The 90,043-nt window shown below is 58.1% G+C and carries 78 protein-coding genes and 1 tRNA gene; 43 read left to right on the top strand and 36 right to left on the bottom strand.

The features are described 5' to 3' along the window. The first annotated feature begins 222 nt into the window (after window positions 1-222). The gene (tcdA, locus tag ACE1BR_RS20585; protein ID WP_374873571.1) at window positions 223-1,059 is read left to right on the top strand and encodes a tRNA cyclic N6-threonylcarbamoyladenosine(37) synthase TcdA; all 837 of its coding nucleotides are present in this window, start codon (window positions 223-225) and stop codon (window positions 1,057-1,059) included. A 21-nt stretch (window positions 1,060-1,080) separates the two neighbouring features. Here the strand turns inward: tcdA and ACE1BR_RS20580 are convergent, their stop codons facing one another. Together ACE1BR_RS20580 and ACE1BR_RS20575 are read right to left on the bottom strand one after the other, a co-directional pair. Next, entirely contained in the window at window positions 1,081-1,515 is a 435-nt protein-coding gene (locus ACE1BR_RS20580) for a SufE family protein (RefSeq protein ID WP_374873569.1), read from the bottom strand. A 13-nt stretch (window positions 1,516-1,528) separates the two neighbouring features. Next, a complete protein-coding gene (locus ACE1BR_RS20575) occupies window positions 1,529-2,749 on the bottom strand; it encodes a SufS family cysteine desulfurase (RefSeq protein WP_374873567.1) in 1,221 nt (406 codons plus the stop codon). A gap of 181 nt (window positions 2,750-2,930) precedes the next feature. On the opposite strand from ACE1BR_RS20575, the gene rep reads away from it, so the two are divergent. Next, window positions 2,931-4,943: a DNA helicase Rep gene (gene rep, locus ACE1BR_RS20570; RefSeq protein WP_374873565.1), complete on the top strand. Its 2,013-nt coding sequence runs from the start codon at window positions 2,931-2,933 to the stop codon at window positions 4,941-4,943. 2 nt (window positions 4,944-4,945) lie between these two features. Here the strand turns inward: rep and ACE1BR_RS20565 are convergent, their stop codons facing one another. The 5 genes from ACE1BR_RS20565 to ACE1BR_RS20545 form a co-directional block, all read right to left on the bottom strand. Continuing rightward, complete coding sequence (locus ACE1BR_RS20565; protein ID WP_374873563.1) at window positions 4,946-7,222, bottom strand: putative bifunctional diguanylate cyclase/phosphodiesterase; 2,277 nt, start codon at window positions 7,220-7,222, stop codon at window positions 4,946-4,948. An 84-nt stretch (window positions 7,223-7,306) separates the two neighbouring features. Then, a complete protein-coding gene (locus ACE1BR_RS20560) occupies window positions 7,307-7,762 on the bottom strand; it encodes a c-type cytochrome (RefSeq protein WP_374873561.1) in 456 nt (151 codons plus the stop codon). A gap of 197 nt (window positions 7,763-7,959) precedes the next feature. Next, window positions 7,960-8,988 (bottom strand): L-threonine 3-dehydrogenase, encoded by a 1,029-nt coding sequence (gene tdh, locus ACE1BR_RS20555; protein WP_374873559.1) that lies wholly within the window; start codon window positions 8,986-8,988, stop codon window positions 7,960-7,962. A gap of 68 nt (window positions 8,989-9,056) precedes the next feature. After that, window positions 9,057-10,247: a glycine C-acetyltransferase gene (locus ACE1BR_RS20550; protein ID WP_374873557.1), complete on the bottom strand. Its 1,191-nt coding sequence runs from the start codon at window positions 10,245-10,247 to the stop codon at window positions 9,057-9,059. Window positions 10,248-10,362: 115 nt separating this feature from the next. After that, window positions 10,363-11,007, bottom strand: a complete 645-nt coding sequence (locus tag ACE1BR_RS20545; protein WP_374873555.1) for a TetR/AcrR family transcriptional regulator — start codon at window positions 11,005-11,007, stop codon at window positions 10,363-10,365. A 158-nt stretch (window positions 11,008-11,165) separates the two neighbouring features. Between ACE1BR_RS20545 and rfaD the strand changes: the two genes are divergently transcribed. The 8 genes from rfaD (at window position 11,166) to ACE1BR_RS20505 (ending at window position 20,123) form a co-directional block, all read left to right on the top strand. Next, the gene (gene rfaD, locus ACE1BR_RS20540) at window positions 11,166-12,122 is read left to right on the top strand and encodes an ADP-glyceromanno-heptose 6-epimerase (RefSeq protein WP_103250868.1); all 957 of its coding nucleotides are present in this window, start codon (window positions 11,166-11,168) and stop codon (window positions 12,120-12,122) included. A 118-nt stretch (window positions 12,123-12,240) separates the two neighbouring features. Continuing rightward, window positions 12,241-14,001 (top strand): polysaccharide deacetylase family protein, encoded by a 1,761-nt coding sequence (locus ACE1BR_RS20535; RefSeq protein ID WP_374873552.1) that lies wholly within the window; start codon window positions 12,241-12,243, stop codon window positions 13,999-14,001. A 16-nt stretch (window positions 14,002-14,017) separates the two neighbouring features. Beyond that, the gene (locus ACE1BR_RS20530) at window positions 14,018-15,259 is read left to right on the top strand and encodes an O-antigen ligase family protein (protein ID WP_374873550.1); all 1,242 of its coding nucleotides are present in this window, start codon (window positions 14,018-14,020) and stop codon (window positions 15,257-15,259) included. Further along, the gene (locus ACE1BR_RS20525; RefSeq protein WP_374873548.1) at window positions 15,256-16,002 is read left to right on the top strand and encodes a glycosyltransferase family 25 protein; all 747 of its coding nucleotides are present in this window, start codon (window positions 15,256-15,258) and stop codon (window positions 16,000-16,002) included. Before ACE1BR_RS20530 ends, ACE1BR_RS20525 begins: the two co-directional genes overlap by 4 nt. An 18-nt stretch (window positions 16,003-16,020) precedes the next feature. After that, a complete protein-coding gene (locus tag ACE1BR_RS20520; protein WP_374873546.1) occupies window positions 16,021-17,106 on the top strand; it encodes a glycosyltransferase family 4 protein in 1,086 nt (361 codons plus the stop codon). Window positions 17,107-17,191: 85 nt separating this feature from the next. Next, window positions 17,192-18,424 (top strand): 3-deoxy-D-manno-octulosonic acid transferase, encoded by a 1,233-nt coding sequence (locus tag ACE1BR_RS20515; protein WP_374873544.1) that lies wholly within the window; start codon window positions 17,192-17,194, stop codon window positions 18,422-18,424. A gap of 198 nt (window positions 18,425-18,622) precedes the next feature. Beyond that, a complete protein-coding gene (locus ACE1BR_RS20510) occupies window positions 18,623-19,444 on the top strand; it encodes a helix-turn-helix domain-containing protein (RefSeq protein ID WP_374873542.1) in 822 nt (273 codons plus the stop codon). A gap of 40 nt (window positions 19,445-19,484) precedes the next feature. Beyond that, a complete protein-coding gene (locus tag ACE1BR_RS20505) occupies window positions 19,485-20,123 on the top strand; it encodes a LysE family translocator (RefSeq protein ID WP_374873540.1) in 639 nt (212 codons plus the stop codon). Window positions 20,124-20,198: 75 nt separating this feature from the next. On the opposite strand, the gene ACE1BR_RS20500 is transcribed toward ACE1BR_RS20505, so the two are convergent. Next, complete coding sequence (locus tag ACE1BR_RS20500) at window positions 20,199-21,824, bottom strand: alpha/beta fold hydrolase (protein WP_374873538.1); 1,626 nt, start codon at window positions 21,822-21,824, stop codon at window positions 20,199-20,201. 429 nt (window positions 21,825-22,253) lie between these two features. On the opposite strand from ACE1BR_RS20500, the gene ACE1BR_RS20495 reads away from it, so the two are divergent. From ACE1BR_RS20495 to ACE1BR_RS20480, 4 genes are all read left to right on the top strand, one after another. Next, entirely contained in the window at window positions 22,254-23,384 is a 1,131-nt protein-coding gene (locus ACE1BR_RS20495) for a spermidine/putrescine ABC transporter substrate-binding protein (RefSeq protein ID WP_374873536.1), read from the top strand. Window positions 23,385-23,757: 373 nt separating this feature from the next. Then, window positions 23,758-24,423: a DUF3313 domain-containing protein gene (locus ACE1BR_RS20490; RefSeq protein ID WP_374873535.1), complete on the top strand. Its 666-nt coding sequence runs from the start codon at window positions 23,758-23,760 to the stop codon at window positions 24,421-24,423. Between the two features lie 230 nt (window positions 24,424-24,653). Further along, the gene (locus ACE1BR_RS20485; RefSeq protein WP_374873533.1) at window positions 24,654-25,166 is read left to right on the top strand and encodes a cupin domain-containing protein; all 513 of its coding nucleotides are present in this window, start codon (window positions 24,654-24,656) and stop codon (window positions 25,164-25,166) included. 27 nt (window positions 25,167-25,193) lie between these two features. Next, window positions 25,194-25,706, top strand: coding sequence for a cupin domain-containing protein (locus ACE1BR_RS20480; RefSeq protein ID WP_100644778.1), 513 nt, complete (start codon window positions 25,194-25,196; stop codon window positions 25,704-25,706). A 104-nt stretch (window positions 25,707-25,810) separates the two neighbouring features. Here ACE1BR_RS20480 and ACE1BR_RS20475 read toward each other — a convergent pair whose 3' ends face one another. Further along, window positions 25,811-26,311, bottom strand: a complete 501-nt coding sequence (locus ACE1BR_RS20475) for a DUF1993 domain-containing protein (protein WP_374873530.1) — start codon at window positions 26,309-26,311, stop codon at window positions 25,811-25,813. 290 nt (window positions 26,312-26,601) lie between these two features. Between ACE1BR_RS20475 and ydfZ the strand changes: the two genes are divergently transcribed. From ydfZ to ACE1BR_RS20455, 4 genes are all read left to right on the top strand, one after another. After that, window positions 26,602-26,799 carry a putative selenium delivery protein YdfZ gene (ydfZ, locus tag ACE1BR_RS20470; RefSeq protein WP_005357022.1) on the top strand — a complete coding sequence of 66 codons (198 nt, stop codon included), beginning with the start codon at window positions 26,602-26,604 and terminating at the stop codon, window positions 26,797-26,799. Window positions 26,800-27,408: 609 nt separating this feature from the next. After that, the gene (locus ACE1BR_RS20465) at window positions 27,409-27,846 is read left to right on the top strand and encodes a DUF2846 domain-containing protein (RefSeq protein WP_374873529.1); all 438 of its coding nucleotides are present in this window, start codon (window positions 27,409-27,411) and stop codon (window positions 27,844-27,846) included. Between the two features lie 87 nt (window positions 27,847-27,933). Continuing rightward, window positions 27,934-28,818, top strand: coding sequence for a DUF6216 family protein (locus ACE1BR_RS20460; protein ID WP_374873528.1), 885 nt, complete (start codon window positions 27,934-27,936; stop codon window positions 28,816-28,818). 252 nt (window positions 28,819-29,070) lie between these two features. Continuing rightward, complete coding sequence (locus ACE1BR_RS20455; RefSeq protein ID WP_374873526.1) at window positions 29,071-29,832, top strand: hypothetical protein; 762 nt, start codon at window positions 29,071-29,073, stop codon at window positions 29,830-29,832. Between the two features lie 120 nt (window positions 29,833-29,952). On the opposite strand, the gene uvrD is transcribed toward ACE1BR_RS20455, so the two are convergent. Then, window positions 29,953-32,124 carry a DNA helicase II gene (uvrD, locus tag ACE1BR_RS20450; RefSeq protein WP_374873524.1) on the bottom strand — a complete coding sequence of 724 codons (2,172 nt, stop codon included), beginning with the start codon at window positions 32,122-32,124 and terminating at the stop codon, window positions 29,953-29,955. 490 nt (window positions 32,125-32,614) lie between these two features. Here uvrD and ACE1BR_RS20445 point away from each other — a divergent pair, with 490 nt between their 5' ends. The 5 genes from ACE1BR_RS20445 to ACE1BR_RS20425 all read left to right on the top strand — a co-directional run bounded on the left by ACE1BR_RS20445 (window position 32,615) and on the right by ACE1BR_RS20425 (window position 38,727). Further along, the gene (locus ACE1BR_RS20445; RefSeq protein WP_374873522.1) at window positions 32,615-33,619 is read left to right on the top strand and encodes a BMP family protein; all 1,005 of its coding nucleotides are present in this window, start codon (window positions 32,615-32,617) and stop codon (window positions 33,617-33,619) included. An 87-nt stretch (window positions 33,620-33,706) separates the two neighbouring features. Further along, entirely contained in the window at window positions 33,707-35,287 is a 1,581-nt protein-coding gene (locus ACE1BR_RS20440; protein WP_374873520.1) for an ABC transporter ATP-binding protein, read from the top strand. Window positions 35,288-35,369: 82 nt separating this feature from the next. Next, entirely contained in the window at window positions 35,370-36,488 is a 1,119-nt protein-coding gene (locus ACE1BR_RS20435; RefSeq protein WP_374873518.1) for an ABC transporter permease, read from the top strand. A gap of 2 nt (window positions 36,489-36,490) precedes the next feature. Further along, window positions 36,491-37,456 (top strand): ABC transporter permease, encoded by a 966-nt coding sequence (locus tag ACE1BR_RS20430; RefSeq protein WP_374873516.1) that lies wholly within the window; start codon window positions 36,491-36,493, stop codon window positions 37,454-37,456. A gap of 284 nt (window positions 37,457-37,740) precedes the next feature. Then, a complete protein-coding gene (locus ACE1BR_RS20425) occupies window positions 37,741-38,727 on the top strand; it encodes a hypothetical protein (protein WP_374873514.1) in 987 nt (328 codons plus the stop codon). Between the two features lie 71 nt (window positions 38,728-38,798). Here the strand turns inward: ACE1BR_RS20425 and mgtE are convergent, their stop codons facing one another. The 11 genes from mgtE to ACE1BR_RS20370 all read right to left on the bottom strand — a co-directional run bounded on the left by mgtE (window position 38,799) and on the right by ACE1BR_RS20370 (window position 51,191). Beyond that, window positions 38,799-40,223, bottom strand: coding sequence for a magnesium transporter (gene mgtE, locus ACE1BR_RS20420; protein ID WP_374873512.1), 1,425 nt, complete (start codon window positions 40,221-40,223; stop codon window positions 38,799-38,801). A 162-nt stretch (window positions 40,224-40,385) separates the two neighbouring features. Continuing rightward, window positions 40,386-41,474 (bottom strand): ABC transporter permease, encoded by a 1,089-nt coding sequence (locus ACE1BR_RS20415; RefSeq protein ID WP_374873510.1) that lies wholly within the window; start codon window positions 41,472-41,474, stop codon window positions 40,386-40,388. 3 nt (window positions 41,475-41,477) lie between these two features. Next, on the bottom strand, window positions 41,478-42,587 hold the full coding sequence (locus tag ACE1BR_RS20410) for an ABC transporter permease (protein WP_374873508.1): 1,110 nt from the start codon (window positions 42,585-42,587) through the stop codon (window positions 41,478-41,480). Next, window positions 42,584-44,353: an ATP-binding cassette domain-containing protein gene (locus tag ACE1BR_RS20405; protein WP_374873506.1), complete on the bottom strand. Its 1,770-nt coding sequence runs from the start codon at window positions 44,351-44,353 to the stop codon at window positions 42,584-42,586. The genes ACE1BR_RS20410 and ACE1BR_RS20405 overlap by 4 nt, the downstream gene beginning before the upstream one ends. Then, window positions 44,350-45,318: a secretion protein HlyD gene (gene hlyD / locus ACE1BR_RS20400; protein ID WP_374873504.1), complete on the bottom strand. Its 969-nt coding sequence runs from the start codon at window positions 45,316-45,318 to the stop codon at window positions 44,350-44,352. The genes ACE1BR_RS20405 and hlyD overlap by 4 nt, the downstream gene beginning before the upstream one ends. 85 nt (window positions 45,319-45,403) lie before the next feature. Next, window positions 45,404-46,045 (bottom strand): TetR/AcrR family transcriptional regulator, encoded by a 642-nt coding sequence (locus ACE1BR_RS20395; RefSeq protein WP_374873503.1) that lies wholly within the window; start codon window positions 46,043-46,045, stop codon window positions 45,404-45,406. 264 nt (window positions 46,046-46,309) lie between these two features. Then, entirely contained in the window at window positions 46,310-47,638 is a 1,329-nt protein-coding gene (gene hslU / locus ACE1BR_RS20390; protein WP_102989843.1) for an HslU--HslV peptidase ATPase subunit, read from the bottom strand. A 64-nt stretch (window positions 47,639-47,702) separates the two neighbouring features. Continuing rightward, complete coding sequence (gene hslV, locus ACE1BR_RS20385; RefSeq protein WP_184236925.1) at window positions 47,703-48,236, bottom strand: ATP-dependent protease subunit HslV; 534 nt, start codon at window positions 48,234-48,236, stop codon at window positions 47,703-47,705. Between the two features lie 187 nt (window positions 48,237-48,423). Beyond that, entirely contained in the window at window positions 48,424-49,269 is an 846-nt protein-coding gene (locus ACE1BR_RS20380; protein WP_374873500.1) for an SPOR domain-containing protein, read from the bottom strand. Window positions 49,270-49,272: 3 nt separating this feature from the next. After that, window positions 49,273-51,018 (bottom strand): arginine--tRNA ligase, encoded by a 1,746-nt coding sequence (gene argS, locus ACE1BR_RS20375; protein WP_042059472.1) that lies wholly within the window; start codon window positions 51,016-51,018, stop codon window positions 49,273-49,275. Then, window positions 51,015-51,191: a hypothetical protein gene (locus tag ACE1BR_RS20370; protein WP_374873498.1), complete on the bottom strand. Its 177-nt coding sequence runs from the start codon at window positions 51,189-51,191 to the stop codon at window positions 51,015-51,017. Before ACE1BR_RS20370 ends, argS begins: the two co-directional genes overlap by 4 nt. Before the next feature lie 137 nt (window positions 51,192-51,328). Between ACE1BR_RS20370 and ACE1BR_RS20365 the strand changes: the two genes are divergently transcribed. From ACE1BR_RS20365 to ACE1BR_RS20355, 3 genes are all read left to right on the top strand, one after another. Further along, window positions 51,329-51,895 carry an LON peptidase substrate-binding domain-containing protein gene (locus ACE1BR_RS20365; protein ID WP_374873496.1) on the top strand — a complete coding sequence of 189 codons (567 nt, stop codon included), beginning with the start codon at window positions 51,329-51,331 and terminating at the stop codon, window positions 51,893-51,895. 140 nt (window positions 51,896-52,035) lie between these two features. Continuing rightward, window positions 52,036-52,605 carry a sigma-70 family RNA polymerase sigma factor gene (locus tag ACE1BR_RS20360; RefSeq protein ID WP_374873575.1) on the top strand — a complete coding sequence of 190 codons (570 nt, stop codon included), beginning with the start codon at window positions 52,036-52,038 and terminating at the stop codon, window positions 52,603-52,605. Beyond that, the gene (locus ACE1BR_RS20355) at window positions 52,598-53,281 is read left to right on the top strand and encodes a ChrR family anti-sigma-E factor (RefSeq protein ID WP_374873494.1); all 684 of its coding nucleotides are present in this window, start codon (window positions 52,598-52,600) and stop codon (window positions 53,279-53,281) included. The genes ACE1BR_RS20360 and ACE1BR_RS20355 overlap by 8 nt, the downstream gene beginning before the upstream one ends. Window positions 53,282-53,338: 57 nt before the next feature. Here the strand turns inward: ACE1BR_RS20355 and bacA are convergent, their stop codons facing one another. From bacA to galE, 5 genes are all read right to left on the bottom strand, one after another. Further along, the gene (gene bacA, locus ACE1BR_RS20350; protein ID WP_374873492.1) at window positions 53,339-54,154 is read right to left on the bottom strand and encodes an undecaprenyl-diphosphate phosphatase; all 816 of its coding nucleotides are present in this window, start codon (window positions 54,152-54,154) and stop codon (window positions 53,339-53,341) included. Between the two features lie 112 nt (window positions 54,155-54,266). Further along, window positions 54,267-55,256: a galactose-1-epimerase gene (gene galM, locus ACE1BR_RS20345; RefSeq protein ID WP_374873490.1), complete on the bottom strand. Its 990-nt coding sequence runs from the start codon at window positions 55,254-55,256 to the stop codon at window positions 54,267-54,269. Then, window positions 55,253-56,401, bottom strand: coding sequence for a galactokinase (galK, locus tag ACE1BR_RS20340; protein WP_374873488.1), 1,149 nt, complete (start codon window positions 56,399-56,401; stop codon window positions 55,253-55,255). The genes galM and galK overlap by 4 nt, the downstream gene beginning before the upstream one ends. Continuing rightward, the gene (locus tag ACE1BR_RS20335) at window positions 56,398-57,447 is read right to left on the bottom strand and encodes a UDP-glucose--hexose-1-phosphate uridylyltransferase (RefSeq protein WP_374873486.1); all 1,050 of its coding nucleotides are present in this window, start codon (window positions 57,445-57,447) and stop codon (window positions 56,398-56,400) included. Before ACE1BR_RS20335 ends, galK begins: the two co-directional genes overlap by 4 nt. A 61-nt stretch (window positions 57,448-57,508) precedes the next feature. After that, window positions 57,509-58,522, bottom strand: coding sequence for a UDP-glucose 4-epimerase GalE (gene galE / locus ACE1BR_RS20330; RefSeq protein WP_374873484.1), 1,014 nt, complete (start codon window positions 58,520-58,522; stop codon window positions 57,509-57,511). A gap of 204 nt (window positions 58,523-58,726) precedes the next feature. Here galE and ACE1BR_RS20325 point away from each other — a divergent pair, with 204 nt between their 5' ends. The 6 genes from ACE1BR_RS20325 to ACE1BR_RS20300 all read left to right on the top strand — a co-directional run bounded on the left by ACE1BR_RS20325 (window position 58,727) and on the right by ACE1BR_RS20300 (window position 68,590). Then, entirely contained in the window at window positions 58,727-59,734 is a 1,008-nt protein-coding gene (locus ACE1BR_RS20325) for a substrate-binding domain-containing protein (RefSeq protein WP_374873482.1), read from the top strand. 178 nt (window positions 59,735-59,912) lie between these two features. Then, window positions 59,913-62,972 (top strand): beta-galactosidase, encoded by a 3,060-nt coding sequence (locus tag ACE1BR_RS20320; protein WP_374873480.1) that lies wholly within the window; start codon window positions 59,913-59,915, stop codon window positions 62,970-62,972. A gap of 242 nt (window positions 62,973-63,214) precedes the next feature. After that, the gene (mglB, locus tag ACE1BR_RS20315; RefSeq protein WP_374873478.1) at window positions 63,215-64,204 is read left to right on the top strand and encodes a galactose/glucose ABC transporter substrate-binding protein MglB; all 990 of its coding nucleotides are present in this window, start codon (window positions 63,215-63,217) and stop codon (window positions 64,202-64,204) included. Between the two features lie 53 nt (window positions 64,205-64,257). Then, on the top strand, window positions 64,258-65,778 hold the full coding sequence (gene mglA, locus ACE1BR_RS20310; RefSeq protein ID WP_374873476.1) for a galactose/methyl galactoside ABC transporter ATP-binding protein MglA: 1,521 nt from the start codon (window positions 64,258-64,260) through the stop codon (window positions 65,776-65,778). Between the two features lie 16 nt (window positions 65,779-65,794). Beyond that, a complete protein-coding gene (gene mglC, locus ACE1BR_RS20305; RefSeq protein WP_374873474.1) occupies window positions 65,795-66,805 on the top strand; it encodes a galactose/methyl galactoside ABC transporter permease MglC in 1,011 nt (336 codons plus the stop codon). Window positions 66,806-66,856: 51 nt separating this feature from the next. Beyond that, window positions 66,857-68,590 (top strand): methyl-accepting chemotaxis protein, encoded by a 1,734-nt coding sequence (locus tag ACE1BR_RS20300; RefSeq protein WP_374873472.1) that lies wholly within the window; start codon window positions 66,857-66,859, stop codon window positions 68,588-68,590. Between the two features lie 59 nt (window positions 68,591-68,649). On the opposite strand, the gene trmA is transcribed toward ACE1BR_RS20300, so the two are convergent. Further along, entirely contained in the window at window positions 68,650-69,783 is a 1,134-nt protein-coding gene (trmA, locus tag ACE1BR_RS20295) for a tRNA (uridine(54)-C5)-methyltransferase TrmA (protein WP_374873470.1), read from the bottom strand. A 170-nt stretch (window positions 69,784-69,953) separates the two neighbouring features. Here trmA and ACE1BR_RS20290 point away from each other — a divergent pair, with 170 nt between their 5' ends. Together ACE1BR_RS20290 and ACE1BR_RS20285 are read left to right on the top strand one after the other, a co-directional pair. Then, a complete protein-coding gene (locus tag ACE1BR_RS20290; RefSeq protein ID WP_374873468.1) occupies window positions 69,954-71,102 on the top strand; it encodes a DUF5610 domain-containing protein in 1,149 nt (382 codons plus the stop codon). Window positions 71,103-71,196: 94 nt separating this feature from the next. Beyond that, on the top strand, window positions 71,197-71,730 hold the full coding sequence (locus tag ACE1BR_RS20285; RefSeq protein WP_374873466.1) for an ATP--cob(I)alamin adenosyltransferase: 534 nt from the start codon (window positions 71,197-71,199) through the stop codon (window positions 71,728-71,730). Window positions 71,731-71,843: 113 nt separating this feature from the next. On the opposite strand, the gene malZ is transcribed toward ACE1BR_RS20285, so the two are convergent. The 9 genes from malZ to ACE1BR_RS20240 all read right to left on the bottom strand — a co-directional run bounded on the left by malZ (window position 71,844) and on the right by ACE1BR_RS20240 (window position 80,221). Next, window positions 71,844-73,673, bottom strand: a complete 1,830-nt coding sequence (gene malZ / locus ACE1BR_RS20280; protein WP_374873464.1) for a maltodextrin glucosidase — start codon at window positions 73,671-73,673, stop codon at window positions 71,844-71,846. A gap of 5 nt (window positions 73,674-73,678) precedes the next feature. After that, entirely contained in the window at window positions 73,679-74,527 is an 849-nt protein-coding gene (locus ACE1BR_RS20275; protein WP_374873462.1) for an HDOD domain-containing protein, read from the bottom strand. Window positions 74,528-74,609: 82 nt separating this feature from the next. Continuing rightward, window positions 74,610-75,026: an META domain-containing protein gene (locus ACE1BR_RS20270; RefSeq protein ID WP_374873460.1), complete on the bottom strand. Its 417-nt coding sequence runs from the start codon at window positions 75,024-75,026 to the stop codon at window positions 74,610-74,612. Window positions 75,027-75,191: 165 nt separating this feature from the next. Continuing rightward, entirely contained in the window at window positions 75,192-76,553 is a 1,362-nt protein-coding gene (gene yegD / locus ACE1BR_RS20265) for a molecular chaperone (protein WP_374873458.1), read from the bottom strand. Between the two features lie 198 nt (window positions 76,554-76,751). Next, entirely contained in the window at window positions 76,752-77,741 is a 990-nt protein-coding gene (locus ACE1BR_RS20260) for a 2-hydroxyacid dehydrogenase (protein ID WP_374873456.1), read from the bottom strand. 74 nt (window positions 77,742-77,815) lie between these two features. Further along, window positions 77,816-78,310, bottom strand: coding sequence for a CreA family protein (locus tag ACE1BR_RS20255; RefSeq protein WP_374873455.1), 495 nt, complete (start codon window positions 78,308-78,310; stop codon window positions 77,816-77,818). Between the two features lie 20 nt (window positions 78,311-78,330). After that, window positions 78,331-78,777: a DUF962 domain-containing protein gene (locus ACE1BR_RS20250; protein ID WP_374873453.1), complete on the bottom strand. Its 447-nt coding sequence runs from the start codon at window positions 78,775-78,777 to the stop codon at window positions 78,331-78,333. Between the two features lie 51 nt (window positions 78,778-78,828). Further along, complete coding sequence (locus ACE1BR_RS20245; protein ID WP_374873452.1) at window positions 78,829-79,686, bottom strand: hypothetical protein; 858 nt, start codon at window positions 79,684-79,686, stop codon at window positions 78,829-78,831. A 148-nt stretch (window positions 79,687-79,834) separates the two neighbouring features. After that, complete coding sequence (locus tag ACE1BR_RS20240; protein WP_374873450.1) at window positions 79,835-80,221, bottom strand: TraR/DksA family transcriptional regulator; 387 nt, start codon at window positions 80,219-80,221, stop codon at window positions 79,835-79,837. 467 nt (window positions 80,222-80,688) lie between these two features. On the opposite strand from ACE1BR_RS20240, the gene ACE1BR_RS20235 reads away from it, so the two are divergent. The 9 genes from ACE1BR_RS20235 to ACE1BR_RS20195 all read left to right on the top strand — a co-directional run bounded on the left by ACE1BR_RS20235 (window position 80,689) and on the right by ACE1BR_RS20195 (window position 89,788). Further along, window positions 80,689-82,020 carry a glutamine synthetase family protein gene (locus ACE1BR_RS20235; protein ID WP_374873448.1) on the top strand — a complete coding sequence of 444 codons (1,332 nt, stop codon included), beginning with the start codon at window positions 80,689-80,691 and terminating at the stop codon, window positions 82,018-82,020. Between the two features lie 90 nt (window positions 82,021-82,110). Continuing rightward, window positions 82,111-83,472: an aspartate aminotransferase family protein gene (locus ACE1BR_RS20230; protein ID WP_374873446.1), complete on the top strand. Its 1,362-nt coding sequence runs from the start codon at window positions 82,111-82,113 to the stop codon at window positions 83,470-83,472. Between the two features lie 53 nt (window positions 83,473-83,525). Beyond that, window positions 83,526-84,623, top strand: a complete 1,098-nt coding sequence (locus ACE1BR_RS20225) for an extracellular solute-binding protein (RefSeq protein WP_374873573.1) — start codon at window positions 83,526-83,528, stop codon at window positions 84,621-84,623. A gap of 120 nt (window positions 84,624-84,743) precedes the next feature. Beyond that, complete coding sequence (locus ACE1BR_RS20220) at window positions 84,744-85,829, top strand: polyamine ABC transporter substrate-binding protein (protein WP_374873444.1); 1,086 nt, start codon at window positions 84,744-84,746, stop codon at window positions 85,827-85,829. A 78-nt stretch (window positions 85,830-85,907) separates the two neighbouring features. Then, entirely contained in the window at window positions 85,908-87,062 is a 1,155-nt protein-coding gene (gene potA, locus ACE1BR_RS20215; RefSeq protein ID WP_033138795.1) for a polyamine ABC transporter ATP-binding protein, read from the top strand. Beyond that, entirely contained in the window at window positions 87,059-87,964 is a 906-nt protein-coding gene (locus tag ACE1BR_RS20210; RefSeq protein ID WP_374873442.1) for an ABC transporter permease subunit, read from the top strand. The genes potA and ACE1BR_RS20210 overlap by 4 nt, the downstream gene beginning before the upstream one ends. Beyond that, complete coding sequence (locus ACE1BR_RS20205; RefSeq protein WP_374759803.1) at window positions 87,961-88,806, top strand: ABC transporter permease subunit; 846 nt, start codon at window positions 87,961-87,963, stop codon at window positions 88,804-88,806. The genes ACE1BR_RS20210 and ACE1BR_RS20205 overlap by 4 nt, the downstream gene beginning before the upstream one ends. A 45-nt stretch (window positions 88,807-88,851) precedes the next feature. Further along, on the top strand, window positions 88,852-89,556 hold the full coding sequence (locus ACE1BR_RS20200; protein WP_374873440.1) for an MOSC domain-containing protein: 705 nt from the start codon (window positions 88,852-88,854) through the stop codon (window positions 89,554-89,556). 155 nt (window positions 89,557-89,711) lie between these two features. After that, window positions 89,712-89,788 (top strand) — tRNA-Pro (locus ACE1BR_RS20195). Window positions 89,789-90,043 lie beyond the last annotated feature (255 nt).

The following is a 90,043-nucleotide window of genomic DNA, read 5'->3' as shown; positions in this document are numbered from 1 at the left end:
CGCCATGCGAGAGTAGGACACTGCCAGGCACCCAATTTAAGAACCCCGCTCGATGAGCGGGGTTTTTTATTGGCTGCAATTCAGCAAGTCGCCTGAATATTGACCATTCACACCCTCTTCTCTGCCATTTTCTCTGTTTTTCCTCCCCGATTTTCTCCGGTTCTGCCATCGCCGCTGGCGGTGGTTGTCGTTATAATGGCCGCCCTCAAGCAAGGTGGTGGTATGAAAGCAGAATATCTACAGCGATTCGGGGGCATTGCCCGTCTTTATGGTCAGGGTGCATTGCAGTCCTTTAGCCAGGCCAAGGTCTGTGTGGTGGGAATCGGTGGCGTGGGCTCTTGGGCAGCAGAGGCGCTGGCCCGTACCGGTATCAACCAGATCACCCTGATCGACATGGACGATATCTGCATCACCAACACCAATCGCCAGATCCACGCCATGCAGGGGACGGTTGGTCGCCTCAAAACCGAGGTGATGGCCGAGCGTATTCGTGCCATCAACCCGGATTGCGAAGTGATCGAGGTAGATGATTTCGTCACTGCCGATAATCTGGCCGAGCATATCAAGCGGGAGTTTGACTATGTGGTGGACGCCATCGACTCGGTCAAGGCCAAGGTGGCGCTGATTGCCTTCTGCAAGCGCAACAAGATTCCGGTGATTGTTGCGGGTGGTGCTGGCGGGCAGATGGATCCGACCCAAATCACCGTGGCCGATCTGGCCAAGACCATTCAGGATCCGTTGGCTGCCAAGGTGCGCTCCGACCTGCGTCGGTTGCATAACTTCAGCAAGAATCCGGCGCGTAAATTCGGGGTGGAGTGTGTCTTCTCAACCGAGCAGCTGAGTTATCCGGATGGTAATGGTGGTACCTGTCAGGCCAAGGCGGCCAGCGATGGCACCATGAAGATGGATTGCGCCTCCGGCTTTGGCGCCGTGACGCCGGTGACGGCAACCTTTGGGCTGGTTGCCGCATCCCGGGTATTGAAGAAGATTGCCGAGCGGGGTGCCCGTGCCGAGAAAGAGGCTGGGAATGAGGACGCTGGGTCGATTAGCGAAGCGTAATCGATCGCTGAACAGGGTGGGTTAGACGGCCTGCTTCCGGATCGCCAGCACGATCGCTCTGAGCCCGTTACCTCGTGACGGGCTCAAGTGTTTCTCAAGCCCCAGTTCGCTGAAATATGCTTCCATATCAAAACTCTGGATCGCCGTAGACGATTGGTGGTTGAGCGCTGCCAGCACGATAACGATCAGCCCGCGCACGATGCGGGCATCGGAATCACAGGCAAAGTGCCAGCAACCCTCCTCACTCTTTTCTCCCTTCAGCCAAGCCTGGCTTTCACACCCCTTGAGGCGGCATTCCTCCTGCTGCCATTCGCCGGGTAGCGCTGGCAGCTGCTTGCCGAGCTGGATGATGAGTCGGTACTGGTTCTCCCAGCCGTGAGCGGCGGCAAACTGCTGGCGGATGCTGTCGGCATTGGGCTCAAGGCCAATCTGGGTATAGCTTGCGAGATCACTCATTTGGTTGTCTGCCTTAGAAGAAGTCACTGAGTTTGTGCAGGGCGGCCAGCAGGGCGTCGACATCGTCCCGATTGTTGTAGCAGGCCAGCGAGGCGCGCATCGTGCCACCGATCCCGAGCGATTCCATCAGCGGCATAGCGCAATGGTGGCCGACTCGCAGGGCGATCCCCTGCATGTCGAGCAGGGTAGCGGCATCTTGCGGGTGGATATCCTCCAGCAGGAACGAGACCGCGCCGGCGCGTTGGCCGGGTTCGCCGATCAGACGCAGCCCCGGCACCTGTTGCAGGCCTGCGACCAGATAGTCGGTCAGCGCTTGCTCATGGCTGGCGAGCGATTGCCGATCTTGCGCCATCACAAAGTCGATGGCGGCGGCGAGGCCGATAGCGCCAGCGATGTGGGGGGTACCCGCCTCAAACTTGAAGGGCAGGGTATTGAAGGTGGTTCCGCTGAAACTGACCCGATCGATCATCTCGCCACCGGCTTGCCAGGGCGGCATCCGTTCCAATAGCTCGGTGCGGCCCCACAACACACCGATGCCGGTCGGGCCATAGAGCTTGTGGCCGGAGAAGGCGTAGAAGTCGCAATCGATGGCCTGCACATCCACCTCGAGATGAGCCACCGCCTGGGCGCCGTCGATCAGCGTCACGGCGCCAACTGCCTTGGCCGCTGCCACCATCTCTTTGACTGGATTGACGGTACCGAGGGCATTGGATACGTGGGCTACGCTCACCAGCCGGGTGTGTGACCCCAGCATGGCGTGATAGGCGGCCAGATCGAGATCGCCCCGCTCATCGAGCGGGATGACCCGGATCACCGCGCCGGTACGCTGGGCAACCAGTTGCCACGGGACGATATTGGCGTGGTGTTCCAGGGTGCTGAGGATGATTTCATCCCCCGCCTTGAGCTCGCTCATCCCCCAGCTCTGGGCCACCAGATTGATCGCCTCCGTGGTGCCGCGGGTCCAGATCACCTCGCGAGAGTGAGGCGCATTGATAAAGCGGGCGACCGTTTCGCGGGCAGCTTCGAAGGCGCGGGTCGCGCGGCCACTCAGGGCGTGGGCGGCACGGTGCACGTTGGCGTTGTCGACCCGATAGTAGTGAGCGATGGCATCCAGTACCGCTTGCGGTTTCTGGGTGGTGGCGGCGTTGTCCAGATAGACCAGAGGGTGGCCGTTTACCCCCTGCGCCAAGGCCGGAAACTGGCTGCGCAGTTGGTCGTGCTGTTGCTGATTCATGCTCCCCTCATCATCCGGAAAAAGTCATCATCTCGAAAGGTCGGCCATGATCCTGAAAATAGCGCCCGAACACAAGGTGCGATAAGCCCGATGAGCGGCTGCCTGCCGTGCAGCAGGTACGGCTCATCGGGTGATTTCTGGTACAATGCCGCCCCTCATCATAAGCCAAGAGATCCGGCCCATGAAGCTCAACCCCAATCAGAACGAAGCGGTCAAGTATGTCTCCGGCCCTTGCCTGGTGCTGGCGGGTGCCGGATCGGGCAAGACCCGCGTCATCACCAACAAGATTGCCTATCTGGTGCAGCAGTGCGGCTACAACGCGCGCAACATCGCTGCGGTCACCTTTACCAACAAGGCGGCGCGGGAGATGAAGGAGCGGGTCGGCCAGACCCTGGGACGTAAGGAGGCGCGGGGGCTGATGGTCTCCACCTTCCATACACTGGGTCTCGATATCATTCGTCGGGAGCACAAGAGCCTGAATCTTAAGGCGAACTTCTCCTTGTTCGACGACACCGACCAGCTGGCGCTGCTGAAAGAGTTGACTGAAGATGAGCTCGACAACGATAAGGACAAGTTGTCGGCCCTTATCAGCCAGATCTCTAACTGGAAGAACGACCTCATCCTGCCAGCTCGTGCCATGCGCATCGCCCGCGGGCCGGAAGAGGTGCTGATGGCCCAGCTCTATGAGCGTTATCACCGTCAGATGGTGGCTTATAACGCACTGGATTTTGACGATCTCATCGTGATGCCGACCCTGCTGCTCAAGAGCAATCAGGAGGTGCGTGAGCGCTGGCAGAACAAGATCCGCTATCTGCTGGTCGATGAGTACCAAGACACCAACACCAGCCAATACGAGCTGGTGAAGCAGATCGTCGGCGAGCGAGCCCGTTTTACCGTGGTAGGGGATGATGACCAGTCCATCTACTCCTGGCGCGGTGCCAAGCCGCAGAATCTGGTGCTGCTGAACGAAGATTTCCCCAGTCTCAAGCTGATCAAGCTGGAGCAGAATTACCGCTCCAAGCGGCGGATCCTCAAGTGCGCCAACATCCTGATCGCCAACAACCCGCATGTCTATGACAAGGCGCTCTTCTCCGAGCTGGATGAGGGGGTGAAGCTCAAGGTACTGTTCGCCAAGAACGAGGAGCACGAGGCGGAGCGGATCGCTGCCGAAATGATGGGTCATAAGTTCATGAACCGCACCCGGTTCAAGGATTACGCCATCCTCTATCGGGGCAACCATCAGTCGCGCATCTTCGAAAAGGCGCTGATGACCAACCGCATCCCCTATCGTATCTCGGGCGGCACCTCGTTTTTCTCCCGCACCGAGATCAAGGACATCATGGCCTACCTCAAGCTGCTGGTGAATCCGGATGAGGACACCGCCTTCCTGCGGGTGGTCAACCTGCCGCGCCGTGAGATCGGCCCCACCACCCTTGAAAAACTTGGCCAATACGCCAATCAGCGCGGCAAGAGTCTGTTTGCCGCCAGCTTCGAGCTGGGGCTGGAACAGCACCTCTCTGGCCGTGGCCTCGTCGCCCTGCAGGCATTTACCAACTGGCTGGTTCGTCTTGGCGATCAGGCGCTGCGTGGCAATCCGGTGGGGGCGGTGCGGGACATGATCAAGGAGATCCACTACGAAGAGTGGCTCTACGAGACTTCTCCCAGCCCGAAAGCGGCCGAGATGCGGATGCAGAACGTCTCCACCCTCTATCGCTGGATCACCGAGATGCTGGAAGGGGATGAGCTGGAGGAGTCGATGACGCTGGCTCAGGTGGTCACTCGTCTCACCCTGCGCGATATGATGGAGCGCAACGAGGGGGAGGACGATGCCGATCAGGTGCAGTTGATGACGCTGCATGCCTCCAAGGGGCTGGAGTTTCCCTATGTCTATATGGTGGGCATGGAGGAGGGCTTGCTGCCCCATCAGACCAGTATTGATGAAGACAATGTGGAGGAGGAGCGGCGCCTCGCTTACGTGGGCATCACCCGGGCTCAGGCAGAGCTGACCTTTACCCTCTGCAAGGAGCGCCGCCAGTTTGGCGAGTCGGTACGGCCAGAGCCGAGCCGCTTCCTGCTGGAGTTGCCGCAGGATGATCTGGAGTGGGAAAACCAGAGGAAGGTGACCGCCGAGGAGCGCCAGCAGAAAGGGCAGGTCGGCGTCGCCAACCTGCGGGCGTTGTTCAAGAAGGATTAACGCTACGGGCTGGTTGGGGTAAGCAGCGGTACTATGTCAGTTCCCGGCATTGGGGGCGAGATATAGCGCCCTTGCCCCATTTGGCAGCCGATATCGATTAGCTTCTGCAATTGCAGCTGGTTCTCGATCCCCTCCACTATCAGGGTGTAATCGAGATCCTGACAGATATCCCGCATGGCGCGGATCAGCGCCAGATCTTTGGGTGATTGCAGCATCCGTTGGGTAAAGCTGTCATCTACCTTGATGTAATCCACCGGGAAGTGGAACAGGGCGTTGAGGGAAGAGAAGCCGGTGCCAAAATCGTCGAGGCTTATCTGGATGCCCTTTGATCTCAGTTCGTGCAGTGATGCCAGCGCATCGGAATCCTGCCGCGACAGTTCCCGTTCGTTGAATTCAAAAATCAGATAGCCGGGGGCCACCCCTTCATCCTCGATGATTGCCATCAGCCGCATGATGTGGTCATGGTTGACTAGGTGTTTGCCCGAGAGGTTGATGGCAACCTTGAACTTGCTCTGCCCCGAGAACGGTAACCAATTTTTCACCTGCTGGCAGGTGTGGCGCAGGATCTGGTAATCCAGATCCAGAATCAGGCCGCACTGTTCCGCCAGTGGAATAAAGTCGAACGCATCCTTGAGAATCCCCTCCTCGGTCAGCCAACGCGCCATTACCTCCAGACCGGTCAGGCGGCTATCCTGCAGCCGGATCACCGGTTGGAAGTAGGGGACGATCCGCCCTTCACGCAAGGCTCTGGCAAGCATCTCTTCGGGGGAGTTCCAGTTCTGGTGGATACAATCTTCCGAGTAGCTGACGATGCGACTGCGGCCGTTGCGTTTGGCCTGATACATGGCCAGGTCGGCCTGATGGAGCAGTTGGCTGATATCAGTGGTCTGCTCCGAGACGCTCGATACTCCAAGGCTGACGGTAATGCTCAGCTCATTGCCGAGTAACCGGAACGGGTAGGAGAGGCGGCTGATGATCCGGTTCAAAACCGGACTGATGTCATCATCTGTTTTGCTGTTGTCCAGATAGATGACGAATTCGTCGCCACCCAGCCTGGCTACCAGATCGTTTTGCCGGATGCAGGTCTGCAGTCGTCGACTCACCTCCTTGAGCAGCTGATCTCCCGCACTGTGGCCCAGAGTGTCATTGATCTGCTTGAAGTGATCCACATCGATAAAAATCACGGTAAAGCCCGGCGATTTGTAGCGGTTGTAGTGGGTCATGGCGTGGTTGAGGTGGTTCATCAGCAAAGCCCGGTTAGGCAGCTGGGTCAACGGGTCATGAAGTGCATCGAATTGCAGCCTGCGTTCAAGCTCCTGATGCTGCTTGAGCTGTTTTTGCAGCCGCAGGTTGGTCTGGCGAAGCTGTTGCAGGCGTTGGTTGATGGAATCCTCGGTATTGATGTCGCTAAGCTGCTGGCGGATCCGTTTCAGCTCCAGCAACAGGGTCAGTTGGCCACGTAAAAAGTCGAGAAACAGCTTGTCATCGGTTTCCAGCGGCTGAGCCGTGCTGATGATGAAATGGGCAAAATATTGCTGCTGTAGCCGCAGTGGCAAGCTGTGCCAGTGCAGATCATCTCTGGTGACCTCGATATTGCTGGTGCTATGGCACAGTCCGCTGATGAACTCATGGCTCTGATGGGGTTGGGCCGGGTAGATGATTTCCAGCTTTTGGCTGTTGAGGCGTACCAGCAGCATATCCTTGATCGCCAGCATCTGGCGTAGCACTGCTTCGAGCTGGGAAAAGAGCGCCTGGCTGGGAAGCGTGTTGGCCAGCCGCATGATACGGCTGATGCTCTCTATCTTTTTCTTCCAGTTCGGATCCTTGCGGATCAGGGGGGAGGGGAGCTCGGTGAGATGAGAACCAGCCTGGGTTTCGGTCAATCGTTTGGCCAGACACTCCAGCAATAACCGCAGGGTCGGCAGATCAGCCGGAGTGCAGCGAGCCATCAACCATTGCACCTGGCCATGTTCGATGGGGAAGACACACCACCCCTCGCTTTCATCAAGTTGAGTGAGCTGGTCTGTGATGCGGGACTGCTCCCGGCCCAGTTGTTGCTTGAAGGAGTCACTGACCTTGTAGGCGTAGAGCCAGTTCAAGCCGGTATCGGAGAGGCCCAGCATGCCAAAGTGTTGTAGCGGGCATAGCTGATCAATCTGCTGGATTAGCAGGTCATAATCCTGAGCCGTGGCGGTTTGTGGCGCAGGAAAATCCATAATGGCAGAGACCAACGCCAGCAAAGGAGTTGAATAATGGGGTTCGATGGATTGGGCCGACATGAGCAACTCCCGATATGTCTACCTTACAAGAGTAGTCGGAAGCCGATAGATTGAAAGGGCCGCAATTGCGGCCCTTTCAAATACTTAGAGCTTGTCGATCATGTAGTGGATGGCGTTTTCAATCTCTTCATCACTACAAGTGGCACAAGTACCGCGGGGAGGCATCATGCCGGACTTGCCCGTGAAGCCACCGATGGCATGTTTTTTGAGGGTTTCAATGCCCTGGGCGATACGAGGTTCCCAAGCGGCCTTGTCACCCCGTTTGGGAGCACCGGCTGCGCCGGTATCATGACAGACAAAGCAGGCGCCCTTGAATACCGTCTCTCCGTCACGGGGGCCGGAAGAGGCCGCAGCAACAGGTGCGGCTCCCGCGCCGGCAATACCTTCCAGATCCTTGGCGGTATAGACCTGCCCAACCGGTTTTATCCGCTCGGCAATAGCTTCCGGTGACATCTCATCGGACGCAAGTACAACTCCAGACAGGCTGGCGGCCGTCATCCCGACAGCCAGCAAATAGCTCAGTTTTTTCAACACGCTCATATACTCCCAGCAGTCTTTTATTATCCCTGTAAACGACCGGATTATAACCGAATAGTTACAGTCATTTAAACGCTTGTGTGTGAAGTGTTAAACACTCTGCGCGCAAAGTTTTAGCCGCGATCACGCCAGTTCGGGGGGCGCAGATAAAAAGAAACCCGGCATTCGCCGGGTTTGGGGTCATCACGAGGTGAAATTGTCTATTTATCCCAGCTCAGGATCACTTTGCCGGAGTGGCCGGAGCGCATCGCATCGAATCCTTGCTGGAAGTCGTCGATGTGGAAGCGATGAGTGATGATGGGAGAGAGATCGAGTCCGGATTGAATGAGACTGGCCATCTTGTACCAGGTTTCGAACATTTCGCGGCCATAGATCCCTTTGATAAACAGTCCCTTGAAGATCACCTTGCCCCAGTCGATGGCCATGGTGGCGGGGGGAATGCCGAGCATGGCGATCTTGCCGCCGTGGTTCATCTTGTCGAGCATCTCTTGGAAGGCGCTCGGTACGCCGGACATTTCGAGTCCCACGTCAAACCCTTCGGTCATGCCCAGTTCGCTCATCACGTCAGCGAGCTTCTCGTTGCTGACGTTAACCGTACGGGTCGCGCCCATCTTGCGAGCCAGTTCCAGCCGGTATTCGTTAACGTCGGTGATCACTACGTGGCGGGCACCGACATGGCGGCAGACGGCGGCAGCCATAATGCCGATGGGGCCAGCGCCGGTGATGAGCACATCCTCACCCACCAGATCAAAGGAGAGGGCGGTGTGCACCGCATTGCCAAACGGATCGAAAATGGCGGCCAGCTCGTCCGGGATATTGTCCGGCAGCTTGAAGGCGTTGAACGCGGGGATCACCAGATACTCGGCAAAGGCCCCCGAGCGGTTGACGCCAACGCCAGTGGTGTTGCGGCAGAGGTGGGTGCGACCAGCGCGGCAGTTGCGGCAGTGACCGCAGGTGATGTGCCCTTCGCCGGAGACCCGATCGCCGATGGCGAAACCGCGCACCTCCTGACCGATGGCGACCACTTCCCCTACATATTCGTGGCCCACCACCATGGGTACCGGGATGGTTTTCTGGGACCACTCATCCCAGTTGTAGATATGGATATCGGTGCCGCAGATGGCGGTTTTGCGGATCTTGATCAGCAGATCGTTGTGGCCGAGTTCGGGGGCCGGCACGTCTGTCATCCAGATGCCGACCTCTTTTTTGAGTTTGGAGAGTGCTTTCATGGTTGTTCCTTCATGCCATTCAATCACGATGAATGCAGAAAAAAGGGGCTGCAGCCCCTTGATTCAAATCAGATAACGCCGAGTTCACGGCCGATGCGGATGAAGGCGTCGATCGCCTTGTCCAACTGCTCGCGCGTATGGGCGGCCGACATCTGGGTGCGAATGCGCGCCTGACCTTTGGGCACCACCGGGAAGGAGAAGCCCACTACATAGATACCGGCAGCCAGCATGCGGCTGGACATCTCGGAGGCCAGCTTGGCATCCCCCAGCATCACCGGAATGATGGCGTGATCGGCACCCGCCAGGGTGAAACCGGCGGCACTCATCCGTTCGCGGAAGTAACGGCTGTTCTCTTTCAGGCGGGCGCGCAGGTCGTGACCTTCGGCCAGCATGTCGATCACCTTGATGGTGGCAGAGACTATGGAGGGGGCCAACGAGTTGGAGAAGAGGTAGGGACGGGAGCGCTGACGCAGCCAGTCGATCACCTCTTTCTTGCCGGAGGTGTAGCCACCGGAGGCGCCGCCGAGCGCCTTGCCCAGAGTGCCGGTAATGATGTCGACCCGATCCATCACACCACAGTATTCGTGGGTGCCACGACCGTTGTCGCCGATAAAGCCGACGGCGTGGGAGTCATCCACCATGACCAGCGCATCGTATTTGTCCGCCAGATCGCAGATGGATTTGAGGTCGGCGATGACCCCATCCATGGAGAAGACGCCATCGGTAGCGATCAGTTTGAAGCGGGCGCCATCGGCATCCGCCTGTTGGAGTTGGGCTTCCAGCTCGGCCATGTTGTTGTTGGCGTAGCGATAGCGCTTGGCCTTGCACAGCCGTACGCCATCGATGATGGAGGCGTGGTTGAGTGCATCGGAGATGATGGCATCTTCGGCGCCGAACAGGGTCTCGAACAGGCCACCGTTGGCATCGAAGCAGGAGGAGTAGAGGATGGTGTCCTCAGTGCCGAGGAAGGCGGACATCTTCTGCTCCAACTCTTTGTGCTGGTCCTGAGTGCCACAGATAAAACGCACCGAGGCCATGCCGAAGCCGTGGCTGTCGAGCCCCTGATGGGCGGCAGCGATCAAGTCCGGGTGGTTGGCCAGCCCCAGATAGTTGTTGGCACAGAAGTTCAGTACCTGCTCACCACCGACGGCGATGCTGGCCTGTTGGGCGGAGGTGATGATGCGCTCCTGCTTGTACAAGCCTTCAGCTTGCACCTGGTTCAGTTGTTCGGTCAGGTGACGATAGAATCCGTTAGACATCCTCGATCCTTATTGGCTATTTCAGCTGCGTATCAACAGAGGGCAACATTTTACTGCAATCTGTTGCGATAAATTCAAATGATTGTGCTGATATTTAGCATTTGTGGAACAGATCTCACACAACTGGTTGGGCCAGTTGACGATAATGTTGCTCCAGCTGGTGGATCTGCTCGGACACCTGCGGCTGCACGTAGGGGCGCAGCAAGAACAGCACTTTAAGAACCCCCTGATAAAGCAGCGGTTTGGTGATACGGGTGTTGGGTGCCTGAGCTATCTGGAACGGGATCCAGCAAGTCACCACCATCTTGATGGTCTGGCCCAGATCCGGCAGGTCTTCATCGCTGACATCGATGATGCCTCCTTCGCGCAGGCTCCTGAGCAGGGCGACCACGGAGGAGCGCATCTGCTCCTGAGCCTTGAGATACTTCTGCTGCAGCGGCTCGTCGCGGCTCAGGATGTCCGGCAGGTTGGCGTAGAAGAAGCGGAACTGCCACATCAGATAGAAGATGGCATCCAGATAGCCCATCAGATCTTGCAGGGTGATTTCACGGTTGCGGGTCGGGACGAAGCTCTCGCTCAGGTGGCGGGCATACTGGTCGAAGATGGAGTGGATGATGTCTTCTTTATTGCGGAAGTGGTAATAGAGGTTGCCCGGGCTGATGCCCATGTGCGCCGCAATATGGTTGGTGGTGATGTTGCGTTCACCCTGATCGTTGAACAGCTCGGTCGCGCTGTGAATGATCCTGTCTCTGGTTTTCATCACTCATTCCTCCAACAGGTTCCGCTCGGGGCAGTTTTGAACAAGGTCGAATCCCCAGGCGGCCCGTGATAAACTTTTCGGCAATTTCAAATTGGCTCACTATACACAGCTTTAACAAGCAGTCACATGTAGCCATCAACGTACGAGAGGCAAACTCCATGATCGTAGTAACTGGCGGTGCTGGCTTTATCGGCAGCAATCTGGTCAAGCAGCTGAACGCTCAAGGACGGACCGATATCGTGGTCATTGATGACCTGACCGACGGCACCAAGTTCGTCAACCTGGTCGATCTGACCATCGCTGACTACATGGACAAAGACGAGTTCCAGGCACGGATCGTCTCCGGTGACGAGTTTGAAGAGTGGGATAACGGCATCGAGGTGATCTTCCACGAAGGTGCCTGCTCTGCTACCACCGAGTGGAACGGCAAGTTCATCATGGAGGTCAACTACGAGTACTCCAAGGATCTGTTCCACTACTGCATCGAGCGTGAAATCCCGTTTATCTACGCCTCTTCTGCCGCGACCTACGGTGGCCGCAACGACAACTTCATCGAGGATCCCAAGTTCGAACAGCCGCTCAACGTCTACGGCTACTCCAAGCAGCTGTTTGACCAGTACGTGCGCCGCTGGATGCCGGAGATCAACTCTCAGGTCGTTGGCCTCAAGTACTTCAACGTCTACGGCCCGCGCGAGCAGCACAAAGGCTCCATGGCTTCCGTCGCCTTCCACCTCAATACCCAGGTGAAGAAGGGCGAGAATCCCAAGCTGTTTGAAGGCTGTGACGGCTTCCCGAACGGTGGCCAGATGCGTGACTTCATCTATATCGACGACGTCTGCAAGGTTAACCTCTGGTTCTGGCAGAACCCGCAGCACTCCGGCATTTTCAACTGCGGTACCGGCCGTGCCGAGCCGTTCCAGAACGTGGCTGAAGCGGTGATCAAGCATCACCAGAAGGGTGCCATCGAGTACATCCCCTTCCCGGATCACCTCAAGGGTCGCTACCAGAGTTTCACCCAGGCTGACATGACCAAGCTGCGCGGCGTGGGTTATGACGCCGAGTTCAAAACCGTTGCCGAAGGGGTAGCGGATTACATGGCCTGGCTCAACCGCTAACGGGTGAGCACAACGCAGCAGTTGGAGCGCAAAACCGGAAGTGGGCACTCGCCTGCTTCCGGTTTCTGGTGTCTGTGGCTGCTTGCCGTTCCTCTTTTCTCTACCGGGTAACCGCGCGATGAATATATTGATGGCACTCTCCCAGCTCGAAGTCACGGGCGCTGAGGTCTATGCCACCACGGTCGGTAACGAACTGACCCGGCGTGGTCACAACGTATTTTATGTGTCGGATACGCTGACCAAACCGACCCTTGGTCCCGTCTTCAAACTGAGATTCAACAAGCGCAGCATTCTGCGCCGTTTCTGGCACGTCTTTTACCTCATCTATCTCATCAAGAAGCACCATATCCAGTTGGTACACGCTCACTCCCGCGCCTCCGGCTGGAGCAGCTATGTCGCCTGCAAGCTGACCGGCACTCCGATGATCACGACAGTGCATGGTCGCCAGCCGGTGCACGCTTCGCGCAAAGCCTTCCATGCCCTTGGCTATCGGGCGGTTGCCGTTTGTGAGGATATTGCCCATCAGATTGTCGACAATCTGGGGGTCGATCCTGCGATTGTACAGGTGCTACGCAACGGTATCGAAACCGACAAATTCCAGCCTGTGCCTGCGCCTGATAATCCCAAGCCGGTGATCGCCATCATCGGTCGCCTGAGCGGTCCCAAAGGGGAGCTTTGCTACCGCCTGCTCGACGAAGTGCTCGATCTGGATGCCTGCAAGGTGCGGATTGTCAGCGGCACCAGCGTGCCCGAGCGCTTTGCCCGTTTCGAAGGGCGTGCCGAGTTTGTTGGCTATGTTGACGATGTACCTGCTCTGCTGGCGGGTAGCGATCTGGTGATCGGTGCCGGTCGGGTAGCCATGGAAGCGCTGCTCTGCGGCCGTCCCGCCTTTGCCATCGGCGAAGCCAAGGCAATTGGTCTGGTGACCGAGCAGAATCTTGATGAAGCGCTGGCCAGCAACTTTGGCGATATTGGTCCCAAGGATCTGGCTATCGATTTCGTGGCTCTGAAGGGAAAGATCGAATCCGCCCTGGCCAGCAAGACTGTGCCGGAAGCCATTCGTCAGCGGATTCAGGATGAGTATGGCTTGCAGGGGGTAGTATCCGGCCTCGAAACCATCTATCAGGATGCCGTGGTTGAAACCCTGCGCCGCGAGATGCCGGTCATCATGTACCACCGCTTTATCGAGCAGAATAGCGAGAAAGGGGTGCACGGCACCTGGATGCCGATCGCCATGTTCGAGAAGCACCTGCGGCTGATGAAGTGGCTTGGCTACGAGACCCTGACTTTCCGCGATCTGGCGGATAAAGGCTTTATCCACCGCCTGCAATACGGCAAGAAGTACCTGATGATCACCGCCGATGACGGCTATCAGGACAATCTGACCCGCATGTTGCCCCTGCTGGAAAAATATGGTTACAAAGCAGTGGTGTACGTGGTCACTGGCGAAGGTTATAACCGTTGGGATGTGGAGCATCCGACCAATCCAGATACCAAGGTCTCGCTAATGAGTGGTGAACAGGTTAAGGCATTGGCTGCCAGTGGCTATGTGGAGATTGGTGGGCATACTTTGACCCATCCACGTCTTAGTCAGCTCTCACCCGAGCAACAAACCCATGAAATTCAGGAGAATAAACGCCAACTGGAGGCCCTGCTTGGCCATTCCCTGCTCTCGTTCGCCTACCCTTACGGAGATATGAACGACAGCGCCAAGGAGCAGGTTATTGCCGCCGGGTATCGTTTCGCCGTTGCCACCAACAGCGGCCCCAAAGCTATGCACCAGGACCCTTTTAAGATCCGCCGGATTGCCATCTTCCCCCGTACTGATGTATTCGGGTTGTGGCGTAAGATCCGCGGGAATTATGTGTTTAGAAAGTGAGACGCAGGAAATAATGATGGTTTTATTTAGTAAAGAGAAGTTCGTACCTTTTGTGGTGCAAGCATCTGCTTTTTTATTTGGTGCTCTGGCTCTTACTGTGCCAAGCGGGTACTCGTATGGACCAGCTTTACTTGCGGTTGTAAGTCTTTTTGTCTTTTGGCGTAAAGAGTACATCTCCGCCATGGAGAAAGAGCATAAAATAATAGCATGTATATTTTTGTCATATTTTTTTCTGTTCTTTATATCTGTGATTGTCGATGGGAGCTCGTTTAGTCAATTAGATAGACCTAGTCGGGCATTAATGGCTGTATTAGTAATTCCTATACTTGCCAAACATAAAGTTAGGTTAGATGTTTTATTAAGTGGATTCGCGATGGGGGCATTTGTAGCTGCTTGTGTTGCAATTTACGATAAGTTTTATCTTGGGTATGAACGAGCTTTCGAGTTTTATTCAATACCAATACAATCTGGAAATATTAGCATGTCACTTGGCCTTTTTTGTTTATGTGGCTATTTTTGGTGTCGTGCTAATAATAGATATTTTTCTTACTTTTATATGCTTGGTACAATATCTGGTCTGACTGGTAGCTTCTTATCTGGTACCAGAGGTGGTTGGGTATTACTTCCTGTCGTAATTTTTTCGATATTAATGCTTTATAGAAGAGTTATCACAAGTAATGAAAGGAAAGGGTTGCTGTTTTTGTTTGCTCTTGTAATAGCAATGGTGTTTACACCTCAAACTGGAATATTAAAGAGATTTGATGCAGCGAAAACAGATATAGAACAATACGTAGATGGTACTAACCTAGATACATCGCTCGGCATACGTTTCCAATTGTGGGGGAGTGCGTGGGATTCATTTAAGGATAAACCATTTTTTGGATGGGGTCAAAATGGTTTGCGTGAGTCACAGAAGCAGCAATTACAAGAAAATAAAATTACAGATTTCATATATAATTTTAATTATCATGCACACAATCAATACCTTGAAGAGATGGCAAAACGCGGAGTCGTAGGGTTGTTGGTGCTTATTGCTATGCTATGTATTCCAATTTTTGTAGTGAAGAAGAAAATACCTATTATGAATCCTGCGTCGGATACATATTGTGGATGTGTGCTTGTTATTGTTACGTGTCTGACAACTGCAGATTATCATCTTAGTCAGGCATATTTTGCACATAACTCAGGCATAACATTTTTTGTATTTTCTATGATTTTGGCATTTTCATCTACATCTAAGGATGCTGAGTTAATATGAAGATATATGTTATTAATCTTGAACGTTCGATAGAGCGTAAAATGAGAATGTCAGAGTTGTTAACTACAGCTGGCGTTGAATACGAGTTTTTCCCTGCTATTGATGGCCGTATTGCAACAATTAGCGGTTATGACTCGTCAAGAAGAATTAAGGAAAAAGGTCATCCTCTCACTCTGGGAGAGCAAGCCTGTTTTTTAAGCCACAGAGCATTGTGGCTTAAATGTATAGAGTTAAATGTACCAATCGTTGTCATGGAAGATGATATTGATTTGACTGAGAATTTTTCTGATGTTTTAAAGCATGCATGCATCCATCTCTCTAGTTATAAATATATTAGATTGGGGAGAGCTCCAATAAAGAGCACTTTAATTTTACCTAAGGTAGTAACTCTGGCTTGTTTAATTAATAATACTAAACTGGTGAAGTACAGCAGAGGTCCAAGCGGTGCATATGGGTATATAATACACCCTGAGGCAGCACGGAAATTTGTTAACTCATCCAGCTATTTTTGGATGCCTGTTGATGACTATATGGATTGTGAATATATTCATGGTGTATCCAATATAGGTATTGAAGAACCTGTTATCAAATATACTGATATTCAATCTGAAATAGGTTATTCCAGCAGGCAACAAAAAGGAAATAGAACACTTGCATCTAGAATTAGAAAAGAATATTTCAGATACAGACTTTATATTCTGCAGTTCATATTTAATATCATTTTTTATCTAAAACGTTTATAATTATAAGGTGATAGTTATATGAAAGTTAGTATAATATATCCATACCTGAAAAAGTCTGGTGGCATGGAAACCTATATTGTAAACGTGTTGAAAGAACTAAAAGAACTAAACTTAAACGTTGAGCTTGTTTCTATAAAGGGACGTGTAGATATAAATTTAGTTCCTGATGGAGTAAGTGTTGTTGAGTTTCCTGTGTTCACGCCATTCAATATTATAAATGAAAAAATATTTAATCACTTCGTTGATAAAATCATTGACCGAAGTGGTGTGATATTCAACTGTAGCAGAAGTGTTATTCGTGATGCGGATATCGCCATTTCAGCAGGAACGCATCAAGGAAATAAGATAGCTCTTGGTAAAAAAATATATAAGCCAGAAGATATACTTACAGTTTACGAAGAATCCAAGGCTTACAATTTGGCTAAGGTTGTTGTTGCGCACTCTGAAATTGTCAAGAAAGAAATAATAAGATTAATAGGTGTTCCTAGTGGGAAAGTAAAGGTTGTTTATCCACCGACGAATAAAAGCCTGTTCTCGCATCATAATAATAATTCTCGTTTTGAAATAAGAATTAAGCAGCGTGAAAAGTATGGTATTTCTGAAAGTGATATTTTATTGTTGTTTCCTTCTAGTAATCACAAAAGAAAAGGTATTGACCTTATTTTACAAACATTACAGGAAAAATCTATTCCAGATTCAGTTAAATTGGTTATTGCTGGAAATAAAAAGGTCGAGCATCCTCGAGTGATTAACATTGGTTTTGTTGATGATATGCCTTCTTTATATTCAATGGTCGACGCCACGATATTAGCATCATCATATGAGCCATTTGGATTAGTAGTTACTGAATCGATTCTGTGTGGTACTCCAGTGATTATGTCTAAGGTCGTTGGCGCAACAGAGGTTGTAAAAAAAGAGTTCGCATATCTCTTTGACCTTAATGCCGAAAGTCTCGCAGACGAAATTAACCGATTTTTATCCGAACGTGACAAGCTGGTACCATCTTGTTCAGAGGCATTTCACTCATATAATGATGTAAAAGAGCATTGTATGGAGTTGCTCCATCTTGCCGGTGTTGAAGTCAGCGGAGTAGGCAATGGGTGAGGAGTTTAAATTTAAATCAAGTACATCATTGATAATGTTGCTTAGTGGACTTCTTATTTCATTGTTGTACTTCACTAATCAAATAATGTCTGGTGATCAGACCCAGATGCTCTACAAGGGCTATCTGGGGGCCTATGAGGGGGTCTGGCTCAGCTATGGCAATGCGGCGAGTGCAGTGGGCAATGTGCCTGGCAGCTTGTCAGCCTGGCTGATCGGCGGGCCGCTGCTGCTGTGGGATTCACCCTATGCGCCCATGGTGCTGCTGCTGGCGATGCGGCTGGTTGGTTTCCTGCTGTTTGATGCAGTGATCCGTCAGGTGTTTGATGACCATGCATTGAATAGCAAGGTGCGTCTGCTGTTTTTGGTGCTCTGCTGGCTCAACCCCTGGTTCCAGTATGAAAGCCTGCTCTACAACCCCTCCTATCTGTTCCTCTTCTCGGCCATGCACTGTTGGTCGGCTTGGCATATGCGCGAGCGGGCCTCCTTCTGGCACATGATCGTTCACCTGCTGGCCATCGGCATGGCGATGCAGCTGCACTACTCCTGGCCGCTGCTGGCGGTGATGTCTACCTATCTGTTCTGGCGCCGTATTCTCAAGGTGAGCTGGAGCGGGGTGGTGGTGGCTGCCCTGCTGATCGGTGCCTCCCTGATCCCCTACGCGATGGAAGTGATGAGCAACAGCCATATCACCCAGAATGGCGATCCCGAAGCGCGCCAGCGCTATATCGGCTGGGGTCTGGTGCACGTCTATCCGGTGCTGAAATCAGTGCTCTACTGGCTGCGCTACGGCTCCTGGCTGTTTGCCAGCAAGCTGGTCAACGACACCCAGTTCATCTGGCTGGCAGGGCACGAATACCTGCAGATGGCGGCGATCTGGCTGTGGCGCATCGTGATTTACGGGGTGGGTTCCGCAACTGTGCTGCTGGCGGCCAAGGCCAACTGGCAGCTGTGGCGCGCACTCAAGCCGCGTCTGCTGCGCAGTGATCGTGCGCCAGTGGATGGCGAGAGCTGGCTCGGTCTCTATGCGCTGGCGGCGGTGCTGGCAGTGCTGGTGAGTGCGGCCCTGTCGCCGATCATCTTCAACTACTGGCACCTGATGCTGATTTTCCCCTACGCCCTGTTCCCGATCCTGTTGCTGCTGGTGCGCTGGAGCCGTCGTTACCCGCAGTGGCTTGGCAAGGGGCTGCTGGCTGCTACCCTGTTCTGCACCGCGGTCAACCTGATTGCGGCGTGCGACAGCACCAAGTTCTCCTATCAGGCGGACTACAAGCTGCAGGTGCTGGAGTATCTGCAGGAGATGAAGCTGCAACCCAAGTAACGGGGTAGTGCGGTCAGACGGAGGGAGGCGTTATGCCTCCCTTCGCTATTTCCGGCGTCAGTCAGGCAGGTTGTTGTTCGCCAGAGTCGCGGGTGGATTGCGGGCTTGCCCCGGCAGATGTCGAGCCTGCTGCAACTGCACTGCCAGAATGCAATAATCTACAAGCTCTTCAGCTTGCTTGCGGTATATCTATAGCCCATGAGTACCACAGATTCCCTTATCCGCTACTGGCAATCCCCGCACTTGCCGGGGGTCGAGCTGTCACACTCCCATCATCGGGCGTTCAGCTACGGTCGCCATGTCCATCTCGACTACCATATCGGGCTGGTGCAGCGGGGTGGCCAGAAGTTTATCCACAAGGGAAACAGCCACACCCTGGTGCGCGGCGAGCTGTCGACCGTCAACCCCGACGAGGTGCACGACGGCCTCAGCCTGCTGCCGGAAGGGTATGAGGTGCGGGTCTTTGCTATCGATCCCAAGCAGCTCTCCCTCTGGCTGCCCGATCAACCGGAGCCCTTCTTCGACAAGGGCTTGCAGAGCCGTCCCGACCTCTATCACGGCTTTGCCCAACTGCACGGCTATCTCGATAACCCCCATGCCGATGCGCTCCTGATCGAGAGCCAGCTGCTCGCCCTGCTGGCAGATCTACTGCATCTGGATCCCGAGGTGCACCAGCTGGCCGATCCCCAGCTGAGGTTCCTGCGCGACTATTTGATGGCGGCACTCGATGAACCTCACTCGCTGGAAGAGCTGGCCGGACTGGTCGGGCTCGATCGCTTCGCCTTCCTGCGCCAGTTCAAGAAGCGCAGCGGCATGACGCCCTACGCCTGGCTCAAGCGGTTGCGGCTGGAGCGGGGCAAGCGGTTGTTGGCGAGCGGCATGGCGGTGAGCGAGGTGGCACTGGCGGTCGGTTTCTTCGACCAGAGCCACTTCCACCACGGTTTTCGCCAGGCTTTTGGCCTGACGCCCGCCGAATTTCGTGCCCAGATGCAATCTTTTACAAGCCGGACGTCCCGCTGATCCGGCATGCTGACTCTCTGTTGTAAATGCGAGAGTTGTTATGTTGACCAGTCTGTTTGTCACTCTTGGCCTGATGCACCTGATTGCATTGGCCAGTCCCGGTCCCGATTTCGCCCTGATCCTGCGCACCAGCCTGCATCGGCCGACCGCCCTTGGCGCGGCGCTCGGCATCTCGCTCGCCATCATGGTGCATGCCACCTTCAGCCTGACCGGTATCAGCATGTTGATTGCCAGCCATCCGGTATTGTTCATGGTGATCAAGAGTTGCGGCGCCCTCTATCTGGGCTGGCTGGGATGGGGCGCGTTGATGGCGGCCCGCAGCAAGCAGGGCAGCAAGGTCATGGCGAGTGCTGCCAAGGAGCTGCGCGGCTGGGGCAGGGGCGTGCGCGCCGGTATCGCCACCAATTTGCTCAATCCCAAGGCGCTGGTTTTCTTTATCGGTCTGCTGGCGGCCATGGTGACGCCGCAGGTAGATGGCGTCACCCGCAGCCTGCTGGTGGGGGAACTCTTCATCATTTCACTCTGCTGGTTTGGCATGCTGGCGTGGAGCCTCTCCACTGCGCGTGCCCAGCGTCTGCTACAGCGGGTGCAGCGGCCCCTCAATCTGGTCACCGGTGTGCTGTTTGCCGTGGTGAGTATCTCCATTCTGGCGAGCATGGGCGCCGAACTCATTGCCTGAGCCACAGGTCATGATGTTGCCGTATAGAAATAGCAGAAGAGCCCATGACGGGCTCTTCTGCAGAGGGTGGGGGATTTAATCCGTGCTGGTGTCATCAGCAGAATAGGGTTCGCAGCTTTGCTGCGGCTGGATCTTGGTTTTGTCGCCAAGCAGCAAACTCTTCAGGCTCTGATCCACACAGGCTGCTATCCCGAGCTGGCCGTGCTGGGAGCTCTGCTCGACTTTGACCAATCGTGCAGCAGGGCCGAAAGCCGCCTGCATCTGCTCTGCGCCGGAGTAGGGGGTTCGGCTATCAAACTCGCTGCCCAGTATCAATGCGATAGCGTCAGGGGCAAGCTGGATCTCGTTGGCCTGCACAGCGGGGATGGGGGAGCGGGGATAGGGCCAGTCTGCGCAGGTACTGAATCCACCGAACAACACGCTGGAGCCTGCCCCGTGGAAGGCGGCGTCTTCAGAATCCAGATCTTGCCAGCGATAAGGTTGAGTATTGTCCGCACAGTGGATCGCGGTATAGAGCGGGGCACTCATGATGCTATTTTCCCCCTGCTCCTCTTCAGCTTTTTCCCTGACTATTCGGGCGAGCGTCTCGGTCGCATCATCATCGATCCAGAAAGTTATCTGATCTTCATGGGCGCTCTCGACACTATCGTTCACGATGTTGGTCCACTGACCGATATCGATCTCGTTGCCCATCTTATCCGTGTATTTATCACTATCTTTTATTTGATTGGCAACTGTTTCACTTTGCAATAATGCTTGCCCGTCGAAGCGCCAGTCGATGATATTTTGCCAGTTGTGACCATCCTCCTTGATCATGGAAAAATAATCAGTATTGATGGGCGACATGGGTGAGTCGAGAATAATGTTGGCTACTCGTTCCGGATAACGATAAGCATAAATAGCAGCAACCCGCGTGCCGTAAGAGGCCATATAGGGGGTGATTTTGTCCAGATTCAGATATTGCCGCAGGGCATCCATATCTGCAGCAATGGTATTGGCACCAAATATCTGGCTGTATTGCTGAAAAACACCGTCACACTGTTTTAACAGGTAGTCGGCGGTTGATTTACCATACGCATCAAGCGGGGCATTTGCCTCACCAGCTTTATCGTCAGGTTCGTTGGCGAGCTCTTTGGCAAAAAGCGCAGCCACTTCGGCAGGCTTCATGGCCGGTTTTACTGCGGACTTGTCGCGTAGCAGACAGGTTCTCAGCTCATGAGCCAGGGCGCTATAACCGGTACCGCGCGGGTCGAAGGTAACGACATCATAATGTTTGAGAATGTCGGGATCGGTGAGATCGAGCTCCAGCAAGGCATTGCCCATCATGGGCGTAGCATCAGCCGGGCCGCCGGGATTGTAAAAAAGCGTGCCCCAGCGCTCTGCCGACGCCCGATAATGCATATAAAAGATGTCGAAAGTATCTGCGTTATCGGCGGTTCTTCCTTTATTGGCAGAGGCCGGCATATTCAGTGGTGCAGGGAAATAGGCACAAGTAACCTGCTCTGACTTGCTCGAGAGCTTCTTATCCCATGTCTTCTTCAGGTCACGACATACTTCTGCCGGATTGTAATTGGCTGCGACGTGACGTAATTGAAGTGGTATCACTGACTTGTTTGTTGTTGACGCGGATTGGTTATCTTCCCCACCACATGCCGTTAATGCCAAAGCTGACAACATGGTTACCAAAACTTTTTTATGCATTTGTTACCTCCCTTTTTTCGGTAGAATAACAAACGACTGGTTTTGAAATAGCACTTAAGTGTTTCAATATATTTCATTTCGCCATCTTGATAGCCATCCAATATTGACATTAATGTTATTTACACTGACTGTAATAATTTTTTTGCCGTGACCAGCCATTATCGCCAGATAATATCTGGTACGAGCCACGATTTGTGCAGCATGACAATAGGGATCATCGGCGGGGCGAAAATTGTGAGGAAGGTGATTCACGGTTTTGGCAAATCGGGATATGTTCACTACCTGTGTTTGAGTTTATGGAAGGCGGCTGTGGTGTTACCGCCCTTGATGGCTTGCCAATATGAACGCCTGCGCCGCATGTGGGTGAGCGGATGAGGCAACCCATGCTCCTATACTCCATCAATATCTCTATCTCGGGAGTGCCTGACGATGCGTCTACTGTCTCTCTGCTGGTTGTTGGCTGCGACTCCGGCGCTGGCGGCCCCGGTGCAGCTCAAGTTGCTGGAGTGGGGCTATCTGCCAGCAGGCTACGAGCAGCAGTTTGCCGACTATGCCAGAGCCAATGGCGTGGAGGCGACAGTCAGCCGGGTCGAGCCGCTGTTGACCGATTTCGATAGCGTCTACCGCGCCCTGCGCACGCGCAGTGCCGACGTGGTGATCCCGACCAGCTACTTCTACAAGGCGCATCATCAGCCGCTGTTCAAGCTGCTGCTGCCCATCGACTTCAGCCGCCTGCACCACTACGGCGAGGTGAAGCCCGCCCTCAAGAACACCGAGTATGACAAGCAGGGGGAGCGTAACTACTCGGTGCCCCTTACCATCGGCATGTTCAGTCTTGCCTATGACAGCAAGCAGGTGAGCGAGCCACCGACCAGTTGGCGGGTGCTGGCCGACAGCGCCGAGTCCGGGCAGTTTGCCGAATTTTGCGATCAATTCGAGCCGCTACTGTTTTCGGTGCTGCTCTCGCTGGGTAAATCGCCCGCCCTGTTTGCCAGTGGCGAGATGCTGGCCGACCAGAGCCTGCAGCAGGAGGTGGAACAGCAACTGACCCGGCGGCTGCAAGCCAGTCGCGGTTTCTGGTTCAATCAGACCAATCGCTGTGAAGATCTGCGTCAGCAGACCTATGCCACCACCTGGGGGCTGGAGCTGGTGGCGTGCAACGAGCAGAACCATCAGCAGTGGCGGATTGCCAGGGTACAGGAGGGGGCTATCTATGCTCTTGATGCGCTCTCCATCGCCCGTCATGTGGCGGATGATCCCGAGCGGCTCAAGGCGGCCTATCTGCTGCTCGACTTTCTGTTGAGCGCCCCGTTGCAGCGCCAGATGCTGGCGGGCATTCCCACCTTATCGGCCAGCAATATCGCCTCCCGTCCCCCGCTCAGCCCGCAGGAACAAGCGGTGCTACCGGATCGCCCGTTACCGGCATTTGATGAACGGCTGCTGGTTCCCGCATTGCCTGCCCATATCAAGAATCGCTACAAGCGGATGGTGCAACAGGCCATCAGCGCCAGCGGTAAGGAGTCGTTGAGCAAGCAGTGTCCCTGGGACCTTGCATTGTGATCCGGAGCAGCCAGCCGTCTATCCGGCGGCCGCTATTTTGCCGCTAAACGGGCGATGATCGGTCATCTTGCCTCCTGAAAAGTGCCCTTTATGCCCCCACCGCGTTTGATAAATAAGAACGCTAACGCGATTGGCGTTTACCCATATTAAACAACGCAGCGCTTGCCAGCGCACCGCTGGCACCCGGTTGCCCCTGTACAAAAGGGCGGCAAGTGTGACAACTTGGATCTGAGCTGAACAATCTTGAACTGTCGCTTGTGAGAAGGTTGTGAATCGGTTATTTCTCAGTGACATTGGAGGCGGCCAGCACGGGATCTCCAGCCATGTGGATGAAATCCACAGCAAAAACAATCAATAACATGCAGGAGCAAATATGAAAAAGGTCTTGATGGTTGCCATGGCGGCGACTCTTCTGGGTGGCTGCGCTGTAAAGAATCAGGTTTCCTATAGCTTGCAGTCACTACAAACCGTCCCCCTCAGCGCCTTCCAGCCGAGCGAGAGCAACCCCAACCAGCGGGTCTACAAGGAGCCCGGTGTTGATCTGCGCCAGTACAACGAGGTGATGCTCGATCCGCTCCAGTTTATCCGGCAGGAAAATGGCCAGTGGTATCTGCTGACAGCCAACGAACAGAACCAGATTGGCCGCTACTACCACGACAAATTCCAGAGCGAGCTGATCAAGCATGGCGTCAAGATCGCCACCGCCCCCGGCCCGAAGGTGATGCGGATCCAGGCCGCTGTCACCAACTTCGATCTGACTCGCCCCGACCCCAAACTGCGGGATCTGCTGCCAGCCAAGATCGCCATCAACGTCACCCGCGAAGTGATCGGCAAGGAGCCCTATCTGCTTAAAGTGGGCAGCATGGCCCAGTTGCTCGACTCCCAGAGCGGCAAGCTGCTGGTACGGGTGATGGATGCCCGCGAGACTCCGGATACCACCCACAAGGATTCGCCCATCACCGCCGAAGAGATGGAGAAGATGATCGACCAGTGGGCGGCCAACCGTGCCAAACAGCTGGCCGACAATCTTGGCAAGTAAGCTCGGCAAGTAAGCGCCGACAGTCGTATCACCAGGGGGGAGCCAGTGGCTCCCCCCTTTTGCTGTGCGACAGATTTGAAGATGGCTCGCAGCCCTCGCCAGCTGGGCGATTAGCCCGTTGCCGAGTCCACCGCCACACCATCTGCTCATCGATTTCTGCTTTTCTCCGCCGCATTCTGGCAGTTAGGATGACCCTTCCGTGACCTTCCCCTCATAGAAAAGGAACCACTATGACCCGTCACCCCAGCATCAAACACTGGCGCGAGTTGCAAGAACCGGAGCCGGGATGTTACCCCGGCAGTCAGGAGCAGATGTCCCTCGGCAGCGCACTGGGCAGGCACTTTGGCTTTAGCCGCATCGGCATTCATCACGAGCTGGTGGCCCCCGGCCACCGCACCAGCTGGCCCCACGCCGAGAAGACCGAAGACGAGTTCGTCCACGTACTGGAAGGGACGCCCGATGTCTGGCTCGATGGCGTGCTCCATCGCCTGCAACCGGGCGACTCGGTCGGCTTCAAGGCCGGTGACGGGCTGGCCCACACCTTTATCAACAACAGCGACCTGCCGGTGCGGCTGCTCTGCGTGGGGGATCGGGATCGCGCCGACAACCGCATCCACTACGCCCTGCACCCCGAGTACAACCGCCAGATCGGCGCGCGCCATTGGGACGACGTGCCCGAGCGCGAACTGGGCGAGCACGACGGCCTGCCCGACCAGCTGCGCGATAGCAACGGCCCGTTCTGAGCCCCCCTCACAGCATAAGGAATCACGATGAATCGCCACCCCTGCATCAAACACTGGAGCGAGCTGCAAGAGCAGACGCCGCGTTACTACTCCGGCAGTCAGGAGCCCCTTTCCCGCGGCTGCGCCCTCGGCAAGCACTTTGGCTTCAGCCGCATCGGTATCCACCACGAGATCGTCGAGCCCGGCCACCGCACCAGCTGGCCCCACGCCGAAAAGACCGAGGACGAGTTCGTCCACGTGCTGGAAGGGACGCCGGATGTCTGGCTCGATGGCGTGCTCTATCGGCTGCAACCGGGCGACTCGGTCGGCTTCAAGGCCGGTGACGGGCTGGCCCACGCCTTTATCAACAACACCGACGAGATCGTCCGCCTGCTCTGCATCGGCGATACCGACCGGGAGGACAACCGCATTCACTACGCCGTCCACCCCGAGCGCAATATCACCCTCGGCAAGCTGAACTGGGACGACGTGCCCGCGCGCGAGCTGGGCGATCACGACGGCCTGCCCGACAAGCTGCGCGAGAGTAACGGCCCCTTCTAGGGCGCAGCGCTTCTGCGCGCCAACCCTGCACAACCCGGCAATAAAAAAGCCTGCCGCTTGGCAGGCTGTTGCTATCTGTTCGCCCCGGGTGGGTAGCGCAGCGCTTATTGCATATTGAGCCCGCCCAGATAGTCGCGCTTGCCGAGATCGACCCCGGCACGGCGCAGCAGGGCGTAGGCCATGGTGAGGTGGAAGTAAAAGTTGGGAATGCCGTACTCATGGACGCAGGTATGGCCATCCATCCCCTTGCCACCCGCCCAGTGGGGCACGTAACGGCCGCTGGCATACTGGCTGTAGTCCGCGTCCAGCTTGCCTTGCAGATAGGTGATGGTCTTGCCGATATGGGCGCGCAGATCGGCGATGGTTTTGGGCTCATCGCCCATGGCCGGCAGTTCGCTGTGGCTGGCGGTGGCCACCACGGTGCGGGCCGAATCGCAGCAGATCAGCACCTGCTTGCTGAAGGGCAGCATATCGACGATCAGCCGATCGCCGAAGAAGTTATCCACGTTGAACTGCTTCGCCACGGCGTGGGCCTCGGCCTTGGCCAGACAGTGATCCAGATTGGTCAGCATCTTGATAAACTGGGCGGTAATGTCGCGATTCATGAGCACTCTCCATCTTGTTGAAACAGCGGCCCGTTTGCGCGGCCACAGTGAATGAGACTGGCTAATCGACCACCAATATACCCCAACCGCTGCCGGGTTCGAGCCCGTGGTGACAAAAAGGGCAGGGCAGCGCCATTGCGCGCGACAGCCGCTGGCCATGCTCACTTTTTCACCTCGCGAGTCCCTCTCTGCCCCTTTTTTGATCTGTGACATAAATCACCTTTTTTCAGAGGCGTAGGCTGATCCCGCTGCCCGGAGCACCCACCCGGGTACAAGAAAAGGAGAGTGTAATGAAGATCTATGACCGGAACCGAAATGTGCTGAACCAGGGTCAGCGCGTCATGATTGCCGCCACTGGCGCCGTCGACTTCCTGAAAGAGGCTCATACCGACAACATGACTCCCTATCAGGCGGAGCACGAGAAGTGCGTGCTGCTGGCAAACTCCGGGGAGCGCTACGCCCCCATCGAGTTGATTAGACTAGGCTGATCCCTTTCCCTGTCACCCTACTCTTTACAATTCACCCGGCCGCCGCGCCTGACGGCCGGGTTTCTGAGTTCCCCCTCCTGTTTTGCCCACTCCTTTATTGGATTAACGATCGTATCGAGCGGTGCGACCGCCTGCTGCCCGCTTGCCATTGCCCGCAGAGTCGCCGGTGTTACCCCCTCGCCCTGTGGGAGAGGGTCGGGGTGAGGGGATTGGCTGCTACCAACTGGCCGCCAATATCATCCACCCGTTAACTCATCCCCTCTAACCACCCTATGGATCGGCCAACCCCTTGTTGGTGCCTGTGATGGCAGCCCCGAGCCCTGAGTTGCAGCCAAAACGGTTGGTATAAATTTAATTTATAGGTTTTGCGAAAATGCCATCGTTTTGTCTTATACAGACAGGCGGTAGGCCACAAGCCTCCCGTTTGGCTGCCAGCAGGGCGCTGGAGGGCAATGGCCGATTTGGGGAGAGGGATGATAGCGGCCGAGTGAGCCATCCAAATGCTGAAAAATTGAGCCGGGTCACACCCCGCTCGATTTGAGCGATTGTCAGCCAGCGCAGGCCCATGCGAACCTTTAAACACATTTAACTCACTAAAAAATAACGACTATGTTCAGGCAAATCATGATGGGTGCCGCCCTGCTGTCGGCGGCGTTGCTCTCCGGTTGTGCTTCCGTGCCCATGGCCGATGCCACCGCAGACGCGCAGGCCAAGCAGTTTGTAGCGCCCAAGGATGCGGCCAACCTCTATATCTATCGCAATGAAACGTTCGGTGCGGCGATCAAGATGCCGTTGCTGGTGGATGGCTCTGCCGTAGGCGATACCGTGGCCCACAGTTATATCCTCAAGCAGGTGACGCCGGGCAGCCACACCATCACCTCCAAGTCGGAGAACGATGCCACCCTGGCCCTCAGCACCGAGGCGGGTAAAAACTACTACGTCTGGCAGGAGGTCAAGATGGGCCTGCTGATGGCCCGCTCCAAGCTGAGTCAGGTCAGTGAAGAGGAGGGTAAGCAAAGGGTGATGGAGAGCAAGTTGGTTAAGTAACTTTGGGCCATTTTTCATATTTCAGATGGAATAAGTTTTTATTATCAATGTATGTTTTTTGTGCGGATTTAGAACAAGGGAATACATATGGATATCAATCCAGAGTTAGTTAATTTAATTGCCAGTAATTTTCTTTCGATTGTAGTGTCTATATTGGTATTAGGTTGGATGGCAATTACCATAATTAAACATAGAAATATTAGGAATTTGTTTTTTTGGGAAAAAGTGATGGGGAGAAGACTGGAGTTTTCTGATGAAACCCTTCAGTCGGCTAGCAATGAACAAATAGAGCTAGAGCAAATAAGAATATTTCTCCCTGGGTTCAGATTTTCTAGTGTATATCATGCAAAGGCCATCATATCTTGGTGTAAGTCCAACAAGGTTGGTCATGATGAGATAAAAAACATAGACTCTTATCTTATACACGAAAATGATGCTGTTTTATTGAAGAAACCTTGTGCGGCAACTTATTTATTAGTTGTTGTTTTGGCATGTGCATTTTTGTTTTTATCACTTTTTTTACTTCACACAGCAATAAAAACAAAATTATCGAGCTCAATCTTATCAACAATTAAGGCTAATGGGGAATGGGTTTGGGTATATAAAGATAAAATTGAAGAGTTCACTTTGTTAAACAACCCTTGGTTTATATATAAAGATAAAGTTACAGATGGTGCAGAAGAAGTAATATCTGCAGATGTAATAAAGATTCTTCAAGCTGAATTAAATACGGATGATCTAAAAAACTATGTTGATGACTCAATAAACCAGAATATGTACATATATTTGGCTCTGTTTTTCTTGGTCAGTATATATACAGTTTCACTGGCAAGGTGGGTATTGTCTCTAGATAGAGCAACAAAATTATATAATCGTTTATCTGTTGATATTAGTAACTTTCAGAGTGGTGACACTATGGATGTTGAACCTGTAACGGAGGAAACATTGAACACTCAATATCGAAGTGACTAGCAATATTTATCTGCCACTTTATGTCGGCCCGTGGATAGGCCGTTGGAGAGGGTGTTAGTAAGAGACCAACTATCCTTAGTAAAAATGTGAATCCGAGATATAAATGTAATATGGGGTTGATTAGCTGAGCGCTAGTCATCGATCTAGTTGAAATCTCGAATACGCTTCGCTATTTAATTTTTTAGTCTTATGTTAGAGTTATTCATAAAGTGTATTCATACATACTGATTTAATTGTGAAGGTTTTTATTTTATGACAACAGTGATTGTATCTGATACTGGTGCGGCATGTGACTCTCTTTGGACTTTTGATGATGGTGTTCATACAGTGTCTGATATAAATAAATATCTTTTTGTATCAGGTTATGTTATTGAAGATTATAAACCTGATCCGTTTATTGTATTTTATAGTGGAACATATAATCAGATAGTCCTTCACCAAGCTTTAATGCTCGAGTTAATAGATCCTGAAGGTTACATGAGTATTGCTAAGTGGCTTTCATCTAAAGGTGAAAGCCGACTGCAATATATTAAAATAGATATAAATGATTGGCGGGTAGATATATATAACACTGATAGCAAAAATGGAGTTCATTATGCTGGCTCAGGTGGTCAGCTTGCTGCTAATCACTATCCTAGTTGTTATGATGTTAAATCATGTGTCGAATTCGCAATAATTAACGACAGCTTTTCAGGGCCAGAAGTAAGTTTGTTTAATAAAGGAGGAGCGCGTCAAGATAATATATTTGAATTATCTAGTCATATGTACGATACTTTATACAATAAGACAAATGGTTTGATGCAAGATTATAGGGGAGATATCGACATGTCAAATCAGATAAAACAAACTGCGCCAGATGGAAAAGAAATAGATCATGATACATTGGAGGCGGCAATATCTCGAGATATAAATAACATGAAAAAAAATCAAAACGTGTCTACATTATGGATAAGCATTAAAAATGCTAAGAAAAAGGAAAACATAATCAAGAGAAAGAAAAAAATAACCGCATAATATAACTTATTGAAATCGCCATTGGTTCGAATGGCGAAGCGTATTTAATGCTGCCTTGATAACAGAGATAAAAACCAACCCAGCCTAAGCCGGGTTGATTGCATCAAAAGGCAGGAAAAATCAAAGCGCTTCCAATCTGGCATACGCCGTCACCAGCCACTTGGCGCCGACGTCGTCGAACTGGATCTGCACCCGGCTCTGCTGGCCGACCCCTTCGAAGTTGAGCACGATCCCTTCCCCGAATTTCGGATGGAGCACCCGCTGGCCGAGCTTGATGCCGCTGGCGTCGAAACGCTGCTGCACCTCGTTCTGGCTAAAGCGGCCGTACTGGGTGGGGCGGCTGACCTGAGTGCGCAGCCGGATCTCCTCCAGACACTCGGCGGGCATTTCGCGGATAAAGCGGCTCGGCTTGTGGAACATCTCGCGGCCGTATATGCGGCGGCTCTCGGCATAACAGATGTAGAGCTTCTCCATGGCGCGGGTCATGCCGACGTAACAGAGGCGGCGTTCCTCTTCCAGCCGGCCCGACTCCTCGGTGGATTGCTGGCTGGGGAACATGCCTTCTTCGACGCCGACCAGCAGCACTAGCGGGAACTCCAAGCCCTTGGCGCTGTGCAGGGTCATCAGCTGCACCGCATCGGCATACTCGTCTGCCTGATTCTCACCGGACTCCAGCGCCGCGTGGGCGAGGAAGGCGGAGAGATCGCTCATATCTTCCAGCTCGTCCGGGCGCTGGTATTGGCGGCAGGCGGTGACCAGTTCGTCCAGGTTCTCTACCCGCGCCTGGGATTTCTCGCCTTTTTCCGCCAGATACATCGCCTTGAGGCCGGAGTTCTGGATGGCGATATCCGCCTGTTGGTGCAGCGGCAGCATGGCGACCTGCTCCTCCAGCGCGTCGATCAGCTCGACAAAGCCGCGCACCGCATTACCGGCGCGACCGGTCAGCACCTTGTCGTTGAGCAGGGCCTTGGCCGATTGCCACAGGTTGAGCCCCTGATCGCGGGCGTTGCCGCGCAGGATCTCGAGGGTGCGATCGCCGATGCCGCGGGTCGGGGTGTTGACCACCCGCTCGAAGCTGGCGTCGTCGCCACGGTTGTTGATAAGACGCAGGTAGGCCATGGCGTCTTTGATCTCTTGCCGCTCGAAGAAGCGCAGGCCGCCGTAGATGCGGTAGGGCATGGCATCCTGCATCAGCGCCTCTTCCAGCACCCGCGACTGGGCGTTGGAGCGATAGAGGATGGCGCAGTCGGCCAAGAGGCCGCCCTTTTCCTTCCAATCCTTGAGACGGCCGACCACGAAGCGCGCTTCGTCCACCTCGTTGAAGGCGGCGTAGAGCGAAATCGGGTCGCCCTCGGCCCCTTCGGTCCACAGCTCCTTGCCAAGGCGTTCGGCGTTGTTGGCGATGACGCTGTTGGCCGCTTTGAGGATATTGGCGGTGGAGCGGTAGTTCTGCTCGAGGCGGATGGTCTCGGCGCCCTGATAGTCGGTCAGGAAGCGCTGGATGTTCTCAATCTTGGCGCCGCGCCAGCCGTAGATGGACTGGTCATCGTCGCCGACGATCATCACCTTGCCGCTGTTGCCCGCCAGCATCCGCAGCCAAGCGTACTGGATGCCGTTGGTATCCTGGAACTCGTCCACCAGGATGTTCTGGAAGCGGTCGCGGTAGTGCTCGAGGATGTGGGGTTTGTTGAGCCACAGCTCGTGGGCGCGCAGCAGCAGTTCGGCAAAGTCCACCAGACCGGAGCGATCGCAGGTCTCCTGATAGGTCTTGTAGATCTGCTGATAGGTGCGGGTGACGGGATCGCCATAGAGGTCGATGTCGCCGGGGCGCAGCCCCTCGTCCTTCTTGCCGTTGATGTAGCTCATCACGGCGCGCGGGGCCCAGTGCTTCTCGTCGAGGTTGAGCGCCTTGATAACGCGGCGAATGAGGCGGTACTGGTCGTCGGAGTCGAGGATCTGGAAATCCTGCGGCAAGCCCGCATCCAGATGGTGGGCCCGCAGCAGGCGGTGGGCGATACCGTGGAAGGTGCCGATCCACATGCCGCGTACGCCGTCGCCGATCACTTTTTCGACCCGGCCACGCATCTCGGCCGCTGCCTTGTTGGTAAAGGTGACCGCGATGATGGAGAAGGGTGAACAGCGTTCCACCTGCATCAGCCAGGCAATGCGGTGCACCAGCACCCGGGTCTTGCCCGAACCGGCACCGGCCAGCACCAGCAGATTGCTACGGGGCGCCGCAACGGCATCTCTTTGCTTGTCGTTGAGCCCGTCGAGCAGGGTTGAAACGTCCATCACCACTCCTGTTTATTTATACAGGCTGGGATTATACGGCCATCCCATCGTCAGACCAAATCCAAACTCGGGAGAGGGGGGCGTGTGCCAGTACAGGCGTTAATTAAGGGCGCCGTTTGGGTGTGATTAAATTGGTAACAAAGCACCGCAAATATTCACATCTTTCGCGAGAGATCATTTTGTGAGCAGGCTCACGACTCGAGGCGGTGAATAATTATTGATCGTTGCAAACGATTTACTCCAACTCATTGAATTTCAAGGTTAAATCCCATCCGGATCTGGTGATGTCTAATGTTTGATTATAAAAAGATGATATGAAACAATTATTTATGAGCATTTTTGCTTAAAATTCAAACCGTTAACGCAAACGTTTTTCTTTCATCGTCTGCTTGACCCACTTTGACGCTGACTTAGAGTAATCCAGCGTGCTAGATCGCCTGCTTCGGCAGGCAAGCAATTCCCTCACTTAATAACAATCAAGGATACGATCGTGACTAAAGTGTTCAAATTGGCCTCCGTGGCCGCTATTACTTTTGCCGCTCTCTCCGCACAAGCTGCCTCCACTCCTGTTCCTGGCGTGGTGTATGACACTGCCGGCAAGTATGACAAGTCCTTCGGCGAAGGCGTGTTCCGCGATGGCGTCGAAAAGTACAACAAAGACAAAGGGATCAAGGTCAAAGAGTTTGAGCCCCAGAACGAAGCCCAGCGTGAGCAGGGTCTGCGCCGTCTGGCCAGCCGTGGCAACCAGCCGATCGTCGGGGTTGGTTTCAACATGGCCTCTGCCATCGATAAAGTGGCGGCCGAATTCCCGAAAGTGCAGTTCGCCATCATCGATGCGGTGGTCGACAAGCCGAACGTGCAATCCCTGATCTTTAAAGATCATGAAGGTTCCTTCCTGGTCGGTGCGCTGGCTGCCATGGCTACCAAGACCGGCAAGGTCGGTTTCGTGGGCGGTATGGATGTGCCGTTGATCCGTAACTTTGCTTGCGGCTACGAGCAGGGCGCCAAGTACGCCAATCCGAAGATCGAAGTGTTCCAGAACATGATCGGCTCCACCCCGGCGGCGTTTGCTGACCCGGCGAAAGGTGGTGAGCTGACCAAGGCCCAGTTCTCCAAGGGCGCAGACGTGGTCTATGCTGCAGCTGGTGGCTCAGGTCTCGGGGTTTATCAGGCAGCGAAAGATGGTGGCAAGCTGGCCATCGGTGTTGACTCCAACCAGAACTACCTCTATCCGGGCACCATGCTGACTTCCATGGTCAAGGCGGTCGGTCGTGCTTCCTATGTTACTTGGGAAGAGAGCGCCAACGGCACCTGGAAAGGTGGCGTGAAGAGCCTGGGTCTGGCGGACGGCGGTGTTGACTGGGCACTGGACCAGTACAACGAGAAGCTGATTACCCCGGAGATGAAAGCCAAGATGGATACCATCAAGGCCGACATCATCGCAGGCAAGATCAAGGTGCATGACTACACCTCTAACGACACCTGCAAATATTAATCAGTCTATTGCTACGACTCTCAACGCTTGACCGGCCCGTGTACGGGCCGGTTTTTAGTCTTATTTCATGACACGCAGGGCTGCATCATGGACCAGACAGATCACTATGCCATCGAATTAAGAGGTATCGATAAGCGGTTTGGCAGTGTACATGCCAACAAGCTGATTGACCTCAAGGTTCGGAAAGGCAGCATTCACGGCATCGTTGGTGAAAACGGCGCCGGTAAATCCACCCTGATGAGCATCATCTATGGTTTCTACCATGCCGACAGTGGCGAGATGTTTATCGACGGGCAACCTTTTAACCCTCATGGCTCACAAGATGCGATTGCCGCAGGCATCGGCATGGTGCACCAGCATTTTATGCTGGTTAATAACTTTACCGTTTTGGAGAACGTCATTCTCGGTGCCGAGAATGGCTGGCATTTGAACCAGAGCGTGGCGGCGGCGGAAAAGCTGCTGGGCGAGCTGGCGCGGGACTATGGTCTCGAAGTGCCGCTGCACGAAAAAATTGAAGATCTACCGGTCGGTCTGCAGCAGCGGGTCGAAATCCTCAAGGCGCTCTATCGTGGCGCCCGCATTCTTATCCTCGACGAGCCGACCGGGGTGTTGACCCCGCAAGAGGCGGATCACCTGTTCAAGGTGCTGGGTATGCTGCGGGATCAGGGGGCGACCATCATCCTCATCACCCACAAGCTGCGCGAGATCCTGGCCATCACGGATCAGGTCTCCATCATGCGCCGTGGCGAGATGGTGGAGCACGTCGCTACCAAGGATACCAACAAGGATCAGCTGGCCGAGTTGATGGTGGGCCGCAAGGTGCGCCTCAAGGTCGACAAGGGGCCGAGTCAGCCAGGCGAGGTGAAGCTGAAGGTCGAGGGGCTCAGCTACTTCGACAGCAACAAGGTCGAGCGGGTCAAGTCGGCCAGCTTCGAGGTGCGTGCCGGTGAAATCGTCGGGATTGCCGGGGTGTCCGGTAACGGCCAGTCCGAGCTGCTCAGTCTGCTTGGCGGCATTATCAAGCCGAGCAAGGGGAGCTTCACCATCAATAGCCGCAGCGGCGTATATCTGGTGAGCCCCGAGCAGGCGGCTGATCCCGAGATGGTGCGCAACTTCGGTCTCGGCCATGTGCCGGAAGATCGCCACAAGATGGGGCTGATCAACCGCTTTGCCGCCAAAGAGGCCTTTATTCTGGGCTATCAGAGCCGCCCGCAATACAACAAGGGGTGGCTGCAGAACAAGCAGGCGATCGAGCAGGATTGTCAGGCCAAGATGGAGAAGTGGGACGTGCGCCCGCCTCATCCCGATCACAAGACGGCCAACTTCTCGGGCGGTAACCAGCAGAAGCTGGTGTTGGCCCGCGAGGTGGAGCAGGACCCGGATGTGCTGTTGGTTGGTCAGCCAACCCGTGGTGTCGATATCGGGGCTATCGAGTATATCCATAAGCAGATCATCGCCATGCGTGACCACGGCAAAGCCGTGTTGCTGGTCTCGGTCGAGCTGGACGAGATCATGACACTCGCGGATCGGATCCTGGTTATGGCCGAGGGACGCATCGTTGGTGAGCTGGATGGTGCCAAGGCTGATGAACGTACCTTGGGCTTGATGATGGCCAATATCGTTCCTGATGAAGTGGCTGCCACTCAGCCACAAGGAGCGACGTCATGAGTGTTACATTAATTCGCTGCCAAACGGGTTTGATGATGGACGCTAACATCGTTCCTGACGAAATTGTTGAGGGGGCCCACTGATGAGCCAAGAACGTATTCCAGCCTGGATCTCCGTGGGCGTGGTCTCTGCGGCGAATATCCTGTTGGCCTTCCTGGTGTCGGCCATTCTCTTCTACTACCTCGACATCAATCCGGTCGATGCCGCCAAGATCATGTGGTCTGGTGCCTTCGAAACCGGTGAGGGGATTGGTTATACCCTCTACTACGCAACCGGCTTTATCTTCACCGGTCTGTCGGTAGCGGTCGCTTTCCATGCCGGGTTGTTCAACATCGGTGGTGAAGGTCAGGCCTATATCGGTGGTCTGGGGGTGGGTCTGGTCTGTCTGCTGCTCGGCGATGTACTGCCGTTTGCCCTGCTGTTGCCGCTCTCCATCATCGCTGGTGGTCTGTTCGGTGCGGCCTGGGCCTTTATTCCGGCCTGGCTGCAAGCCAAGCGCGGCAGTCACATCGTTATCACCACCATCATGTCCAACTTCATCGCCGCCTCCTTGATGGCCTATCTGCTGGTGGAGGTGTTAAAGCCATCCAGCCAGATGTCTGCCGAGACCAAGGTGTTTGCCGAGGCGAGCTGGTTGCCCAAGATGAGTGCGTTTTTCGGTGGCTTCGGGGTCGACATCCCCACCAGTCCGCTCAATATCAGCTTCTTCTGGGCGCTGATCTGTGCGGCGCTGGTATGGATCTTTATCTGGCACACCCGCTGGGGTTACCAGATCCGGGCGGTCGGGGCCAGTCAGAGTGCGTCCGCTTATGCCGGTATCTCCTACCCCAAGGTGGTGATCCTGGCCATGGTCATCTCCGGTATGTTGTCGGGCTTCTTCGCCCTCAACGCGCTGCAGGGTGAACTGCACCAGATCAAGCTCAACTTCGTTGAGGGGTTTGGGGTGACCGGGATTGCGGTGGCGCTGATGGGGCGCAACCACCCGATCGGGGTCATTCTTGCCAGCCTGTTGTTCGGTTTCCTCTATCAGGGCGGGGCTGAGCTCAGCTTCGAATATGGGGTCGACCGCAACATAGTGGTGGTGCTGCAGGGTCTGGTGATCCTGTTCTGCGGGGCGCTTGAGCACATGATGCGTCCGCGCATCGAGCAGCTCTATCTGGCCTTTGCCAACCGCTCAACCGCACAAGCCAAAGGAGCCTGATCATGTATGAACTTCTGATACAGATGCTGGATTCGACCATTCGGACCGCTCCCCCGTTGATCCTGGCTGCCATTGCAGGGATGTTCTGCGAACGCTCCGGCGTTATCAACATCGCTCTGGAGGGGATCCTGCTGGTGGCGGCATTTGCCAGTGCGGCGGTAGCGGCCGTTACCGGTTCTGCCTGGCTGGGGCTGTGTGCCGGGGTGCTGGTCTCGATCCTGTTCGTGTTGACCCATGGCTTTGCCACCATTACCCACCGCGGTGATCAGGTGGTGAGCGGTATGGCCATCAACATTCTGGCGGCCGGTCTGACCGCGACCCTGGGTCGTTACTGGTTCGATATGGGCGGCAAGACCCCGACTCTTTCCGGTGATGCCCGCTTTGCGCCGATCGATTTCCCGTATGCCAAAGAGCTCTACGATGTGCCGGTGATCGGCCAGTTCTACAGCGAACTGCTGAGCGGTCACTCCATACTGGAGTATGCCGCCTTTGCTTGCGTGCCGTTGGCCTGGTGGGTGCTGTTCCGTACCCGTTTCGGTCTGCGGCTGCGGGCGGTGGGTGAGGCGCCGGGTGCGGTCGATACCGCCGGTATTTCGGTTATCCGCATGCGTTATACCGCACTGCTGATTGCCGGTATATTGGGGGGGATTGGCGGTACCTATCTGGCGGTTGCCCAGACCGCCCAGTTCGTTCCCAACATGAGTGCGGGCAAGGGGTATATGGCGCTGGCGGCACTGGTGTTCGGCAAGTGGCGTCCGTGGAATGCGATGGCGGCCTGTCTGCTGTTTGCCTTCCTTGATGCGGTGGCGATCCGTCTGCAAGGCGTCAGCATTGGCAGCTTTGCCATTCCGGTGCAGGCCATCGAGGCGCTGCCTTATGTTCTGACCATCTTCCTGCTGGCGGGCTTTATCGGTCGTGCGGTGGCGCCCAAAGCGCTCGGTACGCCCTATACCAAGGAGAGGGAGTAGCACTCCCGACCACTCTGATAACGACAGGCCCACTTCGGTGGGCTTGTTTTTTATGGGCGGAGAGTGTGTTGCTTCACTCTCAAGAGCTGTCACGCCCGGTGTCTCGGCAGTGTGGTGAGGGATTAGTGCTCGTACGGTTGGTAATGAATTATTTCAAATGCCTCTTTTGTAATGATTAGTTACAGATATTGGCTCGACCACATTTGTGGGTGACCTTTAAGCTATTCGTTTAATTAATCGCCCCTTTTTCCTGAGGGCTCGATGGCGAAGGAATAACAACAACGATGAAAACACGCAATAAAACCCTTCTGGCCCTTGCCAGCACAGTCGTCCTGCTCTCTGGTTGTGGTGGCGGCGGTGGAGATAGTGGCAGCAGCAGCGCCCCGGAAACCAAAACCACGCCAGTAGTACATATCCAGCCGATTGGTGCGCCTGTCATTCGTTTATCCTACTTGCCCGAAGACGGGGGAGTTTATAGCGCCAACTTGCTACAGATAGATCCAGGTCATAAGGCTCAAGTAATGATGGATCGCCCGAATGGGTTGGCGTTGATTTATCCCAAAAATGGGGTAGAGCAGCGTTGGATTTTGTCGATGAAAGGAACGTCTAATACCCAGTGGGCAGGTTGGATGGGCCAAAAAAGAGAGGTCGGTAAAATTCCTCCGGTGGTTGTCATCCGCACAACGGATGGCAAGGATGACAAAAGGGGTTTCGATAGAGGCCGCGGAATTGTACGTCCAGCTTACCCAGTCATTGATTTGCAAGGTAATGAGTCAGCTCGTCTGGCGCTCAATTTGACCACAACGAGTAAATTGCCTAATGGCGCTGATACTCCTTTGTATCCAGGCTGGGCGGGATTTGTTGCGCTGACCCCGATTAAATCAGCTACAGGTGAGCTGGTGGCCGGAGCCTGGCAGCAGAATGATGCTGCCGGTAAGGAGTTTGCCTTCGTGAATACTGCCAATAATGGTGGAGAGTTGACGGTGGATATCGCGCTTCCAGTGGCTAATTGTCATCTGGAAGGGAAAGGGGTGGCCAGTAAGGGTCTGAGCAAGCTGGATGTTACCGGTTTTGGCGACAAGTGCGATTTCAAGCAATCGTCAGATCTGAACCAGATTGAAAACAGTTGGATGGCAGCGCTGGCCAAGGTGGGTAAAGACCAAAGCGTCACTGCATATGTGACAACCTATACCTCGGCGGCAAACCAAGAGCAGCTGGTTATCGGGTTCCCCGAGCTCGATGGGCTGTTGATCACTGCTGATAAACAGTAAAGCTGTGAGTGGTAGTATTGCGATACGGAAGAAGGGAGCCAACGGCTCCCTTCTTGTTTTCAACGGATTGTTTACAGCAAAAACAGGGTCGCCAGCCCGAGGAAGATAAAGAAGCCGCCGGTGTCGGTGATGGCGGTGATCATCACGCTGGCGCCCACTGCCGGGTCGCGGCCGAGGCGGGTCATGGTCATGGGGATGATGACCCCCATCAGGGCCGCTACCAGCAGGTTGAGCATCATGGCCAGGGTCATCACGGCGCCGAGGGCCGCATCCTGATAGAGCAGGTAGGTGGCAATGCCCATGGTGCCGCCCCACACCAGCCCGTTGATAAAGGCCACCCCGAGTTCCCGCAGCAGCAGGAAGGAGAGGTTGCCCGCCTGAATGTGCTGCAGCGCCAGCGCCCGCACTATCATGGTGATGGTCTGGTTGCCGGTGTTGCCGCCGATCCCCGCGACGATGGGCATCAGCGCTGCCAGCGCCACCAGCTGGGAGATGGTGTGCTCGAACATGCCGATCACCCGCGAGGCGACAAAGGCGGTGCATAGGTTCAACGCCAGCCAGGCCCAGCGGGTCTTGACCGCCTTGGAGACAGGGGCGAACACGTCTTCATCCTCACTGATACCCCCCATCCGCCGCAGGTCGGTATCACTCTCCTCGTAGACCACATCCACGATCTCTTCGATGGTGATGCGGCCTATCAGTTTGCCCTTGCCATCCACTACGGCGGCGGAGAGCAGGTCATCCCGCTCGAAGGTACGGGCGGCCGCCTCGTCGTTATCCTCTGGATCGAAGGTGACCGGGTCCCGCTCCATCACATCGCTCACCAGGGTGGCGGGTTTATGCAGCAGCACTGTGGTGAGGGCCAGCTCCCCTTGCAGTTGATTGCGTCGGTCGATGACGAACAGCTTGTCGGTGTTGGCGGGGATCTTGCCGCGCAGGCGCAGATAGCGCTGCACCGTGGCCAGACTCACCTCCGGGCGGATGGTGATGATCTCGAAATCCATCATGGCGCCGACGGTGTGTTTGCCGTAGCGGATCACCTCCCGTACCCGATCCCGCTCAGCGGGGGCCATGGAGGTGAGCAGCCGCCCCATCAGGTTGCGCGGCAGGTATTGGCCCAGATAGATCTGGTCGTCGATATCCAGGGTGCGCAGGGCGTGCAGCAACTCTTTGTCGCTCATGCCGCTGATCAGGCTCTCCCATACGGTTTCCGAGGCTTCGACCAGCACCTGGCCCCGCTTCTCCTCCTGTACCAGCTGCCACAGGGCGTGGCGCTCATCGGGCGGCAGCGACTCCAGCGCATCGGCGATATCGGCGGCGGGCAGGCCGTTGACCAGCGAGATGATTTCGCTGGTCTGGTCCAGCTGTCCGGCGTCCGGGGTCGCCAGCGGGTCGATCAGGCTGTCGGTGAGGGCGTCATCGCGCAGCAGCAGGGTGAGAATGCGGGATCTGTCTTCCGCGCGCTGCCTGGCGCTGTTCTTGATGGGAAGAGACATGGGATGAATTCCTGAGAGGGTAGCCAAGGGCTCAATGCCCATAGGATACCAGACTTAAAACAACTGGTTATGACGCTGAGCAGAGTAAAAACCGGCGCCCCCTTCGTTGGCTGGTGGTTGGGGGCACCGGATACTTGTTAATTAACCCGGAACCGGGGCGGTTCAGGCGATATGGCGGCGGAACATGGCGAGCGCCAGCGACAGGGTGACGGCGGCGATGGCGAGCAGCGGCCAGAGCAGGGGCCAGGCGGCCGACCAGTCGAACCCCTTGAGGAAGACCCCCTTGAGCAGCACGATGAAGTGGGTGAGGGGGTCGATGGCCGCCAGCCACTGGAACACCTGCGGCATGTTCTCCACCGGCGAGATGTAGCCCGAGAGGATCACCGCCGGTACGGTGAAGGAGAAGACCCCGAGAAACGCCTGCTGCTGGGTCGAGCAGAACGACGAGATGAAGAGCCCGATCCCGGCCAGTGCCAGCCCGTAGCAGACCATGCCCGCCATCAGCAGGCTGAGGCTGCCGGCAAAGGGGAGGTGAAAGACAAAACGGGCGGCCAGCGCGACTATGCACCCTTGTCCCACCGCCACCATGATGCCGGGCACCGCCTTGCCCGCCATGATCCAGCCTGCGGTGAGGGGGGAGACCAGCAGCTGATCGAAGGTGCCCTCTTCCCGCTCCCGCGCGACCGAGAGGGCGGTGACGATCAGACAGCCGGTGGTGGTGATGATGGCCACCAGCGCCGGCAGGATATGCCAGTGGAACTCGACGTTGGGGTTGTAGAGGTTGCGTACCGCCAGCTCGGGTTGCCCCTTGCCCTCACTTTGCCAGCGGGCGATCACCTGACTGATGTAACCCGCCGCCACCTGACCGCCGTTGGAGCGGCGTCCATCGATAATCAGCTGCACCTTGGCCGGTTCGCCCCGCGCCAGCCGACGCGAGAAATCGCCCGGAATAATCAGCCCGAGCAGCGCCTGCTGCCCGGTGATGGCCTCGGTCATGCCCGCCTCGCCTTGCACCGGGATGATGGTGGTGAAGGCGGGCATATGGGTGAGGCGCTCCAGCAGCTCGCGGCTCTGGGCACCGCCATCCTGGTTGTAGATGGCCAGCGTGTTGCCGGTCACCTCCAGAGTGGCGGCGAACGGGAAGAGGGCGGTTTGCAGCAGCACCGGCATGATGAGCAGAAAGCGCCCCTGAGTATTGCCCATCAGGGCCTGCAGCTCTTTTCGGATCAGCCACCAGAGTCGGATCAGCATGGGTTACTCCAGAGTGCGCCGCGTCTTGCGGGCGGTCAGGGCCAGCCAGAAACCCGCCAGCAGCAGCAGACAGAAACCGTTGACCAGCAGGATCGAGAAGACGCTGCCCGCCTGATAGAGGGTCTGCAGCGAGCTTGCGAAGTAACGGGCTGGAATGAGGTGGGTGATGGCCCGCAGCAGCGGCGGCATGCTGGCGATCTCGAACACAAAGCCTGACAGCATCACCGCGGGCAGAAAGGCGGCGATCAGCGCTGCCTGCGCGGCGTTGAACTGGCTGCGCATCACGGTGGAGAGAAACAGCCCGAGCCCGAGGGCGCTGCCGAGAAAGACGCTGGTGACCAGAAAGAGCAGCAGCAGGGAGCCGCGCCACGGCACTGCCATCACCGCCACCGAGAAGAGCAGGCAGAGCAGCATGGCAATGATGCCAAGGCCATAGTAGGGCAGCAGTTTGGAGAGCAGCAGCTCCCCCTTGGTGACCGGGGTGGCGAGCAGCGCCTCCATGGTGCCGCGCTCCCACTCCCGCGCCACCACCAGCGAGGTGAGCAGGGCGCCTATGATGGTCATCACCACCGCAATGGAGCCCGGCACCAGAAAGTTGCGGCTCACCAGCGCCGGGTTGAACCAGGCGCGGCTCTCTATCGACACCGGCATGGTGACCCCCTCGCCAGCGAGCCACCCCTGCCAGATCCCCTGCACATAGTTGGTGACGAAGTTGGCGGTGTTGGGCTCGGAGCCATCGGTCAGCAGCAGCGCCTGCGGCGTGCCATTGCCCTGACCGGCCATGGCGCGGGAGAAGCCGTCGTCGATCACCAGCAGGCCGCGGATCTCGCCACGGGCCAGACTGGCGAGCAGGGACTCCTTGCTCGGGCCGCTGTGGATCTCCAGCGCAGTAGAGCCGCGCAGGGCCTGCTCCAGCCGCACCGCCGGGGCGCCGCTGTCGGTGCGCCAGATGCCGAGGCGCAGGTGGTCCACATCCAGATTGATGGCGTAACCCATCACCACCAGCAGCACCACCGGCATGATGAAGGCGATGAGAATGCTGCTCGGGTCACGGACGATTTGCAGCGTCTCCTTGCGGCAGAGGGCCAGCAGTCGCCGACGGTTGATGCTCATGCGTCCTCCTCGCTGGCCCGCTCGACCAGGGTGATAAAGGCCTCTTCCATTGTTGGCAAAGAACAGGTCGGCAAGGAGCCGGTTGGCAAAGAGGTCGCCGCCTCTTGGGCGGCCAGCCCCTTGAGATCGTCCGGGGTGCCGAGCGCCAGCAGCTTGCCGCGATAGATGAGGGCGATGCGGTCGCAATATTCCGCCTCATCCATAAAGTGGGTAGTGACCAGCACGGTGACTCCGTGGTCGGCCAGCGCGTTGATGTGCGACCAGAACTCGCGCCGGGTCACCGGATCGACCCCGGAGGTGGGCTCGTCGAGAAACAGCAGCGGCGGCTCGTGCAGCAGGGCGCTGGCCAGCGATAAGCGTTGGCGCAGGCCGAGCGGCAGGGATTCCGCCTTCTGATCAAGCCAGGGGGCGAGGGCAAAGGCAGTCACCATGGCGTCGATCCGCGTCTGCTGGTGGCGGCCGAACAGGCCGTAGATACCGGCGAAGAAGGAGAGGTTCTGCGCCACGGTGAGCTGCTTGTAGAGGGAGAACTTCTGCGCCATGTAGCCGAGACGCTGGCGCGCCGCCGAGGGGCTGTGGGCCAGATCGATGCCGGTCACCAGCGCCTGTCCCTCGCTCGGGCGCAGCAGGCCGCACTCCATCTTGAAGGTGGTGGACTTGCCCGCCCCGTTGGGGCCGAGCAGGCCGAAGATCTCGCCGCGGCGCACCGCAAAGCTGACATCATCGGTGGCGGCAAAATCGCCGAAGCGCTTGGTGAGGTGGCGCGCCTCGATCACCGCCTCGGGGGAGACCCCCTGTGGCAGTTCGGCTTCCCGCATCCCGGCCGCCAGACTCGACTCCCCACCGGGGCCGCCGCCGAGCAGGTCGATAAAGGCATCCTCCAGCCGGGGTTGGGCCGGTTGAAAGGCGCCGTTAGCCAGCTGCAGCTCCGGGAGCGGCGGGGGTGTCATGCCCGGGTGCAGCAGCAGGCGAACCCGCTCCCCCGCTACCGCGCCATCCATCACCGCTGGGTGAGCCAGCGCCCGGCGCAGCAGAGCGCGCCGCTCGCGGCCATCCAGTTGCCCCGCCTCCAGCAGCCAGCAGCGGCTGGCCATGGCTCCCATCAGATCGGCTGGCGTGCCGCTGGTGCGCACCTCGCCATCCGCCATCAGCAGCACGTGGTCGCACAGCTCCGCCTCATCGAGATAGGCGGTACTCCAGAGCACCGTCATCCCCCCTTTTGCCAGCTCGCGCACCATCTGCCAGAGGGCGCGGCGAGAGATGGGATCGACCCCGACCCCGGGTTCGTCGAGCAGCAGCACATCCGGGGTGCCGAGCAGGGCGCAGGCCAGCCCGAGTTTCTGCTTCATCCCGCCAGAGAGCTTGCCCGCCGGTCGTGCGGTGAAGCGGGCAAGATCGGTGAAGGCGAGCAGCCGCGCGAAGGTGGGCGTGCGTTCGGGCTCCAGTACGCCGCGCAAGTCAGCGTAGAGGGTGAGGTTCTCCAGCACGCTGAGATCCTCGTAGAGGCCGAACTGCTGGGGCATGTAGCCGAGGCGCTGACGCAGCAGATCCCCCTCGCTCACCGGATCCAGCCCCAGCACCCGGATGGTGCCCGCTTCGGGGATCAGCAGACCGGCCAGCAGGCGCAGCAGAGTGCTCTTTCCCGCGCCGTCGGGGCCGACCAGCCCGGTGATGCCACCGGTCGGAATGGCGGTCGAGATGGCGTTGAGGGCGACCCGCTCGCCAAAGCGTTTGGTGAGCCCCTCAAGATAGATTGCGCTGCTCATGGCGCCAGCCTGACGGTGACCGGCATCCCTTGGCGCAGGGCCGGGTCGGGATCCTGCACCACGATGCGCAGCCGGTAGACGAGGTGAGTGCGCAGGTCCGGCGTCTCCACCGATTTCGGGGTGAACTCGGCGGTCGGCGAGACAAAGCCCACCACCCCGTGATAGGGCTGATCCGGCCGCGAGTCGGTGGTGAGGGTCACCTTGGCGCCGCTCGGGAAGTGGCCGAGCCAGGGCTCCTCCACATAGGCGCGCACCCAGACCGGCGCGGTCAGGGAGAGGTTGAAGGCGGTCGCTCCGCTCTGCACCATGCTGCCATTCTCGACGGCGCGGCTGATGATGATGCCGTCGCTGGGGGCGGTCAGGTTGGCATCCGCCAACGCCAGTTCGGCGCTGGCGAGCGCCGCTTTGGCGCCTTCCAGTTGGGCATCGGACTGGGCTATCTCTTCCGGGCGATAGCCGGTTTCGAGCTGGGCGAGCTGTTCGCGGGCGGAGCGTACCTGCGCCTGGGTCTGATCTCGCTGGGAGCGGGCGGTATCGAGCTGACCGCGGGAGATGGCGCCGGTGGCTGCCAATGCGCTCTGGCGGCGCCACTGCTGGTCTGCCTCCAGCGCAGCGGCCTCGGCGGCGGCCAGTGCGGCCCGGGCGCGGTCGGTCTCTTCGCTGCGATAGCCTTTGTGGATCAAGGCGTTGGCGGCAGTGAGCGCAGCCAGATTGGCGCGGGCGCTGTCGCGGCTGTGGGTGAGGGGAACCGGATCGAGGCGGGCCAGCAGTTGACCCGCTTTCACGCTATCGCCCTCATCGACCAGCATCTGATCGACGCGGCCGCCGACCCGAAAGGCCAGATTGACGTCGCGAATATCGACATTACCGTAGAGGATGGAGCCGTCGGCCGGGCGCCCCTGCCACCAGAGGTAGCCACCGATAACGGTCAGCAGCAGGGCCACGATTGCAATGCGTTGCTTCATAGCACTTCTCCTTGAGGATGGCTCTGCAACCAGAGGTAACCACTGAGAACGGCCAGCAGCAGAGCTGCCATCGCGATGCGTTGTTTCATGCCGCTTCTCCTTCCTTCATGTCGATGGGGCGCAGGCCGCGCAAGGCCCATACCAGCCGTTGTCTGGCGGCCTCGGGGCTGTCTATCTGGCTGAGAAAGGGGGCTGCCTGTTCGGGCAGCCAGCCGAGCTGGCGACCGCTGCCAGCGATCACCAACGGCAGGCCGACCGAGCCCATGATGAAGATCATCAGCTGGAGGGGGTGACCCGCGACCAGCGACCCTTCCGCCTGTGCCATCCGTACCTGCTCGATCAGCAGCAGAGGGTGGCGGCGCGGCAGGCTGAGCAGAAAGCGCTGGGCCGCCCCTTCGCCAGCCAGCGCATCGCCAAACAGGTGGTTGATAAAGCCGCGCTGGCGCGCCACCAGCCCGATCAGCGCCTCCATGGTGGCCTCGAACATGGCGATGGCAGAGGGGTAGGAGCCTTTGGCTGCTACCGCCTTGAGCTCGTCATAGAGGGGGGCGTACCAGAGCTCGACCAGCTCGTCGATAAAGGCGTCGCGGTTGCCGAAGTGGTAGACGAAGGAGCCGAGGTTCACCTCGGCCGCCGCCGCCAGCTCGCGCACCGTCAGGCCGCGCAGCCCCTTCTCGGTGGCGATAACGAGGCCGGTATCGAGCAGTTTCTGCCGGGTTGGATTCATCTTTCGAGTTCCTGTTGCACAGATTTCGATCTGATTTATACATATGTATAAATCAACCGCACAGAAGTAGACAGATCTTTTTTTGAGCAAATTTCAGCAGAGATGAAAAACGGCGGGCGTTCGAAAGAGATGGTTTGAAAACGTCTTTGGATTAAATGGGTTGTCGCAGATGAGGAGTCGATTGGGGTGAGATTAATGAGGTAGGGGAGAAATAAAAAACGCCTCCACAGGGGAGGCGCTTTGAATCGTGACGGCTGGACGCGCTTACAGAATAAAGCGGCTCAGATCCTCGTCTTCAATCAGCTTGCCGAGGTGGGCGTTGACGTAGTCAGTGTCGATGACAAAGGTCTCGCCGGACTTCTCGGAGGCATCGTAGGAGATATCTTCCATCAGGCGCTCCATCACGGTGTGCAGACGACGGGCACCGATGTTCTCGGTACGCTCGTTGACCTGCCAGGCCGCTTCGGCCAGACGGCGGATACCATCCTTGGTGAACTCGATGTTGACCCCTTCGGTGGCCATCAGCGCCTTGTACTGATCGGTCAGGGAGGCGTTCGGTTCGGTCAGGATCCGCTCGAAGTCATCTGTGGTCAGCGCGGTCAGCTCGACCCGGATCGGCAGACGGCCCTGCAGCTCGGGGATGAGATCTGACGGCTTGGCGATCTGGAAGGCGCCGGAGGCGACAAACAGGATGTGGTCGGTCTTGACCATGCCGTGCTTGGTGTTGACGGTGCAACCTTCAACCAGTGGCAGCAGGTCGCGCTGTACCCCTTCACGGGAGACATCGGGGCCCGAGCTCTCGCCACGTTTACAGATCTTGTCGATCTCGTCGAGGAAGACGATGCCGTTGTTTTCGACTGCAGCGATCGCTTTCTGCTTCAGCTCTTCCGGATTGACCAGACGGGCCGCTTCCTCTTCGATCAGCGCCTTCATGGCCTCTTTGACCTTGATCTTGCGCTTCTTCTTCTGGTTCTGGCCCAGGTTCTGGAACAGCCCCTGCAGCTGGTTAGCCATCTCTTCCATGCCCGGCGGGGTCATGATTTCGACGCCCATCGGGGAGGCGGAGAGCTCCAGCTCGATCTCTTTCTCATCCAGCTGACCTTCCCGCAGTTTCTTGCGGAAGATCTGGCGGGTGTTGGAGTTGTCGGCCTTCTCTTCCTCACCCCAGGTATTGCGCGGGTTGGGCAGCAGGGCGTCGAGGATGCGCTCTTCAGCGGCTTCCTCGGCGCGGTATTTCATCTTCTCCATCTCGGTTTCGCGCACCAGCTTGATGGCGGCATCGGTCAGATCGCGGATGATGCTGTCCACTTCCTTGCCGACATAGCCCACTTCGGTGAACTTGGTCGCTTCCACCTTGATGAAGGGGGCGTTGGCCAGTTTGGCCAGACGACGGGCGATCTCGGTTTTACCGACACCGGTCGGGCCGATCATCAGGATGTTTTTCGGGGTCACTTCATGGCGCATCTCTTCGTTGAGTTGCATCCGGCGCCAGCGGTTGCGCAGGGCAACGGCAACGGCGCGCTTGGCATCGGCCTGACCAATGATGTGACGATCCAGCTCGTGGACGATTTCTCTCGGGGTCATCTCGGACATGATGGCATTCCTGTATCCGGGGCGGGCCGCACCCACCCCTTGGAAAATGGGTTACTTGGCTGGTTTATTTATCTGAATAATCCAGCACTTCAATGGTGTGGTTGCCGTTGGTGAAGACGCAGATGTCGCCCGCAATCTTGAGGGACTTCTCGACAATGGTCCTGGCATCCAGCTCGGTGTTTTCCAGCAGCGCGATGGCGGCGGACTGGGCGAAGTTGCCGCCCGAGCCGATGGCGATGAGATCGTGCTCCGGCTGCACCACGTCACCGTTACCGGTGATGATGAAGGATTTGTGCTCGTCGGCGACGGCCAGCAGCGCTTCAAGGCGGCGCAGGGCGCGATCGGTGCGCCAATCTTTGGCCAGCGCCACGGCGGCGCGCTCCAGATTACCCTGATGGGCCTGCAGTTTTGCTTCGAAACGCTCGAGCAGAGTGAAGGCGTCGGCAGTACCGCCAGCGAAACCGGCCAGCACCTTGCCGTTATAGAGACGATGAACCTTGCGGGCGTTGCCCTTCATGACGGTGTTGCCAAGAGAAACCTGGCCATCGCCACCGATGACGACCTGACCGTTGCGGCGAACTGAAACTATGGTAGTCACTTTACTTACCTCGCTTGAGCCGAATGACGGCCTGACTGTGCATGGCAAGAAAGATGGGGATGGCACACCGGCTTTTCAACCCTGCCTTTGGTCGGGATAAACGGGGTAGCAAACAGCGTGGGTGCGAGTGGCACCAAAAGAACAGGGCCGGGTGTTGCCACCTGGCCCTGCGTCATCGGTAAGAGATTTACCCTTTCTTGGGAATGCAGCCGCTGATGCCGGAGCTCTGCAGCTTGCTGTTAGCCGCGTCGGCGGCAGCCTTGCCGTTGAAGGGGCCCACCATCACCTTGTAGACAGTGCCGTTGGCGCCATTGATCACCTGCAGGCTGGAAGAGAGACCGGCGGTGAAGGCGATACGTGCCTTGAGCGACTCTGCAGACTCCTGCGAGCGCAGGGCGGCGCACTGCATCATGTAGCGACCGCTATCGGCGGCTGCGGTCTTGGCAGGCGGGGTGGCCGCTTTGGCCTTGGCCGCTTCGGCCCGCTCCCGTTCCAGCTCGGCGCGGATCTCCCGCTCCATCCGTTCCCGCTCGGCCTTGCGGTCGATCACCTGCTCCTGCGCGCTGGCAACCGGCGCGCCGGAAGTGGGAGGCGTGGTCGCCGGATTGGGCAGATAGGGCTTGGGTTGGCCGACCGGTGTTCCCGGCTGGGGAATGTCGGTCGGTACCGGTTGCGGCAACTTTTCCGGCTGCAGCGTCATGGTATCTGCAGGCTGTGGTGGCAACACACCCGGCTGGGTGGGCGGCTCTATGATATCGACCTGCTTGTTCTCAAGCCGTTCGATATAGCTCCACTTCTCCTGAGGCAGCCCGTTATTCTGTGCTTTTGGCTTGTTGGCCTTCACCTGCTCCTCAATGGTGGGGGCGTCGTGGCCCTTGCCATTGATCATGTAGAGAAAGCCGCCAAAGCCCGCCAGCAGCGCTGCGACCAGCAGCACTGGAATAACAGGAAAGCGGCGAGGAGCCGCTTTCTTGGTATTGCGGCCACCCGCCCGACGTCGCGGGCGGCTGCCGACATAATCCCGGGTTGCCATCTATTACATGCGCTCCAGGGTATGGATGCCCAGTACGCCGAGGCCCAGTTTCAGCACCTTGGCGGTGGCGGCGCACAGCAGCAGACGGCTCTGACGGGTCGCTTCGTCCACGCCATCCTTGTTGATCGGGCAGGCTTCATAGAAGGTCATGAAGTTGCCGGACAACTCGTACAGGTAGGTACAGAGCAGGTGCGGCATGCCTTTGTCAGCAACGCCGTTGACCGCGTCGGAGAACTGGATCAGCTTCTGGGCCAGCACCTCTTCGGCCTCTTCGTTCAGGGTTACGTTGCCGGTCAGCGTCTCGGCATCGATGTTGGCCTTGCGGAAGATGGACTGGATACGGGTGTAGGCATACTGCAGGTAAGGAGCAGTGTTGCCTTCAAACGACAGCATCATGTCCCAGTCGAAGATGTAGTCGGTGGTACGGTTCTTGGAGAGATCCGCATACTTCACCGCGCCCATGGCGATGGCGTTGACCACGTTGGCCTTCTCTTCGGCAGAGAGGTCGCTGTTGCGGCTCTCCAGCAGCGCAGCGGCGCGCTCTTCGGCTTCATTCAGCAGATCAACCAGCTTGACGGTACCACCGGAGCGGGTCTTGTAGGGACGACCATCCTTGCCCAGCATCATGCCGAAGGCGTGGTGCTCGAGCGGTACGGATTCCGGTACATAGCCCGCTTTGCGGGTGATGGTCCAGGCCTGCATCAGGTGCTGGTGCTGACGGGAGTCGATGAAGTACATGACACGGTCGGCGCCCAGCGTCTCATAACGGTATTTGGCACAGGCGATGTCGGTGGTGGTGTAGAGGAAACCGCCATCGCTCTTCTGGATGATGACGCCCATGGCCTCGCCATCCTTGTTCTTGAACTCGTCCAGGAAGACCACGGTAGCGCCTTCGCTCTCGACCGCCAGCCCCTTGGCTTTCAGGTCGGCAACGATTTCCGGCAGCATGTCGTTGTACATGGACTCGCCCATGATGTCCTTGTTGGTCAGGGAGACATTCAGGCGGTCGTAGTTGATCTGGTTCTGTTCCATGGTCATGTCGACCAGCTTCTTCCACATGGTACGGCAGTACTCATCGCCACCTTGCAGTTTCACCACGTAGTTACGGGCACGCTCGGCGAAGGCTTCGTCTTCGTCGTAGCAACGCTTGGCCTGGGTGTAGAAGGCTTCCAGGTCCTTGAGCGCCATGTCGCTGGCATGCTCGTTGGACATCTTCTCCAGATAGGCGATCAACATGCCGAACTGGGTGCCCCAGTCGCCGATGTGGTTGGCACGGATAACTTTGTGGCCGAGGAACTCCAGCGCGCGCGCCGCTACATCACCGAGTACGGTGGAGCGGATGTGGTGCACGGCCATCTCTTTGGCCACGTTGGGGGCAGAGTAGTCCACCACCACGGTCTGCGGGGTCGGCAACTTCACGTTGGCGTTGGCAGAGGTCACCATAGCCTCGACCTGACCGGCCAGCCAGCGCTGGTCGAAGAAGAAGTTGATGAAGCCGGGACCGGCGATCTCGACCTTGGCGATCAGGTCGGAGGCGGGCAGGTGCTCGATAATGGCAGCTGCCAGCTCACGGGGATTCTTGCGGGCCGGTTTGGCCAGCAGCATGGCCAGGTTGGTAGCCAGGTCGCCGTGAGCTTTTTCCTTGCATCGGTCTACTTGCACGCGGGCTTCCAGGTCTGCCGGCAGGACGCCTGCTGACTTGAGATTGGCTACCGTTTGTTCAAGTAGATGATGAATATGCTCTTTCATAACTGACCACCAAGGTTGCGCGTCGAAAAATGACTGATATATAAGGGCGTGAATTTTACCCGCATCGGCCCGAGAAAACTATAGGGATGACCCGCCGCTCGCTGTCGGGCGGATATTTCACTGCTTTTGGCACCAATATCCGGAAGATTGACCGCGATATGGTGCTTATCCATTTCTACTGCATATCGAAGCGGCTTGTCCAGGCTATTTTCCCCTGATTGTTAAGGGTTTTTTCCTTTACCGATGACGGGAATGATCTCCTCCCTCTGGCCTGGCGTATCAACAGAGGTTCCCAACCGAGGAGTTTGCGATGCGACTGGCGCTGTTTCCCCTATCTGCTCACCTGCTGCCCGGTGGCGTCATGCCGCTGCGGATCTTTGAACCGAGATACCAGCGGATGATTGCCGAGGCGGGGGAGTCCGGTTTTGCCCTCTGCATGGTGGACCCGCGTCAGCCCGACGCCCTGCGCAATATGCTGCCCATCGCCACCCGGGTTAGCCTCATCGATTTCGACCGCTTGCCGGACGGCATGCTGGGGATCACGGTGCAGGGGATGGCGCGGGTGCAGATCGACGATTTGTGGCAAGAGCAGGACGGCCTGCGCATTGGCGAAGTCACCCCGCTGCCGGCTTGGCCGCCACACCGGCTTCATCCCGATCAGCAACCTTTGGTAGACGCGCTGCGGGAGGTGTTTGCCGACTATCCCGACTATGCAGCCCTCTATCCCGACCCACGCTGGGGCGATGGCAACTGGGTGGCCCAGCGCTGGCTGGAGGTGCTGCCCATTCCGGCTCAGCAGAAACAGCTGCTGCTGGCATCCACTGACAGTCAGCCTGCACTGACCCTGCTCAAGGGGGTGCTGGTGGCCAGCCACTGATTTTTCCTGACCCACTGATCCGCCAGTGGCGCAGGGCCGTACCAGTCATCACCACCGCACGCTTTACGGCACACCAAAGGGATGGCGCAATGGCATATACTGGCCAACTACAACCGACCAGACACAGGATCTCGCCCGTGATGGAGAACCCGGATGGCGACCTCAAATCTCTGCTGATCAGGGTGGCAGAGCAGGCCGACAAGGCCGCGTTTGCCCGCCTGTTCCAGCACTTCGCGCCGCGCATTCGCAGCTACGGCCTGCGCCACCTCGGTAGCGAAGCCAACGCCATGGAGCTGGTACAGGAGACCATGCTGCTGGTGTGGCAGAAGGCTCGCCTCTACCACCCCGAGAAGGGGGCGCCGACTACCTGGATCTATACCGTGATGCGCAATCAGTGTTTCGACATGTTGCGTCGTCGTCGCGCCAGCAAGGAGGATCTCTGTGCCGAGGAGCTGTGGCCGGTGCTGGAGTTTCAGGCCGAAGAGGAGCACCTGAGCGGGGGGGAAGATGCTGTGCTGACCCGTCAGATGGCCCACTATCTGGGCACCCTGCCGGAGCCGCAACAGCAGGTGGTGCGTGGCATCTATCTGCAGGAGTTCTCCCAGCAGGAGCTGGCGGAGCGCCTTGGCGTGCCGCTCGGTACCATCAAGTCCCGCCGCAGACTGGCGCTACAGAAATTGAAAGAGCAAGTGGAGCAAGGCCATGATTAAAGCCCATCCGACCGACCCTATGCTGCGCGCCTTCGCCGCCGACGAGCTTCCTCTGCCGCTGGCGGTGGGGCTCTCCGCCCACTGTGAACTCTGCCCTGATTGCGCTGCCCGGCTGAAAACATTCGAAGAGGAGCTGGCGCAGCAATATCTTGCTTCACCAGCAGAGCCTGAGTTGACCCCCTCCGATGAAGTGGTGCTGGACGCCGGATTTGACGCCATGCTGGCGGAGATTCTGGCTAAGCCGCTGTCCGAGCCAACACATGACCAGCCCCGAGCCCAGCACGGCGAGCTGGAGGTGGCCGGTCATACCTACCGTTTGCCGCGGGCGCTGGCCCGCTACCGCTCGCCCAAGTGGCGCCATATCGGGGCCATTCGTCAGCAGAGTCTGCCGCTGGACGAGATGGGGGCGCGTGCCAGCCTGCTCCATATTGAGGCGGGCGGTCGCATCCCCGAACACACTCATCAGGGCTATGAGCTGACCCTGCTACTGGCGGGCAATATTCAGGATGGCGACACCCTCTATCAGGCCGGGGATTTTATCTGGCGCGATGCCAGCCATGCCCACAGCCCGTGCACGCCGGATGGCTGCCTCTGCTACACGGTGCAGGATGCGCCGGTGCAGTTCACCAAGGGGCTGTCGCGGCTGCTTAACGGCATCAGCCAGCACCTTTACTAAGGGGCGCCGAAAAACCAAAAAGGGACCTTGCGGTCCCTTTTTTCATGCCGGAGTTCGTCAGGCGACGAACAGCAGATAGACGGCAAACGCCACGATAAAGCGGTAGATGGCGAACGGGATGAAGTCGAGGCGACGGATCAGCGCCAGGAAGCTCTTGATGGCGACCATGGCGACCACGAAGGCGGTGATAAAGCCCACCGCAAACATCGGGAAGTCGGCCATGGAGAGGACGTCGCGGCTCTTGTAGAGATCCAGCGTACTGGCCGCCATCATCATGGGCACCGCCATGATGAAGGAGAACTCGGCCGCTGCATGGCGGCTGATCCCCATCAGCATGCCGCCGCTGATGGTGGCGCCTGAGCGTGAGAAGCCGGGCCACAGTGCCAGACACTGGAACAGGCCGATACCGAATGCCTGCTTGTAGCTGATGTCATCCAGGGTTTCGGAGCGAACCGCCGGGCGGAACTTCTCGGCGATGATCAGCAGGATACCGCCCGCAACCAGCGCATACATCACGGTTTGCGGGCCAAACAGGTTGGCCTTGATCCAGCTGTGGATGGCCAGACCGACCACGATGGCGGGCATCATGCCGAGGATGACGTGGATCAGCGACAGAGTGGCGTGGCCCGGTTCCGGCTTCTGGCCGAAGTGGATGCCAATCAAACCAAACAGGCGGCGCCAGAAGACGGCAACCACCGCGAGAATCGAGCCAAGCTGGATCACCACTTCGAAGGTGGCGGCCTTGGGCCCTTCAAAGCCCAGCAGATGGCCGACGATGATCATGTGGCCGGTGGAGGAGACGGGGAGGAACTCGGTCAGCCCCTCGACGACGCCCAGAATAAAGGCGACCAGCAGGCTATAGGTGTCAGTCATCGAACAGAATCCTTGCTACGTTGATGCAAAAACGCCCCGGAAGGGTCTCGGGGCGGCTTATCTTGCTCGAATGTGGCTGGCGCTGCTACGGAAAAATTGTGAAACCTTTAAGTCAGTCGCGGATAAAGCGGTAGCGAGTCTGGTGGTGATAGCGCTCGCCCGGCACCAGCCAGGGGTTGCCCAGTTCGGGTCGGTTCGGGCTATCGGGCAGTTGTTGTGCTTCCAGACAGAAGCCGTCGTGATCCCGATGCGCCAGACCCTGGCGATTCGGGGTGTTGGCCAGCCAGTTGCCGGTGTAGAGCTGCAGCGAGGGCTGGTTGGTGTAGACCTCCATCGCCAACTGTCTGTCACCTGACACCACGCGAGCTGCCCACTTCTGCTCCGGTCCATTGAGTACAAAGGCGTGATCGTATCCCTTGGCCTGTTGCTGCTGGGGATGGCTCAACCAATCCTGGCCAATCAGGCGCTCTTGGCGCAGATCGAACGGCCCCTCCACCGGGGTGATGGCGATCGGCAAACCGCTCGGGTCGGTAGGCAGGAAATGGTTGGCGTTAAGGCTGATGAGATGGTCACGCACATCGCCGCCGTCCGGGTTGTCATCGAGATTGAAGTAGGCGTGACTGGTGAGGCTGACCGGCGTTGCTGCATCTGTGCTGGCGACGAAATCCACCACCAGATCGCTCTGCTCCAGCCGGTACTCCAGGGTTACCCGCAGATTGCCGGGAAAGCCCTGATCACCCGCTCGGGAGAGCAGCGCCAGCTTGACCCGATCCGCCTCCAGCTCCTTGATCTGCCACTGTTGGCGATGAAAGCCCGTCTGCCCGCCATGCAGGCAGTTGGGGGCCTGATTGGCATCCAGCGGCCAGCGCTCGCCATCGCGCACCAACTCGGCACCGCCGATGCGGTTGGCAAAACGCCCGGCCACCGCGCCCAGCCACACCTGTTGGGCGGGATAGGCCTCGTCGGCGCAGCCCAGCAGCACTTCACGCCGTTTGCCCGCCACCGGCAGGGTGAGGGAGGTGAGGGTGGCACCGAAGTCGAGGCCGCGCAGGCGCAGCCCCTCCTCGTTTTCCAGCTCGAATGGCGTCATGGCGCTGCTCATAGCTTGCCTGCACCGGCGCGGGCAGAGCAGACGTAGCAGTCGGCCTTGAGGCCGAAGCGGGTCGGATACTCGGCTTCAACTGCGGCGATCACCTCGGCCACCTTCTCGGGTCGCAGCAGGGCGACCACGCAGCCGCCGAAGCCGCCGCCAGTCATCCGCACGCCGCCTTCGGTGCCGATCCTGGCCTTGATGATCTCCACCAGACCGTCGATGGCGGGCACAGTGATTTCGAAGTCATCGCGCATGGCAGCGTGTGAATCCGCCATCAGCTCGCCGAGACGAACCAGATCCCCTTGCGCCAGCGCGTCGGCTGCCGCCAGGGTGCGGGTGTTGTCACCTACCACGTGGCGGGCACGGCGGTAGCAGACCTCATCCAGCCCGGTCTTGCCTGCTTCCAGTGCCGCCAGATCGAGATCGCGCAGCGCCTTGACCCCGTAGTGACGGGCGGCCGCTTCGCACTGCTGGCGGCGGGTGTTGTATTCGCTGTCCACCAGACCGCGGCGCACGTTGGAGTTGACGATCAGCACCGCCAGATCCGTGGGCATGGGGATGAGGCGGGTCTCCAGCGAGCGGCAGTCGAGCAGCAGGGCGTGATCGGTTTTGCCGCTGGCAGAGATCATCTGGTCCATGATGCCGCAGTTGCAGCCGACGAACTTGTTCTCCGCCTGCTGACCGTTGAGGGCGATCTCAGCCTGGCTGATGTTGAGCCCCAGTGCCTCTTTAAAGGCCTGACCGATGGCCACTTCCAGCGAGGCGGAGGAGGAGAGACCCGCACCCTGTGGCACGTTGCCAGAGACCACCAGATCGAGGCCGCGCAGGGCATGGCCGCGCTCTTGCAGATATTTCACCACGCCGCGGATGTAGTCGCTCCAGCGCTGGCTGGGGTGATGTTCGATGGGCTGGCCAAGGTCGAACTGGTCGCGCTGGTTGTCGTAGTCGGCGGCGATCACCTGCACTTGCTGGTCATCGCGCAGCCCGATAGCAACGCAGGTCTCGTAGTCGATGGCGCAGGGCAGCACGAAGCCATCGTTGTAGTCGGTATGTTCACCGATGAGGTTGACGCGGCCGGGGGCGCGCACCAGCAGGTCGGGCGTCTTGGCAAACTGTTCGGCAAAAACGGCGCTGACGCGTTGGCTCGGGGTCATAGGGTCTCCTCATTGGCTTGGTTGAAGTGAATGGGGCTCAGGGCACGCAGCCGCTCGGCGGCCTGCTCCGGAGTAAGGTCGCGCTGGGTCTCTGCCAGCATCTCGAAGCCGACCATGAATTTGCGCACCGTGGCGGAGCGCAGCAGGGGCGGATAGAAGTGGGCATGCAGCTGCCACGCTTCGGGGCACTCCGATTTGGGCGGCGCAAAGTGCCAGCCCATGGAGTAGGGGAAGCTGCATTCGAACAGGTTGTCGTAGCGGCTGGTGAGCTCCTTCAGCGCCACCGCCAGATCCTGTTGCTGGGCCTTGGTCAGGTTGAGCATGGAGGGCACGTGTGCCTTGGGCAGCAGCAGGGTTTCGAACGGCCAGGCGGCCCAGAAGGGGACCACGGCGAGCCAGTGCTCGGTCTCTACCACGATGCGCGAGCGATCTGCCAGCTCCCGCTCCACATACTCCAGCAGCATGGGGCGGCCATGCTCGGCCAGCCAGTCGTGCTGGTGCTGCTCTTCACGGGCGATCTCGTTGGGCAGGAAGTCGCTGCCCCAGATCTGGCCGTGAGGGTGCGGGTTGGAGCAGCCCATGACAGCCCCTTTGTTTTCAAATACCTGCACCCACTCCCACTGGCTGGACAACTCGGCGACCTGATCCATCCAGGTGGTGATCACCCCCTCGATGGCGGGCAGCGGCAGCTCGGGCAGGGTCTTGCCGTGATCCGGCGAGAAGCAGATCACCCGGCTGGTGCCACGGGCAGCTTCCAGCTTCAGCAGGGGATCGCTGGCCTTATCGGCGGCCGGGGTATCCTGCATCAGAGCAGCGAAGTCGTTGGTAAAGACGAAGGTGCCCTGATAGTCGGGGTTGATGTCACCGGTGACCCGGGTGTTGCCGGCGCAGAGGAAGCAGTCGGGATCGTGGGCCTGTTTGGGGGCCTGGCTTACCTTCTCCACTTGCCCCTGCCAGGGGCGTTTGGCCCGGTGGGGAGAGACCAGCACATACTGGCCGGTCAGCGGGTTAAAGCGGCGATGGGGATGATCAACGGGGTTAAACATCATCTCTCCTGAATTAAGATATGGAACACTAAAGTCGTTTATTAACGGGGAGCAGGAAGACCTACTCCTCGTAACCGTTCGGGTTGGCGGATTGCCAGCGCCAGCTGTCGGCGCACATGGCGTCGATGTCCCGGGTCGCTTGCCAGCCCAGTTCGCGCTCTGCCTTGGCCGGATCGGCCCAGCAGGCGGCGATATCGCCGGGACGGCGCGGTTCGATGCGAAACGGCAGCGGCTTGCCACAGGCGGCGGAGAAGGCGGCGACCAGCTGCAACACGCTCTGGCCCTGGCCAGTGCCCAGGTTGTAGGTGTGCACGCCACCCTTGCTGGCACAGTGTTGCAGCGCCTTGACGTGTCCTTCGGCGAGATCCATCACGTGGATGTAGTCGCGTACGCCGGTGCCATCTACAGTTGGGTAATCGTTTCCAAAGACCGAGAGACAGTCGCGACGGCCGATGGCGACCTGGGTGATATAGGGCATCAGATTGTTGGGAATGCCTTGGGGATCTTCCCCCATGGTGCCCGACTCGTGGGCGCCGACCGGGTTGAAGTAGCGCAGCAGGGTCATGCTCCAGTGCGGCTCGGCGAGCTGCAGATCCTCGAGGATCTCCTCGATGATCAGCTTGGATCGGCCGTAGGGGTTGGTAGCGCTGCGGGGGAAATCCTCGCGGATTGGCAGGCTGGCCGGATCACCGTAGACGGTGGCCGAGGAGCTGAACACCAGATTGTGTACTCCGGCCCGCTTCATTGCCTGCAGCAAGGTGAGGGTGCCGCTCAGGTTATTCTCGTAGTAATCCAGTGGTATGCGGGTCGACTCGCCGACTGCCTTGAGGGCGGCAAAGTGGATCACTGCATCGATCTGCTGCTCGGCGAAGATCCTGTCCAGCAGGGAGGCATCGCGAATATCCCCTTGATAGAACACGGGTTGTTGGCCGCTGATCGCGGCGACTCGTGCCAGCACGCTGCGCTTGCTGTTGCAGAGGTTGTCGACCACGACCGGGGTCATGCCTGCGGCTTGCAGGGCCAGAGAGGTGTGGCTGCCGATATATCCGCAGCCGCCGGTAACCAGAACCTTCATCTTGCTCTCCACTGAAAAAGTGTCTGGGAGGAGTCTAGCCGAGGGGGGGGATCACAAACTGTGAGCTTGCTTGCAAAACCGTGTAAACGATTACACTGTTTTTTGTGGGCACCAATACCGCAGATCCTCGCTTCATCACTGTTTTCAATAGGTTTGCTGGGTATAATGACGACACTATTGCACAGTGAAATAAGTGAAAACAGCATGAGTACCATCAAGGATGTCGCCCGTTTGGCCAATGTATCGGTGGCAACGGTTTCACGGGTGATGAACAACTCACCCAAGGCCAGTGCGGCTTCTCGCGAGGCGGTCAAAAAAGCCATGGCCGAGCTGGGCTACACCCCCAATGCCAACGCGCGAGCACTGGTGAACCAGACCTGCGATACCATGGGTGTCGTGGTGGGTGACGTGGCCGATCCCTTCTTCGGTTCCATGGTGAAGGGGGTCTGTGATGTTGCTGTTGAGCAAAATCTGCATTTGCTGATGGGTAACGGTTTTCACAAGGCGCGCCAGGAGCGTGAAGCGATCGAGCTGTTGATCGGCAAGCGCTGTGAGGCGCTGGTGGTGCACAGCAAGGCACTCAGTGACGAAGAGTTGATCGATTATGCGCAGCGGGTGCCTGGTATGGTACTGATCAACCGCGACATTCCTGCTCTCAAGGGGCGCTGCATCGCCCTCAACAACCGGCTGGGTGCCGCCACGGCGACCCGCCATCTCATAGACCTGGGCCACCGCCACATCGCCTTTATCAGCTCGGATCACGCTATCGAGGATGCGACCTCCCGGCTGCAGGGCTATCAGGACGGATTGAAGGAGGCGGGTTTGGCCGTCGACCAGGAGCTTATCGAGAGCGGTACGCCGAACGAGGAGGGGGGGGAGCGCGCCATGCTCAACCTGTTAGCCAAGGGGCTCAAGGTAACCGCGGTCGTGGCATATAACGACGCCATGGCAGCCGGTGCCATCTCGGTACTGGCGGACAATGGCCTGCGGGTGCCGGAGGAGGTCTCGGTGGTGGGCTTTGACGACATCATCTATGCCAGATATCTGCGACCCAAGCTATCGACCATGCGCTACCCCATCGAATTGATGGCTGGCCAGGCTGCCAAGCTGGCTCTGCTGCTGGCTGCAGGGGAGAGTGAGGCGACTCAGAGCCGGATCTATACCCCAACCCTGATCAATCGCCACTCGGTGGCACCGGTACGCGCTGGATAGGAGCAGTTTGCAGCCTGTTTTCTGGCTCATTATTGTTTTACTTATTTTTAATGGTTTTTACTCCGTTTTACTTAACAAAAATGGTGTAATCGTTTACATCTGTGTGAGCGAGATCGCCGATCCCTCGGCCACACTTCTCTAGACTGGCATACGTTTTCCAGTCATCAGGGAGAAGGGAATGCTCAGGGAGATAGTGGCGCGTCAGGATTGGCAGACCCAGGCGATTACTTCGGTCAATCGGCTGGCGGCTCATACCCCCATGTTCAGCTGGCGTAGCGAAACGGATGCCAGGGATGATCTCATCTCTCCTTCCCGGTGTTCGCTGGATGGCGAGTGGCGGTTCTCCTTCTTTGCCGCTCCCGAACAGGTACCCGAGGGTTGGCTGGCGCAGGATCTGGCGGATGCCTGCCCCATCACGGTGCCGGGCAACTGGCAGCTGGATGCCGCCTATCCGGCGACTCGGCCGCTCACCGATGGCCCCATCTACACCAATATCAAATACCCCTTTCCCTGCGATCCACCGCGGGTACCGGCAGAGAATCCCACCGGTTGCTACTCCCGCGAGTTTGAATTGCCTGCCGAGTGGCTGGCCAGCGGCCAGAGCCGGATCATCTTTGACGGGGTGAGTAGTGCCTTCCACCTCTTCTGCAACGGCCGCTGGGTTGGCTACTCCCAAGACAGCCGATTGCCCGCCGAATTCGATCTGACCCCATATCTGCACGCCGGTCGCAACCGGCTCGCGGTGCTGGTGCTGCGCTGGTCCGATGGCTCCTATCTGGAAGATCAGGATATGTGGTGGCTGTCGGGGATCTTCCGTTCCGTTAGCCTGTTGCACAAACCGGCCCGTCATCTGATGGATATCCGGGTCACCCCCGAGCTGGACGCCTGCTATCGGGATGGCCGCCTCAAGATCGCGCTGCAGGCGGTCAATGCGGCTGGCCTCTCGGTGGAAGCCAATCTCTATGACGGTGGCGAGCGGGTCGAGACCCTGCGCCAGCGGATCGGCACGCAAACTATTGACGAAAAAGGGGCTTATGACGATCGCGCCGACCTGTGGCTCGACGTGGCTGCGCCGCGCAAGTGGAGCGCCGAGACACCTCATCTCTATCGCCTGACCCTGACCTTGCTGGACGAGCAGGGCCAAGCCATCGAGAGCGAGGCGTGTGATGTGGGCTTTCGGGTGGTGGCGATCCGTGGCGGCCTGCTGAGGGTCAACGGTCAGCCGCTGCTTATTCGCGGTGCCAACCGTCACGAGCATCACCCCGCCAAGGGGTATGCCATCGATCGCGCCACTATGGAGCGGGATCTGCTGCTGATGAAGCGGCACAACTTCAACGCGGTGCGCTGCTCCCACTACCCCAACCACCCTGACTTCTATCGCCTGTGCGATCGGCTCGGCCTCTATGTGGTGGACGAGGCGAATCTGGAGACTCACGGCATGACCCCCATGGGGCGGCTGGCGCGTGATCCTGCCTGGAGCAACGCCTTTCTGGAGCGGGCGACCCGCATGCTGGCGCGGGATTTCAACCACCCCTCGATCATCATCTGGTCGCTGGGCAACGAGTCGGGTTACGGCCCGGCCCACGATGCCATGTATGGCTGGATCAAGCGCAGCGACCCCAGTCGTCCGGTGCAGTACGAAGGGGGAGGGGCCGATACCCCGGCCACCGACATCATCTGCCCCATGTATGCCAGAACCCATCAGGATCAACCCTTCCCGGTGGTGCCCAAGTGGGCGCTGGCCAAGTGGATCGGCCTGCCCGGCGAGCACCGGCCGCTGATCCTCTGCGAATATGCCCACGCCATGGGCAACAGTCTGGGGGGCTACGCCCACTACTGGCAGGCGTTTCGCGATCATCCACGTTTGCAAGGCGGGTTTGTCTGGGATTGGGTCGATCAGGGGCTCGACAAATACACTGCCGATGGCCGTCACTACTGGGGCTATGGCGGCGATTTTGGCGATCTGCAAAACGATCGCCAGTTCTGCTGCAATGGCCTGCTGTTCCCGGATCGCACCCCCCATCCCGCCCTGTGCGAGGCGAAGCGTGCCCAGCAGCCGTTCCGCTTCACTCTGCTTGAACACTCTCCGCTGCGGGTGCGGATCGAGAGCGAATACCTGTTTCGGGAAACCGATAACGAGCGGCTTGACTGGCAGCTGTGCGAGAACGGCCATGTGCTGCAGCAGGGGGAAATCTCCCTTGAGCTGGCGCCGCAAGGGGCGGTCGAGTTGACCCTGACCGAGATGCTGCCCGCCTTTGCGGCAGGTTCACTGGCTTGGCTCGATCTGGCCATCGTTCAGCCACAGGCCACTCTTTGGTCGGAGCCGTTGCACAAGGTCGCCCGTCAGCAATTCACCCTGCCTACCCCCCTTGCGCTGCCTGCTCCCGCAGATGCAGCCACCCTGACGGAGCAGCCGGATTGCTGGCGGGTCACTGCCGCAAATAGTCAGTGGTGGCTCGACAAGCAGAGCGGGCGCATCACCAGCTGGCAAAAATCGGGGCAGGAGCAGTTGCTGGCGCCGATCATGGATCACTTCTACCGGGCGCCGCTCGACAACGATATCGGCACCAGCGAGGCGGATCACGCTGACCCCAACTCCTGGATTGCCCGCTGGCAGGCGTGCGGCCTAGGGCAGTGGCAGCACCGCTGTCTGGCTGTGGCGCTGGCCGGCAGCGAGCTGCGGGTGACTCACGGCTATTTCCATCAGGATCAATTGCAACTGCTGAGCCATTGGCATCACAGCTTTGCTGACGATGGCACCATGAGTCTCGAGATTGAGTGCGAACTGGCGGCTACGCTCCCCTCGCTACCACGGATCGGTCTGCTGCTCCATCTGGCCGAGGTACCGGCACGGGCCGAATGGCTGGGTCGTGGACCGCACGAAAACTATCCGGATCGCCTGCTGGGTGCCGATCTGGGTCGCTGGAGCCTGCCGCTGGAGGCCATGCACACTCCTTATGTGTTCCCGACCGACAACGGCTTGCGCTGCGATACCCGCCAGCTGCAGCTGGGTAGCTCAACGATGAGCGGCGCTTTCCATTTCAGCGTTAGCCGCTTCAGCCAGCAGCAGCTCGCTGCCGCGCGTCACCAGAGCGATCTGGTGGCCGAAGAGGGGCTGTGGGTCTGTCTCGATGGTGCCCATATGGGGGTGGGTGGCGATGACTCCTGGAGCCAGAGTGTGCGTCCCGAGTATCAGCTGACCGCCCGTTGCTACCGCTGGCGCTGCACCCTTGGTTGAGCTCTTTGACAACAGCCTGTTAGCGACTAGCCTCAATGCTGCGGAATAGATTGAGTCCAAAAATCAACGCTTGCATTTATGCTTTTGAAAAATAAGAAAAAGATTCAATGTAACAGAGTGTAAACGTTTTCATTTTGTAGTCATGATCACAGAAGAAATGACAACAAACTGATTACATTAATCGGCGCTTGCTCAATAGCTCGCCACCCTACAACACAGATAGATACATCGGAGCACACACAATGAAAAAAATGACGACCGTTGCTGCCCTGCTGCTGGGCCTGATGGCTGGCGCCACTGCTGCCCACGCTGAAACCCGCATCGGGGTGACCGTCTACAAATATGACGACAACTTCATGGCGGTGGTGCGCAAGGCGATCGAGAAGGAGGCGACTGCCAACCCCGGGGTTGAGTTGCTGATGAACGACTCCCAGAACGACCAGTCCAAGCAGAACGACCAGATCGACGTGCTGCTGGCCAAGGGGGTGAAGGCGCTGGCCATCAACCTGGTTGACCCGGCTGCCGCCCCAGTGGTGATTGAGAAGGCCCGTGGCGAAGATATCCCGGTAGTCTTCTACAACAAGGAGCCGAGTGCCGCCGATCTGGCCAGCTATGACAAGGCTTACTACGTGGGTACCGACTCCAAGGAGTCAGGCATCATCCAGGGTCACCTGATTGCCAAACACTGGAAAGCCAATCCGGCCTGGGATCTGAACAAGGATGGCGTCATCCAGTTCGTGCTGCTGAAAGGGGAGCCGGGCCACCCGGATGCCGAGGCCCGTACCACCTATGTCATCAAGACCCTGAACGATGAGGGTATCAAGACCCAGCAGTTGCACATGGATACCGGTATGTGGGATACCGCCATGGCCAAGGACAAGATGGACGCCTGGATCTCCGGCCCCAACGCCAACAAGATCGAAGTGGTCATCGCCAACAACGACGGCATGGCGATGGGCGCTGTCGAGTCGCTGAAAGCGCAGGGCAAGACTGCCATTCCGGTATTCGGTGTGGATGCGCTGCCTGAAGCGCTGGCGCTGGTGAAGAGTGGTGCCATGGCCGGTACTGTGCTGAACGATGCGGCCAACCAGGCCAAGGCGACCTACGAGCTGACCAAGAACCTGGCTGAAGGCAAAGCGGCCGGTGAAGGCACCAAGTGGAATATCGTCAACAAGGTCGTGCGTGTTCCCTACGTCGGCGTAGATAAAGACAACCTGTCTCAATTCGAATAATTCCCTCCTCCAGGGCAAGGGAGATCCCCTTGCCCTTTTTCCAACCAGATGTGATGGCTGATATGACAACACAGCAACAATCAGAATGGCTGTTGGAGATGATTGACGTCAGTAAGAGCTTTCCTGGCGTCAAGGCACTCGATAATGTCAATTTACGGGTCCGTCCTCATTCTGTGCATGCGTTGATGGGCGAGAACGGGGCGGGAAAATCGACGCTGCTCAAGTGCCTGTTCGGCATCTACGAGAAGGATCAGGGCAAGATCTTCTTCAAGGGGCAGGAGATCAATTTCACCTCCTCCAAGGAGGCGTTGGAGAACGGCGTTTCCATGGTGCATCAGGAGCTCAACCTGGTGCTGCAACGTTCCGTGATGGACAACATGTGGCTCGGCCGCTACCCCACCAAAGGGTGGTTCATCGACCACGGCAAGATGTATGAAGACACCAAACGCATCTTCGAGGAGCTGGATATCGACATCGACCCGCGGGTCAAGGTGGCGTCCCTCTCGGTCTCCCAGATGCAGATGATCGAGATCGCCAAGGCGTTCTCCTACGACGCCAAGATCGTCATCATGGACGAACCCACCTCCTCGCTGACCGAGAAAGAGGTAAACCACCTCTTCAAGATCATCAACAAGTTGAAGGATAAGGGGTGCGGTATCGTCTACATCTCCCACAAGATGGAGGAGATCTTCCAGCTCTGTGACGAGATCACCATATTGCGGGATGGCCAGTGGGTGGCGACCCAGCCGCTCAAGGGGATGACCATGGATCAGATCATCGGCATGATGGTCGGTCGTGAGCTCACCCAGCGCTTCCCGGAGAAGACCAACCAGCCGAAAGAGGTGATCCTCGAAGTCGAACACCTGACGGCGAAGAACCAACCCTCCATTCAGGACATCACCTTCAACCTGCACAAGGGGGAGATCCTCGGCGTCGCCGGATTGGTGGGGGCCAAGCGCACCGACATCGTCGAGACCCTGTTTGGCATCCGCGATCGCAGCCAGGGCTCCATCAAACTGCACGGCAAAGAGGTGGCCAACCACAACGCCCACGAAGCAATTCGCAACGGCTTTGCGCTGGTGACCGAGGAGCGCCGCTCAACCGGTATCTACTCCCGGCTCGACATCGCCTTCAACTCCCTGATCGCCAACATGGACAGCTACAAGGGCTCCATGGGTCTGCTCAGCGACAACAAGATGAAGAGCGATACCCAGTGGGTCATCGACTCCATGCGGGTCAAAACGCCGACCCAGCAGACCCAGATCGGCTCCCTCTCCGGGGGCAACCAGCAGAAGGTGATCATCGGCCGCTGGCTGCTGACCCAGCCGGAGATCCTGATGCTGGACGAACCGACCCGCGGCATCGATGTAGGGGCCAAGTTCGAGATCTATCAGCTCATTCTGGAGCTGGCGAAGAAGGAGAAGGGGATCATTATCATCTCCTCCGAAATGCCCGAACTGCTGGGGATCACCGACCGCATCATGGTGATGAGCAATGGTCGGGTCGCCGGGATCGTCAACACCAAAGAAACTGACCAGAGCGAGATTCTGCGCCTGGCATCTCTGTACCTCTAGAGACAGGAAGACATTTATGGAGTCGGCTAAAAATTTCAATCTGATGCAGGCATTCAAGGAGAACGCCATCTACTTGGTGCTGCTGGTGCTGCTCATGATCATCGTGATCAAGGAACCCTCCTTCCTGAGCCTCACCAACTTCAGCAACATCCTGACCCAGTCCTCGGTGCGGGTCATCATCGCGCTGGGGGTGGCAGGTATTATCATCACCCAGGGTACGGATCTGTCGGCCGGTCGTCAGGTCGGTCTGGCGGCGCTGATTGCGGCGACCATGCTGCAGGCGTTGACCAACGTCAACAAGGTGTTCCCGACGCTGGGCGAGGTGCCCATTCCGGTGGTGATCTTGCTGGTGTGTGCCGTGGGCGCCCTGATAGGTCTGGTCAACGGTCTGATCGTGGCCTATCTGAACGTGACCCCGTTCATTACCACTCTGGGCACCATGATCATCGTGTACGGCATCAACTCCCTCTATTTCGACTCGGTGGGCGCTTCGCCGGTGGCTGGCTTTGACCCCCGTTTCTCCAGCTTCGCCCAAGGCTTTATCCGAATAGGAGGATTCAAGCTTTCATACCTCACCTTCTACGCGGCCATCGCCAGCGTTTTTGTCTGGGTGCTGTGGAACAAGACCCGTTTTGGCAAAAACATCTTTGCCATCGGCGGCAACCCCGAGGCGGCCAAGGTCTCCGGCGTCAACGTGGCGGTCAATCTGGTGATGATCTATGCGCTGGCAGGGGTCTTCTACGCCTTTGGCGGCATGCTGGAAGCTGGCCGGATCGGTAGCGCCACCAACAACCTGGGCTTTATGTACGAGCTCGACGCTATCGCTGCCTGCGTGGTGGGCGGGGTGTCATTTGCGGGTGGGGTGGGAACTGTCGCAGGTGTGATCACCGGCGTACTCATCTTCACGTTGATCAACTATGGTTTGACCTATATCGGCGTCAGCCCTTACTGGCAGTTCATCATCAAGGGCGGCATCATCATTTTGGCGGTGGCATTGGACTCCATGAAGTACGCCAAGAAGAAATAACGATTGGCAGGGAGGGTTGGCAGTGCCAGCCCTCTCTTCTGGAGGGATCCCATGCCATTCAAGGTCAAGATTTACGTCCTGTTGCTGCTGGCCATTCTGGTCACCATCGGTACCGCCTGGTTCAGCGTCAATCACTTCATCAGCGCCTATATTCGTACCCAGGCGACCAAGAACATCAACGAACAGATCACCCTGGTCAAAGAGAAGCTGGCCAGCGACATTAATCAGAAGATCCTGTTGGCCGCCAACCTCAACTTCGGGGTGACCAACGTCAAGAAGACCCTGCAAGAGACCGGCTTTCACAATATCGTCAAAGTGATTGGCGACATGGCGTTCGACGTGAGCGGCGTTATCAACGATACGGCAAAGGTCGATGCGCTGCGCAAGCTGATCCCCGCCGCCAACAACCAGATCACCGTCAGCCCGCTGCAACAGGTGGATGGCAAGCCAGTTGTCACCATTTTGGTGCCGCGCGGGGCTGATTCGGCCTATCTCTACTATCTCGATATGAGCGAATTCAAGAGCTTGCTGACCAAGATGAGTGGCGAGGGGCGCTACTTCTCGCTGGCCGACAGTCAGGGCAACAGTCTCTATGACAGCAAGCCGCAGGGGGAGAGCGAAGCGCGCCCCAACCAGCTGGATATTCGCGGCAACAGCTGGACCCTGACCGGCTATATCGATCTTGATTACATTCGCACCATGACTCAGGCACTCAACGGCCAGATCATCATGGCGCTGCTCGGGGTAGCCGTGGTGGTGATGGTGCTCGCCGTGCTGGCGCTCAACCTGGCCTATCGCCCCATCCTCTCGCTGCGGGATCTGGTGCTGGAGCTCTCCCGCGGCAGCGGCGATCTCACCCGTCGGCTGGCGGTGACCAGCACCGATGATCTGGGCCAGATCTCGGCTGGCATCAACCGCTTTATCGAGCGGCTGCAGGAGATGATGGGGGAGGTGCAGGAGGCGAGTGGCCAGCTCAATAGCGGCATTGCCGGATTGGCCAGCCAGACCGGCGCCGCCCAGTCATTGCTGGCGGATCATATACGGGAAACCGAGCAGGTGGTGACCGCCATCAACGAGATGAGCCGCACCGCGGTCTCCGTCTCCGAGAGCGCGGCCAGCACGGCCCGGCTCACCGGCCAGAGCCAGCAGCTGGCAAGCCAGTCGCGGCAGGTGGTCGATCAGGCGATGGCCAGCGTGATGGCGCTGGTGGACGAGGTGGAGGAGACGGCCCGCTCCATCGAGACCATGCAGCAGGGTGTGCAGCAGATTGGCTCTGTGCTGGGGGTGATCGGCAGCATTGCTGACCAGACCAATCTGCTGGCCCTTAATGCCGCTATCGAGGCCGCCCGAGCCGGTGAGCAGGGGCGTGGTTTTGCGGTGGTGGCGGACGAGGTGCGCTCGCTTGCGGCCCGCACCCAGCAGAGCACGGCGGAGATCCAGACCATGCTGGCCAGCCTGCAACGGGGCAGCCGCACCGTGGTGGAGGCGATGGAGAACACCAAGCAGAGCTGTCAGGGCGCTGCCGAGAACACCACCCGGGTTAACGAGTCGCTGGATCTGATGGCGGGTGAGGTAGTGGAGATCAACGATCTCATCAGTCATATCGCCACCGCTGCCGAACAGCAGAGCGCGGTAGCCGAGGAGATCAACCGCAATATGAGCGCCATCGCCGAGGTGATCCGCCAGCTGACTCACAATGGGGAGGCGACAGTCGCCAGTGCGGACTCGATGCAGCAGACCTACGACCGGCTCAGGGAGATAGTGGGCCACTTCCGATTGCGGTAACACCTGTTCACGCCATAAAAAAACAGGGCCAAGCGGCCCTGTTTTTTTATCCCTTCGGATCAACCCGCCTTGCGGCGCAGGTAGACCCCGGCCTCCATATGGTGGGTCCAGGGGAACTGGTCGAACAGGGCGAAGCGGGCGATTTCGTGGGTTTCGCCCAGCACGGCCATGTTGGCCTGCAGGGTCTCGGGATTGCAGGAGATGTAGAGGATGTTGTCGTACTCCTGCACCAGCTTGACGGTGGCGTCGTCGAGACCGGCGCGGGGGGGATCGACGAAGATGGTGTTGCACTGGTAAGCGCCCAGATCGACCCCTTTGAGGCGGTTGAACTCCCGTTCGCCGCGCATCGCCATGGTGAACTCTTCGGCCGACATGCGCAGGATGATCAGGTTGTCGACGCCGTTGGCGGCGATGTTGAACTGGGCGGAGTCGACGCTCGGCTTGGCGATTTCGGTGGCCAGCACCTTGCGGAAGTTCTGCGCCAGCGCGATGGAGAAGTTGCCGTTGCCGCAGTAGAGCTCCAGCAGGTCACCCTCGCTGCCGTTGGTCACGTCCAGCGCCCAGCCCAGCATCTGTTCGTTGATGGCGGCATTGGGTTGGGTGAAGCTGTTTTCCACCTGTTTGTAGATGAGCTGGCGGCCTGCCACGTTGAGCTGCTCGATGACAAAGTCATCGCCCAGACAGATCTTCTGCTTGTGGGCGCGGCCAATCAGCTGCAGCTCGAACCCCTTGGCGCGCAGGTCTGCTTGCAGTGCTTCAGCAGCCTGCTGCCACTCGGTCTCCAGCTTGCGGTGATAGAGCAGGCTGACAATGATCTGGCCGGACTGGGTGGAGAGGTAGTCGATCTGGAACAGCTTGCGACGCAGCACCTGATGGGGGCGCAGTCCATCCAGCAGTACCGGCATCAGCTGGTTGATGAGGCGGCTGGCGGTGGGGAAGTAGTCGACCCGGATGATCTCTTTGGTCGCTGGCGCATACATGCAGTGGAAGAGGTCGTCGCCCTCGTGCCAGATGCGGAATTCGGCGCGCATCCGGTAGTTCTCCGCCGGTGAGCTGTGCACCTCCAGCGCAGGAGGGTTGAAGCTGGCAAACAGCCCGGTAAGGCGCGCACTCTTTTCATCGAGCTGGGTCTGATAGTCGGCCGGGGTTCGAAGGGGCGCCGAGTCGGCGGAAACCCGTTGGGATTGGGTCATAGATACCTCATATGCACACCGGCCGGGCCGGGTCGAAATCGCGGGATGGCAACAGACCACCCAAAGGGGCCCGATTTTAAAAGCCAGCCGCAGATTGTCCAGCATTTTGTGGTCAAGAAGTATTCAGTCAGGCCGATAGCTGATCTACAGGCATGGTGGGAGGACACATTATGCAGATCGACGGCGTGGGCGCAGCCCAACCCATGGGAGTGGGTGTTTCTCCCAAATCGCCCCAGCAGGCGGAGTCGAAACAGGTCAACAGCGAGGATGAGGTCTCCTTGCACAAGCCCCCGAAGTGGGCACAGGTACTGATCCAGCAGGCATTGCAGTTTGCCCTGAAGATCAATGGTCAAAGTTATCAGGCACCCAAGACGCAGGATCGGCCGGAAGAGGTCACCCCGGATACCCTGTTCGATTTCCAGTCGGTGGCGGACAACGTGCTGCAGTTCGTTACCGGGCGGCTGGGGGCGGCTCGTGCCGACGGCAAGTCGGATGATGATCTGGCCGGCATGATGGAACAGGCTCGCAAGGGGGTGGATAACGGCTTCGGTGACGCCCGCAAACAACTTGGTGACTGGGCTGACAACGGGGATATCAAAACCGGCATGGATCAGAGTTACAAGCTGATCCAGAAGGGGCTCGACGAGTTCGAGAAGGAGTTCTTCGGCAAGGTCTCTCCCACCGATATGGGGGCGGCCGAGATGGCCAGTCGCCAGCAGGGCTATCTGGAGATCCAGACCAAGGATGGCGACAAGGTGGTGCTGCGCTTCAATGACAACTGGCAGGCCAAGTCCCAGAAGAGCGACAGTGGCAGCCAGTTCAGCCTCAAGTCGAGCCAGAGTTTCGGCTTCTCGCTGGAGGGAGATCTCAGTGGCGAGGAGATGGACTCTATCGGCAAGCTGGTCAAGGGGATCGACGATCTTGCCGGAAGTTTCTTCTCCGGCAACTTCGACGACCTGCTGAAAAAGGCGGGGGATCTGAAACTGGACGACAGCCAGCTGGCATCCTATTCGCTCAAGCTCAAGCAGAGCGTCAAGTTGAGTCAGACCTATCAGGGCGCGAGCTCGCTGCAGGATCTGCTCAAGCCCTTTGCCGATTACCTGCCCAAACTCGATGAGGTGCAGAAACAGGCTGATGCCGTGCTACCGGAGTCACAGCAGCAGGCGCTGACCCCTGCGGTGCTGGCTGCGCGCGGTCAAACCGACCCGGCACAGATTGGCAGCTTCACCAGCTTCAACCAGCGCATGTTGCAGGCGATGCGGATGCTGAGCCAGTTCCAGCCATCGACCGAGCCCACCAGCAGCGGCAAGAGTGCCTGAGCGCTTGCTATCGGGATTGATTAGCTCCTGACCGGCCGTTTGCCAGCTCCTGCGGGGGCTGGCAAACTGGCCTTTTTCCCGATGTGACCAGCCAATGAATCCGAAAAAGCCCCGAGACAAGCGCGAGCTCTGCTACCCCTTTATCTTCGAAACCTCGCTCAAATGTGACTTTGAAATCGCCACCGATGAGCTCTGCTGTCAGGTCGGGGCCGTGTTGTCACACCTTGCGCCGGATGCCGATACCGAGCCCATGCTGGCGGATCTCGCTCTGTTGCAGCGGCTTATCTACAACCTCAACGGCTCGGTGCGCGGCAAGCTGGGGATCTTCGATGCAGACCTTGAGTGGCTCAAGGCCTGTTACGACCACTACAACGAGGCGAGTCGCGGGAGCGTCACCGGTTTCGTGTTGCCGCAGGGGCCGCAGCCCATCCCCACTCTCCATCTGTGCCGCTGCAGCAGCAAGAAGGTGGTGCGATTGCTGGTACGGCTGGAGGAGAGCGAGGTGGCTTTCGATTCCATTCTCTATCGCTTCGCCAACCTGTTGGCAAACTTCTTCTTCGTGCTCACCGTCTACCTCAAACAGTGCTGGCAGGTGCCGGAAGTGCCCTATGTCAGCATCAACTACTGACTAGAATGGCTGGCTGAGTAGGGCCGCGAGTCAGAGGCCATCATGGATTGAACGGAATAAAAAAACCGGAGCTGTGTGCTCCGGTTTTGCTTTTCAGTGTGCTTGCGGCTCACTCAGCTGGAGATTAGCACTCTGGCCGAGTTGGCAGGGATGGTGAGCTGCACCTCGCCCTGCACCACTTCAAACTTGTCGCCATTGAAGGCATCGGTGAAGCGGCTGGCCGGGCTGGCGGTCTGCCACAGGGGCAGGCTGATGGTGCGCGGCTCGCTGGGGTGACGGTTGCAGGCAACCACCACCTGATCGCTTTGCAGGGTGCGGGCAAACACATAGCTGTGCGGGCCGGCATAGAGGGTCTGGATATCACCGCGGCGCAGGGAGGGGCGCTGGCGGCGGATCTGGATCAGGCGGCGATAGTGATCGTGCAGCACGTGATCCCAGGCGGTGGTCTCCCACGGGAAGCAGCGGCGGCAATCCGGATCGCCCCCCCCCGACAGTCCTACCTCGTCACCGTAGTAGATGGAGGGGACTCCGATATAGGTGAGCAGCAGGGTCGCGGCCAGTTGCATTCGCTGCTTGTCCTCACCCAGCAGGTGGAGGAAGCGGGCGGTGTCGTGGCTGTCCAGCAGGTTGAACTGGGCCAGCTGGTTCTTGAACGGGATATGGGCGCGCGCCAGTTTGAGCCAGCGATCCAGCTCTTCGGCGCTGATCTTGATGGGGTGGTAGGCGATATCCTTGCCAGCCAGGAAGGCGCGGATTGGATGGGCGAAGCCGTAGTAGTTCATGGCGCCATCCTCCTGATCCCCTTGCAGCCACTGGCTCGCTTCGAAGAAGTGTTCCCCGAGCACGTAGGCGTCCGGGTTCTCCTGCTTCACCGCACCGCGAATGGCGCGTACATGGCTGCGGTTGCCCTCGGCGGTGCCCCGTTCCCCCAGCATGTGGATGACATCGAAGCGCCAGCCGTCGATCTGGTAGGGGGCGCGCATCCAGTAGCGCAGGATGGCATCGTCGGCACGATAGATGGCGTCCTGCACCTTTTCGCAGGAGAAGTCGAGCTTGGGCAGGCTGCGAATCCCCTTCCAGCTGACGTAATCCCCTTCGCTATCAAAGGTATAGAAACTGCGCCACGGGGAGTCCGGGTTGCTGTTGGCCCCCAGCGGCGGGCAGAACCAGGGGTGCTGGGTCGAGGTGTGGTTGACCACCGCATCCAGGATGATCTTCATGCCGCGCTGGTGCAGATTGCGGGTCAGTTCGGCGAACTGCTCGTTGCTGCCGAGGTGGGCATCCACCTTGAAGTAGTCCTGAGTGTCGTACTTGTGGTTGCTCGGTGAATCGAAGATGGGGTTGAGATAGAGCGCCGTCACCCCGAGGGATTGCAGATAGTGCAGCTTGGCATCGATCCCCGCCAGATCGCCGCCATAGAATTCACAGGCGCCGTGTCCCTCTTCGTGGCCGCTGACCGGTTCACCCCACGCTTTGCTGATCACCGCCTTGCCGCGGTATTCGTACTCATGATGCTTGACGCTGAGCGACGGGTCGCCGTTGCAGAAGCGGTCGGGGAAGATCTGGTAGAAGACCTGATCCTGCACCCAGGCCGGTGGCTGGTGCAGGCTGTTGAAGCGAAAATGCTGTTCCCGTGGCGGCATGGACGAGCTGACACCCGCCCCGTGCAGCCACCACTGCTCTTCGTCAGTCAGACACTTGAAGCAGTAGAGATGGATATCCTGTCCCTTGATGAGTGGCAGGGTGACCTGCCACACCTGCAGCCGGTCGCGGGTCGAGACGGCCGTCATCGGGATCAGGTACTCCTCGTTGTCCGGCTCATGGCGCAGCCACACTTCGCGGATCGGGGCATCCAGTGCGCTGAACAGGGTGAGTTGCAGGGCGTCGGCGCTCTCTTTGAACCAGGGCGCCACCTGGGGATGAAACAGAAACGGATGGGTCATGATGCTTATTGAGTCAGAAGATCGGCGAGGGCATTACCCTGTTCGTGGAGTGTTTCGAGCTGGCCAGCCAGCGATTTGGGATCCAGTCCCAACTGATCGGCGAGCGGTTTGGGGAAGCGGGCGATGATGGCCTGGGCAGGCACCCCCGCATTCCAGGCGAAGGAGATAAATACGGCGAGGCGGATCAGTACCGCCTCCTTGCTGACCGGATCGTGGGAGAGCGGGTCGAGCTGCTGGGAGATGGCATCGACGAAGCTCTCCGACAGGCTCCAGCGTCGCGCCAGCTCGGCACCGAGCTGGGCATAGTCATAGCCCAGCATCTCGCGCTGAGCCTCGACCCGGCTGCTGCCATTCTGGATCGCCAGATTGATGAGCTCCGCCTCTTCCGGTAGGGTGCTCTGGATCAGCAGTTCGCCGATGTTGTGGATGAGGGCACAGGTGAAGGCGGTTTCGGGGTCGAGCACCTTGGTCTCATGGGCCAGGGTCTTGGCGATGGTGGCAACCTGAAAGGTCTCGGTCCAGAACTTGTTCTTGTCGAAGCTGGGGGGCGCCTTGAAACTGCCGATGATGCCGGAGGCGACCACAATGGAGCGCAGTCGGTTGAAGCCAAGGCGGATCACCGCCTGATCGATGGAGGTCACTTCGTTGCCCCGGCGCAGGGCGGCCGAGTTGGCCATCCGCAGCACCTTGACGCTGATCACCTGATCCATGGCGATCTTGGCCGCAATCTCGTCGATGCGGGCATTCTCGTCGTTGAAGCTCTGCATCAACTCATGCAGCAGCTTGGGAATAGTGGGGAGTTGTTTGATCTTGTCAAACAGACGATCCATCGACATGGCTGAGGCAGCCTCCATTACGAACTCTGCCTCATATTGTGCCACAGCCGGACAACATGTTCCTGTTTGTGATGCGGCTTTGTGATGGGGGTTGCGAGCGCTAGAACACCCAGTCGCGCAGAGTGTATTCCAAACGGTGCTGTTTGCCCTGCAGGATCAGGGTCTGGCTGGAGCCGCTCAGCGTCGCCCCCTCGGTAAGAGTGGTCAGAACCGCCTGCTCCACGGTATCCAGTGGTGGCATGCAGGCCATCTCGGTGCTACCCAGGCTGGTGACCCACAATTTGTCATTTTCCAGATGGCCCTGCCCGAAGTAGCGGTTGCAACCGGCGATGCCGTTGACGGTGAAGTGCTCACCGATCTCGAAATCGGGGGGATTGTCGCGCGAGGCTGCCACCGGCTCGCCATCCAGTTTGCTCAGTACCCAGTGGTGATGTTGCAGATCTTGCTGAACAAAGGTGGTCGAGCTGCAGCCAGCGAGCAGTAACAGGGGGATCAGCAAACAGGGCAATCTGGGCATGAGGGGGCTCCGGTTGGGGGAGCTACAAGAATACTCGGTTTGCTCGCCCTGGAGCAGGGCGCGAGAGGGGACGACCGACCGCTTCTGTCGCCCCTTGTCCCGCACCACTGTCGCTTAATGGCAACACCTTGGGGAAGTTGCCATCGGTTTGCGCTATCTCTGGGATCAGTTGGTGAACAGCCGCTCGGCATAACGGGCCAAGCCCGCAGCCACCGAGCCAAAGTCATCACCACCCTCGAGCGGGATAGTCGGCAGCTTCTGGCGGATAAAGCTGGCGATCAGCGGTGAGCGGGCGCTACCGCCGGTGACGAAGATGCGGTCTGGTTGCACACCAGCGGCAGCGATCGCTTCGTCCATCAGCTCGCCAATCTTCTCCAGCAGCAGAGCCGAGGCATTGGCCAGCTGTTCGCGGGTCAGCTCCGCTTCCAGCCCTTTTTCCAGCTCGCTCAGGGCGTGGCGGCTGCTCTCCTGCTCCGAGAGGGCGATCTTGCCCTGCTCGGCACGCCACACCAGCTGGTGGCTCAGCTTGTGGGCCCGCAGGTTGGCCAGACGCCCCAGCTTGGTGCCGGGCTGGCTGTCGAGCTGCAGTTCTTGCAGCTGGCGGGCGGTATCGAGACTGTAAAAACGGCTCTGGGCGCTGACGTCGTTGATGGCGGCCGCATCCCAGAACAGCGGGTGGGGCAGTGGCTTGCCGGTTTTGAGCACCTCGTGCATGCCGAGCAGCGGCATCATCCCTTCCACCGTCAGGCGAATGTCGAAGTCGTTGCCGCCGATCCGCTGGCCGCTGTGGCCGAGCAGATCGCCGCTGCGATCCAGCTGGTCGCGGTAGCTTGGGCCCATCCGCAGCATGGAGCAGTCGGTGGTACCGCCGCCGATATCCACCACCAGTACCACCGCATCTTCGGTGAGGCGCGCCTCGAATTCAAAACCGGCAGCCACCGGTTCATAGAGAAATTCCACCTGCTCGAAACCAGCCAGACGGGACGCCTCGGTCAGGATGGCGATGGCTTGGCTGTTGCTCTCTTCCCCCGCCAGCCCCTGGAAGTTGACCGGGCGGCCGATCACCGCCTTGCTGATCGGGGCACCAAGCTGCTGCTCTGCCTGTTGGCGGACGTGGAGCATCATGGCGCAGACGATATCTTCAAACAGGGCGATCTGGGGGGCCTTGAGACCATAGGCACCGAGGAAGGATTTCGGCGACTTGATGTAGTAACCGTCGTCCGGCTCTTCCAGATAGCGCTCCAGCGCGGCGCCGCCGAAGCTCAGCTCGTCGATCAGCCCCTCTTCGCGCATCAGGCGGCGCACCGCCTGGGCACGGGTGATCACGGGGCCACGCAGCTTGAGGTACTCCGCCTGCTGGGCCGGTGCCAGCCCTTCGGCCAACAGACCGGCGATGGCATCCCGGTGGGGGGCGTGCATGGTGGAGGGGAGGTAGCGGGATGCGCCGAGATTGAGCAGCCTGGGGCTACCTTGTTCCATCACGGCCACGGCACAGTTGGAGGTGCCGTAATCAAATCCGATAAACATGGGCGCCAGACTCCAGAGTAAGAAAGGAGGGCTGGCCTACCCGAAGGTGCCGGGTCTCACAACCCGACGCACAGTCGGAGGTCCAGTGAGCAAATCCGAGCAACATGGGCGCCAGACTCCTGAATAAAAAAGGGGGGCTAGCCTACCCGATGGCGCCGGGTCTCACAACCCGGCGCGTGACGAAGAGAGGGCGAGCCCTTATTCCACTTCGTTGTCGCTGCGGCCCTGGCTCTCGATAGCCTGAATGTTGCCGAGGGTGGTGTCGGCGATGGCGTGCAGCGCCTCGCGGGTCAGGAACGCCTGATGGCCGGTGAACAGCACGTTGTGGCAGGCGGACAGGCGGCGGAACACGTCATCGGTGATCACCTCGTTGGACTTGTCGGCGAAGAAGAGATCCTCTTCCTCTTCGTAGACATCCAGCCCCAGCGCGCCGATGCGGGAGCTCTTGAGCGCCTCGATGGCGGCGTTGGAGTCGAGCAGGCCGCCACGGCTGGTGTTGATGATCATTACACCGTCCTTCATCTTGGCGAACGCCTCCTTGTTCAGCAGGTGGTAGTTCTCTTTGAACAGCGGACAGTGCAAGCTGATGACGTCGGACTGGCGGAACAGGGTGTCGAGATCCACATACTCGGCGCCCAGATCGATGGCTGCCTGATTGGGGTAGGGATCGCTTACCAGCAGGCGCATGCCGAAGCCTTTGAGGATGCGCAGGGTTGCGATACCGATTTTGCCGGTGCCGATAATGCCTGCGGTGCGGCCATACATGTTGAAGCCGACCAACCCTTCCAGCGAGAAGTTGGCATCGCGGGTACGCTGATAAGCCTTATGGATACGGCGGTTGAGAGTCATCATCAGACCGACCGCGTGCTCGGCCACAGCTTCGGGGGAGTAGGCGGGCACTCGTACCACTTTCAGTCCCAGCTCCTTGGCGGCAGCCAGATCCACGTTGTTGTAACCGGCGCAGCGCAGGGCGATCACCTGGGTGCCGTTGGCGGCCAGTTCGGTCAATACCTCGCGGTCGGCATCGTCATTGACGAACAGACAGACCACCGGGAAGCCGTGAGCCAGTCGTGCCGTTTTGGCCTCCAGCCGCACATCGAAAAACTCCAGATCGAAGCCGTACTGGCTGTTGGCCTGAGTGAAATGCTCTTTGTCATAGCTCTTGGTACTGAATACGGCGACTTTCATGGTGTGTGCTCCGCAGCGAGTGTGTCGTTAAATTACAACAAAATGGGTCAGCTATCACCGGACAAACCGGCTGGTTATTGTCCCCACGGCATGATGGGAACGGCGCTGACGGCACTCTTGTACGAACCATCCACCAGTTTGGTGCTGTAGGTCAGATAAACCAGTGCATTGCGTTTTTTGTCGTAAAAACGCACCACTTTCTGCTCCTTGAACACCAGCGAAGTGCTGACATCGAACACCTCTTCCCCTGCCTTCAGCTTCTCGGGCAGGGTGATGGGGCCGATCTGGTGGCACGACAGGGAAGCGTGGGAGGGATCTTCCGCCAGTCCCAGCCCGCCTTTGACGCCACCGGTTTTGGGGCGTGCCAGATAGCAGGCGACGCCGTCGATGCGCGGGTCATCGAACGCCTCCACCAGGATCTTGTGGTTGGGGCCAAACAGTTTGAAGGCGGTGCTCACCTCGCCGACGGCATCAGCCTTGTCGGCCAGCACCGGGCCGGCGAACAGGGTGCCCAGCAGCAGGGGCAGGGCGCGGCGAAGGGCGTTATTTCGCGTGTGGCGGTATGACATGGTCTCTCCTGTTGGCTCCCTCAGTAGGGAATGCCCAAACGACGATAGAGGCTGGCAAGCACCCAGGCGGGGCCTATCAGCAGAAATTGCAGGTCGGCGAGGAAGGAGGGGCGCTTGCCCTCGATCCTGTGGCCGACAAACTGGGCTATCCACAGCAGCACGAAGATAAACAGCGCGGGCCACAGCAGCGGCCCCTGCCACTGGTGGCAGAAGGCCAGCCCGAGCGCGGTCAGCCCCGCCATCCCGACAAACAGGGCAAACGACAGCTGCAGGTAGAAGGCCAGTACCGGAATGGCAGCGACCGCTGCCCAGTTGAGTCCTGCTGGCGGCGGTCCGGCGGGCAGACTCCAGAGCAGCCCGAGCGAGCAGAGATAGATGCCCGGCACCGCCAGCTTGTGGATGGCGACGTTGACCGGATGGCGATGGCTCTGGCCGTACTCCGCAAACCACTCTTCGATACTCTTCATGGCACCTCCCTGGCACGTTGATTGTTCTGTCCCTGTCGGGGTGATCGGGTTTTACCCCTGCGGTGGATAGTCCCAATATTGTGCCGGAATGCTCTTGAGCAAAGGGGTCATATCGGGATTGGGCAGTTGGATGGTGACCCGTCTATCGAGGTCGGCACTGGCCAGCGCCTCGCGGATCTTGGGATTTTCATGGAAGAATTTCATGAAGCTGCCATCGGCATAGGCCCGTTCCAGTCCGGTCTGGATCGCCTTGGCCAGCTTGGGGTATTCGGGGCTGACGAAGAAGAACTGGGCGAAGGGGTAGCGGATCAGCAGGTGTTGCTCGATGGCGAGATCGGGATATTGCGCCACCAGTTCGCTGCGCTCGGCGAAGATCTCCACCAGGCTGCGGGGAAAGAAGTCGATCTTGTCGCCATCTTGAATCAGGCGAAACAGGCTGCTGAAGCGGCCCGAGTAGGTGGGAATACCGGCATTTTCCAGAATCTTGTTGTCGGCCCAGCCAACCCCTTGTGCCGCTCTCATTTTTCTAAGGTCGGCCAGGGTGTTGATCTGGTTGAATTTCTCTTGTGCATCGGCGTGGATGAACGACAGTCGCAGCCCTTCCAGCCCGCGAAACAGCGGAATGGGGACGGCAAGCAGGGAGGATTCGAGGGCGCTGGAGGTACCCATCCAGAAGACGTTGATGCTCTTGCCCTTGCTCAGCTGTTGCTGGAGGGTGTACTGGTTGAGATCGAGGTCGACGGGTTGGATGCGAAAAGGTTGTCCGGAACGGGTGAGCGCCAGTTCCAGCAGTTTAATCTGGTACTCCTGATCAAGATTGTTGACGGGGCGGCTGGGCACCTTGACCGTCAAAACCTGTGCTTGTGCCAGCAGTGGCAGGCACAAACACAGTTTGATGAGCCATTTCACGCTCTGTTCTCCTGTAGATTCCTGGGCTTGCCCGGAGTCTAACAGAACTTGTCACTATCTTGCTGCGTAGCGGTGTACAAGGTTTGAGCGCTGGGCCCTACCTTGCTGGTCGCTTGTTGCTCCAGAATGGTGACGGTTCTTCGAAGAATCAGGCGACGCGACGGAACACGTGGGTATCGTTAAATTCCTTGGTGCTCTGGCATTCGACGCAGAAACGGGATTCCGGACGGGCATGCAGCCGCTTCATGGAGATCTCGTCACCGCAAGATTCGCAGTAACCAAAATCCCCTTCGCTGATGCGCTTCAATGCGCCGCGCAGCTTGCGCAGGTGTAGTTTGTCGTGCTCGATGCGGTTCAGCTCCAGACGGCGGGCTTCCTCGATACTGGCACGGTCAATTTCATCAGCCATCTCGTTGGTGTCGGTGGCGATGGCCTGGCTGGCCTGGGAGTTCAGGCGCTCTTCGAGTTCGGCGATCTGCCGCTCGATCTGCCCCTTGTAAAAGGCCAGTTGGTCTTCAGTCATGAAATCACACATACGATTTACTACCAGTCAGTTTACTAACCCAATAATCCCTGTTTATGGGGGCTGTCTGCCTACAGACCAAGCCCTTGTATCCTGAATTGCACCTGTTTAATGCAATAGAGTGCAAATCAGGGCGGGCCTTGTACCAAAAAAATGCAGCCAAGCAAAGCAAATCGGATACGGATTGTGCGCCTTTGCAAAAAAATGGCCCCTTTTAGCGAGCGACAGACGAGATCTGACATTTCGTTTCGGCTGGTTGGCACTTGCCTTGCACTGGCAAGAAACAGGGCATCGAGTGTTTAGTATTTGGTATCGACTTGGTCATTATATGCGCCGTTATTTATAATTTTTTAAACACGCCTGCTTGACATTGCCCTTGTCGGCGGGCTTTTATGGTGGTGTTGATTACATTTTTATAACAAGGGTGTTCCATATATTAGACACCCTTGCCAATGGCAACCGTAAAGTCGGGGTTTAACATGGACAGTATCAAGGGCTGGATGGAGAGCAATCGCATCACGGAAGTGGAGTGTCTGTTTCCGGATTTCACCGGCAATGCCCGGGGAAAGATCATTCCAGCCAACAAGTTTTTGCGCGAAGGGGGCATGCGACTGCCCGAGGTGATCTTCACCCAGACAGTGACAGGTGAGTATCCGGATGACGACAGCATGATCGACCCGCTGGAGCGGGACATGCAGCTCTATCCCGACCCCAATACCATCCGTTTTGTCCCCTGGGCGCTGGAGCCGACTGCCCAGGTGATCCACGACTGTTTCGACATCAACGGCAAGCTGATCGACATCGCGCCACGCTCAGTGCTGCGTCGGGTTTTGTCATTTTATGAGAAGCAGGGCTGGAAACCGGTGGTCGCTCCCGAGCTGGAGTTCTATCTGGTCAAGCGCAACGAAGACCCCGACTATCCGCTGGTGCCGCCGGTGGGGCGCAACGGCCGCCCGGAGACCGCCCGACAGTCGTTCAGTATCGATGCGGTCAACGAGTTCGACCCCATCTTTGAAGACATGTATGACTACTGCGAGGCGCAGGAGCTGGAGGTGGATACCCTGATCCACGAATCGGGGGCCGCCCAGATGGAGATCAACTTCCTGCACGGTGATGCCATCGATCTGGCCGATCAGGTGTTCCTGTTCAAGCGCACCATGCGCGAGGCGGCGCACAAGCATGGTATCTACGCCACTTTTATGGCCAAACCGATGAGCGACGAGCCGGGTTCGGCCATGCACATCCACCAGAGCCTGGAAGACGCGAACGGTCACAACCTGTTTGGCACCGAGGAGGGGGGCAACTCGGCGATGTTCATGCATTTCATCGCCGGTCTGCAGAAATACACCCCGGCGGTAACCGCGCTGCTGGCGCCCAACGTCAACTCCTACCGTCGCCTCACTTTCGGTGAGAGTGCGCCGCGCAACGTTCAGTGGGGCGTAGAGAACCGTACTTGCGGGCTGCGGGTGCCCTTCTCCGATCCCGGTGCCCGTCGGGTAGAGAACCGTTTTGCCGGAGCCGATGCCAACCCCTATCTGGCGCTGGCCGCCACTCTGGCCTGCGGTTACCTCGGCATGATGGAGAAGCTGGAACCACTGCCGGAGATGAAGTCGAGCGCCTATGAGCTGCCCTACAGCCTGCCGCGCTCGCTGGAGGAGGCGCTCAGCCATCTTGAGCAGTGCGACCCCATCAAGGAGATGCTGGGCGAACGCTTCACCCGCGCCTTTGTCGCGGTCAAACGCAAAGAGTACGAGACCTACTTCGGGGTGATCAGTCGCTGGGAGCGGGAGTTCCTGCTGCTGAACGTGTGATGTTGGTGCGTGTCCACCGCGCACTACCCCAAAACGGGGAGGCCAATCCCGGCCTCTCCCGCTCATATCGAAGGAACCGAGGAGCAAGCAATGCAGCATACGACTCGTGAGTGGCAGCAACTGGATGCTGGCCACCACCTGCACCCCTTTACCGATTTTCAGGCCCTGAACAAGAAGGGGAGCCGCATCATTACCAAGGCCAGCGGCGTCTATCTGGAAGATTCCGATGGCAAGCGCATTCTGGACGGCATGGCGGGCCTGTGGTGCGTCAACATGGGTTATGGCCGCCAGGAGCTGGTGGATGCCGCCACGCGCCAGATGCAGCAATTGCCCTATTACAATCTCTTTTTCCAGACCGCGCACCCGCCGGTGATCGAGCTGGCCACTCTGCTGGCCGAAGTGACGCCGTCCCATCTCAACCATGTCTTCTTTACCGGCTCCGGTTCCGAGTGCAACGACACCGTGCTGCGGATGGTGCGCCACTACTGGGCCAGCAAGGGTCAGCCTGACAAACAGGTGATCATCAGCCGCCACAACGCCTACCACGGCTCCACCGTGGCGGGGGCGAGTCTGGGTGGCATGAAGGGGATGCATGCCCAGGGTGGCCTGCCCATTCCCGGCATAGTCCATATCGACCAGCCCTATCACTTCGGCGAGGGGCAGGGGATGAGTGCCCATGAGTTCGGTCTGGAGCGGGCTCGCCAGCTGGAGCAGAAGATTCTGGAGCTGGGAGTGGACAAGGTGGCCGCCTTTATCGGCGAGCCGATCCAGGGGGCGGGCGGCGTCATCATTCCGCCTGACAGTTACTGGCCCGAGATCCAGCGCATTTGCGATCACTACGGCATTCTGCTGATTGCCGACGAGGTGATCTGCGGCTTTGGCCGCACCGGCCACTGGTTTGCCAGCGAAGGGTTTGGTATCAAGCCGGATCTGATGTGTCTGGCCAAGGGGATCACCTCCGGCTACCTGCCGCTTGGCGCTGTGATGGTGAGCGACCGGGTCGCCAAGGTATTGGTCGAGGAGGGGGGCGAGTTCAACCACGGCTTCACCTATTCGGGCCATCCGGTCTCCTGCGCGGTGGCGGTGGCCAACATCCAGCTTATGCAGAAGGAAAGCATAGTTAAGCGTGTCCATGATACCATTGGCCCCTATTTGCAGCGCCGTTGGGCTGAGCTGGCTGACCATCCGCTGGTGGGGGAAACCCGGGGCAAAGGTCTGGTGGCCGCGCTGGAAATTGTGCAGGACAAACAGACCAACCGGCGTTTTCCGGCGCAGGCAAATGCGGGGATGACCTGTCGGGAGTTCTGCTTTAACAATGGCTTGGTGATGAGGGCGGTAGGCGATACCATGATCATATCGCCCCCCTTGGTCATCACCGAGGAACAGGTTGATGAATTGGTCAATCTGGCCAGGCGCAGTCTGGATCTGACAGCCGAAAAGCTGAAGGGTTGAGGTAGGCCGGGCAGGTTGGCATGCGCATACAATTTGCTTAGGAGACAAGGATGATGTCTTTCAAAACAGGAGTGATCGCTGCCTCTGTGGCTCTGGTCATGGCAAGTGCCGGAGCAATGGCCGAAGAGAAAGTGCTGCACGTCTACAACTGGAGCGATTACATCGCACCGGACACCCTGGATAACTTCCAGAAGGAGACCGGGATCAAGGTGGTCTATGACGTGTTCGATAGCAACGAGGTGCTGGAAGCCAAGTTGCTGGCGGGCAGTTCGGGTTACGATATTGTCGTGCCGTCCAACCCCTTCCTGGCCAAGCAGATCAAGGCGGGCGTGTTCCAGAAACTGGACAAGTCCAAGCTCTCCAACTGGCAAAATATGGATCCCAGCCTGCTCAAAGCGCTCGAGCCGAGCGATCCGGGCAACCAGTACTCCATCCCCTACATGTGGGGCACCATCGGCTATGCCTACAACCCCGAGAAGGTGAAGGCGGTGCTGGGTGCCGACGCGCCGGTCAACTCCTGGGATCTGGTGTTCAAGCCGGAGAACATGGCCAAGCTGAAGGAGTGCGGTGTCTCCTTCCTCGATTCGCCGACCGAAATGCTGCCAGCAGCCCTGCAATATCTGGGCTTCAAGCCGGATAGTCAGAAACCGGCCGAGTTGAAGAAGGCCGAGGAGCTGTTCCTCTCCATTCGTCCCTATACCGCCTATTTCCACTCCTCCAAGTACATTTCGGATCTGGCCAACGGCAACCTCTGTGTGGCGGTTGGCTATTCCGGTGACTTGCAGCAGTCCAAGGCGCGGGCAGCTGAAGCCAAGAACGGCGTGTCGCTCACCTACACCATTCCGAAAGAGGGGGCTGGCAGCTTCTTTGACATGATCGCCATTCCGGCGGATGCCAAGAACGTCGAATCCGCCCACGTCTTTATCAACTATCTGATGAAGCCCGAGGTGATCGCCAACATTACCAACGTGGTGAAATTCCCGAACGGCAACAAGGCGGCGACCCCGCTGGTCAATGCGGAGATCCGCAACGACCCGGGTATCTATCCGAGCGAAGAGACCATGCAGAAGATTTACACCTTCCCGGATCTGCCGGCCAAGGTGCAGCGCCTGATGACGCGCAGCTGGACCAAGATCAAGTCCGGCAAATAAGTGACGAGTGCCCCTCCTGGCCCGCAGTTCGGCCGGGAGGGTAGTGATGCCATCCTTCGGGATGGGCCGCGCGAAAGGATGCGCAGACGGTCAACCACTAAACACAGGAGAACTGACACCGTGCAGACAACCAGATTGGCAACCATTGCCCTGACCATGGGGTTGGCAAATGCAGCGCAGGCCGCTCCTGAGCTCCATTTCTACAATTGGTCTGACTATATTGGCGAGACCACCCTCAGCGATTTCCAGCAGGCGACCGGGATCAAGACCGTCTATGACGTGTTTGATTCCAACGAGACCCTTGAGGGAAAGCTGCTGACGGGGCGAACCGGTTACGATCTGGTGGTGCCCTCCAACAATTTTCTGGCCAAGCAGATAGAGGCCGGGGCGTTCCAAAAGCTGGATAAATCCCTGCTGCCCAATCTGGTCAACCTGGATCCCGTGCTGCTCAAGCAGCTCGACAAGGTGGATCCGGGCCATCAATACGCCGTGCCCTATCTGTGGGGCACCAACGGCATCGGCTACAACGTCGAGAAGGTCAAGGCGGTGCTGGGGGTCGACAAGATTGACTCATGGGCCGTTATCTTTGAACCGGAAAACATGAAGAAGCTATCCCGTTGCGGTGTCGCCTTCCTCGACTCTGCCGACGAGATGATCCCCGCTGCCCTCAACTACCTCGGTCTTGATCCCAATAGCCACCAACAGGCGGATATCAAGCAGGCCGAGGCGCAGTTGCTCAAGGTGCGGCCCTATGTCGCCTATTTTCACTCCTCCAAATACATCGGCGATCTCGCCAATGGCGATATCTGCGTGGCTGCCGGTTTCTCCGGCGACATTTTGCAGGCCGCCGCGCGGGCCAACGAGGCTGGCAAGGGGGTGAAGATTGCCTACAGCATCCCGAAGGAGGGGGGCAATTTGTGGTTCGACATGATGGCGATCCCGGCCGATGCCACCAATGTCAAAGAGGCGCATGCCCTGATCAATTACGTGCTGCAGCCCGAAGTAATTGCCAAGGTCAGCAACTATGTGGGCTATGCCAACCCCAATGCCAGGGCGACTGCTTTTATGGATGAAAAAGTGCGTGACGATCAGTCTGTTTATCCACCGCAGCCGGTGCTGGCGAGACTCTATGTGTCGCAGACACATCCTCGAGCAGTGATGCGGCTGATGACCCGGAGTTGGAACAAGATCAAGTCCGGAACCTAACCTTGGTGCCCGTTCGGGGGCGCCAAATCGCTTTTATGGATCGACCGTGAGGTCGATATCACGTTGGGGAGTTTGGTAATGGCGATAGCCTCCAGTGCCTACAAGAAAGCCCTCGAGGGCAGCCAGCAACGCAAAGATGTGCTGGTGAAGATCGATCGGGTAAGCAAGCAGTTCGATGAAACGCTGGCGGTCGATAACGTATCTCTCAATATTCACAAGGGGGAGATCTTCGCCCTGCTTGGTGGCTCAGGCTCCGGCAAGTCGACCCTGCTGCGGATGCTGGCCGGTTTCGAGCGCCCGACCGAGGGGCGGTTGTTCCTCGACGGGGTCGATATCACCGACATGCCGCCGTACGAGCGCCCCATCAACATGATGTTCCAGTCCTACGCCCTGTTCCCCCATATGACGGTGGCGCAGAACATCGCGTTTGGCCTCAAACAGGATGGCTTGCCCAAGGCTGAAGTGGATGCCCGGGTGGAGGAGATGCTCAAGCTGGTGCAGATGACCCAGTATGCCCGTCGCAAGCCGCATCAGCTCTCCGGTGGCCAGCGTCAGCGGGTGGCGCTGGCCCGTTCGTTGGCCAAACGTCCCAAATTGCTGCTGCTGGATGAGCCCATGGGAGCGCTCGACAAGAAGCTGCGTTCCAAAATGCAGCTGGAATTGGTGGAGATCATCGAGCGGGTCGGGGTTACTTGCGTCATGGTGACCCATGATCAGGAAGAGGCGATGACCATGGCGGAGCGGATTGCCATCATGCACCTCGGCTGCATCGAGCAGATTGGCAGCCCGATGGATATCTACGAAACCCCGGCCAGTCGGCTGGTGTGCGAGTTCATCGGCAACGTCAACCTGTTCGACGGCCTGCTGGTGGAAGATGAGCAGGACCACGCGACTATCGCCTGTGCCGACCTGGAGCAGCCGATCTATGTGGGCCACGGCATCAGCTCCCGCGCCGAGAACAAGAAGGTGACCTACGCCCTGCGGCCGGAAAAATTGCTGATGAGTCTGCAAAAGCCGGAGGAGATCGAGCATCCGGACTTCAACTGGACCAAGGGGGAGGTGTACGACATCGCCTATCTGGGCGGTCACTCGGTTTATCACATCCAGCTGCCTTCGGGCAAAATCGTTCAGGCTTTCATCGCCAATGCCGAACGCCACGGCAAGCGGCCAACCTGGGATGACCAGGTGTTCCTCTACTGGGAAGATGACAGCGGCGTGGTGCTGCAATCATGAAGTTCTTGCGACGACTGAAGCGGGTCGGGGGGCGTCGGCTGGTGATCGGCATCCCCTTCTTCTGGCTGTTCCTCTTCTTCCTGCTGCCCTTCATCATCGTGTTGAAGATCAGTTTTGCCGAAGCGGATGTGGCGATCCCGCCCTACACCGATGTGATGAGCTGGGCCGACAATCAGCTGACCATCCTGCTCAACCTGGGCAACTACCTGCTGCTGCAGGAGGATGAGCTCTATATCGCGGCCTATCTCGGCTCCCTCAAGATGGCCTTAATCAGCACCATCCTCTGTCTGCTGATCGGCTATCCGATGGCCTACTCCATTGCACGGGCCAACAAGGAGACCCAGACCGTGCTGCTGCTGCTGATCATGATGCCGACCTGGACCGCAATTCTGATCCGGGTCTATGCATGGATGGGGATCCTCAGCAACAACGGCCTGCTCAACAGCTTCTTGCTGGGGATTGGGGTGATCGATGAACCGCTGCAGATCCTCAACACCAACCTGGCGGTCTATATCGGCATCGTTTACTCCTACCTGCCGTTTATGGTGCTGCCGCTCTACGCCAATCTGGTCAAACATGACCAGAGCCTGCTGGAGGCTGCCTCTGACCTGGGGGCGCGCAACCTGACCCGTTTCTGGCAGATCACGGTGCCGCTCTCCAAGAACGGCATTATCGCTGGCTGTATGCTGGTGTTTATTCCGGTGGTGGGGGAGTTCGTGATACCGGAAATGCTGGGCGGCCCGGAGACCCTGATGATCGGTAAGGTGCTGTGGCAGGAGTTCTTCAACAATCGCGACTGGCCGGTGGCGTCTGCGCTGGCGGTGGTGATGCTGGCGGTGCTGATCATTCCGATCATCCTGTTTAACCGTAACCAGGCCAAAGAGTTGGAGGGCAAGGCATGATGAGACGTTTCGGTTTTGCCAAACTGATGCTCTGGCTGGGGTTGCTGTTTATCTACCTGCCCATGGTCATCATGGTGATCTACTCCTTCAACGCCTCCAAGCTGGTGACGGTGTGGGGGGGCTGGTCGCTCAAGTGGTACTTCGGCCTGCTCGACAACAAGCAGCTGATTGGGTCGGTGTTCCGCTCGCTGGAGATCGCCTTCTACACCGCGATCGCGGCGGTGGCGCTGGGAACGGTGGCGGCCTTTGTGCTGACCCGTATTCCCCACTTCCGTGGCCGTACACTGTTCGGCGGCATGGTGACGGCGCCACTGGTGATGCCCGAGGTGATCACCGGTCTGTCGCTGTTGCTGCTATTCGTGGCGATGGCCCAGCTGGTGGGCTGGCCCGCCGAGCGGGGCATGCTGACCATCTGGATCGCGCACACTACGTTCTGTACTGCCTACGTGGCGATCGTGGTATCGGCGCGGTTGCGGGAGCTGGATCTCTCCATCGAGGAGGCTGCGATGGACCTTGGTGCCAAGCCGTGGAAGGTGTTCTTCCTGATCACCATCCCGATGATCGCCCCCTCGCTGGCGGCAGGCGGCATGATGTCGTTCGCCCTGTCGCTGGATGATCTGGTGCTGGCGAGCTTCGTCTCCGGCCCGGGCTCCACCACGCTGCCGATGGAGGTCTTCTCGGCGGTACGGCTCGGGGTGAAACCCGAGATCAACGCGGTGGCCAGCCTGATCCTGTTGTCGGTATCGCTGTTTACCTTCGGCAGCTGGTATCTGATGGCTCGGGCAGAGAAGCGCCGCCGTGCCGAGATCGCCATGACTACCCAGATGCAGGCCGTCGTCTGACGCCATGATAAGATCCGCCTACTCTCGTCAACCTGGAGGATGAGTATGCGGATCTCCCTTTTTAGCGGTCGTGGCACCGAGCTGGTGCCGGGCCTCACCAGCGCCATTCACAAGCAACCGATCGCAGCGCCAGTTCGTTGTTCCTTTGCCGGTCTGGAAGGCGATGAGCAGAGTGATTTGCGCCACCACGGTGGCCCGGATCGGGCGCTCCACTTCTATCCAGCTGACCACTATCCCTGGTGGCAGACCTGGCAAACCGCGCTGGGTCTTCCAGCACCACGCACCCCCTGGCAGCCTGCAGCTTTTGGCGAGAACCTCTCCGGTATCGGGCTGACTGAGGTGCAAGCCTGCATCGGCGATGTCTATCGACTCGGTGAGGCGCTTATTCAGATTAGCCAGCCGAGATCCCCCTGCTTCAAGCTCAACCAGCGTTTTGGCTATGGCCAGATGTCGCAGGTGATGCAGCTCAATGGCCGCTGTGGCTGGCTGCTGCGGGTGCTGGAGGAGGGCATGATCGCGCCCGACGCGACCATGGAGCTGGTAGACAGACCCTATCCCGAGCTGACAGTGAAGCGTACGGCGGATATCTTGTTCAATCAGGTGCGCAACGAGACCGACTTGCTGTTGCTGCTGGAAAATCCGGCCCTCTCGCCCAACTGGCGCCAGCATGCAGCCGACTGGCTGGAGCATGGCACTGTGGCTGACTGGCAGCGCCGTCTGCTGGGGCCGGCATCCTTGCGCTTGGCCTGACTGCGGGTTGCCGGAATGTCACCAGCTGGCTGCATCCCGGTAAACGGGTGAAAAGAGTGCTGAATAGTTGAGCGAACGGTGCCTTTTTTCCCTCAAAATGCAAAAAAGGCTTGTATCAGGTCGGTGCTTTCGGTAAATTCCCGTCCCGCAGACATCGGTGTGTAGCGCAGCTTGGTAGCGCACTTCGTTCGGGACGAAGGGGTCGGAGGTTCGAATCCTCTCACACCGACCAAATTTGAAAAGGCCGCTCAATAGAGCGGCCTTTTTGCATTTTTCTTCCGGCGCTCGTTAACTTGTTCTCTGCCAATCTGCCAATCTGCCAATCTGCCAATCTGCCAATCTGCCAATCTGCCAATCTGCCGACCTGCCGACCTGCCGACCTGCCGACCTGCCGATAGCCCAAGACTCTAGGGGCAATTATTGCTTGTTAGTGTTGCTGGTTCACAGCATGTGGCACCACACTTTGCCTATCCGCTATCCGCTATCC

The sequence above is a fragment of the Aeromonas sp. MdU4 genome, from assembly GCF_041929505.1.
Taxonomy (GTDB): Bacteria; Pseudomonadota; Gammaproteobacteria; order Enterobacterales; family Aeromonadaceae; genus Aeromonas.
Note: the sequence above shows the minus strand (reverse complement) of the source record. Positions and strands in the feature narration are given on the sequence as shown.

Bases quoted from the DNA above. Each gene is read 5' to 3' on its own strand.
- malZ (WP_374873464.1), bottom strand. From the start codon at position 73,673: ATGACCCATCCGTTTCTGTTTCATCCCCAGGTGGCGCCCTGGTTCAAA.
- mgtE (WP_374873512.1), bottom strand. From the start codon at position 40,223: ATGTCTCTTCCCATCAAGAACAGCGCCAGGCAGCGCGCGGAAGACAGA.
- ACE1BR_RS20430 (WP_374873516.1), top strand. From the start codon at position 36,491: ATGTATGAACTTCTGATACAGATGCTGGATTCGACCATTCGGACCGCT.
- ACE1BR_RS20235 (WP_374873448.1), top strand. From the start codon at position 80,689: ATGGACAGTATCAAGGGCTGGATGGAGAGCAATCGCATCACGGAAGTG.
- galK (WP_374873488.1), bottom strand. From the start codon at position 56,401: ATGACCCCGAGCCAACGCGTCAGCGCCGTTTTTGCCGAACAGTTTGCC.
- ACE1BR_RS20320 (WP_374873480.1), top strand. From the start codon at position 59,913: ATGCTCAGGGAGATAGTGGCGCGTCAGGATTGGCAGACCCAGGCGATT.
- ACE1BR_RS20200 (WP_374873440.1), top strand. From the start codon at position 88,852: ATGCGGATCTCCCTTTTTAGCGGTCGTGGCACCGAGCTGGTGCCGGGC.
- ACE1BR_RS20505 (WP_374873540.1), top strand. From the start codon at position 19,485: ATGTTGACCAGTCTGTTTGTCACTCTTGGCCTGATGCACCTGATTGCA.
- ACE1BR_RS20380 (WP_374873500.1), bottom strand. From the start codon at position 49,269: ATGGCAACCCGGGATTATGTCGGCAGCCGCCCGCGACGTCGGGCGGGT.
- ACE1BR_RS20435 (WP_374873518.1), top strand. From the start codon at position 35,370: ATGAGCCAAGAACGTATTCCAGCCTGGATCTCCGTGGGCGTGGTCTCT.
- argS (WP_042059472.1), bottom strand. From the start codon at position 51,018: ATGAAAGAGCATATTCATCATCTACTTGAACAAACGGTAGCCAATCTC.
- ACE1BR_RS20545 (WP_374873555.1), bottom strand. From the start codon at position 11,007: ATGAAAACCAGAGACAGGATCATTCACAGCGCGACCGAGCTGTTCAAC.
- tdh (WP_374873559.1), bottom strand. From the start codon at position 8,988: ATGAAAGCACTCTCCAAACTCAAAAAAGAGGTCGGCATCTGGATGACA.
- ACE1BR_RS20325 (WP_374873482.1), top strand. From the start codon at position 58,727: ATGAGTACCATCAAGGATGTCGCCCGTTTGGCCAATGTATCGGTGGCA.
- mglA (WP_374873476.1), top strand. From the start codon at position 64,258: ATGGCTGATATGACAACACAGCAACAATCAGAATGGCTGTTGGAGATG.
- hslU (WP_102989843.1), bottom strand. From the start codon at position 47,638: ATGTCCGAGATGACCCCGAGAGAAATCGTCCACGAGCTGGATCGTCAC.
- ACE1BR_RS20520 (WP_374873546.1), top strand. From the start codon at position 16,021: ATGAAAGTTAGTATAATATATCCATACCTGAAAAAGTCTGGTGGCATG.
- ACE1BR_RS20525 (WP_374873548.1), top strand. From the start codon at position 15,256: ATGAAGATATATGTTATTAATCTTGAACGTTCGATAGAGCGTAAAATG.
- ACE1BR_RS20515 (WP_374873544.1), top strand. From the start codon at position 17,192: ATGTCTGGTGATCAGACCCAGATGCTCTACAAGGGCTATCTGGGGGCC.
- mglC (WP_374873474.1), top strand. From the start codon at position 65,795: ATGGAGTCGGCTAAAAATTTCAATCTGATGCAGGCATTCAAGGAGAAC.
- ACE1BR_RS20485 (WP_374873533.1), top strand. From the start codon at position 24,654: ATGACCCGTCACCCCAGCATCAAACACTGGCGCGAGTTGCAAGAACCG.
- potA (WP_033138795.1), top strand. From the start codon at position 85,908: ATGGCGATAGCCTCCAGTGCCTACAAGAAAGCCCTCGAGGGCAGCCAG.
- ACE1BR_RS20455 (WP_374873526.1), top strand. From the start codon at position 29,071: ATGACAACAGTGATTGTATCTGATACTGGTGCGGCATGTGACTCTCTT.
- ACE1BR_RS20535 (WP_374873552.1), top strand. From the start codon at position 12,241: ATGAATATATTGATGGCACTCTCCCAGCTCGAAGTCACGGGCGCTGAG.
- ACE1BR_RS20260 (WP_374873456.1), bottom strand. From the start codon at position 77,741: ATGAAAGTCGCCGTATTCAGTACCAAGAGCTATGACAAAGAGCATTTC.
- ACE1BR_RS20405 (WP_374873506.1), bottom strand. From the start codon at position 44,353: ATGAGCAGCGCAATCTATCTTGAGGGGCTCACCAAACGCTTTGGCGAG.
- ydfZ (WP_005357022.1), top strand. From the start codon at position 26,602: ATGAAGATCTATGACCGGAACCGAAATGTGCTGAACCAGGGTCAGCGC.
- rep (WP_374873565.1), top strand. From the start codon at position 2,931: ATGAAGCTCAACCCCAATCAGAACGAAGCGGTCAAGTATGTCTCCGGC.
- ACE1BR_RS20565 (WP_374873563.1), bottom strand. From the start codon at position 7,222: ATGTCGGCCCAATCCATCGAACCCCATTATTCAACTCCTTTGCTGGCG.
- ACE1BR_RS20285 (WP_374873466.1), top strand. From the start codon at position 71,197: ATGAATCCGAAAAAGCCCCGAGACAAGCGCGAGCTCTGCTACCCCTTT.
- ACE1BR_RS20360 (WP_374873575.1), top strand. From the start codon at position 52,036: ATGGAGAACCCGGATGGCGACCTCAAATCTCTGCTGATCAGGGTGGCA.
- ACE1BR_RS20255 (WP_374873455.1), bottom strand. From the start codon at position 78,310: ATGTCATACCGCCACACGCGAAATAACGCCCTTCGCCGCGCCCTGCCC.
- ACE1BR_RS20370 (WP_374873498.1), bottom strand. From the start codon at position 51,191: ATGGATAAGCACCATATCGCGGTCAATCTTCCGGATATTGGTGCCAAA.
- ACE1BR_RS20335 (WP_374873486.1), bottom strand. From the start codon at position 57,447: ATGTTTAACCCCGTTGATCATCCCCATCGCCGCTTTAACCCGCTGACC.
- ACE1BR_RS20530 (WP_374873550.1), top strand. From the start codon at position 14,018: ATGGTTTTATTTAGTAAAGAGAAGTTCGTACCTTTTGTGGTGCAAGCA.
- mglB (WP_374873478.1), top strand. From the start codon at position 63,215: ATGAAAAAAATGACGACCGTTGCTGCCCTGCTGCTGGGCCTGATGGCT.
- ACE1BR_RS20275 (WP_374873462.1), bottom strand. From the start codon at position 74,527: ATGGAGGCTGCCTCAGCCATGTCGATGGATCGTCTGTTTGACAAGATC.
- ACE1BR_RS20550 (WP_374873557.1), bottom strand. From the start codon at position 10,247: ATGTCTAACGGATTCTATCGTCACCTGACCGAACAACTGAACCAGGTG.
- ACE1BR_RS20270 (WP_374873460.1), bottom strand. From the start codon at position 75,026: ATGCCCAGATTGCCCTGTTTGCTGATCCCCCTGTTACTGCTCGCTGGC.
- galE (WP_374873484.1), bottom strand. From the start codon at position 58,522: ATGAAGGTTCTGGTTACCGGCGGCTGCGGATATATCGGCAGCCACACC.
- tcdA (WP_374873571.1), top strand. From the start codon at position 223: ATGAAAGCAGAATATCTACAGCGATTCGGGGGCATTGCCCGTCTTTAT.
- ACE1BR_RS20290 (WP_374873468.1), top strand. From the start codon at position 69,954: ATGCAGATCGACGGCGTGGGCGCAGCCCAACCCATGGGAGTGGGTGTT.
- ACE1BR_RS20510 (WP_374873542.1), top strand. From the start codon at position 18,623: ATGAGTACCACAGATTCCCTTATCCGCTACTGGCAATCCCCGCACTTG.
- ACE1BR_RS20240 (WP_374873450.1), bottom strand. From the start codon at position 80,221: ATGTGTGATTTCATGACTGAAGACCAACTGGCCTTTTACAAGGGGCAG.
- ACE1BR_RS20365 (WP_374873496.1), top strand. From the start codon at position 51,329: ATGCGACTGGCGCTGTTTCCCCTATCTGCTCACCTGCTGCCCGGTGGC.
- yegD (WP_374873458.1), bottom strand. From the start codon at position 76,553: ATGTTTATCGGATTTGATTACGGCACCTCCAACTGTGCCGTGGCCGTG.
- ACE1BR_RS20230 (WP_374873446.1), top strand. From the start codon at position 82,111: ATGCAGCATACGACTCGTGAGTGGCAGCAACTGGATGCTGGCCACCAC.
- ACE1BR_RS20490 (WP_374873535.1), top strand. From the start codon at position 23,758: ATGAAAAAGGTCTTGATGGTTGCCATGGCGGCGACTCTTCTGGGTGGC.
- ACE1BR_RS20410 (WP_374873508.1), bottom strand. From the start codon at position 42,587: ATGAGCATCAACCGTCGGCGACTGCTGGCCCTCTGCCGCAAGGAGACG.
- galM (WP_374873490.1), bottom strand. From the start codon at position 55,256: ATGAGCAGCGCCATGACGCCATTCGAGCTGGAAAACGAGGAGGGGCTG.
- uvrD (WP_374873524.1), bottom strand. From the start codon at position 32,124: ATGGACGTTTCAACCCTGCTCGACGGGCTCAACGACAAGCAAAGAGAT.
- ACE1BR_RS20560 (WP_374873561.1), bottom strand. From the start codon at position 7,762: ATGAGCGTGTTGAAAAAACTGAGCTATTTGCTGGCTGTCGGGATGACG.
- bacA (WP_374873492.1), bottom strand. From the start codon at position 54,154: ATGACTGACACCTATAGCCTGCTGGTCGCCTTTATTCTGGGCGTCGTC.
- ACE1BR_RS20575 (WP_374873567.1), bottom strand. From the start codon at position 2,749: ATGAATCAGCAACAGCACGACCAACTGCGCAGCCAGTTTCCGGCCTTG.
- ACE1BR_RS20415 (WP_374873510.1), bottom strand. From the start codon at position 41,474: ATGCTGATCCGACTCTGGTGGCTGATCCGAAAAGAGCTGCAGGCCCTG.
- ACE1BR_RS20210 (WP_374873442.1), top strand. From the start codon at position 87,059: ATGAAGTTCTTGCGACGACTGAAGCGGGTCGGGGGGCGTCGGCTGGTG.
- ACE1BR_RS20475 (WP_374873530.1), bottom strand. From the start codon at position 26,311: ATGAATCGCGACATTACCGCCCAGTTTATCAAGATGCTGACCAATCTG.
- ACE1BR_RS20460 (WP_374873528.1), top strand. From the start codon at position 27,934: ATGGATATCAATCCAGAGTTAGTTAATTTAATTGCCAGTAATTTTCTT.
- ACE1BR_RS20440 (WP_374873520.1), top strand. From the start codon at position 33,707: ATGGACCAGACAGATCACTATGCCATCGAATTAAGAGGTATCGATAAG.
- ACE1BR_RS20355 (WP_374873494.1), top strand. From the start codon at position 52,598: ATGATTAAAGCCCATCCGACCGACCCTATGCTGCGCGCCTTCGCCGCC.
- rfaD (WP_103250868.1), top strand. From the start codon at position 11,166: ATGATCGTAGTAACTGGCGGTGCTGGCTTTATCGGCAGCAATCTGGTC.
- ACE1BR_RS20205 (WP_374759803.1), top strand. From the start codon at position 87,961: ATGATGAGACGTTTCGGTTTTGCCAAACTGATGCTCTGGCTGGGGTTG.
- trmA (WP_374873470.1), bottom strand. From the start codon at position 69,783: ATGACCCAATCCCAACGGGTTTCCGCCGACTCGGCGCCCCTTCGAACC.
- ACE1BR_RS20250 (WP_374873453.1), bottom strand. From the start codon at position 78,777: ATGAAGAGTATCGAAGAGTGGTTTGCGGAGTACGGCCAGAGCCATCGC.
- ACE1BR_RS20425 (WP_374873514.1), top strand. From the start codon at position 37,741: ATGAAAACACGCAATAAAACCCTTCTGGCCCTTGCCAGCACAGTCGTC.
- ACE1BR_RS20395 (WP_374873503.1), bottom strand. From the start codon at position 46,045: ATGAATCCAACCCGGCAGAAACTGCTCGATACCGGCCTCGTTATCGCC.
- hlyD (WP_374873504.1), bottom strand. From the start codon at position 45,318: ATGAAGCAACGCATTGCAATCGTGGCCCTGCTGCTGACCGTTATCGGT.
- ACE1BR_RS20225 (WP_374873573.1), top strand. From the start codon at position 83,526: ATGTCTTTCAAAACAGGAGTGATCGCTGCCTCTGTGGCTCTGGTCATG.
- ACE1BR_RS20495 (WP_374873536.1), top strand. From the start codon at position 22,254: ATGCGTCTACTGTCTCTCTGCTGGTTGTTGGCTGCGACTCCGGCGCTG.
- ACE1BR_RS20465 (WP_374873529.1), top strand. From the start codon at position 27,409: ATGTTCAGGCAAATCATGATGGGTGCCGCCCTGCTGTCGGCGGCGTTG.
- ACE1BR_RS20300 (WP_374873472.1), top strand. From the start codon at position 66,857: ATGCCATTCAAGGTCAAGATTTACGTCCTGTTGCTGCTGGCCATTCTG.
- ACE1BR_RS20580 (WP_374873569.1), bottom strand. From the start codon at position 1,515: ATGAGTGATCTCGCAAGCTATACCCAGATTGGCCTTGAGCCCAATGCC.
- ACE1BR_RS20480 (WP_100644778.1), top strand. From the start codon at position 25,194: ATGAATCGCCACCCCTGCATCAAACACTGGAGCGAGCTGCAAGAGCAG.
- ACE1BR_RS20500 (WP_374873538.1), bottom strand. From the start codon at position 21,824: ATGCATAAAAAAGTTTTGGTAACCATGTTGTCAGCTTTGGCATTAACG.